The 115343-nt window shown below is 68.5% G+C and carries 92 protein-coding genes, 1 tRNA gene and 3 pseudogenes (1 of these 96 running past the window's edge); 47 read left to right on the top strand and 49 right to left on the bottom strand.

Annotation, left to right across the window (positions count from 1 at the left end; all coding sequences use genetic code 11):
• The 3 genes from LZ199_RS05595 to gmd form a co-directional block, all read right to left on the bottom strand.
• On the bottom strand, positions 1–199 hold the 5' end (the start) of the coding sequence (locus LZ199_RS05595; protein WP_253992606.1) for an NADAR family protein. 362 nt of this gene lie to the left of the window's left edge; the window shows 199 of its 561 coding nt (coding positions 1–199); the start codon lies at positions 197–199; the stop codon falls past the left edge of the window.
• Between the two features lie 130 nt (positions 200–329).
• Positions 330–1268 carry a GDP-mannose 4,6-dehydratase gene (locus tag LZ199_RS05590; protein WP_253992605.1) on the bottom strand — a complete coding sequence of 313 codons (939 nt, stop codon included), beginning with the start codon at positions 1266–1268 and terminating at the stop codon, positions 330–332.
• Positions 1269–2243 carry a GDP-mannose 4,6-dehydratase gene (gmd, locus tag LZ199_RS05585; protein ID WP_141645572.1) on the bottom strand — a complete coding sequence of 325 codons (975 nt, stop codon included), beginning with the start codon at positions 2241–2243 and terminating at the stop codon, positions 1269–1271. It abuts the gene before it with no gap.
• A 144-nt stretch (positions 2244–2387) separates the two neighbouring features.
• On the opposite strand from gmd, the gene LZ199_RS05580 reads away from it, so the two are divergent.
• The 3 genes from LZ199_RS05580 to LZ199_RS05570 all read left to right on the top strand — a co-directional run bounded on the left by LZ199_RS05580 (position 2388) and on the right by LZ199_RS05570 (position 6149).
• On the top strand, positions 2388–3698 hold the full coding sequence (locus tag LZ199_RS05580; RefSeq protein WP_253992604.1) for a myxosortase-dependent phytase-like phosphatase: 1311 nt from the start codon (positions 2388–2390) through the stop codon (positions 3696–3698).
• Between the two features lie 46 nt (positions 3699–3744).
• A complete protein-coding gene (locus LZ199_RS05575; protein WP_253992603.1) occupies positions 3745–5538 on the top strand; it encodes a bifunctional metallophosphatase/5'-nucleotidase in 1794 nt (597 codons plus the stop codon).
• A 224-nt stretch (positions 5539–5762) separates the two neighbouring features.
• A complete protein-coding gene (locus LZ199_RS05570) occupies positions 5763–6149 on the top strand; it encodes a hypothetical protein (protein ID WP_253992602.1) in 387 nt (128 codons plus the stop codon).
• 79 nt (positions 6150–6228) lie between these two features.
• On the opposite strand, the gene LZ199_RS05565 is transcribed toward LZ199_RS05570, so the two are convergent.
• From LZ199_RS05565 to LZ199_RS05550, 4 genes are all read right to left on the bottom strand, one after another.
• Complete coding sequence (locus tag LZ199_RS05565; protein ID WP_253992601.1) at positions 6229–9003, bottom strand: Hsp70 family protein; 2775 nt, start codon at positions 9001–9003, stop codon at positions 6229–6231.
• A gap of 25 nt (positions 9004–9028) precedes the next feature.
• On the bottom strand, positions 9029–10891 hold the full coding sequence (locus LZ199_RS05560; protein ID WP_253992600.1) for an Hsp70 family protein: 1863 nt from the start codon (positions 10889–10891) through the stop codon (positions 9029–9031).
• Between the two features lie 61 nt (positions 10892–10952).
• The gene (locus LZ199_RS05555) at positions 10953–11555 is read right to left on the bottom strand and encodes a DUF2760 domain-containing protein (RefSeq protein ID WP_253992599.1); all 603 of its coding nucleotides are present in this window, start codon (positions 11553–11555) and stop codon (positions 10953–10955) included.
• A gap of 107 nt (positions 11556–11662) precedes the next feature.
• Positions 11663–11738, bottom strand: a tRNA-Ala gene (locus tag LZ199_RS05550).
• A 308-nt stretch (positions 11739–12046) separates the two neighbouring features.
• Between LZ199_RS05550 and LZ199_RS05545 the strand changes: the two genes are divergently transcribed.
• The 5 genes from LZ199_RS05545 to LZ199_RS05525 all read left to right on the top strand — a co-directional run bounded on the left by LZ199_RS05545 (position 12047) and on the right by LZ199_RS05525 (position 18310).
• Positions 12047–14293: a tetratricopeptide repeat protein gene (locus LZ199_RS05545; protein WP_253992598.1), complete on the top strand. Its 2247-nt coding sequence runs from the start codon at positions 12047–12049 to the stop codon at positions 14291–14293.
• Positions 14294–14600: 307 nt separating this feature from the next.
• Entirely contained in the window at positions 14601–15485 is an 885-nt protein-coding gene (gene cyoE, locus LZ199_RS05540) for a heme o synthase (RefSeq protein ID WP_253992597.1), read from the top strand.
• Between the two features lie 29 nt (positions 15486–15514).
• Complete coding sequence (locus LZ199_RS05535; protein WP_253992596.1) at positions 15515–16504, top strand: ABC transporter ATP-binding protein; 990 nt, start codon at positions 15515–15517, stop codon at positions 16502–16504.
• Complete coding sequence (locus LZ199_RS05530; protein WP_253992595.1) at positions 16501–17358, top strand: ABC transporter permease; 858 nt, start codon at positions 16501–16503, stop codon at positions 17356–17358. Before LZ199_RS05535 ends, LZ199_RS05530 begins: the two co-directional genes overlap by 4 nt.
• Positions 17359–17443: 85 nt before the next feature.
• Positions 17444–18310 (top strand): carboxypeptidase regulatory-like domain-containing protein, encoded by an 867-nt coding sequence (locus LZ199_RS05525; protein ID WP_253992594.1) that lies wholly within the window; start codon positions 17444–17446, stop codon positions 18308–18310.
• A gap of 125 nt (positions 18311–18435) precedes the next feature.
• Here the strand turns inward: LZ199_RS05525 and LZ199_RS05520 are convergent, their stop codons facing one another.
• The 4 genes from LZ199_RS05520 to LZ199_RS05505 are packed head-to-tail and all read right to left on the bottom strand — an operon-like array spanning position 18436 to position 21514.
• Complete coding sequence (locus tag LZ199_RS05520) at positions 18436–20028, bottom strand: sensor histidine kinase (protein ID WP_253992593.1); 1593 nt, start codon at positions 20026–20028, stop codon at positions 18436–18438.
• Complete coding sequence (locus tag LZ199_RS05515) at positions 20028–20708, bottom strand: response regulator transcription factor (protein ID WP_253992592.1); 681 nt, start codon at positions 20706–20708, stop codon at positions 20028–20030. Before LZ199_RS05515 ends, LZ199_RS05520 begins: the two co-directional genes overlap by 1 nt.
• A gap of 14 nt (positions 20709–20722) precedes the next feature.
• Positions 20723–20956 carry a hypothetical protein gene (locus LZ199_RS05510; RefSeq protein WP_253992591.1) on the bottom strand — a complete coding sequence of 78 codons (234 nt, stop codon included), beginning with the start codon at positions 20954–20956 and terminating at the stop codon, positions 20723–20725.
• 42 nt (positions 20957–20998) lie between these two features.
• Complete coding sequence (locus tag LZ199_RS05505) at positions 20999–21514, bottom strand: periplasmic heavy metal sensor (RefSeq protein WP_253992590.1); 516 nt, start codon at positions 21512–21514, stop codon at positions 20999–21001.
• Between the two features lie 345 nt (positions 21515–21859).
• Between LZ199_RS05505 and LZ199_RS05500 the strand changes: the two genes are divergently transcribed.
• Both LZ199_RS05500 and LZ199_RS05495 read left to right on the top strand, forming a co-directional pair.
• Positions 21860–22066, top strand: coding sequence for a cold-shock protein (locus LZ199_RS05500; protein ID WP_141642749.1), 207 nt, complete (start codon positions 21860–21862; stop codon positions 22064–22066).
• Between the two features lie 201 nt (positions 22067–22267).
• Positions 22268–22639 carry a cupin domain-containing protein gene (locus LZ199_RS05495; RefSeq protein WP_253992589.1) on the top strand — a complete coding sequence of 124 codons (372 nt, stop codon included), beginning with the start codon at positions 22268–22270 and terminating at the stop codon, positions 22637–22639.
• A 61-nt stretch (positions 22640–22700) separates the two neighbouring features.
• Here LZ199_RS05495 and LZ199_RS05490 read toward each other — a convergent pair whose 3' ends face one another.
• Complete coding sequence (locus LZ199_RS05490) at positions 22701–23126, bottom strand: DoxX family protein (RefSeq protein ID WP_253992588.1); 426 nt, start codon at positions 23124–23126, stop codon at positions 22701–22703.
• 91 nt (positions 23127–23217) lie between these two features.
• On the opposite strand from LZ199_RS05490, the gene LZ199_RS05485 reads away from it, so the two are divergent.
• A complete protein-coding gene (locus tag LZ199_RS05485; RefSeq protein ID WP_253992587.1) occupies positions 23218–23583 on the top strand; it encodes a winged helix-turn-helix transcriptional regulator in 366 nt (121 codons plus the stop codon).
• A 34-nt stretch (positions 23584–23617) separates the two neighbouring features.
• Here LZ199_RS05485 and LZ199_RS05480 read toward each other — a convergent pair whose 3' ends face one another.
• A complete protein-coding gene (locus tag LZ199_RS05480) occupies positions 23618–24229 on the bottom strand; it encodes a hypothetical protein (RefSeq protein ID WP_253992586.1) in 612 nt (203 codons plus the stop codon).
• A gap of 122 nt (positions 24230–24351) precedes the next feature.
• On the opposite strand from LZ199_RS05480, the gene LZ199_RS05475 reads away from it, so the two are divergent.
• Together LZ199_RS05475 and LZ199_RS05470 are read left to right on the top strand one after the other, a co-directional pair.
• Positions 24352–24894 (top strand): AAA family ATPase, encoded by a 543-nt coding sequence (locus LZ199_RS05475; protein ID WP_253992585.1) that lies wholly within the window; start codon positions 24352–24354, stop codon positions 24892–24894.
• Positions 24895–24993: 99 nt separating this feature from the next.
• Positions 24994–25572, top strand: coding sequence for a hypothetical protein (locus tag LZ199_RS05470; protein ID WP_253992584.1), 579 nt, complete (start codon positions 24994–24996; stop codon positions 25570–25572).
• A gap of 32 nt (positions 25573–25604) precedes the next feature.
• Here LZ199_RS05470 and LZ199_RS05465 read toward each other — a convergent pair whose 3' ends face one another.
• A complete protein-coding gene (locus tag LZ199_RS05465) occupies positions 25605–26189 on the bottom strand; it encodes a TetR/AcrR family transcriptional regulator (RefSeq protein WP_253992583.1) in 585 nt (194 codons plus the stop codon).
• A gap of 152 nt (positions 26190–26341) precedes the next feature.
• On the opposite strand from LZ199_RS05465, the gene LZ199_RS05460 reads away from it, so the two are divergent.
• A complete protein-coding gene (locus LZ199_RS05460) occupies positions 26342–27259 on the top strand; it encodes an SDR family NAD(P)-dependent oxidoreductase (RefSeq protein ID WP_253992582.1) in 918 nt (305 codons plus the stop codon).
• 203 nt (positions 27260–27462) lie between these two features.
• Here LZ199_RS05460 and LZ199_RS05455 read toward each other — a convergent pair whose 3' ends face one another.
• The 5 genes from LZ199_RS05455 to LZ199_RS05435 form a co-directional block, all read right to left on the bottom strand.
• Entirely contained in the window at positions 27463–28788 is a 1326-nt protein-coding gene (locus tag LZ199_RS05455; protein ID WP_253992581.1) for an APC family permease, read from the bottom strand.
• Positions 28789–28965: 177 nt separating this feature from the next.
• Complete coding sequence (locus LZ199_RS05450) at positions 28966–34479, bottom strand: RHS repeat-associated core domain-containing protein (RefSeq protein ID WP_253992580.1); 5514 nt, start codon at positions 34477–34479, stop codon at positions 28966–28968.
• 114 nt (positions 34480–34593) lie between these two features.
• A complete protein-coding gene (locus LZ199_RS05445) occupies positions 34594–39060 on the bottom strand; it encodes a hypothetical protein (RefSeq protein ID WP_253992579.1) in 4467 nt (1488 codons plus the stop codon).
• Positions 39061–39401: 341 nt separating this feature from the next.
• Entirely contained in the window at positions 39402–39698 is a 297-nt protein-coding gene (locus LZ199_RS05440) for a hypothetical protein (RefSeq protein WP_253992578.1), read from the bottom strand.
• 197 nt (positions 39699–39895) lie between these two features.
• The gene (locus LZ199_RS05435) at positions 39896–40909 is read right to left on the bottom strand and encodes an MBL fold metallo-hydrolase (RefSeq protein ID WP_253992577.1); all 1014 of its coding nucleotides are present in this window, start codon (positions 40907–40909) and stop codon (positions 39896–39898) included.
• 144 nt (positions 40910–41053) lie between these two features.
• Here LZ199_RS05435 and LZ199_RS05430 point away from each other — a divergent pair, with 144 nt between their 5' ends.
• Positions 41054–41977, top strand: a complete 924-nt coding sequence (locus LZ199_RS05430; RefSeq protein WP_253992576.1) for a LysR family transcriptional regulator — start codon at positions 41054–41056, stop codon at positions 41975–41977.
• A gap of 127 nt (positions 41978–42104) precedes the next feature.
• Complete coding sequence (locus LZ199_RS05425) at positions 42105–43301, top strand: acyltransferase family protein (protein ID WP_253992575.1); 1197 nt, start codon at positions 42105–42107, stop codon at positions 43299–43301.
• A 33-nt stretch (positions 43302–43334) separates the two neighbouring features.
• Here the strand turns inward: LZ199_RS05425 and LZ199_RS05420 are convergent, their stop codons facing one another.
• A complete protein-coding gene (locus tag LZ199_RS05420) occupies positions 43335–44054 on the bottom strand; it encodes a helix-turn-helix transcriptional regulator (RefSeq protein WP_253992574.1) in 720 nt (239 codons plus the stop codon).
• A gap of 76 nt (positions 44055–44130) precedes the next feature.
• Between LZ199_RS05420 and LZ199_RS05415 the strand changes: the two genes are divergently transcribed.
• Together LZ199_RS05415 and LZ199_RS05410 are read left to right on the top strand one after the other, a co-directional pair.
• Positions 44131–44559, top strand: a complete 429-nt coding sequence (locus LZ199_RS05415; RefSeq protein WP_253992573.1) for a VOC family protein — start codon at positions 44131–44133, stop codon at positions 44557–44559.
• Positions 44546–45133, top strand: a complete 588-nt coding sequence (locus LZ199_RS05410; protein ID WP_253992572.1) for a YdeI/OmpD-associated family protein — start codon at positions 44546–44548, stop codon at positions 45131–45133. Before LZ199_RS05415 ends, LZ199_RS05410 begins: the two co-directional genes overlap by 14 nt.
• Before the next feature lie 17 nt (positions 45134–45150).
• Here LZ199_RS05410 and LZ199_RS05405 read toward each other — a convergent pair whose 3' ends face one another.
• From LZ199_RS05405 to LZ199_RS05380, 5 genes are all read right to left on the bottom strand, one after another.
• Entirely contained in the window at positions 45151–46089 is a 939-nt protein-coding gene (locus LZ199_RS05405) for a hypothetical protein (RefSeq protein ID WP_253992571.1), read from the bottom strand.
• The gene (locus LZ199_RS05400; RefSeq protein WP_253992570.1) at positions 46086–47159 is read right to left on the bottom strand and encodes a hypothetical protein; all 1074 of its coding nucleotides are present in this window, start codon (positions 47157–47159) and stop codon (positions 46086–46088) included. The genes LZ199_RS05405 and LZ199_RS05400 overlap by 4 nt, the downstream gene beginning before the upstream one ends.
• 169 nt (positions 47160–47328) lie before the next feature.
• Positions 47329–48687: a M57 family metalloprotease gene (locus LZ199_RS46645; RefSeq protein ID WP_323389245.1), complete on the bottom strand. Its 1359-nt coding sequence runs from the start codon at positions 48685–48687 to the stop codon at positions 47329–47331.
• Between the two features lie 363 nt (positions 48688–49050).
• Positions 49051–49536 carry a hypothetical protein gene (locus tag LZ199_RS05385; RefSeq protein WP_253992569.1) on the bottom strand — a complete coding sequence of 162 codons (486 nt, stop codon included), beginning with the start codon at positions 49534–49536 and terminating at the stop codon, positions 49051–49053.
• A gap of 103 nt (positions 49537–49639) precedes the next feature.
• Positions 49640–50293, bottom strand: coding sequence for a TetR/AcrR family transcriptional regulator C-terminal domain-containing protein (locus LZ199_RS05380; protein ID WP_253992568.1), 654 nt, complete (start codon positions 50291–50293; stop codon positions 49640–49642).
• Between the two features lie 77 nt (positions 50294–50370).
• On the opposite strand from LZ199_RS05380, the gene LZ199_RS05375 reads away from it, so the two are divergent.
• Positions 50371–51228, top strand: a complete 858-nt coding sequence (locus tag LZ199_RS05375) for a M28 family peptidase (protein WP_253992567.1) — start codon at positions 50371–50373, stop codon at positions 51226–51228.
• 85 nt (positions 51229–51313) lie between these two features.
• Here LZ199_RS05375 and LZ199_RS05370 read toward each other — a convergent pair whose 3' ends face one another.
• The 3 genes from LZ199_RS05370 to LZ199_RS05360 form a co-directional block, all read right to left on the bottom strand.
• Complete coding sequence (locus LZ199_RS05370; protein WP_253992566.1) at positions 51314–53146, bottom strand: bifunctional metallophosphatase/5'-nucleotidase; 1833 nt, start codon at positions 53144–53146, stop codon at positions 51314–51316.
• A 96-nt stretch (positions 53147–53242) separates the two neighbouring features.
• Positions 53243–56038 (bottom strand): TonB-dependent receptor, encoded by a 2796-nt coding sequence (locus LZ199_RS05365; protein WP_253992565.1) that lies wholly within the window; start codon positions 56036–56038, stop codon positions 53243–53245.
• A 29-nt stretch (positions 56039–56067) separates the two neighbouring features.
• Positions 56068–57036 (bottom strand): hypothetical protein, encoded by a 969-nt coding sequence (locus LZ199_RS05360; protein ID WP_253992564.1) that lies wholly within the window; start codon positions 57034–57036, stop codon positions 56068–56070.
• Between the two features lie 177 nt (positions 57037–57213).
• Here LZ199_RS05360 and LZ199_RS05355 point away from each other — a divergent pair, with 177 nt between their 5' ends.
• A complete protein-coding gene (locus LZ199_RS05355; RefSeq protein ID WP_253992563.1) occupies positions 57214–57948 on the top strand; it encodes a PaxA in 735 nt (244 codons plus the stop codon).
• A 67-nt stretch (positions 57949–58015) separates the two neighbouring features.
• Here LZ199_RS05355 and LZ199_RS05350 read toward each other — a convergent pair whose 3' ends face one another.
• Positions 58016–58945 (bottom strand): hypothetical protein, encoded by a 930-nt coding sequence (locus LZ199_RS05350; RefSeq protein ID WP_253992562.1) that lies wholly within the window; start codon positions 58943–58945, stop codon positions 58016–58018.
• Between the two features lie 170 nt (positions 58946–59115).
• Here LZ199_RS05350 and LZ199_RS05345 point away from each other — a divergent pair, with 170 nt between their 5' ends.
• Positions 59116–59610, top strand: coding sequence for a hypothetical protein (locus LZ199_RS05345; RefSeq protein ID WP_253992561.1), 495 nt, complete (start codon positions 59116–59118; stop codon positions 59608–59610).
• 10 nt (positions 59611–59620) lie between these two features.
• Complete coding sequence (locus tag LZ199_RS05340; protein WP_253992560.1) at positions 59621–60058, top strand: hypothetical protein; 438 nt, start codon at positions 59621–59623, stop codon at positions 60056–60058.
• Between the two features lie 69 nt (positions 60059–60127).
• On the opposite strand, the gene LZ199_RS05335 is transcribed toward LZ199_RS05340, so the two are convergent.
• Complete coding sequence (locus tag LZ199_RS05335) at positions 60128–61237, bottom strand: hypothetical protein (protein ID WP_253992559.1); 1110 nt, start codon at positions 61235–61237, stop codon at positions 60128–60130.
• Between the two features lie 243 nt (positions 61238–61480).
• Between LZ199_RS05335 and LZ199_RS05330 the strand changes: the two genes are divergently transcribed.
• Both LZ199_RS05330 and LZ199_RS05325 read left to right on the top strand, forming a co-directional pair.
• The gene (locus LZ199_RS05330) at positions 61481–63169 is read left to right on the top strand and encodes a hypothetical protein (protein ID WP_253992558.1); all 1689 of its coding nucleotides are present in this window, start codon (positions 61481–61483) and stop codon (positions 63167–63169) included.
• A gap of 215 nt (positions 63170–63384) precedes the next feature.
• On the top strand, positions 63385–65823 hold the full coding sequence (locus tag LZ199_RS05325; protein ID WP_253992557.1) for a YfhO family protein: 2439 nt from the start codon (positions 63385–63387) through the stop codon (positions 65821–65823).
• Here the strand turns inward: LZ199_RS05325 and LZ199_RS05320 are convergent.
• Positions 65784–66998 carry a fibro-slime domain-containing protein gene (locus LZ199_RS05320; protein WP_253992556.1) on the bottom strand — a complete coding sequence of 405 codons (1215 nt, stop codon included), beginning with the start codon at positions 66996–66998 and terminating at the stop codon, positions 65784–65786. The two genes, LZ199_RS05325 and LZ199_RS05320, sit on opposite strands and share 40 nt — an antisense overlap.
• Positions 66999–67474: 476 nt before the next feature.
• Here LZ199_RS05320 and LZ199_RS05315 point away from each other — a divergent pair, with 476 nt between their 5' ends.
• The 4 genes from LZ199_RS05315 to LZ199_RS05300 all read left to right on the top strand — a co-directional run bounded on the left by LZ199_RS05315 (position 67475) and on the right by LZ199_RS05300 (position 76027).
• Positions 67475–68728, top strand: a complete 1254-nt coding sequence (locus LZ199_RS05315; protein ID WP_253992555.1) for a Tat pathway signal protein — start codon at positions 67475–67477, stop codon at positions 68726–68728.
• On the top strand, positions 68725–71952 hold the full coding sequence (locus tag LZ199_RS05310) for a phospholipase D-like domain-containing protein (protein WP_253992554.1): 3228 nt from the start codon (positions 68725–68727) through the stop codon (positions 71950–71952). The genes LZ199_RS05315 and LZ199_RS05310 overlap by 4 nt, the downstream gene beginning before the upstream one ends.
• 333 nt (positions 71953–72285) lie before the next feature.
• Entirely contained in the window at positions 72286–74643 is a 2358-nt protein-coding gene (locus LZ199_RS05305; protein ID WP_253992553.1) for a hypothetical protein, read from the top strand.
• A 136-nt stretch (positions 74644–74779) separates the two neighbouring features.
• On the top strand, positions 74780–76027 hold the full coding sequence (locus tag LZ199_RS05300) for a hypothetical protein (protein WP_253992552.1): 1248 nt from the start codon (positions 74780–74782) through the stop codon (positions 76025–76027).
• Between the two features lie 57 nt (positions 76028–76084).
• Here the strand turns inward: LZ199_RS05300 and LZ199_RS05295 are convergent, their stop codons facing one another.
• The 4 genes from LZ199_RS05295 to LZ199_RS05285 form a co-directional block, all read right to left on the bottom strand.
• Entirely contained in the window at positions 76085–77341 is a 1257-nt protein-coding gene (locus tag LZ199_RS05295) for a S1 family peptidase (RefSeq protein WP_253992551.1), read from the bottom strand.
• Positions 77342–77482: 141 nt separating this feature from the next.
• Positions 77483–78358, bottom strand: coding sequence for a helix-turn-helix transcriptional regulator (locus LZ199_RS05290; protein WP_253992550.1), 876 nt, complete (start codon positions 78356–78358; stop codon positions 77483–77485).
• A 9-nt stretch (positions 78359–78367) separates the two neighbouring features.
• Complete coding sequence (locus LZ199_RS46640) at positions 78368–78853, bottom strand: hypothetical protein (RefSeq protein WP_323389240.1); 486 nt, start codon at positions 78851–78853, stop codon at positions 78368–78370.
• Positions 78854–78898: 45 nt separating this feature from the next.
• Entirely contained in the window at positions 78899–80962 is a 2064-nt protein-coding gene (locus tag LZ199_RS05285; protein WP_323389238.1) for a glycosyltransferase, read from the bottom strand.
• A gap of 408 nt (positions 80963–81370) precedes the next feature.
• Here LZ199_RS05285 and LZ199_RS05280 point away from each other — a divergent pair, with 408 nt between their 5' ends.
• Positions 81371–81700 carry a hypothetical protein gene (locus LZ199_RS05280; protein ID WP_253992549.1) on the top strand — a complete coding sequence of 110 codons (330 nt, stop codon included), beginning with the start codon at positions 81371–81373 and terminating at the stop codon, positions 81698–81700.
• Between the two features lie 325 nt (positions 81701–82025).
• Here LZ199_RS05280 and LZ199_RS05275 read toward each other — a convergent pair whose 3' ends face one another.
• Complete coding sequence (locus LZ199_RS05275) at positions 82026–82454, bottom strand: VOC family protein (RefSeq protein WP_253992548.1); 429 nt, start codon at positions 82452–82454, stop codon at positions 82026–82028.
• A gap of 63 nt (positions 82455–82517) precedes the next feature.
• On the opposite strand from LZ199_RS05275, the gene LZ199_RS05270 reads away from it, so the two are divergent.
• Complete coding sequence (locus LZ199_RS05270) at positions 82518–83096, top strand: TetR/AcrR family transcriptional regulator (protein ID WP_253992547.1); 579 nt, start codon at positions 82518–82520, stop codon at positions 83094–83096.
• A gap of 7 nt (positions 83097–83103) precedes the next feature.
• On the opposite strand, the gene LZ199_RS05265 is transcribed toward LZ199_RS05270, so the two are convergent.
• Positions 83104–84087: an aldo/keto reductase gene (locus LZ199_RS05265; RefSeq protein ID WP_253992546.1), complete on the bottom strand. Its 984-nt coding sequence runs from the start codon at positions 84085–84087 to the stop codon at positions 83104–83106.
• 89 nt (positions 84088–84176) lie between these two features.
• Between LZ199_RS05265 and LZ199_RS05260 the strand changes: the two genes are divergently transcribed.
• On the top strand, positions 84177–84779 hold the full coding sequence (locus tag LZ199_RS05260; RefSeq protein ID WP_253992545.1) for a TetR/AcrR family transcriptional regulator: 603 nt from the start codon (positions 84177–84179) through the stop codon (positions 84777–84779).
• Here the strand turns inward: LZ199_RS05260 and LZ199_RS05255 are convergent.
• On the bottom strand, positions 84757–85296 hold the full coding sequence (locus tag LZ199_RS05255; protein WP_253992544.1) for a GFA family protein: 540 nt from the start codon (positions 85294–85296) through the stop codon (positions 84757–84759). The genes LZ199_RS05260 and LZ199_RS05255 overlap by 23 nt on opposite strands.
• 74 nt (positions 85297–85370) lie before the next feature.
• Between LZ199_RS05255 and LZ199_RS05250 the strand changes: the two genes are divergently transcribed.
• Complete coding sequence (locus LZ199_RS05250; protein ID WP_253992543.1) at positions 85371–86246, top strand: alpha/beta fold hydrolase; 876 nt, start codon at positions 85371–85373, stop codon at positions 86244–86246.
• Positions 86247–86288: 42 nt separating this feature from the next.
• On the opposite strand, the gene LZ199_RS05245 is transcribed toward LZ199_RS05250, so the two are convergent.
• From LZ199_RS05245 to LZ199_RS05235, 3 genes are all read right to left on the bottom strand, one after another.
• Positions 86289–86588 (bottom strand): hypothetical protein, encoded by a 300-nt coding sequence (locus LZ199_RS05245; RefSeq protein WP_253992542.1) that lies wholly within the window; start codon positions 86586–86588, stop codon positions 86289–86291.
• Positions 86589–86907: 319 nt separating this feature from the next.
• Positions 86908–88572: a phospholipase D-like domain-containing protein gene (locus LZ199_RS05240; protein ID WP_253992541.1), complete on the bottom strand. Its 1665-nt coding sequence runs from the start codon at positions 88570–88572 to the stop codon at positions 86908–86910.
• Positions 88573–88729: 157 nt separating this feature from the next.
• On the bottom strand, positions 88730–90928 hold the full coding sequence (locus LZ199_RS05235) for an RCC1 domain-containing protein (protein ID WP_253992540.1): 2199 nt from the start codon (positions 90926–90928) through the stop codon (positions 88730–88732).
• A 421-nt stretch (positions 90929–91349) separates the two neighbouring features.
• Between LZ199_RS05235 and LZ199_RS05230 the strand changes: the two genes are divergently transcribed.
• From LZ199_RS05230 to LZ199_RS05220, 3 genes are all read left to right on the top strand, one after another.
• Positions 91350–91892, top strand: a complete 543-nt coding sequence (locus tag LZ199_RS05230; protein WP_253992539.1) for a DUF3060 domain-containing protein — start codon at positions 91350–91352, stop codon at positions 91890–91892.
• 163 nt (positions 91893–92055) lie between these two features.
• A complete protein-coding gene (locus LZ199_RS05225; protein WP_253992538.1) occupies positions 92056–92448 on the top strand; it encodes a hypothetical protein in 393 nt (130 codons plus the stop codon).
• Positions 92449–92699: 251 nt separating this feature from the next.
• Positions 92700–94301: a metallopeptidase domain-containing protein gene (locus LZ199_RS05220; protein ID WP_253992537.1), complete on the top strand. Its 1602-nt coding sequence runs from the start codon at positions 92700–92702 to the stop codon at positions 94299–94301.
• Between the two features lie 46 nt (positions 94302–94347).
• Here LZ199_RS05220 and LZ199_RS05215 read toward each other — a convergent pair whose 3' ends face one another.
• Positions 94348–95562: a methyltransferase gene (locus tag LZ199_RS05215; RefSeq protein ID WP_253992536.1), complete on the bottom strand. Its 1215-nt coding sequence runs from the start codon at positions 95560–95562 to the stop codon at positions 94348–94350.
• A gap of 132 nt (positions 95563–95694) precedes the next feature.
• Positions 95695–96066: a hypothetical protein gene (locus LZ199_RS05210; protein WP_253992535.1), complete on the bottom strand. Its 372-nt coding sequence runs from the start codon at positions 96064–96066 to the stop codon at positions 95695–95697.
• Positions 96067–96891: 825 nt separating this feature from the next.
• On the opposite strand from LZ199_RS05210, the gene LZ199_RS05205 reads away from it, so the two are divergent.
• Positions 96892–99171 carry a Ulp1 family isopeptidase gene (locus LZ199_RS05205; protein WP_253992534.1) on the top strand — a complete coding sequence of 760 codons (2280 nt, stop codon included), beginning with the start codon at positions 96892–96894 and terminating at the stop codon, positions 99169–99171.
• Positions 99172–99343: 172 nt separating this feature from the next.
• Here LZ199_RS05205 and LZ199_RS05200 read toward each other — a convergent pair whose 3' ends face one another.
• Positions 99344–100867 carry an esterase/lipase family protein gene (locus LZ199_RS05200; RefSeq protein WP_253992533.1) on the bottom strand — a complete coding sequence of 508 codons (1524 nt, stop codon included), beginning with the start codon at positions 100865–100867 and terminating at the stop codon, positions 99344–99346.
• A gap of 221 nt (positions 100868–101088) precedes the next feature.
• Between LZ199_RS05200 and LZ199_RS05195 the strand changes: the two genes are divergently transcribed.
• Positions 101089–101757 (top strand): nitroreductase, encoded by a 669-nt coding sequence (locus LZ199_RS05195; protein WP_253992532.1) that lies wholly within the window; start codon positions 101089–101091, stop codon positions 101755–101757.
• A gap of 272 nt (positions 101758–102029) precedes the next feature.
• Positions 102030–102947: a hypothetical protein gene (locus LZ199_RS05190; RefSeq protein WP_253992531.1), complete on the top strand. Its 918-nt coding sequence runs from the start codon at positions 102030–102032 to the stop codon at positions 102945–102947.
• Between the two features lie 69 nt (positions 102948–103016).
• Here the strand turns inward: LZ199_RS05190 and LZ199_RS05185 are convergent, their stop codons facing one another.
• A complete protein-coding gene (locus LZ199_RS05185; RefSeq protein WP_253992530.1) occupies positions 103017–103271 on the bottom strand; it encodes a hypothetical protein in 255 nt (84 codons plus the stop codon).
• Between the two features lie 328 nt (positions 103272–103599).
• Between LZ199_RS05185 and LZ199_RS05180 the strand changes: the two genes are divergently transcribed.
• From LZ199_RS05180 to LZ199_RS05165, 4 genes are read left to right on the top strand one after another with little or no spacing between them, the layout of a single operon-like run.
• Positions 103600–104085, top strand: a complete 486-nt coding sequence (locus LZ199_RS05180) for an RNA polymerase sigma factor (RefSeq protein ID WP_253992529.1) — start codon at positions 103600–103602, stop codon at positions 104083–104085.
• Positions 104082–104786 (top strand): DUF4384 domain-containing protein, encoded by a 705-nt coding sequence (locus LZ199_RS05175; protein ID WP_253992528.1) that lies wholly within the window; start codon positions 104082–104084, stop codon positions 104784–104786. Before LZ199_RS05180 ends, LZ199_RS05175 begins: the two co-directional genes overlap by 4 nt.
• Positions 104783–106327, top strand: coding sequence for a caspase family protein (locus LZ199_RS05170; RefSeq protein WP_253992527.1), 1545 nt, complete (start codon positions 104783–104785; stop codon positions 106325–106327). Before LZ199_RS05175 ends, LZ199_RS05170 begins: the two co-directional genes overlap by 4 nt.
• Positions 106324–107607, top strand: a complete 1284-nt coding sequence (locus LZ199_RS05165) for a right-handed parallel beta-helix repeat-containing protein (RefSeq protein ID WP_253992526.1) — start codon at positions 106324–106326, stop codon at positions 107605–107607. Before LZ199_RS05170 ends, LZ199_RS05165 begins: the two co-directional genes overlap by 4 nt.
• A 28-nt stretch (positions 107608–107635) precedes the next feature.
• On the opposite strand, the gene LZ199_RS05160 is transcribed toward LZ199_RS05165, so the two are convergent.
• A complete protein-coding gene (locus tag LZ199_RS05160) occupies positions 107636–109321 on the bottom strand; it encodes a DUF4082 domain-containing protein (protein ID WP_253992525.1) in 1686 nt (561 codons plus the stop codon).
• 211 nt (positions 109322–109532) lie between these two features.
• Here LZ199_RS05160 and LZ199_RS05155 point away from each other — a divergent pair, with 211 nt between their 5' ends.
• The 5 genes and pseudogenes from LZ199_RS05155 to LZ199_RS05140 all read left to right on the top strand — a co-directional run bounded on the left by LZ199_RS05155 (position 109533) and on the right by LZ199_RS05140 (position 114015).
• Positions 109533–110090: a DUF1697 domain-containing protein gene (locus LZ199_RS05155; protein WP_253992524.1), complete on the top strand. Its 558-nt coding sequence runs from the start codon at positions 109533–109535 to the stop codon at positions 110088–110090.
• 225 nt (positions 110091–110315) lie between these two features.
• A complete protein-coding gene (locus LZ199_RS05150; RefSeq protein ID WP_253992523.1) occupies positions 110316–112145 on the top strand; it encodes a S1C family serine protease in 1830 nt (609 codons plus the stop codon).
• A gap of 214 nt (positions 112146–112359) precedes the next feature.
• Positions 112360–112665, top strand: coding sequence for a hypothetical protein (locus LZ199_RS05145; RefSeq protein ID WP_253992522.1), 306 nt, complete (start codon positions 112360–112362; stop codon positions 112663–112665).
• Positions 112666–112763: 98 nt separating this feature from the next.
• A pseudogene (locus LZ199_RS46635) lies at positions 112764–112995 on the top strand (ABC transporter substrate-binding protein); the annotation flags it as partial.
• Between the two features lie 78 nt (positions 112996–113073).
• Entirely contained in the window at positions 113074–114015 is a 942-nt protein-coding gene (locus LZ199_RS05140; protein WP_253992521.1) for an alpha/beta fold hydrolase, read from the top strand.
• A 676-nt stretch (positions 114016–114691) separates the two neighbouring features.
• Here the strand turns inward: LZ199_RS05140 and LZ199_RS46930 are convergent.
• The 3 genes and pseudogenes from LZ199_RS46930 to LZ199_RS05130 all read right to left on the bottom strand — a co-directional run.
• Entirely contained in the window at positions 114692–114901 is a 210-nt protein-coding gene (locus LZ199_RS46930; RefSeq protein WP_407667176.1) for a CPBP family glutamic-type intramembrane protease, read from the bottom strand.
• Between the two features lie 48 nt (positions 114902–114949).
• Positions 114950–115084: pseudogene (locus tag LZ199_RS05135) on the bottom strand (transposase); the annotation flags it as partial.
• A gap of 57 nt (positions 115085–115141) precedes the next feature.
• Positions 115142–115343: pseudogene (locus LZ199_RS05130) on the bottom strand (hypothetical protein); the annotation flags it as partial.

Genomic DNA, 115343 nt, shown 5'->3' with positions numbered 1-115343 from the left:
CCTTGGGCGCAGACGTCTTCAGGATGCTGGCGAGCACCTCCGCGTCACCGAAGACGCGCGCCTTGCCCGCCATCATGTACTGCTCCGTGCAGCCGTAAGGGACTCCGTCCACGACGAAGGCGGAGCGGTGCCACTGCGAGAAGGGCGACTCTTCCTTCCAGAAAAAGGTGAACCTGCCCTGCCGCTGAGTTCCAGCCATCGCGAGCCTCCAGGTTGGTGTGGATTGTACACCAACGCCTGACGCGCGCGGTCCTGACAAGCACCGTCCAGTCGGGCAACCGCTGGACGGGAGGCGCCCCGGGTGAGGCACCTCCCGTGCGGTGCGGGCCTCAGCCCTGGGCGCGGAGGGCGCCCGGGACCTTGGGGCCCAGCACGTCGCGCAGCGCGTCCGTCACCGTCAGCTTCGGCGCCCAGCCCAGCGCGCGCAGCTTGTCGGGAGCGCCGATGAGGCTAGGGATGTCGGAGGGCCGCAGGCGCGCGGGGTCCAACTCGATGCGCGCATTCACTCCCGCGAGCGTCAGCATCTCCTCCAGCAGGCTGCGGATGGTGCGTCCCTCGCCGCTGCAGATGTTGTACGCCTGCCCGGGCTCGCCCTTCACCAGCAGCAGCCGGTACGCCTCCACCACGTCACGCACGTGGGAGAAGTCGCGCACCGCGTCCAGGTTGCCCGTGCGCAGCACCGGGTCCACCGTGCCCAGGCCAATCGCTCGAATCTGCGAGGCGAAGGAGGGCACGACGAACGTCGGGTCCTGGCCTGCGCCCAGGTGGTTGAAGGGCCGCGCCATCATGACTTCCAGCCCGTAGCTGCGGTGGAACTGCACACCGGCCAGCTCCGCCGCGGACTTGGAGGCCGCGTAGGGGCTCAGCGGCACCGCCGGGGTGTCCTCGGTGGCGCGCGTACCCTCGGGCACCGGGCCGTACACCTCTCCCGAGCCCACGAGGACGACGCGCGTCTTCGGCGCGTTCTCCCGCAGCGCCGTCAACAGATGCACCACCCCCATGGTGTTCACCGCGAACACGCGCGAGGGGTTGTGGTGGCTCTTGGCCACCGAGCTGAAGCCCGCGAGGTGGATGACGCCGTCCGGCTTCGCCTCGGCCACGGCGGCCTTCACCGCGGCCTCGTTGGCCACGTCGAAGTGGAGGGCGCTGCTGCTGACGCCCTCTCCGCGTGGCCCATGCGCTTCAACCACCTCGTCACCGGCGGCGCGCAGAAGCGCGCACAGATGCCTGCCGACGAACCCATCCGCTCCCGTGACGAGAACCCGCATCTACCGCTGCCCCGCCTTCACACGCTCTAGGTCGGCGTCCACCATCATCTCCACCAGCTGCTTGAAGCGCACCTTCGGCTCCCAGCCCAGCTTCGCCTTCGCCTTCGCCGGGTCACCGATGAGCAGGTCCACCTCGGCCGGGCGCACGAAGGCCGGGTCGGTGAAGACGAACTTCTGGTAGTCCAGCCCCACGCGGCCGAACGCAATCTCCACCAGCTCGCGCACCGTGTGCGTCTCGTTGGTGGCCACCACGTAGTCCTCGGCCTGGTCCTGCTGGAGCATCAGCCACATGGCCTCCACGTAGTCGCCCGCGAAGCCCCAGTCGCGCTTGGCGTCCAGGTTGCCCATGGGCAGCTTCTCCTGGAGGCCCAGCTTGATGCGCGCCACGTTGTAGGTGACTTTGCGCGTGACGAACTCGAGGCCACGGCGCGGCGACTCGTGGTTGAAGAGGATGCCGCTCACCGCGAACAGGCCGAAGGACTCACGGTAGTTCACGGTGATGTGGTGGCCGTACGCCTTGGCCACGCCGTACGGGCTGCGCGGATAGAAGGGCGTGTCCTCCGTCTGGGGGACCTCCAGCACCTTGCCGAACATCTCGCTGGACGACGCCTGGTAGAAGCGCACCTGGGGCCGCGTGTGGCGGATGGCCTCCAGCATCTTCGTCACGCCCAGCGCGGTGAACTCACCGGTGAGCACCGGCTGGTTCCAGCTGGTGGGGACGAAGGACTGGGCCGCGAGGTTGTAGACCTCGTCCGGCTTGACGAGGTTGAGCAGCGCCGCGAGCGAGAACTGGTCCAGCAAGTCTCCCTGGTGGAGCTGAATCTTGCCGTGCAGGTGCTGGATGCGCTCGAACTTCTCTTCCGACGAGCGGCGCACCATGCCGTGCACCTCGTAGCCCTTCGACAGAAGAAGCTCCGCCAGATAGCTGCCGTCCTGCCCCGTGATGCCAGTAATGAGTGCGCGCTTGGTCGCCATGGTCTTTTTCGCTGTTGGCTGGAAGACGCACTTTGTACCTGACGCGCTTGCCCGGAGCCAACCGTTCCCGATGGCTTCGTACTTGAAAGGCACACCCCTCGTGCGAAGTTACGCAGGACCCACCTTGCCTGGAGCGACCTGGTCATGCGTCACCCTCTCTTCTTCGCCCTGGCGGCTGTCGTCGCGGGCTCCGTTGCCTCGGCCCAACCCACCCAGCCCTTGCAGGTGCCCGCGCTGCGGGAGACGACGCCCGGGCCTCCGGCGACCGGTGGCCTCATCCAGGACGTAGCCATCTGGGTAGGGACGCCCGACGGTGGGGGAGCGGACGCGGGCCTCGGGCTGCTGCTCACGGCCTATGACAATCAAAACTCCGGCCTCTCCACGTTCGGGTTGGATGGTCAACAACTGGAGCAGGAGCAGGACGGCCCCACGGTGAGCGTCGCGGTGCGCGATGGCTTCCGGCTGGGGCAGGCGACGCGCTCCCTGGCGGTGACGGCCAATACCGTCGTCGGTTTGTCGGCCTACGTCGTGGATGGTTTCCAGACGACGAATCGGGTGCAGCGGATTGGCGCGGGAGCGTTCGTGGCCAACAGCACGGTCTTCAACACCGTGGCGCTCTATCGCAGCCCCAGTACCGGCCGCTTCTTCGTGTTCGCGGGGACCGCTGACGGCTCCCTCCAGCAGTTCGAGCTGTCCGGCGAGGATGGCGGGCTGTCCTCCACCCTGGTGCGTCCGGCCATCGACGTGGGAGGCCCCATCACCGGCCTGGCCGCCGACGAGGAGCTGGGCTTCGTGTACGTCGTGCAGTCCGGTGTGGCCATCTGGCGCTACAACGCCGAGCCCAACGGCGGCACCACCCGCGTGTCGGTGGCCTCGCTGACGGGCACGGACCGCAACCTGTCCGGCACCGTCAACCGCCTGGCGCTGTACCGCGGGGCGAACGCGCAGGGTTACCTGCTGGCGGCGGACACGGGCTCGGGCACGTTCGCCGTGTTGGACCGTCGCACGTATGCCTTCCTGGGTTCGTTCCGCGTGGTGGCGGGAGACGCGGGCGTGGACGCGGTGGAGTCGCCGCGCGCGCTGGCGGTGTCGGCGCTGCCCGTGGGTCCCGAGTTCCCCGATGGCCTCTTCGTCGCGCAGGACTCCGACAATGGTGGCACGGACAACCTGAAGCTCTCGCGCTGGGACGCGGTGGCCGCGGCCTTCACTCCGCCGCTGCGCGTCGACACCCGACCTGTGACGGATGACGGTGGCACGGACGCGGGAACCGATGGTGGCTCCGATGGAGGAGGGGGGGGCGGTGGTGGCGGTGGACGGCCCGAGCCGGGTGGTGGTGGTCTCCCCACGGACTCCGGCACCTCGGGCTGTGGATGTGCCTCTGCCTCCGTGCCCGGTAGTGTGCTCCTCGGCCTGCTGGCCCTGGGGTTGTCGGTGCGCCGACGCCGCGAGCGCTGAAGCGCGGTTGCCATGGAGCGCGGGGCGCGATGAAGTGCGAGCGCTCATGCGTTCCCCGCGCCCCTTCCTCCTCGCGCTCCTGACTTGTGCCGCCGCCTGCGCCGGTACCCAGCCTTCCGCGCCTGTCGCCACGCCCCCCGCCTCACCGGTGCGAATCACGCTGGTGGGGCTCAACGACTTCCACGGGCAGGTGGAGCCGCACCGCACGCGGCTCGCGGATGGACGCGTGGTGGAGGAGGGCGGCGCCGCCATGCTCGCCGCGTATGTCGCGCGGCTTCGCGAGGACAACCCCGGAGGCGTGTTGCTGCTGGATGGCGGCGACCTCTTCCAGGGCACGCTGGCGTCCAACCTCACCGAGGGCGCCATCGTCGTCGACGTGTACAACCACCTGGGCTTCACGGCGGCGGCCATCGGCAACCACGAGTTCGACTACGGACCCGTGGGGCCCGCGCCCATGGCCTCGGGCTCCGGCGAGGACCCGCTCGGTGCCCTCAAGGCGCGCGTGAAGCAGGCGCGCTTCCCGTTCCTGTCCGCCAACCTCCGCGACGCGGCGACAGGCAAGTCCCCCGCGTGGCTGGGCAACGACGGCACGCACATCGTCGTGGTGAAGGGCCTGCGCGTCGGGGTGCTGGGCCTCACCACCGAGTCCACCCCGAGCGTCACCAATCCGGCCAACGTCGGCTCGCTGCGCTTCGCGCCCCTGGCGTCCTCGGCGCTGGAGGCCTCACGCTCCCTGCGTGAGCGCGGCGCGGACGTAGTGGTGGCGGTGGCGCATGCGGGCGCCCAGTGCTCGGACCTGCGCAATCCCCGGGACACGTCGAGCTGCGGTAAGGGCGACGCGGAGATTCTCGACATGCTGGCCGCGCTGCCCCAGGGCACGCTGGACGCGGTGGTGGCGGGGCACACGCACCAGACGATGGGCCACTTCTTCGACGGGGTGCCCATCATCGAGACGACGGGCCAGGCCCGCTCGCTGGGCGTGGTGGAGCTCTTCGTCGACCCGGTGCGCCGCCGCGTGGTCCCGTCGCTCACGCGCATCCAGGCCGCCATTGCGCTGTGCACCCAGGTGGACGCCGTCCACGGCGACTGTGACGGACGCCGCCTGCGCGAGCGCGCCGAGGTGACGCTGACTCCGTCGGTCTTCCTGGGCACTCCGATGCAGCCGGACGCGGAGGTGACGCGGCTGCTCGCGCCCACGCTGACGAAGGTCGACGAGGACCAGGGCCGCGCCTCGGGCGTGTCCTGCGCGTCGCCCCTGGCTCGCGGCTTCACGGAGGAGGGCGCGCTGGGCAATGTCATCGCGGACGCGTTGCGCGAGGCGGCCGGCGCGGACGCGGCGGTGATGAACCCCGGGGGCATCCGGGCCGACCTGCCAGGTGGGACGCTGTCCTTCGGCCACGTCTACCAGGCGCTCCCTTTCGACAACACGGTGGCCGTGCTCACGCTCACCGGCGCGGAGCTGCGGCACCTGCTGGAGCTGGCCCATGGCGTGGAGCGCGGCGCCGTGTTCGCCGTGTCCGGCCTGGAATTGACGCTGGCCCGCTGCCCCGGCCCCGGCCGGCTCCAGGGCGTCACGCTGGAGGGGGGCAAGCCGCTCTTGCCGGAGCAGCGCTACCGCGTCGCGGTGCCGGACTTCCTCGCCCGGGGCGGTGACGGCGTGGACGGCGTGACGCGGCCCCTGCCTCCGGAGCGCGCCGAGCTGTCCCCCTTCCGGGGAATGGACCTGCGCGAGGCGCTGATCGCCTACGGCCGCTCCCACGGGGGCGTCCTGCCCACTCCCACCCTGGGACGCGTGCGCTACAGCGGTGTCGCACAGGTGTGTCCCACAGCGTCTCGCTGAGGGAGCCTGGGCTGAAAATTCGACCGCGAGCTGATCCTCCGGCGGTGAGGGGGGCGGCCAACCCTTGGAAAGATCAGCGGAAACGCTCCAGGGCCGATTTTTCGGCCTGGGATCAGTTTTCAACGGGAGGAAGAGTCCATACTCTAGGGCTCGCGAGTGCCCGTGCCGAGGTGGCCCCATCATCAGGGACTGCGTGCGAGGGCCCTCGAGAGCGAGGGACTGACATGCTCTACAAAGTGACCCCGATGATGCCGCCGCCGCCGGAGAAGGCGAAGCCGCGTGAGCCGGGGCAGGCCCAGCCACGCAAGCGGCGCAAGTCCGCCGTCTACGACGCGGATGGCCACGAGGTGCTCATCTCGTTGATGTGCATCAAATGTCGCACCCTGAAGCCGCTGGCCCAGTTCGGTCTGCGAAAGATGGCGGACGGCGCCATCCGCAACCAGCCCTGGTGTCGGACGTGCCGCTCGGGCGCGGGCACCAAGAAGCCCAAGGCTGGCAAGGGTGAGGCTCCCGCCGCGCCCGCCGAGGCCACGCCGGTGCTCCAGGTCGTCGAGCGCGCCGCTCCGAAGGCCGCCGAAGTCGCCGCGCCCGCCGCGCCCCCCCGGGGCTGAGCGCTTCTCGCGAGCCGAAGTCACTCCTCCGGGTCGACCCGCTACGGGCCGACCCGAAGGGACGTTTTCGAGCCGGACGTCACGACAGTCGCAAGCCCGCCGGCAGCGTGTCGCCGAGCGCACGGGCTTCGTCCGCCGCTTCCAGCGCCACGACTTCGCGCACCATGCGCACCCACGTCTCCGACGCCTGGGCCGCGACGAGCGCCTGCGCGGCGCGCTCCCGCAGCGCCGGGTCCAAATCCCGCGTGCGGTCGCCCGTGAGCCGCGCGAGCTGCGCGGCGGCGAAGGGCGCGCCGTCAATCTTCCGCAGGTCCATCTCCAAGAGCAGCGTGAGCCACGCCTCCGCGGTCTCCACGTCCACGACTTTGTGGCCGCTGCCGTAGAGCGGCACGCGCGCGCCCAGCCGTCCCAGGGCCCAGGCCCAGGGGCCGCCGGACTTCGCCTCCGCCTTCAGCCGCTCGGCGATCCACCGGCCCACCTCCGCCTTCTCGGAGGGCGGCAGGTGCTCCAGTGAGGCCGCGGTGCGCACCATCTCCTCCAAGCCTTCCGGTTGGATTCCCTTGAGCTTCCCAGGAGGCGGCGTGCCGGGAGGCACCTTCCTCGCGAGGTGCGGCTGCAGGTAGGCGTAGAGCTTCTGCTGCTGGGCCTCGGTGAGTCCGCCGGCGATGCGGCGCCACATCACCCAGAACTCCGTCCACACCGCCTTGTCGGAGTGATGCTGCACCAGCGCGTCGAAGAGGCTGAAGGTCTGCTCCGCGCGCCAGCCGTCCAGCGGGTAGCCGAAGCCCGGGCGCAGGGTGAAGCCCGCGAGGCTGTAGAAGACGCGCTCGTGGTCCTCGCTGCGGCGGCGCTTGCTGGCGCCCGCGTACAGCGTGCTCCACATCTCTCGCAGCACCGGCACGCGCCACGTGTCGCGAGGCCCCAGCGCCTTCTCCAGCGTCCGGGAGAGCTGCTTCACGTCCTTGGGGCCCAGGGGCAGCGGCTTGTTGCCGTAGACGCGCTCGATGTTGTCCTTCGCCTCGGCGAAGCGCGCGGGCATGGACTCGGTGACGGTCAGCTCGTGGGAGCCGCCCGTGCCGCGCAGCTCGAACTCCAGGCGCCACCGCTCGTCCGCGACGTCGGAGACGCAGTACAGCTCCAGCGTGCCAATCTCCGTCAGCGCCGCCTGGAGGTGCACCGGGACTTCCGCCACCTTCCCCGACGCGCCCTTGAGCAGCGTGTGGATGGGCGGCAGGGGCTTCAAGTCCTCGGCCAGGGGCACCAAATCTCCGGGCTTGTCGATGCGGTCGCTCGTCGTCGAGTAGAGCTGGAACTGCACGGGCCGGCCGAGCGTGAGGGTGAAGGGGCGCTCACCCAGGTCGACCTTCTGGCCCTCCTCGAAGCCTCGGGGGATGAGGCAGAGGGCGGGCTGCTCCGCGCTGTCCGCCGCGCGCTGCAGGCCCACGTAGTACGCGCGCGCCGCGCCACCGCCGATGCGCAGGCCGTGCCCGCGCCGCACCAGCCCGTAGTACGCCGCGCCCCGCGCCACGGCCAGCTCCAGCGACACGTGGCGCAGGAGGGAGATTTTCGGCGCGTCCGGCCACCACGCGGACACGGCCTCCACCAGCCGCTCCGAAATCCAGGGCGAGTTGAACACGCCGCCGTTGAGGAGGATGGCGTCGGGGCGGGGGAGGGCACCCTCCGAAGAAGGGGCCTCGCCCAGGGCCGCGAAGCCCGCCGCCGCGTGCTGCGCGAGGAAGGCGGCCAGGTGACGCGTCACCGCCGCGTCCTGCACGTACGGCAGGCCCAGCTCCTGGAGCGCCATGCGCGCGGCGCGACGGGGCCGCTCGGTGGGCGGGGTGCGCGGGAAGAAGCCGTCCAGCACCAGCGCGTGGGCCTCCTCCCGCGTCAGCTCGGAAGACAGGGTGCCGCCCAAGAGGCGGCTGCCCTCGCCCGCGAGCGACACGCCGTACTTCTCCGGAGGCTCCTTGCCCAGCAGCGCTTCCTTCGCGGTGCGCGCGGCCTGAATCGCCTGCGTCCACTGCGTCGCGGACAGGCGGCGTCCGTCCGCCAGGAGCTTCTCCTCGACACGCCGGGCCAGCGCGGCGTCCATGTTGTCGCCACCCAGCATCAGGTGGTCGCCCACCGCCAGGCGCCGCAGCATGGGCCCCTCCGGCGACACGCCCGCGTGCACCAGCGTGAAGTCGGTGGTGCCTCCGCCCACGTCGACGACGAGCACCAGCCGGACGTGGGAGAGCGTCTGCTCCAGGTCCGCGCGGTGGCGCGCGGTGTAGTCGTAGAAGGCGGCCTGGGGCTCCTCGAGCAGGGTGAATTTCTCGAGCCCCGCCTTGCGCGCGGCGCTCACCGTGAGGGCGCGCGCCGCCTCGTCGAAGGAGGCGGGGACGGTGATGACCACCTCCTGCTTCGCCAGGGGCGCCTCCGGATGCGTGTAGTCCCACGCGCGCGCCAGGTGCGTCAGCAGCAGGGCGCTGGCGTCGACGGGGGACAGCTTCTGGACGTCTGCCGGAGCGCCCCAGGGGAGGATGGGCGCGGAGCGGTCCACGCCCGGGTGACACAGCCAGCTCTTGGCGCTGGCCACCAGTCGCCCCGGCACGCGGGCGCCCTGCCAGCGGGCCAGCTCACCCACCACCCACGGCCCGCCGTCGTCACCCCAGGGAAGCCGGAGGGACTCGGTGCTCAGCTCGTGTCCCGGCACGTACACGGTGGAGGGAAGCAGCGCGCGCGGCGCCACCTCCCCCTGACGCACGAGCTGGGGAACGGGGAAGTCCTCCACGGGCGCGCTCGCGCCCCGGGCGGGGTCCACGGACGCCACCGCGCAGTGGGTGGTGCCCAGGTCGATGCCGACGATTCGCATACACCTCCGTTTGCCGGCCGGCGTTCTACTCCTTCATGCGGACGTTGAGCTCCAGCTTCCAACGTCCGGAGCCACCTTTCTCCAGGCACCGCAGCTCCAGCGTCCCCACCTCCGTCACCGCGGCCTGCAGGTTGACGGGCGTCAGGTCGCCAAAGGCCGCGGCCTGTCCGGGCATGGTGGTCTCGATGGGGGCCAGCTCCTCCATCTCCCCCTTGGCCAGCTCGTCCGCCACGTCATCCACCATGACGCCGACCTTGTCGTCGCGCCGCACGGAGGAGGAGAAGAAGCGGAAGCTGGTGGGCTCGCCGGTGACGAGGCCGAACTCCTGCGGCGGCACATCCGCCTGCGTGCCTTCCTCCATGCCGAAGGGCGCCACGCACAGCGCCTTCACTGGAGGCTCGAAGCCGGGCACCGCGGGCATCGCCGACTCCACGCCCACGTAGTACGCGCGGGCCGTGCCGCCGCGGATGCGCAGGCCGTTGCCCTGGCGCACCCAGCCGTAATACGCCGCGCCGCGCGCCACCGCGAGGTCCAGGTCCGCGCCCTCCAGCTCCTTCGCCGGCTGGCCCCCGTCCGCCTTCAGCCACAGGTTGAGCACCTCCATGACGCGCGCCTTGAGCGGGCCCGCCTTGAAGACGCCCCCGTTGAAGAGCACCGCCGTCGGGTGGAGGAAGGACTTGCCCTCCACGTCCACCGGCGCGTCGTGGCTCGCCGCCAGCGCCTGGGCCTGCCGCGTGAGGAAGGCCGCCAGGTGTCGGGAGACGCCCGCGTCCTGCGCGTAGGGCAGCGCCATCTGCGCCAGGCCCATGCGCCGCGCGGTGCGGGGCAGCTCCGCCAGGGGCGTCACGGGGAAGAAGCCGTCGGTGAGGACGCGGTCCAGCTCCTCGCGCGTCAGCTCCGTGCGCAGCGTGCCACCGATGAGGGACGAGCCCCGGCCGGGGATGGAGATGGGGACCTGGTCCAGCGAGGTGTCGCCGTACAGCGTCTCCTTCGCCTGCCGGCAGCCGTAGGTGAGGGCGTTGAACTGCCACGGGTCCAGCTTCTTGCCGTCGGCGGCCAAGCGCTGGTTGAGCGTGTGCGCCAGCGCCAGGTCCATGTTGTCGCCGCCCAGCAGGATGTGGTCGCCCACCGCCACGCGCAGCAGCTCCACCTCGCCGCCGCTGTCGCGCACGGTGATGACGGAGAAGTCGGACGTGCCGCCGCCCACGTCGACGACGAGGATGACCTCGCCCGGCTTCACCTGCTGCCGGAAGTTCTCCCCCATCGCCTCCAGCCACGCGTACAGCGCGGCCTGCGGCTCCTCGAGCAGGGTGAGGTGTTCGATTCCCGCCGCCTTCGCGGCCTCGAGTGTCAGCTCGCGCGCCGCCGCATCGAAGGACGCGGGGACGGTGACGATGACGTCCTGGGTGGCCAGCGCGTTGCCCGACTCGTCGTCCCCCTGGGCGAACGTCGAGTCCCACGCCTCCTTGAGGTGGCGCAGGAAGCGCGCGGACGCGTCCAGCGGGGACACGCGCTGCACGTCCGCCGGGGCCTGCCAAGGCAGGAGCGCCGAGCGCCGGTCCACGCCGGGGTGGGACAGCCAGCTCTTGGGCGACGACACCAGCCGGGTGGGGACCTTGGCCCCGTGGGAGCGGGCGAACTCACCGATGATGGAGGTGGCGTCCTTGTTCCACGGCAGCGCGAGGCTGCCCTGGGGAAACTCCTGGGCGGAGGGCAGATAGAGGAAGGAGGGCAACAGCGGGCGCGCTTCCAGCGTGCCGGGCGCCGTCAGCTGGGGAATCGGCAACATCGACTGCGCGCGTCCCCGGGCCTTGCTGTCCTCGAGGTTGAAGTACGACACCGCGGAGTGCGTGGTGCCAAGGTCGATGCCGATGGAATAGCGGGCCATATCGGGCTTGAACTCCTTGAAGGCTCCCTTTTGTCCGGTCTGCGTGTCCGCCGAGCGACGCTCAGGCGAGCTCGACTTCCGCTGGAGCGAGCACTCGCGGGTCCATGGCGGGGCTCACGACCGGAAACTTCACTTCCGACGTCACCCACCCGTGGTGGCGCAGCGTGCCGGTGTGGGGAGGCTGTCCCGTCACGTTGCCAATGAGGCGGATGCGCTGGGCATCGAAGGACACGGGCACCGTGACTTGCTCCCCCTCCGACTGGGGGAGCACCGGCTTGAGGGTGAAGTACTGGCCCACCACCTTGCGGCACCCCTCATGGACGGTGCGGCAGGCGGCGCCCACCTCGGCGTCCGAGAAGGCGGCCACGTTCTCCTGGAGGAAGTCCACCAGCCGACCTTCCCTTTGGAGCATGGCCAGCAGGGCCAGGGCGCTGGCGTGCTCCCGCTCGGGCGGCAGGGCAGGGGGCGGCGGGGGGGCCTTCTCCACCGTGGGAGTGGGCGCCGGGGTGCCAGAGGGGAGGAGGTTCAGCTGCCCGGCGTCGTAGGCCCGGCTGGCGGGCAGCACGGCTCGAGCGAAGTCACCGGACACGAGGCAGCGCCAGAAGCAGAGCCAGGCGAGCCAGAAGCGCGCGAAGAACGACAGCGAGGCAGACGGGTCAGTCATCGACTCCGGATAACAAAGCCCGCCTGCTTTGCAATTCGGCAGTTGCCCGAAATGCCCCCAAATGCAAAGGGCCTCACGGTTTCCCGTGAGGCCCTTCGTTTTCAACATGGTGGAGGTGGACGGGATCGAACCGACGACCTTCGCATTGCGAACGCGACGCTCTCCCAACTGAGCTACACCCCCATTACGGGCCCTGCGCGCTGCGCCCCGGCGTTTGGGCCGCCGAGGTGAACGGGCTAGTACCGGACCCCTTTCTTGCTGTCAAGCGCAAGCCTTCGCAACTCATCCGTGCGATTGACGTGCCGCGCAGCGGATGCCATAAAAACCCTTCTTCTCAGGCGTACCCTTCCCGCCCGGTGTCCCTCCCCCCGGTAATGTCTACCTCCCCTTCAAAGACGTTGAGCCCGGCCGAGCTCGCGAAGCTCGAACACGCGTTCGCTTCAGATCCTTCGTCCGCCGCCTATAAGCCCTTGGCTGAAGCGTACCTGAGCATGGGTCGCTTCATGGAGGCGATGGTCGTCTGCAAGAAGGGCGTGAAGGCGCATCCCAACGCCGCGGACCCGCGCATCCTTCTGGCCCGTGTCTATGCCGACCAGGGCAAGGACAAGAAGGCCCTGGAAGAGGCGCTCGGCGCGCTCCAGGTCCAGCCCGAGGACAAGGCCGCGCTTCGGCTGGCGGGTGCCCTCCAGCTCAAGACGGGCGAAGCCGAGCCCGGCAAGGCGAACCTCCTCAAGGCGTACAGCGTGGATCCGGGAGACCCGGACACCGTCACGCTGCTCCAGCAGCACAAGATTGACCCGCCGCGGCCCGCCGCGCCCGCGCCCGTCGCGGCGCCTCCGGTGCTGGCTCCGTCCGCCACCCAGCAGTCCGCGTCCGCCCTGGCGAGTGTCGCGGCCACGGAGGCCCAGGCTCCCGCGGCGCCCACGCCGAAGCCCGCGTCGACTCCACGCGCACCCTCGGGCCCATCCGCCCAGGCTCGCACGGAGGCGCCCCGCGCGCCCGCGCCCCAGCCCCGCCGCCCGCAGCAGCAGGTGGTGGTGGAAGAGGTGGAGGACGACGAGGACGACGAGTCTCCTCGTGGACGTCAGGCGCACCGGCAGGGTGGAGGCCGCGGCAAGTGGGTGACGGTGGCGCTGGTGGCGGCGCTGGCGCTCTTCATCCCCGGTTACGTGATGTACACCCGGCACACGCGCAACGTCGCCCGTGAGCTGAAGAAGAACCTGGAGGTCGCCGCCGAGCTGCTCAAGCGCGACTCCTTCGACAGCTACAAGAAGGCGTGCGAGGCGGCCGACAAGGCGCTGGAGGTGAACTCCGACTCCGGCCTGGCCCATGGTTACCTGGCGTACGCCTACGCCATCCGCTGGGGTGAGCACGGCGGTGGTGACGACGCGCGCCGTCGCGCCGAGGAGCACCTGGCCGCGGGCATGAAGGCGGGCGACGTCAGCTCGCACCTCATCGCGGCCGAGGCGCTCGTCCAGACGTACGGTGGCAAGGGCAAGGACGCGCTGGGCAAGCTGGAGGAGAAGGTGCGGGCGCTGGACTCCCAGGGCCGCTCCAGCTCGCTGCTCTACCTGACGCTGGGCCTCATCCAGATGAACGCGGGCGACCTGGACCGCGCGCGGGACACCCTGGAGCGCGCGCAGACGCTGGCGCCGGACGACCCGCGCGTCTACTCCGGCCTGGGCGCCGCCTACCGCCGGCTGGGCCAGGACAACACCGCCTGGAAGAACTACGACCTGGCGCTGCGCTACGAGAAGGACCACCCGGAGTCGCTGCTGGGCCGCTCCCTGCTGATGCTGGAGCAGGACGAGCCCAACTTCGGCCTGGTGCACACCATGCTCAAGAAGCTCCTGGAGTCGGAGCCGCCGCCGTCGCCCCGTCAGCTGGCCGCCGCGCACCTGGCGCGCTCGCTCCTGGTCAGCCGCGTGTCCGCCGAGCTGCAGGAGCTGAAGCCGGACGTGCAGCAGAAGCTGGTGGAGGCCACCGCGGTGCCGCTGGAGAAGGACAAGGCGCGCGCGGAGATGCTCAAGAGCGAGGAGACGGGCTTCTCGCTCGACAAGCAGAACCCGGAGCTGCACCTCATCAAGGGCCGCAGGCTCCTGGCCGAGGGCAACTTCGAGCAGGCCGCCGAGGAGATTCGCAAGGCCATCCGCGTGGACGCCTCGCGCGCCCAGTTCCACGTCGAGCTGGCCAAGGCCCTCATGGGCAAGCAGGGCGGCGAGAAGGAAGCCGCCGAGGCGCTCCAGACGGCCCTCAAGACGATGGGCGACAGCCCCAAGCTGGTGGTCATGCTGGGCAACGCCCTGCGCCGCCAGGGCAAGCTGGATGACGCCCTGACGCAGTACCAGCGCGCCGTGAAGGACCCGAAGGCGAAGAACCCGGAGGCCCGGCTGGCCATGGGCACCATCTACCGGGAGCGCTCCGATTGGACGAAGGCGCAGGAGCAACTGGAGAAGGCGAGCCAGGAGTTCGTCGGTCAGCCCGAGCGGTCCGCCGTGGCGCTCACCGAGCTGGCGCGCGTCTTCCAGGGCAAGGGCGACGCGGCGAAGGCGGACGAGACGTACCAGCGCGCCCTCAACGCCGACGAGGCCTTCACCCCGGCGTACTACTACTACGCCACGCTGCTCTCGAAGGACGCCAAGCAGGGTCCGAAGGCGAAGATGCTGGCGCAGGAGTACCTCAAGCGCGAGCCGAGCGGAGAGCACGCCAACGCCGCTCGCTCCCTCTCCGGAGGGTGAGCGCTTCCGACCCCGTCATCGGGGTCGGACAAGCGGGGCTGATGCGCGCGGGCAGCACGGCGCGCATCGTGCCCGCGGGCCTGGGTTGAAGGGACTCGTGCCCGAGGCTATGCCCCAGGTGTTTGCCTTCCCACGACTGTCAGGACACGAAGACGCGAGCCCGCTCCAGCGAAGGATGCCGGGCGGCCGGCCGTTCGCCGGCGCGGCGTCGCGGTGACGTGTCCTTGCCCACCCCCCGGTGGTGCCTGTATGGGAGGGCCGTCAACGCGTCGGCAGTGCCCCTGTCACGCTCTCCCCTGGAGTCCGCTTGAGCGCGCGTGCCGAGTCCATGTCCACGACCGCGTCCGACCTGATCTCCCTGATGAAGCCGAGGCTGTCGAGCCTCGTCCTCATCACCACGGCGGGCGGCATGTGGCTGGCGCCCGGCCACCTGGCCACGGGCGGCGCCCTGGTGACGCTGCTGGCCACGGCCGGCACGGTAGGCGCGGCCAACGCGCTCAACTGCTACTGGGAGCGCCACAGCGACCGGTTCATGGCGCGGACGCAGAACCGGCCGCTGCCCTCCGGGCGGATGGAGCCGGCGGTGGCGCTGTGGTTCGGCATCTCCCTGGCGGCCGTGTCCCTGCCGGCGCTCGCGCTGGGGGCCAACGTGCTGACGGCGGCCCTGGGCCTGCTGGCGCTGCTCAGCTACGTGCTGGCGTACACGCCGCTCAAGGCGCGCACCTCGGCGGCCATGCTGGTGGGCGCGGTGCCTGGGGCGCTGCCTCCGCTGATGGGCTGGACGGCGGTGACGGACCGGCTGGACGCGGGCGGCTTCTCGCTCTTCGCCATCCTCTTCCTGTGGCAGATGCCGCACTTCATCGCCATCGCCCTGTTCCGCAAGGAGGAGTACGCGGCGGCGGGCCTCAAGTCGGTGCCCCTGGAGCGCGGGGATGAGTCCAGCCGCGCGCAGATTGTCCTCTACCTGGTGGCGCTGGTACCCATGACGCTGCTCCCCTTCCAGCTCCACATCGCCGGCTCCTGGTACCTGGCGGCGGCGGTGGCGCTGGGCCTGAGCTTCCTGGGCCTGGGAGCGTGGGGGTTCTTCCGGCGACTCGGGAAGCCCTGGGCGCGGCAGGCGTTCTTCTTCTCGTTGATCTATCTTACCGGACTGTTCGCGGCGCTGAGCCTGGACCGCGTACCCCGCGGCTAGCGCGGGGGTGCCGGCGGGACACACCGCCCATGCCTGATACCTCGGTCTCCACCCCTCCGGTTCCGCTGCTCCACCTCGAGGGGCTGACCCGACGTTTCAAGGACCGCGTCGCCGTGGACGGTTTGACGCTGTCCGTGCGTCCCGGCGAAATCCTGGGCCTCCTGGGCCCCAACGGCGCGGGCAAGTCCACCACCTTCCAGATTCTGGCGGGCCTCCTGGCCCCCGACTCGGGGCAGGTGCGCTTCGCCGGGCGCGAGCTGTCGCTGAGCGACCCGGCCCTGCGCAGGCAGATGGGCATCATCTTCCAGCGGGGCAGCCTGGATGACCTGCTGACGGCGCGGGAGAACCTGATGCTGGGGGCCCGGCTGTACGGGCTGACGGGAGAGCGGGCGCGCGAGCGGGTGGAGTCGATGCTGACGCTCATCGGCCTGGCGGACCGCGGGGACGAGCGGGTGGGCACCTGGTCCGGAGGCATGCGCCGCAGGCTGGAGCTGGCGCGGGCGCTGGTGCACCAGCCGCGCGTGGTGCTGATGGACGAGCCCACACAGGGCCTGGACGAGGCGGCCTTCCGCACGTTCTGGGCGCACCTGAAGCGGCTGCGCGACGCGGAGGGCATCACCGTGCTGCTGACCACGCACCGGGCCGACGAGGCGGAGGTCTGCGACAGGCTGGCGGTGCTCGACGCGGGCAAGCTGGTGGCGTGTGACACGCCGGCCGCGCTGGCCTCGCGCATGGGCGGGGACATCCTCACCGTGGAGGCGTCCGAGCCCGAGGCGCTGGCGCGCGAGGTGCGCGAGAAGCTGGGCGTGGACGCGAAGGTGGTGGAGGGGAAGGTGCAGGTGGAAGCGCGGCAGGGGCATGCGCTGGTGCCTCGGCTGGTGGAGGCCTTTCCAGCGGGCAGGTTGTCGTCCGTCTCGTTGCGCCGGCCCACGCTGGCGGACGTGTTCCTCCAGCTCACCGGGCGCGCGCTGGGCGCCGATGTGCCGGCCGCGGACCCCGCGCCGAGGAAACGCCGATGACCGCCGAACTCTCCACCGCGCATCCCCCCGCCGTGACTGCTTCCGCGCCGGCTCCGTCCGTGCCTGGGACGCTCGCGTTGCAGTGGGCGACGGTGCGCGTGTTGATGGCGCGCGACGTGGTGCGCTTCTTCCGTCAGCCCAGCCGCGTCGTCGGAGCGCTGGCGCAGCCCATCCTGTTCTGGTTCGTCATCGGCTCGGGCTTCGCGGGCTCGTTCCGCGTCGAGGGCGCGCAGGGGCTGGGCTACCAGCAGTTCTTCTTCCCGGGCGTCGTCACCATGGTGCTCTTGTTCAGCGCCATCTTCGCGACGATTACCGTCATCGAGGACCGGCGTGAGGGCTTCCTCCAGGCGGTGCTCGCCGGGCCGGGCTCGCGGCTGGCGGTGGTGCTGGGCAAGGCGCTGGGTTCGTCGGCCATCGCGCTGATGCAGGCGTCGCTGTTCCTGCTGCTGGCGCCGCTGGCGGGCGTGAGCGCGGCCACCGTCAACCTGCCGCTGCTCTTCGCGGTGATGGTGCTGTCGGCGCTGGCGCTGACGGGCATGGGCATGTCGCTGGCGTGGTGGGTGCGCTCCAGCGCGGGCTACCACGCGGTGATGAGCATCGTCCTCCTGCCCATGTGGGTGTTGTCCGGGGCGATGTTTCCGCTCAAGGGCGCGGGGACGTGGCTGTCGTGGGTGATGGTCGTCAATCCCATGCGCTTCTCCGTGGAGGGCGTGCGGCGGGCGCTGTACGGCGCGGAGGCGTCGGTGGTGGTGGGCTCGCCCCTGTCCGGGACGGGGCTGGAGGTGCCGGTGCTGCTCGCGTTCGCGACGGTGTTCCTGGGATTGGCCGCGGTGAGCGTCAGCCGCCGCGAATAGCGCGGACGGGCCGTTGGACAGCTTCGCGTCCTTTGACTACGAGGGGACGCGGACGATGTACACGGTTCACCGAGGAGACTGCACGATGACGCTGCGCACGCTCGGCCTGTCGATGCTGGGAGCCGCGGGGCTGCTGGCCCTGCCCGCTTGCAAGAAGGAGGAGGCTCCCGCCACTCCGCCACCCACCACCCAGGCGCCGCCTCCATCCGCGGCCCGCGCGACGGAGCCAGGCGCCGAGCACGCGGCGACGCCGATTCAAGCGCCCGAAGGCCAGGGGAACGAACAGGGAAAGGTCGCCGCGCCCGCGGGCAACGGCGTGGTGAAGGGGGCTGTGACTTTCACGGGCACGCCTCCCGCCGCGGCGGACCTGCCGCCCAACACCGACCCGGCTTGCGAAGGGCGCGGTGCGAAGGACGAGGCGGTGCTGGTGAAGGACGGCAAGCTCCAGAACGTGCTGGTGCGCGTGAAGGGGACCGTGGCCGGGGCTCCCGCCGCGCCGAGCACTCCCGTGACGGTGGACCAGACGAAGTGCACGTATGTGCCTCGCGTCCAGGGCGCGGTGGCGGGGCAGTCGGTCGTCTTCAAGAACAGCGACGGCACGCTGCACAACGTGCGCGGTGTGGTGGGGACGAAGTCGGCCTTCAACGTCGCGCAGCCGCCCTCGGGGGCTCCGGTGCAGAAGCCCGTGCCTCCGGCGGATGACGTGCTGAAGCTCAAGTGCGACGTGCACCCGTGGATGACGGCGTACGTGGTGAGCAACCCGAACCCGTACTTCGCCACGACGGGCGCGGATGGCGCCTTCACGCTCCAGGGGCTGCCCGCGGGCACGTACACCGTGGAGGCGTGGCACGAGACGCTCGGGACGAAGACGACCGAAGTCACGGTGAAGGACGGTGCTCCAGCCGAGGTCTCCTTCGTGTTCTCCGCCGAGGACACGTCCGCGAAGAAGTAGGCCCACGCCTGTCTCCGCGATGCGGGCCTGAATCCAGGCCCGTGTCGCGTGCTGTCGAGGCAGCCGCCGCGAAGAAGGAGCCCCGGGCCTTCGTGCGGGAGTCTGCTCCCCTGAAGTGGTCCCGACTACGCCGCCGTCCGCTCGATGGCGCCTGGGGGCCCGGCCTTCTTCACCGTGAAGCCCACGCGCGCGCCTCCGCCGTCGCGATTCTCCGCGAAGGTCTCCCCGCCGTGAGCCCGCGCGATGCGCTGCACCAGCGCGAGCCCCAGACCCAGGGAGCCCGCCTCGCGCGCCTCGCCGCCCCGGTCCTTCCGGTAGAAGGGCTGGAAGATGCGAGTCTCCTCGCCCGGCTGCAGTCCAGGTCCCCGGTCCTCGACGCAGAACGCGAGGTGCTCTCCCTGCTCCTGCACTCGCAGCATCTCCACGCCGCCGCCATGCCGCCGGGCGTTGTCCAGCAGGTTGGCCAGCGCGCGCCCCAGCAGCGTCGCGTCTCCCACCAGCCCCGCCTCCGGCGCATTCACGTCGAGCAGCTCCACCGCGAGCCCCGCGCGCTCCAACGCCTGTGTCGCCAGCGTGCGCCCATCCAGCACCCGAGGCGTGAGCTGACCGAAGTCCAGCCGTGAGCTGGCGAGCAGCTCGCCCACCAACGCGTCCAGCTCCACCACCTCGCGGTCCACCTGGTCCAGCGTCTTGGGATTGCCGCCGCCGTCGCGCAGCAGCTCCGTCAGCACGCGCAGTCGCGCCAGGGGCGTGCGCAGCTCATGGGACACCGCCGCGAGCAGCTCGCGCTGGTCCGCCACCTGCTTCTCGATGCGCCCCGCCATGTGATTGAAGGCGACGGCCAGCACGGTGAACTCCCCCGTCGCATGAGGAAGCACCTCCGCGCGCGCGTTGAGCCGCCCCGCGCCCAGCGCCTCGGTGGCCTGTACCAACGCATCCACGGGCTTGGCCAGCCTGCGCGCCATCTTCCCGGACGCCATCCACAGCATGAGGCACGCCGCGAGCAACGGCAGCATCACCTTCACCGGAGTCTTGCCGCGCGCGAGCCCGTTGCAGACGCGCACCTGTCCCAGCGTCGTGCCTTCGCGCATGACGGGGAGGGTGAACTCGGCGTGCTTGCACAGCCCACCCGCCAGCACGAGCAGCTTGCCGCTCGCGTCCGTCACCTCCACTTCGATGTCCAGGTCCTTCGCGAAGGACTGCGCCAGGGCGTCTCGCCGCGCCGGCTCGCTCCACACCTCCTCGAAGCGGTGGCTCGCGAAGTCCTTCAGCCGCATCATCTCCTGCTTCCACGTGTTGCCGCCCACCAGGCTGAACACCGTGGCCACCACGACGCCCGTCATGAAGATGCTCAGGCCGAACCACAGGAACAGCCGCCGGTGCAGGCGGGAGCGCACGAAGTGCCCCAGCCGGCTCATGCCCCAGTAGTGGTGCCGCCAGTGCGCGCGTTGCTGGCGCTTCCAGTGGTGCCGCGCGCGGCGGTGATGCGCCTCCCACGCTTCCCTCGAGAAGGGACCTCGGCGGGGGCCCTTCGCCTCCTCGCCCTCGTCCTTGTCCGCCTGGGTCCACTCCCCCTCGGGCGGGCACGCGCTTTCTCGCTCTCCCTGCAACCACCGGGCGATGTCCTCGGCGGCGTCCGAGTCCGGGCCGGCCCAGGGCTCGCACACGTCCTTCGGATTCCAGGGCCCTCGGCCTCGCTTTCCGTCGCGGCCGGCCATCAGAGCCCCTCTTTGGCGAAGACGTAGCCCACGCCGCGCACCGTCTTGATGAGTCGGGCGCCCACGTCGCCCAGCTTCTGGCGCAGGTGGGAGATGTGCACGTCCACCGTGCGCTCGCCCACCACCGTGTCGCTGCGGCCGGCTTCACCCAGCAGCGCGTCGCGGGGGATGACCCGCCCGGCCCGGCGCACCAGCGCCACCAGCAGGTCGAACTCCAGGCCCGTGAGGTCCACCAGCTTTCCCTCCGCGCGCACCTCGCGCCCGGCGACGTCGATGGACAGGCCGCCCGCCTCCAGCCGGTCCGCCACGGACGAGGGCTGCGAGCGACGCAGCACCGCGCGCAGGCGGGCCAGGAGCTCCCGGGGACTGAAGGGCTTGGGCAGGTAGTCGTCCGCGCCCAGCTCCAGCCCCACCACGCGGTCCGTCTCGTCTCCCTTCGCGGTGAGCATGACGACGGGGATGCGGCTCTTGGCGCGGATGCGCTTGCACACCTCCAGGCCGTCCATGCCCGGCATCATCACGTCCAGCAGCACCGCGTCGTAGGCGCTGGCCTCCAGCGCGGCGAGCCCTCGCCCGCCGTCGGCGGCATGGGTGACGTTGACGCCGTTTTGCCCCAGGTACTGCGCGAGCAGTTCATAGAGGCGGGAATCGTCGTCGATGAGCAGGACTCGAGTGGACATGGACGGAGTGGAGTCTAGCGCGGCCCCGGCGCGGGGGCCTGGACCGTTGAAGAAGGCGGTGACTCGGACCGCGCGGAGGCGGCCGAGGGAGGCGTGGCTGGATGGGCCCATGAGCCTCGGGAGTCCCAGCGCTCAGACCACTCGCCCGCCTGACAGTGGCGACGGTGGCGGGCGACGCTGGCGAAGCCGGAGGCATAACCTCCGAAGGTTCCCAGGGCGAGCAGGACGATGAGCAGGCGACGGCGCATGATGGCGTTCCTCGTTTCTTTCCGGAGAGGGGAGAAGACGACTCACACCATCCGCTGGTCGTCGCCGCGCCAGCCGCCACGTCCGCCGCAGTGGCGTCCTTGCCAGCCCGGGCCTCCGCGCCAGCCATGACCCCAGCCGTGCTCCAGGATGTCCGCCAGCTCGCGACGCTGGCGCGCATCCAGCGCCTCATGCACCTGAGAGAGCGCGCCCTGGAGCACGCGACGCGCGTTCTCCACCGCCACGTCATGCCGGGCGAACAGCTCGCGCAGCGCGGCGCCGTCGAAGTGCTCTCCGCGCAGCGCGGTGCCCAGCGCGGAGCGGCTGGGGCCCACCTCGTCGCGCAGCTTGTCGAAGGCCTCCGTCAATTCCTCGGTGGCCTGGATGATGACCTTCTCCTGGCCGGGGGACGTCTCCAGCCGCTCGAACAGCCAGCGCAGCCTCATCCGCCAGCCGAACCGGCTGCCGCGCCTGTGTCCGTGGTGACGCCAGCGACGACCGCCCCGCACCGTGTAGATGAGGCCCGCGAGGCACGCGGTCCCAAACAAGAATCCGAACATGGGTCCTGCTCCTTCAAATGAGGCGGCCCGAAGCGGGCGTGCCGGTGTTTGACGGACAGGAAGGTAGAAGACGGGTGTGAAGGGCGCGCCGGAGCCACATGAAGAAACGTGAAGGGCCTCGGGCACAGGCGGGATGAAGTGGCGAATGTGGTCTGTTCATCTCCCGAGCGATTTTCAGCGTCTCGGATTGTCCTCTGTTCGACGACCGCCTGCCCGCTGGGCGGGGGTCGGGTGGACAAAGGAATACGGGAGGTAGATTGTCGCGGCAGTGTCGGAGCGATGTCCGCCCCGCACTGGTGGTCCGGCTGGTCCCGGGTCGCCGTCTAGCAGAAAGAAGAAGGTCACATGGCAATCGGTACTGTGAAGTGGTTCAACGACGCCAAGGGTTTCGGCTTCATCGCTCAAGAGGGCGGTGAGGACGTGTTCTGCCACCACACGGCCATCAACATGGATGGCTTCCGCACCCTCCAGGAGGGGCAGCGGGTGGAGTTCGAGGTGACCCGTGGCCCCAAGGGGCTGCAGGCCCAGAACGTTCGCGCTTACAACGGCTAGCGTCATTCCTGGCCACCCTTGAGTGAGCCCGAGGCCCGGTCTTCCCCCAGGGAAGGCTGGGCCTTCGTCATTGATGCGCCCTGGCCCGTCGAGCGAGCGAGCGCCGCCGCGGGTCCCGTCGAGCCTTTCCCCCTTCCTTACCTTCAGGGCTGAGCGCGGCGCATCCGCCGCCTGACGCCCGAGGGCGAAGGAGACCGAGGCATGGGGGATACCAGCGTGAAGAAGGTGGAGAGCCGGCACTCACCCCGGGGAGACATGGGGCAGAAGTACCTGGCCTCCGGCGTGCGAGTGTCCATGCGGCTGTGGGAGGACGAGCCACCTGGCGAGCCCCGGCCCGCCGCCCCGCGCGACTACGAGACGGTGGGCTTCGTGCTGAAGGGTCGCGCGGAGCTGCACCTGGAGGGGCAGGTCATCCTGCTCAACCCGGGGGACTCGTGGCTCGTGCCGCGAGGCTCCAGTCACACGTACAAGATTCTGGAGACGTTCTCCGCGGTGGAGGCCACCAGTCCGCCCGCGGCGGTGCATGGCCGTGACGAGGGCGCGGAGAAGGAGCAGAAGCCCGCGAAGGCCTGAGGGCGCTCGTGACGTGGGAAGCGCACGGGCTCGTCGTCGAGGCGGCGAGCCCGGGTGTTCCTCAACTCCGAGGCGGGATGGGGGCCCTGGAGCGTCGCCCCCAGGCGACGAAGAGTGAGAGCCCCACGAGCAGGAAGTTGAAAGGGGTGTTCGCCGACTCGCCACGCGAGACGTGGAAGAGGATGGCGGAGACCTGGAGCGCGGCGCAGCCCAGCGCGGCGAGGATGGTGAGTCCCGGCTTGATGCGCGTGAGCGAGGGCAGGACGACGCCCAGCCCGCCGAGCAGGTCGACCCCGGCCGTCGCGTAGAGGAACGCCGCCGGGACTTGTCCTGCCCACGGAATCATCGCGGCGAGCTGGGGGATGGGCGTCAGGAGCTTCCAGAGGCCCGTGCCGGCGAAGACGAGACCCAGGAGGGCCTGGGTGACCCACAGGCTGACGGGAAGGGCTCTGGATGGGCTCGCGTTGCCGCTGACCGCGGTCGTCATGACGTACCTCCAGCTTCAGTGACCTCGCCTATCTTCCATGCCCGCGGATGCCGGACAAGGAGGCACATTGAAGTCACTAGGGAACGGAAAGATGACCAAGCGCTTCGTCGACGACTGCGTCGCGACGCGTGAAATCCTGAGCCTCATCGGGGACAAGTGGAGCGTCATGGTCATCGTCAACCTGGGTGACGGCGCGGTGCGCTTCAGCGAGCTCAAGCGCGCCATTGAAGGCATCTCCCAGCGCATGCTGACGCTCACGCTGCGGGGGCTCGAATCCGATGGGCTCGTGTCGAGGACCGTCTTTCCGACGACGCCTCCGCGAGTGGACTACGCGCTGACGAAGCTGGGACGAACGCTGCTGGACCCGGTGACGGAGCTGGCCATCTGGGCGCAGCGCCACCGACCGGAAATCCAGCGAGCCCGCGAGGCCTTCCAACGCGCCAGCGCTCCGAAGTGAGTGTGTTCACGGTGCGTCGCGACACGTCAATGAATCAGGGGCGTACGTCGTCCGCGAGGTGGCGCAGGGTGGTGGCCAGGTCCGCACCCAGGATGAGGACCTGGGCCCGGGTGTCTGGGAGTGCCTGGCCCGTGCGCGAACCGGCGACATCGATGGAGAGGGGCGCGCTGGCGGACTGGGTGCCACACCGCACCTCGAGCTGTCCCCGGAGCCCGAGCTGGAGGGAGCCGTTCAGGGGATGGGAGCCGCTCCCCCCAGTGAAGAGGGCCCTGGAGGTGCAGCCGGTTTCAGAGGGAATCGGGCAGGTGCCTTCGTTGACGGAGAAGGTGGTCTCACCCGTCATCGTCGCGCGGATGCCGGCGCCGCAGTTCATCTCGCCGAGGTGGATCTGCACCCGACCCGGGCTTCTGGCAGGCGCCTCGATTCGAACGACATCCAGGATGGACGTGACGTCCGTCTGTCCATTCAGGATGATGCCCATCGTTCCCGTGACTTCATAGGTGCCCACCACGTTGGGACGATGGTCGGGCTGATTGCCGCCAGGCGGCTCGACATGCCCCGGCTCCTCCGGAGACTCGGAAACACCCTCACCACACGCACTGAGTACCAGCAGGGCGACTGCCATCAAGACACGTGAACGCTGCATCTGGGCTCTCCTTCAGGAGACGAAATGCGAGACGCCAGTGCCGGCCATGGAGTCTCCTGCGCAGGGAACCCCGGACCTCCATTTTCTGCGCACGACTCCGTTCACCTGCTAGAGCGGCAGGCATGCGAATCGCGGTGACCGGGACGCATCGCGCGGGGAAGTCCACCCTCATCGATGAGCTGTCCGAGCATCTCCCCACCTATGTGGCGGTGGATGAGCCCTACCTCCTACTGGAAGACGAGGGGCACGAGTTCGCGCAGCCCCCTTCAGTCGAGGACTTCGAGGCGCAGCTCTCGCGGTCCATCGCCAACCTGGATGACGCGCCCCGCGACGTGTTGTTCGACCGATGTCCGGTCGACTTCATCGGCTACCTGCTGGCCCATGAGGACAGCGATGCGTTCGACGTCGACGCGTGGCTCCCACGCGTGCGCGAAGCGGTCCAGAAGCTCGACCTCATCGTCCTCGTTGGGATTGAGCGGCCCGACCGGATTGCGCGCTCCGCCTCGGAAGACGAAGAGCTGCGCGGGGCGGTCGACGAGAAGCTGAAGGAGCTCCTCCTCGACGAAGCCTACGCCTTCGGAGTGGACGTGCTCGAAGTCGAAGGGCCACTGAGCGCGCGTGTGAAGCAGGTGCTCGCGCATCTTTCTTCGTCAGGTCGGGATTGAGCGCGTCGTGCGGGCAACAGCGGGCCGTACCCCGGCCTCCGCAGGCCCGCCCCCCTTTTGTTAGAGTGGTGCGCACAGGGGCCGGAAGAGAGAGCTGACGTGTTCAAGGGGATGTGGTTGCGGTGTGTCGTGCTGGCTGCCTTGCTGGTGGGCAGTCCTGCTTGTGATGACACAGAGGTCGTCGTACCGGATGCGGGCATGGAAGAAGTGGATGCGGGGCCCGTTGACGGAGCGCCCGTGGTGTTTCGCATCACGAACGTGGGGAATTGCGCCGCCAAGCTCCTCACCACGGTGAAGGGACAGGTCAATGCGTCCATCCGTGTCCAGCAAGGCGAACTCGAGGGCACTGCCTTCGGGACCTGTGGGTGCCCCTATACGTGCCCGGGGAACAACTACCACGACACGTTCCCCATCATGCCTGGAGCAACCGTGGAGTTCCCATGGTCAGGGAATCGCTATATCAGTGAGGGCCGGTGTGATGTCCGGCGTCTGGCCTTTGGTCCGGCGCGGGTGACCATCCCCTATTTCACCCTGGCGGACGCGCAAGCCGGCTTCAAGGGACCCGAGGTCAACGTCTCCCAGGACTTCGACTTCACCCCGGACGGTGGCGTCGTGGAGATTGTATTGAATCCACCCAAGGACCTCCTCGTGGATGGCGGCGCGGGCGTCTGCCCTTGAAGTCGCAGGCGGACTTCCAGCCGATGCCCGGCTCAGTCCTCTCGCCGGGTGGACGCTGACATTCCGCCCATCAGGATGCCCAGGTAACGCTCGCTCGCGGCCCTGGGCTCTCCTCCGATGCGCACGGCGTGCACGACGCCGCAGATGAGCCGCCGGACGTCGTCGACGCCAACGTCCGTCCGGATGGCTCCCGCCCGGTGGGCCCGGGCCAGCAGACGCTGGGTGGCTACGCCGAGCTCGGCCTTCAGCTTCGAGGTCTGCGGCAGCGCGTCCTCCTGCGTGCTGAGGACCTCCGCCAACCCCACGTCGGCCAGCTGCAGCTTCAGGACGGCCCGGAGGAACTGATGCAGTCCCTGGCGCGGCTCGCTCGCTGACTCGGCCACCCGAGCCTGCGTGACGAGGGACTCCAGGTGCTCGTTCACCAGGGCTTCCAGGAGCGCCTGTCGGGTAGGGAAGTGGCGATACACCGTCCCCACCCCGACTCCCGCGGCTCGAGCCACCTGGTTCAACTGCAGGGATGCATCCCCCTGGGCCATCAGCTCCCGGGCAATGGCCAGCACGTGCTCCCGGTTGCGAGCGGCATCCACGCGCAGCGGCGGCTTCTCCTGCTTCTTCATGTGGCCATCCTAACGGCCAGAAAACGGATTCTTTATCCGAATGAATTGAAAATCCACCGGGCGCTCCCTATTCAAGGGGCAGAAGTGGATGGCCCATCCGTTTTCGCTCCATGGGGCCAACCGGGGCCATCCTCCTACCTGGGAGCCGTCACGTGACTGGGCACACCGAAGTTTCGGAAGCGCGTCGTCGGGAAGAAGGCGTCCCCAGGGCCTCGGAGGCGGGCGAGCAGGTCGCGCTCGTCACGGGGGCCAATGCGGGCATCGGGTTGGCGCTCACGCGCAACCTCCTGTCCACGGGCTGGCAGGTCATCGCGGTGAACCGCTCCGCCTTCCCCGAGGAGGATGCCCTCCTGAAGGACGCTGTCGGCACGGGACGACTGCGCGTCTACACGGCCGACCTGACGGACTTCGACGCGCTTCGCGCCGTGCTCGGTGAACTCAAGGGGCGGGAGGCGCGCATCGACGTGTTGTTCAACAACGCGGGCGGCAGCTTCCCGACGCTCGCGTTCTCCAAGCAGGGACGCGAGGTCCACTATGAACTGCAGACGGTGGCGCCCTACGTCCTGCTGATGGAGCTGCGAGAGCTGCTTCACCGGGGGGCGCTGAAGACGGTCATCAACACCTCCTCGGCCGTGTTCCTGCGGACGAAGACCTTCGACCCGGGCGCGTTGGAGCGTCCCTCGAACTTCAGGATGCTCCTGGGCCCGTATTCGACGACCAAGCTGGCGCTCTCGCTGTGGACGCGCGAGCTGGCGCCCCAGCTCGCCGCCGAGGGAATCCGGCTCCTCAGCGTGGACCCGGGAGGCAACAACACGCAGCGGGCCGGCAGACCGTCGGGCCTCCCATTCTGGCTGCGGCCCATCGTGACGCTCTTCTTCCCGCCACCCACGAAGGGCGCGTCGCTGCTGTACGACGCGGCCCTCGGCAATGCCAGACGGGAGCCACCGGGTGCCTACCTCGTCCAGGGAAAGGCGACCGAGCTGGGTTTCCAGACGCAGGGGCGCGCCGTCCTGGACCAGGTGCGAGCCATCCACGCTCGGGAGTTCCCGGCCCGGAGTCCTCGGGCCTGAGGACTCCGACTCTCGAGCACGCCTGCCGTCCACCTACTCCATGCCCATCGCCTCCGGGGAGCGCGCGAGGAGTCCCCCGAGGAGCATTCCGTGCCACGCGGCGGAGTTCCATGAAAGACCCAGACTCATCTGCCCAATCCTTCGCTTGATTCAAGGAGCGGGCTGTAGACGACGCGGGGCCTGAGCGTGTTGTTCCCTGAGGCTCAATCCGGCGCGACGACGACAGCGGCGCGCGCCTCCCTGCGCCTGCGCCAGTAGAGGAACACGGGCACGCCCGCGCCGAGCAGCAGCGAGCCCTTGAGCGCGTTGAGGGGATTGGACGCGGTGGAGCCCACCACGACGTAGACCGCCGCCGCGATGAAGAGCAGCGGTGTGACGGGGTAACCCGGCACGCGATACGACACGCGAGGCACCTGGCCCTGGTGCTCCCGGGCCCGGTAGACGAAGAGCGTGGCGGCCGTGGCGCCGAAGACGAGCCAGTCGGCGAAGACGACGTAGTCGAGCAACTCGCCGTAGGTCCCCGTGCTCGTGAGGAGGATGGCCCAGACCGCCTGGAAGACGATGGCCGCCGAGGGCGTGCGGTAGCGCGGATGCAGCCGCGCCATCCATGGGAAGAACAACCCATCCGCCGCCATCGCCTGATAGACGCGGGGCGACACGAGGATGACGAGGTTGAGGAATCCGAAGGTGGAGAGCGCCACGCCCGCGGTGATGAACGTGCGGCCCGTGGGCCCCAACAGCGAACCGAGCGCGTCCGCCGCCGGCGCGGTGCTCGCCGCCAATCCCTCCGCTCCGAGCGTGCGCAGGTAGGTGAGGTTGGCGAGCAGGTACACCGTCACCACGCCGATGACGCCCCAGAGCAGCGCGCGGGGCAGGTTGCGCTCCGGATTCACCAGCTCCTCGGCCACGAAGTTGGTCTGCTGCCAGCCGCCGTAGCTGAAGAGGACGGGGACGAGCGCGGCGCCGAGCGCCAGCGCGATGGAGTCAGGAGGCGCTGGGGGCGTCGTGGTCCCCACCGAGGGAGAGGCCCCCGCGAGCAGCAGGCCCGCGCCGATGAGCACCGCGAGCGCGACCAGCTTGAGCACCGTGAAGACGTTCTGCGTGAGCGCCCCAGGCCGCACGCCGAAGTAGTTGACCCCGGACAGCAGGAGGATGGCGCCGACGGCGAGCGGGTACCGGTAGCCGTCCGCGAGTCCCGTCAGCGCCAGCGTGTAGTTGGCGAAGGTCACCGCCACCGCGGCGATGGCGCCGGTGGCGATCATCAGGAGCATTCCCCAGGCATTGAGGAAGGCGGGCAGCTCGCCAAAGGCATCGCGCAGGTAGACGTAGCTGCCGCCTGCCTTGGGGATTCGCTGGCCCAGCTCGCCGTAGATGAAGGCGCCGATGAGCGCCACGACCCCGCCGAGCAGCCAGGCCCCCAGCGTGAGGGCGGGGGTGTGCACGCGCTGGGCGACGATGGCGGGGTTGAGGAAGATGCCCGAGCCGATGATGCCGCCAATGACGAGCATCACCCCCGAGAACAGGCCCACCCGCCGCGAATAGCCTCCGCCTGACGGTCCTGACGGCGCTCCAGCTTCATGCTCGGCGGAAGGGCTCATGGCCCCGAGCATAGACGGCAACCATCAAGGATGGCGCCAACCCAGCTCCGAAGGAGGGCCGGTGAAAGACCCGGCCCTCCTCCGCGCTGGACTCACGACAGGTGTTGCTTACTTGTGGTCCTCGTAGAACTCCTTCAGCTCCTGCTCCGCGCTCTCCAGGTTCTCCGACGCCTTGTCGATCTTCTTCTGGAGCGCCTGGTCCTCGGCCGCCAGCTCATTGATGCGCTGGTGGACGTAGTCCATGCGCGCCTCGTCCTTCAGCGTCTGGTTCGCCTCGTCGAGGTAGCTCTCCAGCTCCCGGTGCAGGTTGGACTGCTGCTGCTCCATCTCCTGGATGGCCTCCCGGATGAAGCGGGCCCGCGACTGGGCCACCGGCTCGCTGAAGAGGGGGTTGGTGCCGTTGATGCACCCGCCGATGAACTTCACGACCTTGAGGGCGGAGTTGCCCTTGCGGACGGTGGCGACCACCGGGTTGTTCAGGAACCGCTTGCCCATGTCGTACCCGGCCTTCACGCCCGAGACAATCTTGGGTCCACCGACGCGCACGCCCGCCGCGACGGCGATGGGCGCGCCGACACTCACCCCATTGCCGACGGCGTCACCGTGGGTCAACGGCTTCTCCTCGGTGCCCGTCGGGTCCACCAGGTCCAGCGGCCGGTTGCTGACGTAGCTGTAGAGGTTGCACTCCACGGGGCTGGCGCGGCACTTCTCCAGGTCCTCGAGGAACAGCGGGTCCGGCGTCGTGAAGCGGTTGATGCGGGTGTCGTAGTCGCGAACGCCCATGCGCACGAAGCCCAGGTCCGCGTCATAGGCCTTCTCCACGTAGTCCAGCGCCGCCGCGCCCGTGGGGTGCGTCGCCCGGTCTCCGAAGGGAGACGCGAGCCTCGGCGTACCATCCGCGTCCGCCATCACCGTGCCCCGGCGGTCGGTGGACAAGAGCCGGAAGGTGCCGTTCTGGAGCGCCCCCACCAGCTGCGAGTCCACGCGCACCGGCTGGGTGATGCCCGTGGCGTCCAGGTACGCGCCGCCCTCCAGGTAGGCCGCCAGCGGCGTCCCCGAGGCATCGCGCTTCAGCAGGCGCTCGCCATCCTCGTCGTACACGAAGCTCCAGGACTGCGTGCCCTTGGTCGCGGTGGCCACCTGGCCGTCCGGCCCGTAGGTGAGGCTCAGGTCATCCCGGCCCACCGTGCGGCCCAGCCCGTCCAGGGTGTACGTCACGCCCCCGGCCACCAGCGTGTTGGCGCCCGTGACGAGGTTGCGCGTGCCTGACGCGTCGGAGATGTGCGTGGACAGCCCCATCGCGTCGAAGCCGTAGTCATACGCATGCTGCGCGTCCTGGGCGGAGGCCAGGAAGCCCTGGGGTGAATAGCCATACTGGCGCACGAGCGTCGTGCCGCCGAAGGCCATCACCTCGCTGTCGGTGAGGCCCCGCGCATTCAGCTTCCAGGCGACGCCGGAGCTCCACGCGGGCGTCGTGTGCAGCAGCGTGGTGCGCTGCCGGGTGAGGGCGTCGTAGCCCATCTCCACGGACGTCCCACCGCCGAAGTCCACCTTCGCCGTCTTGCCCAGGCCGTTGTACTGCACGCTCGCCCAGGGCTGGCCGTTGCGCGTCAGCGCGCTCATCCGCCCCCAGGCATCCCAGGCGTAGCCGAGCGTCGTCGTGGACAGGACCGCGCCCCCCGCGTCCTTCACGCGCGTGACTTCCTGGCTCACCTCTCCGCTCTCCGCGTACGTCAGCTCGCTCTCCACCGTGCGCCAGCCGCTCAGTTGGAGCGTCGACTTCGACAGCGTGCCGTCCGTGCGGTACTCCATCCGCTTCGTGTACCCATCTCCCGACGTGGCGGTGAGCAGGCCCGGCGCGCTCGTGTTGGCGGGCGCGGCCGGCGAGGCGCCATCGTAGTAGAGCTGGTACGACTTCGCTCCGCCCGCGGCGCTCGTGTGGGTGATGCCGGTGCGGCGGCCGATGCCGTCGTACTGGTAGCTCTCGCCGCGGACCAGCGTGTTGCCCGGCGTGCGGAACTGCTTGGCGGACACCAGCCACGTCCCGGGGGTGTACTGGAAGTCCACGTTCGCCACGCCGTCGCGCTCCACGCGGCCGACGCGGCCATAGGCGTCATAGGCCAGGCGGTGGCCCTGGCTGTCCGGCATCGTCACGCCCCGCAGGCGCCCCAGCGAGTCGTAGGTGTACGAGTACGCGAAGCCCAGCTCGTCCTCGTACCGCGTCATCCGCTTCGCCGCGTCCAGGAACTGGCGACGCGTCTGCATGCCGTTCTCCTGCGTCTCCACGACAAGCCGTCCGCCCTGCAGGGCCCAGGACGTCGCCAGGGTCTGCTGGACGTCGACGTGGTGGCGCAGCACCTTCTCCACGTCGTAGCCGAAGACGGCGGTGCGCACGCTCGACGTCTGCTCGATTCCACCCAGCAGCGTCGCGTAGTCCAGGGCCGCCATGTCCGCGTTGGCCGGCAGGTTCGGGCGCACGTAGCGCGTCTTCTCGCGCTGCTGGCGGCTGTGCAGCGTCAGTCCATCCACCACCCAGCCCTCGGGGACCAGGCGCGTCCTTGCCACGTCCTCGCCAGCCGCGGTGGAGTACTCCTCCGTGTAGCGCCGGGCGTTGCTGCTCGCGTCCACCAGCGCCGTCGCGGCGATGCCCGCGGGCCTGGTGGCCGTGGCGAACCGGTAGCTGAGCGTCTCGTTGGGGTTCACCTCGCTCGCGACACCGAGCGAGTCCCACCGCTTCGCCAGCCGCTCCATCCCGTCATAGCGGAAGCGCTCCACATGCGTGCTTCCGCCGCGCCGCGTGGTCAACGTCAAGAGGCCGTCGTGCAGCGGGTGACGCTCGGTGACTTCCAGCGCCACGCCGTCAGGCTGAATGACCTTGGAGAGCAGCAGGCGGCCCGGGGCGTAGTCGAACGTCGTGGTGCCCCGGCCGGGCTCGCTCACCGTCTTCACGGTGTAGTCGGACGCGTAGCTCACCGTCTGCAGCGGCATGGCGCCTTGCGGTCCCTGCGCCACCACGCTCTGCACCAGTCCCACGGAGTTGCGGGTGATGACGCCCTGGTAGGAGAAGTCCAGCGCGGGCTGCGGGTGCGTGCCCGCGTACGTCACGTTGGAGGGCAGGCAGTGCAGGTGCTTGACGAGCGCCGGCAGGCTGGCGCGTCCCAGCGTGGTGGTGAGCGTGCCCCAGGGGATGACGCGCACCTGTTGCTGGGGGCACACGCCGTCGAAGGCCAGCGTCTTCGTCGACTCGGTGAGCGTCAGCGCCGGCAGGCTCGCGTCGCGGAAGCCCTGGCCCTCCTCCTTCAGGCGCTTGAACGTGAGGCCCTGGTGCGTGGCGTCCTCGTACTCGCGGAAGGACACCTCGCGGACCTGGGGCGTGAGCGCGTCCGTGCGCGTGTCGGAGAGCAGCAGGCCGGCGAAGTCGTCGCCGTTGAGGAAGTTGACCGCGTGGCTCTCTTGCGGCGCGGTGCGCACGACGCTGTCGAAGCCGACGAGGAAGCCGCCCTGCGAGTGGTAGTTGGCCCCGAAGTACTGGTAGCCGTAGGTGATGGTGTCGTAGCCCGAGGACGCCGATGTCAGCGACGCGAGCACCGGCTGCCGGAAGCGGGCCCCGGGCGCGGCGGGCAGGCGGGTGTAGGTGAAGCCCAGCACGGTGCCCTTGCCGTCGTCCGCGGACTTGAGCAGCCCCGTCTCGGGCCCGTCCAGGGACGTGCTGTAGGCGTCCGAGCCCTTCGTCACGGTGAGGCTGGTGTTGCCGCTGCCCGCGAAGTCGCCCTGGGTCAGCGCGCTCGTCGTCCCGTTGAAGAAGGTGAGCGCGGGGACGGTGACTTCGCGGAACTCGCTGCCGTTGTTGACGAAGAGCAGGGCGAGGCCCGGCTTCGACAACAGCACGTCCGACAGGCCGTCGCGATTCACGTCCACGAACATGGCGGAGTAGGTGGCGAGCTGCGCCAGGCTGACGCCCGTCTTCGTCAGCACGGGGAACAGCTTGCTGGAGGCGGAGTCGAACCCGAACTTGCCGGTGCCCGGCCACACGTGCAGGCCGTTGGAGAGGCGCGCGACGATGTCCGGGATGCTGTCGCCGTTCATGTCATGCACCCATGTCGCCGTGGCGGACACGCTGGGCGTCAGCGTCCCGGTGACGGCGGCGCCGAAGCTGGTGCCGGGCGCCACGCCGCTGGTGTTGGGACGCACCTGGAAGCCGCCCGGGACGACGCGGATGAAGTCCGGCTGCTGGTCGCTGTCCAGGTCCACGAAGCGGGTGTGCGGGCCCAGCTGCCACGCTCCCGTCAGGGACTGCTGGGACAGCAGCGTGCCCGCGCGGTCGCACACGCGGACGTCCGTGTTGGAGCCTCCGGGGTTGGTGATGGCCACGACCTCGGGCTTGAGCTGGTTGGGGCGCAGGCGCGCCAGCAGCCGGGGCTCGTTGCTCACGTTGGCGGTGGGACGGCACACCGACTGCGTGCCGGCGTTGGCCGGAGGCAGGGCCTCGGCGCGGAAGCCCGAGTCCTCCTGGACGTAGAGCATCTGCGCCTGGGCGTGTTCGAAGTCGAGCCGTCCGTCCTCGTCCTCATCCAGCAGCGTGGCGCGCCACGGCTGGATGGCGTCCTGGCCCGCGGTGGCGAGCGTCGCGTCCAGCTTCGTCACCCGGGTGAAGCTGGCGGCGGCGAGCGCCTCCGCCGACGCGTGGTACGTGTACCGGGCCGTGGGCGCCACCGTCACGTTGGGCACCGTGCCGTAGGACTGGTCCACCTGGGCCAGGTAGAAGGCCACGCCCTCCACCGGCTCGGTGTACGTGAGCAGGTACTGCCACCGCGCCTCGAAGAGGCCCGTGTTCGCGTTCTTCGCCTTCACCGACACGGACGACACGCGCCGGTCCAACCGCAGCTTCTTGCTGGAGCGGAAGTCATCCACCGGCTTCGCCAGCGTCGCGTAGCCCAGGTCCACCTGGTACTGGAAGTCATTGCCGGTGCCGCCGTACTGCACCGTCGTCAGGAAGAGGCGGCCCGTCGCATTGGCCTCGTAGGTGAAGCGCGTCTTGCGGCCCGTGGCGCTCACCACCTCGCGCAGGGACCAGGAGTAGATGCCCTTGGCCGTGCTCACCTGCGCGCCGTCGCCGAAGGTCCACACGCTGCCGTCGGGGTGGTACGCGGTGAGGGCCGTGGCGGACTGCTCCACGCGCACGGCGGGATTCAGGTCCGCCGGATACCAGGCGCCGTCGGCGCCGCGCACCAGCCGGCCCCAGGGGCTGGAGAGGTCGTCCGTCGCGTAGTCCAAATCCCCCCGGACGCGCCAGCGGCGGATCTCCAGCTTGGTCTGCCAGCCGTGGCCCCACTCTGACTGGCCCGCGTCGGAGGAGTAGGTGGGGAAGGGCGAGCCGAGCACCTCGCCCCTGTCTTTGGGAACGGTGAAGGGGGAGGCCAGCGCGAAGCCACCGCGCGCCACGTCCGCCGCGCCGAAGGCCGTCTGCGCGTAGGTGCCGATGAGCGAGCCTCGCTGCGGCGCGGCGAGCTGGGGAGGTTGAATCTTGGCGTCCGTGAAGCCAGCGGGCTGCGCGAGCGCGAGGGGAGAGACGAGCAGGGCGGTGCCGCCCAGCATCCGTCGGAAGAGGGTAAACGGTTTCATGGTCCTACCTGATGGGTGAAGTGCTGACGACAGTGGTACGGCGAGACGACAGGGCGGCGGAGTGCGGGGTGTTCCCCACGTCGCTCCGCCACCCTCAAGGAAACCAAAGAGGGACTACTGGCAGACGGTGACGCCGGAGACCGGAGTCGCCAGCTCCAGCACGTCCACCTTCATGGTGATGACCAGCGCCGAGGCCTCGTCGAACAGCGCGGGAGGCACGTTGCCCAGCCGGATGTTGAAGGTGCCGAACGGTGACAGGCCATTGCCGGCGATGGCAGCGAACGGCTGCTGGAGGTCCTGTGCGAAGAGCGTCAGCACCTCGATGTCATTGCCGAACAGCAGGTGCGGCGCGCCGACGAGGAAGTCCTGGTTGAGCATCACGTAGTTCTTGAGGCCCGCCGTGGAGGGATGGGACAGCACGTCACCCCACCGCACCGGCACCGTCAGGCCCGCCTGCGAGTCCGCCGCGTTGGTGCTGCTGAAGGGACGGACGACCTGGATGCCCAGGTTCTTGATGATGGGCATGTGGTGCTGGCAGAGCAGCGCGCCACCCTGGCCTCCCACGCTGTACAGGTCCTCCGGCGTGAGGGTGATGCTCACCTCGCCCGAGCCCTGCAAGAGCGTGTTCCACAGCGTCTCCGAGCGCTCCGCATTCGCCGCGTGCCACTGCGTGGGCATGCTGAACGCGGGGTTGGGGAAGGCGAAGGCAATGGCCACGTCCTTGGGCAGCTTGTCGGTGATGCGCGCCTGGGCCAGGGCCGTCTCGACGGCGGTGACGGCCGCGAGCGCCTTGTCTGCGAGCACCGTGAAGTCGTCAGACCAGTTCGCCTGCAACAGCGCGTTGATGTCCGCGTTCGTCTTCAAGCTCACCAGCGAGTTGGGATGGCGCAGGTCCAGCGTCGGGTAGAGGTACTCGGTGACGAGCCCCGTCAACGCGCGCGACTTGTCGCGCAGCTCCTCGCCATCCAGGTTGCGCAGGCGCCACAGGGGCAGGAGGCGCAGCAGCCGCGCCTGGTTGGCGCCATTCGTCAGGTCATCCGCCAGGGACTGGATGTCGAGCAACTGGAGCTCAATCGCGCGCTCCACGGTGCGCAGTTGCACCAGTCGCTCCAGCCGGGCGAGCTCCTGGGTGACGAACGTCACGAAGAGCGAGCTGAAGATGTCCGGCATGCCGCTCAGCTGGCAGCCCGGGCACTCCGCGCTGTACTGCTGGAGCAGTCGGGACTCGGCGCTGGCGCGCAGGGCCTCCATCTCGCTGTTCGTCACGCGTCCCTGCTCCACGTAGGCAGGGGTCGCCCCGCGCAGCTCGGTCATCACCGTGGCCATGGCCTTGCCCAGCGCCCGGGCGGCTTCGCCGGTGGGCATCAGTCGCACGCTCTTCACCGTGAGCCGGTGGGACACGTCGTCCATACAGGAGCCCACGTCGTTCACCACCAGGAAGTAGTCGCTGTCCTCCTCCACGATGACACCCGTGTGGGGCGACTGGAGCACCTGCACGTCGCGGATGTGGTTGCGGCTGGTGCCCCCCGGCGTCATCGCCACCAGCAGCAGGCTGCCCACCGGCGCGCTCGGGAAGGGCGTGTTCGGCAGGCGCAGGCCCATGGAGAAGCTCGCGGTGCTGCGCTCCTCGCTGCCGGAGTTCTCGTTGTACGTGCCCTCGATGCCCGTGGAGCTGTTCACGCAGGCCTCGGCCGACACGTATGCCGTCGTCCCGTTGCCGAAGAACTCCGCGCCGACCTCCGTCTTGACGCCCGCGCACAGGCGGGTCTCCACCGAGCTCTTCGCGAACATGGACAGGTTGGAGCTCTCCGCCTGATAGCCACTGCCGGAGAAGATGACGGTGTAGCCCCCAGGGCCCGTGAGGGCCTTGCCGTTGCCCAGGTTGACGGCGGTGGGCGCGTTGCTGGCGGGGTGGGGCAGCAGCGCTCCGGAGATGGCGCAGCTGGGCGTGTAGTCTCCGGACACCTCGAAGTTGAGCAGCTCTCCGCGCAACGCGGGGATGCCGAAGGCCTGGGGCCCGCCGACGCCGCCCGGGCCCGGCTGGCGCACCGCGAGCGTGAGGATGTTGAACGTCCCACCCGGCGAGTGGCGTGCCTCATCCGCGCCGATGCTGAGCACCTGCACCGGACCGCGCTGGATGTCCGTGCCCAGGTTCGGCGACTCAATGTCCAGCGCGGTGTTGAACGCCGCCGCGAAGTCGTTGAACTGCGTGCGCTGCAGCTCCAGGTTGTCCTGGAGGCCGACCAGGTCGGCGTTGAGGGAGTAGAACTCGTTGAGCTTGCGCGCCAGCGTGGTGCGCACCGTCTTCTGGTTGGCGGCGTTGGCCACCTCGCCGAGCACCTCGTTGATGAGGGCGGTGCGGTGCTGGGTGAACTCGTTCAGGGCCGTGGTGAGCGCGCTCTTGCGCGTGGTCACCACGTCGTTGATGAAGTTGGACTTGTACTCCTCGATGCCCGTCTTCAGCGTGTCGCGCGAGGTGCTGACGAAGAAGCCGGACTTGGCGTAGCTGCTGGAGTAGGCATCCGCCTTCTCCACCATCTGTGCCCAGCGGGCCAGCGGCGCAGGCGCGCCCGCGGCGCCGCTCTTGAGCAGGGCGGGGCTGTACGTCGTCTCCCCCGTGGCGGACAGCACGGCCTGGGTGAAGGTGACGTGGTTTGCGTGGAGCAGGCCGAACACCGCGACCCAGCCCGCGTGGTCCTCTCCGGCCGTGTTCAGCTTGTTGGCCGCCGCCATCGCCGCCTGGAGCGCGGGGGCCTCCGGCACGGCGCCGAACAGCGCCCACAGCTCCCCCGTCTCGGTGTCCACCGTGCCGCCGCCGCAGCCCTTGAAGCGGCAGCCCAGGTCATGCAGGTAGCTGAAGTCCTCCATGCGCTGGAACAGGCCGCTGAAGCCGTCACCCAGCAGCATCAGCAGGGGAGGGCCGCTCATCGCGGGCGTCCCGGTCAGCGTCGCCTCCAGCACCGCCTGGTCCACCAGCAGGCCCGCGTTGAGGGGCTGGGCGTGCAGCGGCAGGCCATTCACGTTCAGCAGGGCGTTCTCGTAGGCGACCTTCCAGAACATGCCGAACGTCTCGCTGAGCTGCTTCATCAGCACCGGGCTGTTGAGGGCCCCGGGGAACATCTGCGCCTGCTGCACCGCGTACCAGTCGCTGATGGACTTCAGGTGGGTGCGCACGTCGCTCGCGTTGGGCACCTTGCGCTGGAGCGTGTCGTTGGGGACGTCGTCCCGGCGCAGGTCGGAGAGGGCCCGCTCGTACAGCTTCACCCACATGGCGTGGTACTTCTCGCGGTACACGTCGCCCTGGCAGGCGCCCGCGGGCACCGCCGCCGCCTGGGAGGCGAGGCCCACGCAATACGCCACCTGGGAGCGGGCGGAGATGCCCGGGACATGGGCCGACGAGAAGCGGGTGCAGGTGTCCATCGCCGCGTTGAGGGCGGTCAGGCTGACGCCGCAGCCGGTCGTCGTCGGGGCGATGAAGCCCGCGCTGCACGTGGTGTTCGCGCTCGGGTCTGACACATAGAGGCCTCGGATGAACTGCGCCTGCGCGGCCGTGAGCTGGTGGCCGTGCAGTTCGAAGAGCAGCTTCAGGCGGGAGACGACCTCGCTGCGAAGCTGCGCGCCGCCGGCTCCGGCGGGGAGCCCCGAGGCCAGGCCCTGCTGCACCAGACAGTCGTACTTGGCGGTGACCTGGGTGTCCGTGGACTGGGGGGTGAGCGCCAGGTGGTCGCACGTGCGGCACATCGGCTGCTGCACGTAGAGCGGCGAGGGCTCGTAGTTCTTCGGCGTCATCGCCGCCCACTTCGCCGCCGCCGCCAGCTTCACCGTGTTCAGCGAGGTGCCCGCGGTGTGGAATAGCGGGTTCGCGTTGCAGGCGGTGGCCACGTCATTGCCGAAGTTGTTGTGCCGGCAGGTGGGGTAGATGGGCTTCGACGGGTCGGGGCACGGATGGTTGCCCGTGGACGCACCACAGGCCGCGTCCGCCTTGGCGATGTACGTGGGCCACTGGGTCAGCGTGAAGGTACAGGAGCCGGAGTTGACCTCCCGCTCGGTGGCGCCCTGGACCGACTGGATGGTGACCATGTTGCGGTCCGCGAGCGGCAGGCTGTTGCGCTTCGCGTTCGCCGCGGCGACGCACTGGGTGGTGCAGTTGAAGCGAGTGACGGTCGTGCAGATCTCGACTTCGGGCGTGTGCTGCTTGGGCCTGCACTCCTCCTCCGTGTACGCGGTGCAGGAGTTGACCGTCTGGCTGAAGTTCGTCGTCGCGCGGCTTTGGACGCCGAACTGGGGCAGCCGGCACGTCGGGTAGTCGTAGCAGGTCATCGTCTCGAAGCCGGTGGACAGGCCACAGCTGCTGTTGGTCCCGGACTTGTTGCAGTCCAGCCCGTACTGCCAGGGCACCGCGCAGATGTTGGACGGGTCTCCGGCGGAGGCCCAGGCCAGGCGGGTGTCATCACACGCGCCATTCAGCATCTGCGAGGCCTCCGACAGGGCCTCCACGTCGTTCACTTCCTCCTCGGAAGCCTCTCCGCAGGCCATCAGGGCGAGGAGGACTCCGAGACACCACGGGCTCAACGAACGCATGAAGCACACTCCTCCCGTGGAGCACGCGCGTGTGCGCGGCTCCCGGAGCTCCGGGCGCTTCCAGGGCGCCCTTGGTCAGGGACTGCGATGGGAACCGCGCGGGCCGCGCTCGGGGTGGAGCGCGGGCCCGCGGCGGTGTCGTGAGAGCTGTCGGGGAGGGGAACGAAACCCGCGCCGGATATTCCCGGGGATTTTTCCGTTCAGGATGCGGCTGGGGGGGCCCGGGCCTCGTGGGGAGGCCTTCACGGGCTGGGACGGCGCGGAGGGGCCGTGTGTGGTGCCTGGGTGTCGCCGCCGCGGAACAACGGCCGGGAGGAGGCTCCCGGCCAGCTCCCCCGGCGTCAGCGCGCTGCGAATTCGCACACCTCCTCGGGTCGGATGACCTTCACGAACTCGGTGACGACTCCGCTCCTGACCAGCGGTGCCCCACAGTGGCACTGCCGGGTCCCGACACGCGTCGTCAGCGTCGCGTCGCTGTAGTAGAAGTAGCTGTAGGAGGTGTCACAGAGGGGAGGTGCCTCGGCGTGACGCGGCTCGCCGATGGCCTGCTCCTCCGGAGCTGCCTCCGGCCCTCCGCAAGCCATCACCAGGAACGAAGCAGCGAGCCCCAGACTCCGCGCCAGATGTCCGAATCGCATGGGTTCATCCTTGTCTGCCATTGGGTGGTCGCCCTGGAGGGCGATGGGGCAGTATGTCATTAGCGGGGGGAAGGACTCCAGGTCGGTCATTTCCCCACGGGAGTCGATGGGGCGTGGTGGAGGTGGTTCGCCGGATCCCAGCGCTGCTTTACCTCGCCCCGCTGGGAAGACCGGACCCGCCGTGCCTTGGCCTTGCGTCACTCAGCGCCGACCTTCGCCTCAGGCCACCGCTGCCCCGAGCTGTAATTGGCCGGAATCCACCGGTAGCTCCTCCCCTCCGTGCCCAGGCGACCCAGTCCGGGGAAGGGCATATGAGCCAAGCCCAGCAGGTCTCCGCGCGCCGCGGCGTCCGCGAACACTCGCGCCCGCTGGGATGCCGCGGCGCGGTCGTCGACGTCGTAGGCGACCGTCACCGAGGGCTCACGAAGCTGCACCGAGCCGAAGTGCATGAGGTCGCCAAACAAGACCAGCCGCTGCCTCCGGCTCTCGATGATGTAGTTGCTGTGCCCCGGCGTATGTCCCACGGTCGCCATGACTCGGATGCCCGGGACGATGGAGTCCCCGCCACCGAACGTCTTCAACTTCCCGGCGACGCGGTAGGGCTCCACCATGGCCCGCGCCTCCTCGAAGTACTTCGGGTCCACGTTTCCCCTCGGCTTCTCACGCCCGAGCCAGAAGTCCGCTTCACGCGCGTGGACCTGGAGGATGGCGTTGGGGAAGGCCCGGCGCGTGCCGGACATCAACCCGCCGGAGTGGTCGGAATGGATGTGCGTGAGCAGCACCACATCAATCTGTTCGGGCTGGTAGCCGGCTGCTTGAATGCTCTGCTGAAGCTGGCCACCCACGCCGGGGCCGAAGAAGCTGCCCACGCCCGTGTCCACGAGCACCAGCGCCGTGCCGGTGTTGACGAGGAACGCGTTGATGGACAACTCGACGGGGTCCTCGAGGTGGTCTTTCGAGAGCAGCTCCTTCACCCGCTCCGGCGTCGTGTGCGTCGCCACGTCGCGCACGACCTGGGGAACGGTTCCGTCGGACAGCGCGGTGATTTCGAAGTCGCCAAGCATCATCCGGTAGAAGCCAGGCGCTTGCGTTCGTACCTGGGGCGCGGCCGATTGGGCGGAGGCCGGAAGCATTGATGCGATGGCCAGCACCAGCATCGTGAGGGCGCGTGAGACAGCGAGGAAGGCACTGCGAGGCAGGGGTCTTGTCATGCGAGAGGAGATAGCGCCAGGCCTCGTCTCGGATAAACGGGCGCTCTTCTCACACACTGTTTCACCCCGGAAACAATCGGGAGCGCGTCTCGGAGCCTTGGGGCGCGCGGGATGAACGCGATATGCCGCGAGTGGAGGTGGAAGATGGACAGGTTCCTGGCCATGGAGGCCTTCGTCCGCGTGGTGGAGAGTGGCACCTTCACCAAGGCGGCCGACGCGCTGGGCCGTCCGAAGACGGCGGTGACGCGCCTCATCCAGCAACTGGAGGCGCAGCTTCGCGTGAAGCTGCTGCACCGCACCACGCGCCGGGTGACCGTCACTCCGGAGGGCATGACCTACTACCACCAGGCCTTGCGTCTGCTCGGGGAGGTGCGGGAACTCGAATCCACGCTGTCCCAGTCACGGCGCGGCCCCCGAGGGCGCCTGCGGGTGGAGTCGAGTGGAACGCTCTCCCGACTGCTCATCGTGCCTGCGTTGTCATCGTTCTACGCGCGCTATCCGCAGATGCACATCGAGCTGGGGGTGAGTGACCGTGTCGTGGACCTGCTCGCGGACAACGTCGACTGCGCGATTCGTGGCGGTGGCGTGAAGGACGAGTCCCTGGTGGCGCGGCACCTGGGGGACCTCTGCTATTGGCTGTGCGCGTCACCCAAATATGTCGAGCGTCACGGTTCGCCACGTCACCCGCAGGAGCTGGCGGGTCCGACGCACGCGGTGGTCAGCTACTTCTCCTCACTGAGTGGCAAGGAGCTCCCCTTCGTCTTCCTCCGCGAGGGTGAGCGGCTGGAGGTCCAGGGCCGCAGCCTGCTGACACTCAATGAGACCAACGCGTACCTGGCCGCCGGCCTGGCGGGCCTGGGCGTCATGTTCGCGCCGCGCTTCGTGGTGGAGCCATACGTCGCCACCGGTGAGCTGGTGCAGGTGCTGGAAGGATGGCAGCCCGAATCCCGGCCCCTGTTCCTCGTCTATCCGCCCGCACGCCAGCAGGCCGCCGGACTGCGCGTCTTCGTCGAGTGGACGATGGAGCTGTTCGCGAGCCGTCCGAGCCTGTGGCGCCGTGAAGGGTAGCCAGCATCCGAGGTCCAGGGCGGCGATGGCCCGGGCGACGACGGTGTCGAGCGGCATCCCCGGGTCGAGCGAGCAGACCGACCAGGCGTGCGGCCGCCCCATGAATCCCAGGTATGGTCCCCGCGACATGAGGACCGTTCCTCCGGAGCCCCTGCGGTTGTCCGCACACCTTCCCGCGCTGGATGGCCTGCGCGGCGTGGCGGTGTTGCTGGTGATTGCCTATCACTCGCTGGGCGAAATCCGGACGGCGTCCATCGGAAGCCTCTTCCAGATGGGCTGGGCGGGCGTGGACCTCTTCTTCGTCCTCTCCGGCTTCCTGATTACCCGCATCCTGCTGCAGACGCGGGAGCGCGGCGGGTACTTCCGAGCCTTCTACCTGCGGCGCGCGCTGCGCATCTGGCCGCTGTACTTCCTGCTGTTGGCCTTCGTCTTCGGCGTCATGGGCTGGCTGTTGCCCGCCATGGCCTTCGATGCCCAGCGATACCCGTGGACGCTCTACGCGCTCTACCTCCAGAACCTCTGGCTGCCGGACTTCGGCCCACCGCCCCTCAACGTGACGTGGTCGCTGGCCATCGAAGAACAGTTCTACCTGGTGTGGCCCCTGCTGGTGTTCTTCCTGCGCCCCGGGCAACTGCGTGCCCTGCTCTGGACGCTCGTGCTGCTCTCTCCCATCGCTCGCTATGCCGCACTGTCGATGGGCGCCTCTCCCCATCTGCTCTACACCTTTCCCCTGTTCCACCTGGAGGGGCTGTCGCTCGGAGGGCTCCTGGCACTGGGCGTGGTGGATGGCCGCTACACCGCGGAGTCCCTGGAGCGATGGGGACGCCGGCTCGTCGTGCCCACGCTGCTCACGGCCTTCGGGCTCGGCACTGTCTTCTTCAACCGGGGCCACTCCATCCACACCCCTGAGGCGCTCGAGGGTCTGGGCGGTCCGGGCTTTCGTGCGCTGCTGGTGGCGGGCCTGTACACGTGGGTCGCGGTGGGCTTCGCCTGCCTGTTGGGCTGGGTGCTCACCGGACGCGTCCAGGTTCTTCAACGCGTGCTGGAGTGGCGCCCGCTGCGCTTCGTGGGGCAGGTCAGCTACGGCCTGTACCTCTTCCACGCGCTCGTCTTCCCGGTCGGTGCCCACTACATGCGACCGGTGTTCTCGCGACTCATCCCATCCAGCATCGCCGCCACCGCGCTCTCGCTGCTCTTCGAGTACGCGGTACTGCTGGCGCTCACCGTCCTGTCGTGGCGGTTCTTCGAGAGCCCCCTGCTGCGCCTCAAGGACCGCTTCACCACGTCGGAGGTCACCGAAAAGGCCGTCGCCCCTACGGTCTGACGACGGGCTGTCTTCTGTGGTGGGGCCGACCGCTCAGAGCGCGGCGAAGACATCGCCGAGCGTTGCGAGCATCGACTCCGAGCTGCGCACGCGGAACGTCGACCCGGTGAGGCGTGCTGACTCGATGCGGTCGACGCGGAGCATGCGCACCGCCCCTCGCAGGTGGTCCCAGACGAGCAGGAACCAGGCGGGCCAGCTGAGCAGGAGATAGTGCGGCTCCACGACGCGCACGGTGCTCACGTCGTTCGCGCGGTAGGTCAGCTCCAGGGCGCGTTGCTCGAAGAACGCCTCCTGGATGGGGCGGAGCACCGCGGCCCTGGGCGCCTTCCACGTCGCGGTGACGTTCCGCGAGCTGGGGCCGACAAGAATCCTCCGGCGCAGCCCGCTCACCCGGGAGCGCTCCTCCGGGGGAAACGAGGCGGAGAGCTTCTGCCGCAAGCCCTTGAGCGTGGAGAGCATCAAGGGCGAGCCCAGTTGCTCCGCGAGGGCCAGCGCGAGCATCAGGTCGAGGACCTCCCGGGTGTCGAGCTGAACGCGTCCCAGTCCCGTCCGCGGTGGCACGCGCACGCCGCCGCCTCGCCCCGCTTCCGATTCAATGGGAACGCCCCGTGCCGCGAGCCGGGACAGGTCCCTCCGGATGGTCCGCACGCAGACGTCCAGCTCCTCGGCCAGCTCCGACGCGGTCCACGAAGGTCGGGAGGCGAGGAGGCCGAGGACACGGTCCAGGCGGTCGCTGACGGGTTCGCGTTTCAAAGGTGACTCATTCTGTCACCTTTACGGGAGACAGTCTCCAGGTCGCGAACGAACGCGGCCCCGACACGAGAGACCCATGACCTTCATGCGCGGAATGAGCACCCTCAACCTCTGGGCGGACGACCTGCGAGCGGCGACCCGCTGGTACTCGGAGCTGCTTGGAGTCGAGCCCTACTTCAGCAGCGAGGCTACCGGGCGGGGGCCCGGATACGTCGAGTTCCGCATCGGCGACTATCAGCACGAGCTGGGCATCATCGACCGACGCTTCGCGCCCCACGGGCTCACCACGAGCCGGGGTGGAGTGGTCGTCTACTGGCACGTCGACGACATCGCCGGAGCGCTCGCGCGGCTGCTCGAACGGGGCGCCGAGCTCCTGGAAGGCGTCACCGAGCGAGGCCCTGGCTTCGTCACGGCGTCGGTCATCGACCCCTTCGGCAACGTGCTGGGCCTCATGTTCAACCGTCACTACCTCGACGTCCTCGGAGCCAGCCATGGCGCGCGCTGAGCGAGGCGCCGTCGCCGAGGCCCCGGTGAAGGCGTTTCGAGGCGTGGCGGAGTTCGAGGCGTGGCTGGAGCAGAACGGGGGCGCTCCCGCCGGGGTCTGGTTGAAGCTCGCCAAGAAGGGGACGGGAATCACTTCGTTGACGGATGACGAGGCGGTCGACGTGGGGCTCTGCTTCGGCTGGATATCCGGCCAGCGGAAGTCGCTCGACGAGCGCTTCTATCTCCAGAAGTACGTGCCGCGCCGGCCGCGCGGGCGGTGGTCCCAGGTGAACGTGCGGAAGGTGGAGGCGTTGCTCGCCGCGGGAAGGATGCGCCCCACGGGGCTCGCCGAAGTCGAAGCAGCCCAGGCCGATGGGCGCTGGGCCGCTGCCTACGCGTCGCAGCGAAACGCCACCGTCCCCGTCGACCTGACGGCGGCGTTGTCCGCGAGTCCCCGGGCCGCGCGTGCCTTCGAGGCGCTCGGCAAGACGCGGCGCTATGCGCTCATCCTGGAGGTCGTGACGACCCGTACGGAGACGGGCCGCACGAACCAGGTGCGTCGCATCGTCGACTCGCTCGCGTCCGAGAAGCCTTGAGGCGCTCGGGGCGGGCCCTACTGTCGCGGCGAGTCCTGACCCACGGAGCGCCGCTCCTGAGGCAGTCGACGCTCGACGCCATCGACGTCGAAGTGCCGGACAATCATGCTCGCGGGTGGCCGCGATGCGCCCGGGCCGCTCCCGGCGATGGCTGAGGGAAGCAGCACCTTCTCCGCGACGTCATAGCTCGCGAACGCTTCGAAGCCGCCCTCCACCACCGCGGAGGAATGGCGGATGACGACCTTCCCAGCGGGCAGTCCGGAGGGCAGGCGCGCCAGGAAGCCGCTCTTGTCGCCGCTCGAGACCAGCGCCTCGAGCCGCCTGGCTTCCTCCAGGACCTTGGCGGGAATGGCGGGCCAGTAGACCCACTCGCTGACCACCCTGCCGTTATTGCTCAGCCGTGCCCAGGCGACTGAGTCCACCACGGAGAACTTGCCGACGGTCCGTTCGAGGATGGAGGCATGGCCGTCGACCTGGGGCTGCGCCGGTCGCGCCTCACTCGTCGTCCCGCGCGATGACAGGTATGTGTTGGCGTGCACGCCCCCAATCTGGTCACCAGGGACTCCCGCCGCGCGGAAGTACTCGATGACCTGGGCATTGTGCTTGTCCGGCCCCAGCGTGTAGCGGAGGTCGGGAGGGGGCGCCAGGACACCCACGGCCTCCTTGGACAGGCCGTTGCTCGGCGTGGCGATGACCAGACCATTGCCCAGATGGGTGGCGAAGACGCCCTCGGGGCCCACCACCTTCGCGAAGCCATGTTCATCCAGGCGACGCAGCGCGACTCCAGGCGGGCCGGACAGGAAGCGGGAGCGCTCCATCGAGTGTTGGTAGCCGACCGCGCCTCCCTTGTCCGTGGCGATGAGTCCTGGGGCCGGAGGCTGGGCGAGCGCGGGGCCGGTGCACAGCAACGAGAGGCACGCGCCGAGCCTCAGGGAAAGTTCGCGAACCGTCATCATGGCAGCTCCCAGGCGTTCTGGTTGGTGGCGGGCAGCGGGTAGTTGCAAACCCATCGCGCCGAGTAGAACTGGTTGCCCAAGGCGTCGTTGGAGTCATTCGCCAGTTGGACCCATCCCTCGGCCATGGAGCCCGCGGCGCGCGCGGCGGAGTTGTCCATGCCGATGACGATGTTGCAGCCACAGCCGTTGAAGCCATGGCCCCCGCCTCCTCCCGGGCAGCCGCCGCCCTCGTTCGCTGGCAGCGAGTTCATCGTCTGCACCCAGGATTCAGACACGCGGTTGTTCTCGTTGGCCCGGTAGAACATCGCGAAGGTCGCGCCGCGGTCCGGCACGTTGGCGGTGTCACCGCCGGCGGTCATCATGGTGGCGATGAGCTGCACGCCCGCGCTGGCGTTCACGAACGTGTGCGCCCAGAACGGAGGGAGGATGCCGTGGCTGATGTCGAGCACCACCAGGTTGGCGCCACCATCCGTGCCGGCGCCTGCCCAGGCGCCCGACTGGGGGCTCTCTCCGAACCGGACGGGTCCCTGCGTGTAGTTGATGAGCCCGCCGAAGCGGTCCCCCGTGCTGTGAGTCACGGCCTGACGGTCCACCATGTAGCAGCAGCGCGGCGCATCGAAAGGGCTGAAGCGGCAGGTGCCGGGCATGCGGGCAACGCCACCTCCTGTCGCGGTGCCGGGTTGGTTGCAGGTGGCTGTCGTCGAGCAGGAGACCGTCGAACAGCCATGGTGGGTGATTCCATGGCCCGTGAAGAAGGCGACCGCCCGACCCGCGCGGTCAAAGTAGGTCTGGTCTGCTCCCAGTGAGTTCCGCGCGAAGTCCACGAAGTCCGTGTCGTAGACGGCGGAGTTGGTGTAGCGCGCGCCCGTGGCCCACCTGCTCCCCGCGAAGACCATGTTCTGCATGAAGCCGTCGCCATTGGCGATGGAGTTGCCCAGCTGGTCGCCGGGGCCGTAGTCGTTGACGCTCTCGACGATGATGGCGTTGCTCGTCTGCGCATGCGCGTCGAGGGCGAAGACCGCCATCAGCATTCCGAGTGTCAGCGGCTTCGAGTGTTTCCATGGGGTCATGCGGCGCTCCCTTGTCATGGGTGTGTACCTCCGGCTGTTGGTTTGGTTTGTCTTGAAGCGTCCGCACGCCCCCCGGGAGCTGCTGCCCCGGAGGGGCATGTCCGAGACGCGGTCCGATGGCGTTTCCACCACCGTCCCGCGCCTCGACTGCGAATCTCCGACGTGGCGACTACCGGCTGACGGAGAAGCTCCCCGCCCAGGAGCCGTAGGAGAGCGTGGTGATGCCATTGCGGGTGGTGCCCGTGTAGCTGCTCTGTCCCGGCTGGATGGTGACGACCACCGTGCCTCCGGTGGCGGGAATCGCACCCGCATGCACCGCGGCCGCGCAGGCGTTCGAGTCATCGGTATAGAGGTCCGTGCCCCACACCGTTCCCCCGCTCGTCGCCGGACAGCTGCAGCGAATCTGCGTCCCGTTCTGCCCGCGATAGGACGTGAAGCTGACGCTGGAGCACGCCTGCGCGGGAGGGACCTGGAACGAGAAGCTCCCCGCCCAGGAGCCGTAGGAGAGCGTGGTGATGCCATTACGGGTGGTGCCCGTGTAGCTGCCCTGTCCCGGCTGGATGGTGGCGACCACCGTGCCTCCGGTGGCGGGAATCGCGCCCGCGTGCACCGCCGCCGCGCAGACGTTCGAGTCATCGGTATAGAGGTCCGTGCCCCACACCGTTCCCCCGCTCGTCGCCGGGCAGCTGCAGCGAATCTGCGTCCCGTTCTGCCCGCGATAGGACGTGAAGCTGATGCTCGCGCAGCTCTGCACCGTGCCGCCGTAGAGGTAGTCCAGCGCGGTGTTGTCGGAGCTGGTCCACTCGCCAGTCTCGGTGGAGCGGAAGCACGAGTTCATGACGGACCCGCCCTCGACGGCCGTGGTCGGCGTCCCCGGGATGTGGATGGCGCCCACGCCCGCCTCGCCCTCGTCGCCGCCGACACCGCAGCTGATGCTGCGATTGTAGTAGTCGGAGTGGCGGAAGCCGACCGCGTGGCCCAGCTCGTGGGTGATGACGTGCTCGTTCACGTCAGCGCTGTAGTTGTTCAGTCCGGTGCCGATGTTGATGATGCCGTAGGGCAGGCCGCCTGAGGGGAAGCCCGCGGAGCCGCCGGTGCCCGTCGTCGTCTGCGCGGTGATGTTCGCGGTACAGCCAGTGGCCGGGCCGCGCGCGAAGGTGATGCGGAGGCCACGCTCATTGTAGTTGGCGATGGCCAGGTCGAGCCCCTGGCTCAGCAGGGGATAGCTGTCGAACGCGGCGGTGGAGTTGACGCAGATCTTCGTCACGCCCGTTCCGACGAGGTTGGTCGTGCGGTACTGCTCGGGGCTCTCCGAGGTGGCCTGGAGCATCTCCCGGGACGCCTCGAGTGTGACGTGCGCGTCGCGGCCCACGTACACGGCGTCGTCGGCGATGAGGATGTCATCGGCGGGGAAGCCGGCCTCCAGCAGGTTGGAGATGATCTCCTCGTTCTCGGCCTGCGGGTCCGTACCGCAGCCGACCAACAAGGCGCCACAGGTCACCGCGAAGACTGCTGCCTTCTTGAACATGGGGGCTCGTTTCGCTGACAGCGAGGATGCGCCGTCCGCCTGGCGGCCAGCCGAGACAGCGCGACGGCCTACCGAGCATTTCCCTGTTCAAGACATGAAATAGCGTAAAAATATGATTAACTGTTGAGGACTGGATGGACGAGGCGAAAGCCTCTCCGTCCTGGCGCGGGTCATCGGACAGAGAGCAGGTCCGGCGCGAGGGCGCGGGAGCGGTCATCGCGGCGTTGCTGAACCTTCGAGAATCTGCTGTCGGAGACGGTCTGCCAGCGCGAGACGGCACCAGCGCCAGGTGCGCAGCCCAGGCCCACGGTCGCGAGGCAGGGGCGCCAGGACCGCGGAAGGACACGGCGCCGGACGGGACGTTCATTCCTTCGTGCGCGTGAACTCCATCACCCAGTTGGTCTCCCAGCTCTGGCCTTCGTCGGGTGAGAACGCCTGCTCCCAACGCGCGGTGTCCTGGCCCAGCTTCGTCCACGTGAAGCGCACGCGGATGGCACGGCCCTCGAAGGTGTCATTCGTTTCGAACAGGCCCACGTCGCCCGCGAAGCCACCCAGCACAGGCGGGTCGATGGTGTGGTTGCGATTGTCCACCCAGGAGATGGACCACTGCTTCGTCGCCGGGTTGTAGACGCGGAGCGCCAGGCCCACGAACCCAGGCCAGAACTCGCTGCGAAAGGTCTCCTGATTGCCGAGCCCGCCCGGCAAGGGATGCTCTTCGGCGGTGGCCTCGAACGGCAGCCACTCCGTGCACCCCTTCAGGCGCTCCTTGAGCCGACGGTTGTGGACCCGCCAGGTCCCCATGAGGAAGTCGAAGTCCCGCGCCCCGTCGTGCTGTCCCTGTGCCCGCATGCCGTCGCTCCGTTCAGGATTCGAGGGCCCGGCTCGGACCCACTGAAGCGCACGGTAGAGGGCATATAGGGCGAACCCCGCCCTGATTCGGACAGGCCCTGGCTCATTCCTTTCGGGAAGGCTTGCGCCGCGTGAGCCGCGCCTCGAGTCCGGCGAGCATGGCCTCGAGTCCGAACTCGAATTCCTTCTCGATGTCGTGGCGTGCCAGGACGGCCACCAGCTCGTGGACGCGAGGGAAGTCCTGCTCGCTGAGCTGCTCGTAGGCGGGCAGGGACTGCTCCTCGGGCCGGGTCGGCGAGTAGCCCGCGATGGTGTGGCCGACGACGAAGGCCACCATCACCTGCAAGGTACAGAGAGCCTCATCGGCACTGAACCCCGCGTTGCGGAGCAGGTCGAGCGCCGCTTCGACGTGGACGATGGACGCGGGCGTGACAGCGGGGCGCGTCGCGAAGAGGGGCAGCGTGTTCGGATGGGCGCGGAGCACGAGCCTCAAGGCCCGGGCGTTGTCGCGCAGGGCGCTCTGCCAGGACGCCGCCTTCTTCGCCGGGGGCATCTCCGCGAGGACGATTTCGAACAGGCCATCCAGGATGGCCGCCTTGTTGGCGACGTGGTTGTAGAGGGACATCGCCTCGACACCCACCTCCTGCCCCACACGCCGCATGGAGATGGCCTCCAGCCCTTCACGGTCAACGATGCCCAGGGCCGCCCGCAGGATGCGCTCTCTCGAAAGGGGTTCGCGTTTGTTGGCCTGTTTCATGGTCGCCTTGACAGACTTACGTCATAAGCTTACGTTGTAAGTCAACCATGTGGATTCAAGAGCGAGCAGTCGAGGAAGTGATTCCGTTGCCCCGTGGGGCGGCGATGCCGGAAGAGGGGCGCCTGCGCCGGTGGGTCGAGCACCTCGCGGTCCCCCGGCACAACGTGGCGAATGCCCGGAACAATGTCTGGGTGCGTGATGAACTCGGAGCGGCGTTCGAGCGCTACGGCCTGTCGGTGCGGCTCCAGGGTCGATATCGAAACGTCGTCGCGCTGCCGCGACACGCGGAGGGCAGGCCGGTGACGTTCGTGGCCGCCCACTACGACAGCGTGCCGGACTGCCCCGGCGCCGATGACAACGCGAGCGGCCTGGCGGTGATGCTGGAGTGCGCGCGTGTCCTCGCGCAATCGGATGACGGCCCGCTGGTGGGCTTCATCGCGTTCAACGCGGAGGAGGATGGCCTGTTGGGCAGCCGTGACTTCGTGGCCCATGGGCTGCCCGCGCTTCCCTGCGCACTGCGCATGGCGCACGTGCTGGAGATGGTCGGCTTCCGCAAGCGCTCGGGCCCGGTTCAGGACCTGCCGTTTCCGTGGGTGCCCCAGAGCCTCAGGACTCCCGACTTCCTCGGGCTGGTGGGGAAGGGGCGCTCCAATGCCGTCATGGACCGCGCCATCCAGTCAGCGGAGTCGCCCGGGTTGCGGTTGCTGACGGCGAAGACGTGGGGGCCGCTCCACGTCCTCCTGCCGGACCTGCGGCGCAGTGACCACTTCCCGTTCTGGACGGCCGGGAAGCCGGCGGTGCTCTGGACGGACACCGCCAACTTCCGCAACCCGCACTACCACTGCTCGACCGATACGCCAGACACGCTCGACTACGTGTTCATGCAGGAGGTGGCCACGCTGCTCAGCGCGGTGGTCTCCCGGGAAGCTGCCTGACGCACGCGCCGCACGGCGGACCGCCGATGGCCTTCAAGGTCAGGCGCGGTTGGCGTCGAGACCGCAGGGCTTTCCCTCCGCTCGCTCAGGGCTTCCCGGGGGACTCCGCGGGGCAGCCGGCCGTCGCGGTGACGTGCTGGAGGCGGCCGGGTGCCGGTGCCACCAGCGGCTTCTTCTGCGTCTTCCAGTGCTCGACGAGCGCGTCGCGCAAGGTCAGCGCCTGCTTCTCACCCAGGTCGATGCTCGCGGGCGGCAGTGTCTTGAGCACGTCCTCCAGTCCGCCACCCCCGCGCGCCAGGAAGTCCGGCATGGCCACGCGGAAGCGCTTGCTGGCCGGAAGCGGCTTGCCGTTCGGCAGGGTGACGGAGGCGAGCCGGGGCACGCCGTTGCACTGCTCGACCTTCACCTTCAGCCCCGATACCTGGATGGTGCCCTTGCGTCCATAGCCCGCCTCCAGCAGCCGCTTCAGCTCCGCCGTCGACAGGGTGAGGACGGCGAGGGTGTTGTCGAAGGGAAGCACCTCGTAGACCGCGCCGTAGGTGAGGTCACCCGCCGGCAGGTCCGCGCGCAGGCCGCCGCTGTTGAGCAGGGCCACGTCCGTCATGGAGACCGCGCGCAGCGCATCCGCCAGCACGTTTCCAAGCGCGCTCTCCGCGTCGTAGTTGCGCGTGAGCGCCGCCGGCACTCGCACACCCAGCGAGCGCTTCTGCTCCACTTCCACGCGGGCGAACGCCTCGGTGAGCTGTGCCTCCAGCGTCGCGTCGGCCACCACCGCGCTCCCACGGAACGTCGCGGGGACGAGTTGGAGGCCCTTCGCCGCCTTCAGCTTCCGCTCGTCACACGTGCCCAGCGTCGCGTCCATGCGCGCGCACACCGGGATGGAGCCCTGCAGCAGCGTCCGCTCGGGGAGCACCTTGCGCGTCACCGGGTCCACGAAGATTTCCACCAGCCCGAACGCGCGGCCCCGCCCCGACGTCTCGATGACCGGCGTGCCCTTGATGAAGTGGCCCACGGGCTGGTGCGTGTGCCCGGCCACCACCGCGTCCAGCGTCCCCTCCGGCAGCGTCTCCAGCAGCTCGACAATCTCGCTGTCCCCCCGGTCGCAGGACGACGCGTCGCGAGGGTTGTCCCCGCGCTTGCACACCGCGCCCGCGTGCGCCACCGCGACCACCACCTCGGCCCCGCGCGCGCGCAGGGACTTCGCCGCCGCGAGCGCCGACTCTTCCAGGGGCGCGAAGCGCAGGCTCGCCACATTCACCGGATTCGTCACCTGCGGCGTGTGAGGCGTGGCCAGCCCGAGGATGCCGATGCGCACCCCGCGCCGCTCCACCAGCAGCGTGCCCTCGTTGCCCAGCCAGGTGGGAGCCACGCCCGTCTGGCTGTCGGTGACGTTGAACCCGAGCACCGGGAAGCGCGCCTGCTGGATTCGCGCCTTGAGCGCGCCGAACGGGTCATCTCCTTCGAGCGCCACCGAGCGCGGCCCCACGGGCCCGTAGTCGAACTCGTGGTTGCCGAGCGCCGAGGCGTCATACTTGAGCGCGTTCATCGCGCCGATGACCACCTCGCCCTCGGTGAGGTTGGAGGCGAGCGTGCCCTGGAAGAGGTCTCCTCCATCCAGCAGCAGCACGCCGTCCGGGTTCTCCGCGCGCAGGATGGACAGGTAGCCCGCGAGCGTCGCCAGCCCGCCCTGCTCCACGCTGGTGCCATCCGGCAGCGTGGCCTTGGAGGGCATCACCCAGCCGTGCAGGTCGTTGGTCCCCACCATGGAGATGCGCAGGGGCTCCGGCGCGGCCTTCGCCTCGCTCGCGGGCGGGGGCGCCACGGCGGCGGCCTCCGGCACGGGCGGAGGAGGGGAGGCGCAGGCGGCGAGGAGGGCGGACAGCAGCCCGAGGCGGAAGGGACGGAGGGCGGAAGGCACATGCCCGTCTAGAACGTCGACCCCGCCAGATTCAAGGGCCCTCGCTTCCGTCCGTCAGACTTCCGGAAGCGAGGGCCCCCACGTGCGTGGGTGTGGCTAGTTGCGCACGCGCAGCAGCAGCTCGGCCTGCATCGGGCTGCGGCGGCTGGTCGCCGTGCCGAAGCGGTTGTTCGTGGGGCGGTACTGCTCCTGCACGAAGGTGACGTCGCTGTTGTTCAGCACGTTGAACATGATGAGCGTGAGCTCCATCTTGGTCTCCTTCGTCTTCACGATGCGGTTCAGGTCATACCGGGCCTGGACATCGAACAGGAACTGGCTCGGCTGGCGCAGCTCGGAGACGGCCGACGGGTCGTTGAAGTCCGGCAGGCCGGTGTTGGTGTTGGCAGCGTGGCCGGTGCCGCGGTCCGAACGAGCGATGCGCTGCCGGTCCACGGTGCCCTCGGTGAACATCCACATGGGCGCGCCGGTGCGGTAGTTGAACCGCACGCCGAAATCGAGGCCGAACTGGGTGGTGTACCCGATGGCGCCCTTGAGGGTGTGGCGGATGTCCTCCGGCGACGGGCCCTCGAAGAAGCGCTTGAAGCGCGGATTCACGCCGTAGCCGTCGAAGTAGTCACCCACCGTGCCGTTGCTGTACGCCAGGGTGTAGCTGGCGAGCAGGTCCCACGGGCCCGTCTTGCCCTGCGCCCACAGGTCCATGCCCTTGTAGTCGCGCCAGGCGTCATCCGGGTTGTGGATCTTCACGATGGTGTGATTCACGCCATCCACGTAGCCGACCACCCGCTGACCGGACGGGTCCCAGATGCGGTTCATCTCCTCGTCTACCCACATGTTGGAGTACTTGCGGTAGGTGAGGTCCAGGCCGATGACGGAGCCCTCGGTGATGGCGTGGTGCAGGCCGAGCGCGAGCTCGTCCACGTGCGGCGGCGTGTGGCTCGTCTTGTCGAAGTAGCGGCCGGAGGCCCCACCCGACACGCTGCACTGGGGGTTGCCCGTGGTGTCGGGTCCACAGTCCGCGAAGGCGCCACCGGCGAAGGTGGACCGCACCGTGGTCAGCTCCGGGTTGGCGTGCTGCGCGATGAAGACGTCGCCCACTTCATTGGAGCGGCCGTAGTGCGCCTTGATGAGGGTGGTGCGGGTGCCGAACATGTCGTACGTGGCGGACAGACGCGGGCCCACGCCCACCAGGTTGGTGATGAACAGGTTGTCGTCGCCGTACAGGCGGCCCACGTCCGCGCGGAGACCCGCGACCAGCGTGAGGTGGCGGTTGACGTTCCAGCGGTCCTGGAGGAAGGCGCTGGAGATGAGGGTGCCGGCCTCCGTGGTCAGCGGGGCCTGCACGCCGTCGGTGTTGTAGAAGTCCAGGCGCTCGTTGCAGAACGCGAAGGTCGCCGGGTCCTCGGGGTTGCACTCGCCGTTGCGGTCATTGAAGCGCTGGTTGCCAATCACCTGCGCCGTCTTGTTGCCGCTCAGGTAGCTGAACTGCAGACCCGCCTTCATCTGGTGGTTCTTGAGCTTGAAGAGCAGCGTGGGGTCGAACTGGTAGCGCATGCGCTTCTCCGTCACGAGGTTGCCCACCTCGTTGCGCAGCGAGCCCGCGTTCCGGTACGTGATGCTGTTGTAGATGTGGGCGATCTCCTGCGAGTCCTCGTCCATGGGCCCCTGCCAGATGTCCTTGTAGGTGGTGCCCGTCTGGAGCTGGAAGAGGACGTTGTCGGAGATGCTGCGGTCGTAGTTGACGATGGCGAAGAAACCGCCGCGGTCGACCTGCGTCTCCGCCTCCGGCGTGACGAACGTCGTGCCGACCTGGTTGGTGATGGTGTTGTTGTCGTAGTTGAACGCCAGGGACAGGCGGTCCTTCGGCGTGGGCTGCCAGGTGAGCTTCAGGCGGGCCAGGCGCGTCTGCGTGTCGGACGTGCGGCTCTCCTCACCCAGCGGCGTGTCGCGCTTGGAGAAGTTCCACTGGCCGGAGACGTAGAACCACAGCTTGTCCTTGATGATGGGGCCGCCCACGCCCACCAGCGGGCTGTAGAAGGCCGTCTCGGACAGCGGCACCTCGTTCTGCGTGTAGTTGGCCACGTTGGGGTTCTGGTTGGCCGCGCCCCGGTACTTCGCGTTGGCCCACGCCGGCGAGAGAATCATCGTCACGTCGTAGGTGAACTTGTTGGAGCCGCTCTTGCTGACGACGTTCTGGATGAGGCCCAGCGAGTTGTACTGGGCGTCCAGGCCGCCGGTCATGACCTCGAAGTTCTCCACCGCGTAGAAGCTCATCGGCGAGCTGATGCTGCCGTCCACCACGTCGGACGTGTCCATGCCGTCGATGAAGAACTTGCCGTAGCGCGACAGGCCGGCGCGCAGGCTGGGCGCGTTGCCGTTGCCCACGCCCGCGACGAGCTGGGGCATGGCCTGCACCTGCGTGAAGACGGGCGAGGTGGCCGCCTTCTCCGCGTTCATCACCGCGCCCATCTGCGCGGAGTCCGGGTTGATGATGGGGTTGACCTTCTCGACGATTTCGTAGGTGGCCACCGCCGTCTGCTCGGTGAACACCTCCAGCTTCACGTCCACCTGCGTGGCTTGGCCCAGCAGGACGGTGATGCCCCCCTTCTTGATGGGGGCGAAGCCCGGGACGTTGACCTCCAGGACGTAGCCCTCGCCCGGAGGCAGGGTGTCGAACTCGAAGCGGCCGTCCTCGCCGCTGGTGCGCGACTGGGGCTGCAGCAGCGCGGGGCCCGTCACGGTGAGGGGCACCTCGGCGAGCGGCGCGCCCGTCGGGTCATAGACGTAGCCGGCCATGCGGCCGTAGTTCTGGCCGGCGGCGAGGGCGGACACGGGGAGCGCCGCGACGAGCGCGAGCAGCAGCAGCGCGCTGCCCCGGAGGAGAGTCGTCTTCATGGAAGGGCTCTGGGGAGAAAGAGGGGTGCTCACAGGGTGCTCCCCACGACGAAGAGCACGCCGGCGTACCGGGTGACGGTGGTGAGGTTCAGCTCGGTCTCGGCGCAGGCGTCAACGCACAGGCCGGTGTAGCTGGAGGCGGGCTTCGCCGTCGTCGCGGTGAAGGTGCGCAGGCGCACCACCGGCGACCAGCCTTCCTCGCCGGGGAGGGCGGAGAACAGGTACACGGGCGTCTCCGTGGCGGGCGCGCCCGTCGGCGGGCTCACCAGGACTCCGTCCATGGTCACCACATTGCCGGTTTCATCCACCTGCACGGGGCCGCCGTCCAGGTAGGCCAACTGCAGGCCGCGGTACCAGCCGCCCTGGGCGGTGAACTCGGAGCCGGTGCGCAGCGGGTTGAGCTGCGCGGAGACGTCGATGATGGCGCGCAGGGCCAGGGTCGACGTCTCCTCGGCGGCGCCCCCGAACGAGCCCTTGGTGAGCGAGGCCAGGTCCTTGATGGCGTTGCACTGCTGGGCGCCCGTGCCCGTCCAGCGCGTCACCTTCGACAGGGGCAGCACGGGGGGCGTGGTGTTGCCGGTGACGGTCAGGGGCAGCGTGGCGAAGACGGGCCACTGCACCGTCTCCGGGAAGCTGTCGGTGCGGAAGTCGTAGTCCGCCTTGCCCGTCTTGCAGCCGTCCGCGAAGTCGTACGACGTGGCCACCACCCGGCTGGCCGGCAGGAAGGGCCGTCCGGCCTCATCCACGGGCACGCCCGAGTTGGTGAGCACGCCCCGGTCGTCCTTGCGCTCGGTGGCGACCTGACCCAGGTTGTAGAAGGGCACGCTGGTGCCCTTCGCCCGGGCCGCCGCGGGCCGGTAGACGCCGCTCACGGGCCTGAACTTCGAGTCGAGGTTCGTGGCATCGATGACACCCTGGTACTTGTCACCGACCTCCTCGTTCGACTCACCACACGCCACCGCACTCAGGGCTGCAGCGAGCCCGAGTACGCACTTCATTTTTGTCTGCACGGAAAAAACCTCTGGGGATGGGACGAGGTGGCGGCCCTCTAGCACGAGTCTCAGGTCCTCAGGTATCAGTTGAGTGGCGTCCACGTGACAGCCCCTCGTTATGCTGGGACAGCACGATTACATCCTGAGGGGTCGTTCCCGGCTTGTGGTATGTGCTGACTCGGCATGTTCGCGCAGCAAACCGACCCTCCCTCCACACGAATCCTCGGCTTCGCCGCCTTCTCCATCGCCGTCCACGTCGGCGTCGTGGCGGTATTGATGTTGCTGGTGAAGCCCATCGCCCTCGAGGCGGAGCAGCCCATCGAGGTGGTGCTCAACCTCGTCAAGGCGCCGCCCCCGCCTCCTCCACCGCCTCCGCCCGCACCGAGCAGGACGACTCCGCGCCAGGTGGAGAAGAAGCCCCGCACGGAGCTCCGCCAGCCGGTGGAGATCAAACCCGTGGAGGTGGAGAAGCCCGTGGAACCGGAGCCCGAGCCCGCGACGCCGGAGCCGGAGCCCGCGGAGGAGGGTGGCGTCGAAGGCGGCGTGGCGGGCGGGGTGGCCGGTGGCGTCGTCGGAGGCGTGGTGGGGGGCGTCGTGGGTGGGACGGTGGGGGGAACGGGCCCTGCCGAGCCGGTGAAGCCCAAGAACGTGCCGCCCTTCGTCATCCAGCGTGACGTGGTGCGCCAGACGTCGCCGCGCCTGTCCGAGGTGTTCAAGCAGTCCCACCGGGGCCAGACGCTGCAGGGCATCTACAAGGTCTGCGTCTCCACCAGCGGCAGCGTGTACGAAGTGACGCCGGTGAAGTCCGTGCCGGGCGCGGACGAGGACATCATCCAGGGACTCAAGGCGGGCTGGGAGTACAAGCCCCAGAAGGTCCCCGTGTGCTTCCTCTACAACATCCCCATCACCATCCAGTAGGCGAAGAGGGCGCCCTCCAGCCCGCAGCGGGGCCTCGCGGTGCTGGAGGCGTTGCCCGGTGCGGGCTTCAGAGCTCCAGGTCGTAGGCCGCGGCGATCCGCTCGATGAGGGCCTTGACGTCGGAAGGCGTGTCGGACGCCAGCGTGACGCTCTGGAGGCCCCGCCTGGCGGGGGAGGGGTAGGAGACCGACACAGTCTGAGCGTCATGCATGAACCGCGGCGGCAGCGGCGCCAGGGGGATGGGTGCAAGACTGCTGGCGGCGATAAGCAGGGTGGTGAGTCGGTGCACGTCGGTGCCCGTCTTCTCGCCCTCCAGCGTGGTCCTGCGCTGGAAGCCGCCGTCTCCGAAGCACTCGAGCGAGAAGGACCGGGTGTTGGGCATGCCGGGTGACTTCGAGAGCGACAGGACGAGGTTGCTCGCGGAGAACACGCGGGTGCGTTCCGGGTGCTGGAGTTGCGGGAGGCCTTCGCTCAAGCGCAGCTGGACCAGCGGCGAGAAGCGGAGGAAATCCTGGAGCGAGCCTTCGACCACGTCGGTGCACGCGCCGCGCTTCCAGTCGTCGATGCCCTCCAGCCGGTAGAAGACCTGGTCGGTGTACCAGTGCTGCTCGCCGCTCCACGCGACGAGGACGCTCGTGGGTCGGGATTGAGGCTCGATGAGGGTGTCGAGGGATTGCCGGGTGTCCTCGGGGTGGCGAAGGTAGCCCTCGAGGCTCGCGGGAAGCAGCTCTCGCAGCCGCGAGGAGTCGTCCGCTGCCTGGGCCTTGAAGAACTCGCCCAGCGTCGTGTCGGGCTTCGTCTCGCGGAAGTACGGAAGGAAGACCAGCTTGGTGGCGAGCGGGTCGACGCCCTTGGGAGGCACGAGCTCGCACCGCTCGATGACGGGGTGGTGGTCCCGACGTCCCAGGCCGTGGCGCTTGCCGTCCGGGCCCACAGGGATGCCGTTGTCTGCCTTTGGGTCGCCCCGGTCGACTTCTCGATAGAGTTCAAAGCGCACGGCGGGAGTCAATCACGGAGGCTCGTCTCCGTGACAGGAGGAGCCTGACGGACTTTCCGCGCCAGGGCCTCTTCCACCCGTCCAGGTTTCGTTGACCCACTCCCCAAGGTTCGCGACTTGGGCGAGGCTCTTCGCGCACTGTCACAGCCCGTCTTCGCAGGAGAAAGCCGATGCACCGTCCCGCCGCTTCGAGGCCCTCCTTCCCGTTGACCCTGGCCACCCTGGTCCTGGCGCTCGGTGTCCTGCTCGTGGCGCCGTCCGCGTGGGCGGGAGACATGCCGGCGAAGCCCCTGAAGGCGCCCAACGTCCGGCACTTCATCCGCAAGGTCGACCAGGGCAGCACCGCCAAGGAGAAGAACAGCGTCCTCGAGACACGCGTCAATGTCAGCCGGGACGTGAAGGAGATCAACGAGGGCAAGGCCAAGAAGGGCAATGAGTCCGGGGTCATGACCTGGACCCTCAACGGTCGGACCTATGGTGACCACTCTGGCACGCTGTACCCCATTCGAGGCGCGGGGGTGCACGAGCTGAACCGCGGGGCCTTCAGGGCGCTGGGGCTCTACAACGAGTTCAAGGACACCCCCCGTGCCAGGGAGTACATGGACAAGATGAAGATCCCCGACGCTGATAGGAAGGCCGGCCTCAAGGCGCACAAGGCAGGGTGAGAGGAAAGACATGCAGCCCGAAAGTCAGGTTCTGGGATTTCTCGTCCATGGCGTCGTGAGTGAGGAGCGCCTCCTGGAGAGCCTCTCCCGCGTGCTCGGTCTCCCTCCCGGCGAGGTGACGCGCTTCGACCTCGACAGCCCCTGCCTCGCGGCGGTGCTTGTTCAGAGGGTCCTCCGGCCCGCGGGGTTCCGTACGGACCTCACGCTCTACGTCGATGCCTCCCGCGTCGGCGGAGGCTCCGGGCTCACGTCCGAGGAGGTGGCCACCCGGGTTTCGGCAGAGCTCGGAGAAGAGGTCCTCGTCTCACCTCCCGCTGACGACCCCGCTGTCCAGGTCACCTGGTTCCTCATCACGCCCGAGGGCAAGCGCTTCCGGGTCAGCGAAGTCTTGCTGGGCGATGAAGAGTACTCCGTCGATATCGACCGCGCCTCGCTCCGCCCTCTCTAGCGCGGAGCGCGGGCGGCTCATCGCCTGGGCGGTGTGAGTGCGCTCCGTCCAGGCCGTGATGAAGGTGCTTCAGCCTCCGCAGCGATTGAAGTTCTGGTCGACGTAGTACTGGCAGCAGCCCGCGTAGGCGCCCAGGCACGTCTGGGTGCCGAGCGCCTGGGTGGCCCACTGGGATGCGGTGGAGTACGAGCCCGCGCAGGCGTCACCACAGAGCGTGTTGGAGATGGAGGAGATGCTGCCGTCGATGTTGTAGCAAGTGGTGGCGTGGGCGCGGGCGTAGACGGCGCACGGCTCCTGCGGAGGCGGAGGCGTGGAGGACGTCGTGCTCCAGATGGCGCTCAGGTACACGCGGTCATTGGACTGGTCGATGCCGGCCCAGCGCGAGCGCGGCCCCGTGTCCCAGGTGACCATCATGTAGTGGCGAGCCTGGAGGGTGGTGCTGTAGTTGACCTTCCACTCGCAGCCCTCCCACGGCCAGATGCTGCAGGACTTGTACTGGGTATAGAAGTACGCGCTGGAGTCGAAGCCAGCGGCGAGTCCCACGGCGCGGAAGTACACGGTGTTGTCCTTCACGCCGCTGTAGGAGCCGTACCAGTAATCCATGAGGCAGGTGCGGCCCTGCGTCGCCGTGGTGGCGCAGAAGTTGGTCTTGAACCAGTTCTTGTCGCCCACCCAATCCCAGGTGTCATTGAGGCTGGAGGCGGAGGGGCCCCGCTCGGCGTCTCGGGGGGAGGGGCCTTCCTCCAGCGGGGCGGCGGCGGCGCGGACCGATTCCTGGGCGGCCTGCCGGGTCTGGATGATGCGGGCCATGGCGATGCGGCCCTGGGCCTGTACGAGCGCGGCGGGGACGTCGGAGCGCTTCGCGCCGGGCGCGAGGGAGAGGTAGACGTCCGCCAGCTCCTTGCCCTGGAGGCTGTCCACCTTCTCCGTCTGCATCGACTCCCGGAGGTGGACGGCATCGATGTCCATGTGGCCCGATTCCGCGACGAAGACCTCGCCCGGTTCGGACTCGATGAAGCGCACCGAGCGGGTGTCGCTCAGCTTCAGCTCATGCAGCAGGGTGCCCTGTTCGACGGGCTGGGGGACCGGGGCCTCGGTGGAGGCCGGTGCGCCGCAGGCGGCGAGGAGCAGGGCGCAGAGCGCGGAGGACAGCAGGGGCAGGGGGGACCGGTGGGTCATGTCGGGGGACTCCTGGGTCAGGGTTGCAACCCCTGAACGGGGAGCGCGAAAAGGCTTCGCTTTCGTTCCTCACGAGCAGGGCCGTCCGTTGACGCTCGCCCCCAGGGGGGGCGTGGAGACGCGGCCGAGCGCCTGCGGTGAAGTTGCGTATTCCCTTGCCACTCAGGCATATGGGTTCGCGGCATTTCGGTTTTGGATTGTTTGTCCGGGCTGGCCTCGAATCATGCACTGGAGCTGGGATTGATGATGCGCTGGAAGCGATGGGTGGTTTTGTGTCTGGGAATGCAGGGTCTGCTGTCTGGCGGGTGTTCCGGGGTGGAAGAGGACTCGCCGGAGGTCTCCCCCACGCTCACGGACGAGGCCGTGCCCCCTGCCCAGGGAAGCGAGGGCCTCCTCGTCTCGCCTGAGCTGTTCGCCCTGTCCGCGCGCTGGTCCAGGGAGTCCCTGGACACGGGCGGCGTGGGAGCCCTGGCGGTCCGTTCCCTAGACGCCCCTGCTCCCATGTCGCTGGTCGACTATGCGCGGCGCCATGCTCCCGAGCTGTTGGCGGAGGCTTCCGCAATGCCCCTTCCCTCCGTCACGAGTCGAGCGCGGAGTGCGCTGACCGTCGGCTGCACCTGTCAGGTGCTGGCGACGTTCGACAGCCCCTCCACGTCCTTCCATGTGGCCGACCCCGATGGCCATTGGTCCATGTCCTACGCGGGGGCCGCGCACGCGGGGGATATCTACAACTCCAAGAGCGGGAGCACCACGGAGACGCGAACCAATCTGGGGCAGATGTTCACCCAGTTCAAGACGCGGATGAACTGCCGGACGCCCGCTGGAGTCGCCTGCGCCGCTGGCTGCACCGCGAAGCTCTACACGGACGTGCTGTACTCCACGCTCGTGACGGCCGGCGCGGACACGGGTGGTATCTGGAACAAGGCCGCCTCGGGGCAGGTCGCGGATGGCGCCACGTTGGAATGGGCCGCGCCTTCGGGCGTGACGACGCGCCTGTTCGACAAGGGCGCGTCGGCCAACCACTGGGCCAGCAACAGCGCGTTGGATCCACAAGCCGTGTCCAACCTCGTCAAGGGCGTGCTGAAAATCACGCGGTCCATCTTCGACGCGGATTGGGATGGCGTCAGCGAGGGGCTGACCGACAGCACGGAGAAAGGGCTTTTCGCGCTGCGCAGCCACAGCGGGGCGAACGGCTCGACGTCCGTGGGCGTCATCGCCGGGTATGAGACTTTGGGCAGCCCCTTCGATGTGTCCTACGCCTCCACCGTCGAGCAGACGTATTCCCTCACGCTGAGCAGCAGCGTGAACATGCACGCGCGAGGCTATGGGGGGTGGCACCGCGCCAATGGCAACGCCGCGAGCAGTTATGGGATGGCTGCCTATGTGGACAACTTCTTCTGCGACGCCAGCGTGACGACTCCCCCGGCGCGCAGCGCCTTCTGGCGCTACGATGGCTACGGTGGGGCCTATGTCTCCGTCGACTCGCTGCGTGAGCGCGTGGGAAACTTCTTCTACCTGGCCTTCGGGGTGCGCCCGGATGTCTCCCAGCGACAGGGCGCGCTGGTCCAGGGCGCCTGTGGCGACGGCATCTGCGGGGGCCTGGAGAGCGCTAGCTCCTGCGCGATGGACTGCGTGCGATGCGGCGATGATATCTGCAGCTACGGAGAGGACGTCCAGTCGTGCCCGGGGGACTGTGGTTACTGCGGTGATTATTTCTGCAGCTCCATCGAGACCCTGGACACCTGTCCCGACGACTGCGGTTGGTGTGGTGACGGCGTCTGCGCTGGACGCGAGACGTTCCGCAACTGCGGTCAGGACTGCGGCTTCTGCGGTGACAGCTACTGCTCCTCCGACGAGCATGGCTGGTGCGTCGAGGATTGCAGCGGAGGTCCTGGCTGCATCAAGGAGCCCTGCGGCCCGAACCACCTCTGAACGGGGTCGACACATCATCCACGAGGCCGGCGCCGTCGCCTTCTCGGGCGGCGGGGCCGGCACTTCTCGGTAGCCCGGGCCCGTACGGTTCATCCTCCTTCGGTCCGGCGCGCGTCGTGCCGCTGCTGGGGGCGCAGCCGGGATGCGCGGCTCGCCGCGAAGGGGGTACTCGCGGCTGGACGCGGGAGGCATGACCGGGAACAATCCCGCTTTGGATGGTTCCCCCCGCATCACTGGAGCGCGCCGGAGTCCGAGTCTCGATTCCGCGCGGGCCCTGGGCCGTGGTGGGCGGAGCGTTGGGCCTCACCTGCCTGTTCTTCTACCGAGCCGTCTTCAGCGCGGACGTCTTCATCGCGCGAGACATGCTCCTGGTCTACGCGCCCTTGCGGCGCTACTGGGCGCAGCGCGTGTCCGAAGGCGACTTTCCGGGCTGGTATCCCTTCGACGGGCTGGGGCAGTCGTTCGCGGGCATCATGCTGTCCGCCCCCTTTCATCTGTCGCAGGTGTTGGGGCTGCTGTTCTCCACGGGCGTGGCGATGAAGCTCGCGGTGCTGGCGTGCCCGCCCCTGGCCCTGCTCGGCACCTTCGCCCTCTTGCGCCTGTATGACGTGCCACGAAGCGGGGCGTTCTTCGCGGGACTGGCCTTCGCGTTCAGCGGGCACATGGTGTCGCTCACCAACAGCCTGGCCTACCTCATGGCCGGTGCCACCTTGCCCGCCGCGCTCTGGGCCGCCGAGCGCTTCCTGCGAGCCGCCACGCCAGGGCGCGCCGCCGTCGCCGCGCTGGGGCTCGCCAGCGTGCTGCTGGCGGGTGACACCTGGAGCTATGCGTTCGCGAACGCCTTCGTGCTGCTGCTCGCGGTGACGAGCCCCGAGGCACGAGGCCCCCGCGTGCTGCGTGCGCTGGGGCTCGTGGCCCTGGGCGCGGGACTGGCCGCGCCGCAGCTGTTCGCGGGCCTGGCGGTGTTCGCACGCGGCGCTCCAGGCGCGAGCTCGCTCGAGGACGCGCAGCGCTGGTCCCTGGACCCGTGGCGCCTGCCGGAGTTCCTCCTGGGGCCGTACCTCGCCAATCCCACCGTCGAGCGCGCTGTCCCCGAGGAGTGGGTGAAACCGCTGCTGTCGACGGGCGGCTTCTCCACGCTGTGGACGGACTCGGCGCTCATCGGCGTGCCAGTGCTGGTGCTCGCGGTGACGGGGCTGCGCTTCCTTCCATGGAAGCGCTGGGCGCCGTTCGCGGTCGTCTGGGGCGTGGTGCTCGCCCTGGCGCTCGGGTCCGCCTTGCCCGTCTACGGATGGCTCTACGAGGCCCTCCCTTTGTGGCGGCCGTTCCGCTACCCCGAGAAGCTCGTGGTGCACCTGACGTGGGGCCTCGCGGTGCTCGCGGGCTTCGGATGGAAGGCCCTGGTGTCGTCCAGGGAGCGAGCGCGCTGGGCGGCTCTCGCGGCGGGGACGATTTCCGCGGGCCTCCTCGCCGTGGCCCTGGCGGAGCGTCTGGGGGCGATGTGGTCCCACGCGTTCGTGCTCGGGCGCTGGCCACGGGTGCCTCCCGAGACGCTGGCCACGCTGTCGCATGCGTTCAGCGGCGCGGCCTTCATCGCGGCGGGAGTCGCGCTGGGCTGTGCCCTGGTGCTGCCGGGGCTCGCGGGCTCGTGGTACCGGGCAGGCATGTTGATGGCGCTGCAGCTGGGCGCGGCGTTCACGCTGAACGAGCCGCTCTACATCCTCGGCTCCGAGGAGCTGCTGGACAGCCCTCCCGTGTTCGTCGACACGGTGCGCGAGTGGGCCTCGAGGACGGGAGCGTCCTCGCCCCGGGTCGCGTCCCGCATCCAGCGCTTCCGCTTGCCCCGCTTCGAGGGCTTCGAGTTCCAGGACAGCGTGGCCTTGATGGCGAGGGCCTCGTTGATGCCGGACACTCCCGCGCTGTGGGGCATCGGCGCGGCGGATGCGTATCTGCCCGCCGCGAGCTCGCGCTTGCAGCGGCTCCAGGTCCAACACCCTGGCTTCTTCACGGAGTCGCAGCCCCTCTATGGGGTGCGGTTCAGCGCGTATACGCCAACGGCCTACGAGGCACTGGCGCCCAAGCCGGGCCGCGTGGTGGCGCGCGATGACGTGTTCGAGCTGCTGCTCGTCGAGCACGCCGATGCCCTGCCCAGGTTGTTCCTGGCGAAGCCTCATTGCGTGCCGGACGAGACCGCCGCGCTCGGGCTCCTGCGAACCGCGGCCTTCAGGACGGCGGCCCAGGCAGCGGTGGAGTGCGGAGCGGCTCCCCTCCCCACGTCGGGCGCGCAGCCGCTGACAGGGCGTGTCGCCCTGGCGCATGAGACGCCCGAGCACCTCCTCGTGGATGTCGAGTCGTCCGCAGACGCGGTGCTCGTCGTCAACGATGCGTGGCAGGCGGGATGGACCGCGAGCCTGGATGGTGAGCCCGCGCAGCTGCTGCCCGCGAACGTGGCCGTGCGCGCCGTCGGCGTGCCCCAAGGCCACCACCGCATCGAGCTGCGCTATCGCGCCCCCGGTGTCCTGCCCGGGCTCATGCTCGCCGCTGTGACGCTCCTGGGGCTGGCCCTGACCGAGGGCTGGCGTCGGCGACGCGTCCACGCCGTCACGCCCATGAATCAACGCGGCGACCGTGCTCCGGCGCCTTCCGAGGCTTGAGGCCTCGATGCGCCCGCAGCCGGAATGGGGACGCACACGGAGCTGCGGACGCCGAAGTTGCGCATGTAGATGTGGTACCAGGAGCGGGCGGCCCTGCGCTCCGCATGGAACACCGCGACCTCATAGATACCCCCCGGCGTCAGCCCCAGATTGAAGGCCAGGGCGGCGTCCAGGATGAGGGAGTTCGACTCCGTGGCGTGGAGCCCACCCATGTCGACGGCGAGGCGGCGGTTGATGAATACCCAGACGTCGTCATCGCCCTGGAAGGTGAAGCGCTCGGTGCCCTTGTACTCGAACCAGAACCGCGTCTCGGTGGTGAAGCTGTAGTTGTGCCCCGGCGGGGGGGCATCCATGCCGTAGGTGCGGTGCGCCTCCGCGCCGGCGGCGACCCAGCCCAGGTTGTCCGCCGGGAAGAAGTTGGGTGCGTGGAAGATGTGCTCGCCACTCGGATACCGGATGAAGTTCAGCGTCCCGACCACGGGCTTGTTCACCAGGTCCGTGTCGAGATACCACTGGGCGAAATTCGCGGCGTTGCTCGTCGTATTGGTGGGCAGGCCCGTCTTCGCATAGGCCGGCTTGCCGAGCGCATTCAGCGTGCTCTGCACAATGCCCTTCTCCGAGCCGAGCTGGGTCACGTTCTGGAAGTCGACGTGCCCCGCCGGCAGGGCGCCCAGGGGCGGCAGGTCACGGCCTCGGAAGTCGCGGGAGACGACGGGGATGGAGAGCGGCATCTGATTGAGCGTCTGACAGGCGAAGCCCGGCTCGAGCTGGCACGTCGGTGAACACCCGTCATTGGCGACCGTGTTGCCGTCGTCACAGGCCTCGGCCGTGCTGCCAGGCAGCATCACTCCGTCGCCGCAAATGGAGGCACAGACGCCGTTGGTGCACTGGGGCTCCTTCGTGCACAGCGGCGAGCAACCGTCCCCCGTGTCGTGGTTGCCGTCGTCACACGCCTCGTCGTCCTCCAGGAAGGCATCGCCGCAGATGCTGGTGCTGCCACCGTCGAAGGCCGCGCTGGCCACCGTGCCCGCGTCCGCACCAGACGTGGACCTCCCGGGGGCGCGAGGCGGGTCGTCCTCGGAGGGAGTGTTGTCTCCGCAGGCGGCCAGGGAGAGGAACAGGGTGGCGAGCAACGTGCTCAGTGGACGCGAAGGCGCATGAGGGATGATGGGCATGGGGAGCAGGGACGTGCGTGATGAGGGGACGAAGAGGGGCTCCAGACAGCGGGAGTCGGTGAGGGGTTGTTGGGGGCCAGGCCTGAGGTCCGGCGCGACTGACCGATGATTTCTCCGCTTCGACGCACATGATGACGAGAGGGTTCCACGTCGGTTCACTCCCGCTTCGTCAGCGCCGAAGGCCGTCCTTCGCGCCATGCTCGTGCGGTCTGGGAGGACGCGGCTGCGTCTCAACGGTACGCAGCACGGCTTCCACCCAGGGCCCATGGTCCCGGTCGACCCTCCGTCACGCCTTCGGTTGATCCGCTCCCTCCGGGCTCCGACTGTCGCCCTCGCGAGGTGGCGCCTTGTCGTGTGCACGGCACGGAATGTGAAACGCGGAACAACCCTCCGCGGGCTGTCCCCCCATGGCCGCGCCCCAGGTGCCGAGCGCTCGCGTCCGTGCAGGAAACCCCTTCCACCGGGATGAAACTGGCATGCCGAAAGATGTCTACACCGTGAGTTTCTGTGGAACCGGCTGCTCACGTGACGAAGGCGAGGAGACCCGCTTCTGGGACTACAAAATCCTCGGCTTCCTGGGCAAGGAGAAGCAGTGGCTCAACAGTGACAAGAACATCTACGTGAGGGAGACGGGCTACATCCCGGTGCGGCTCCACACGGAGATCTCCACCGGCCTTCGCGACACGAAGAGCAGTGTCACCGTGCGAGGTGTCGGTGAGAATGACTGGTACAACCAGGTGGACCTCTGCGACGCCCTGGACAGCAGCCTGAGCAATGCCCCCGGGGAGCTGCGCGCGTCCGCCCGGACCTACTCGGAAGGCAATCAACGGACCCAGACCGGGCAGTTGCTGGGTTGGGCGGATGGCGCGCTCGCGCTGCACGGCGCGAGTCTCGCGGCGGCCAGCAAGGCGGAGCAATACAACTTCCTCGGGCACAGCCGCGGCGCGGTCGAGTCCATCATGGCCGCCTGGTTTCTGTATGCCTATGGGGGCCCCGCTGTCCGGAACATCCCCGTCAACATCTTCGCCATCGACCCGGTTCCGGGGCCGGGTGAGTGGTACGGAATCCAGACCCAGTTGCCGCCCAACGTCGTCAACTACGTCGGCGTCTACGCCTGGGACCACCTGACCACCGGGTTCAGCGCGCTGGTTCCGCGGCCCAATGCCCGGATGACGAAACAGCGCGCCCACGCGGAAATCGAGAGCCGGGGCGTGGGAGGGAGCTATCTGACGCTCGCGGACAACAGCCAGCTGGCGGACCCCCTGGTGCGCAGCGACCTCCCGCAGCCGGAGGGCTACACGCTCTACGCGTGTCGGGGCGGGCATGGCACCGTCGCGGGCAACTACACCTCTGACGCCCTGTACGATGCGACCAAGGTCAAGGACGAGGTCGCCGCGGTCCCCAAGCTCGTCTACAAGCTGGCCAGGGCCTACCTGACCCAATGGGACACCGTCTTTCGCACGCGCTGCCGCGTCCGGGAGAACGCCAGACACCTGAGAAAGCAAATCCATACGGCGCACACCCATTTCGATGCCCTGGCGGGTGGCGAGGCCCGGACGTCCCGGATGACGGCGAGGCCCACCGTGCGGCGCGTCTCATCCATCCTGGGACGGAACACCTGGGACCGCTACTACCTCGAGGATGTGGTGGGGACGCCCCCCTACAACCTGGCCTATCCCTGCACCATCGAGCAGTCCGGTGGCGGGTGGGTGGAATGGAGTTTCCTGTGAGCATCGACCGGGTGCTTGCCAGGGTGCATCCCCGCTACTTCACGCACCTGAGCGGGGCGAGCTATGTGCGAATCATGGATACGCCCCGCATCTGGGGGCAGCCCTTCGGCCCCGAAATCATGCCGGCGGCCAGGAAGCGCACCAAGGACTTCGAAAGAGCCCTCGTCGAAATCATCCAGAAGTCGAAGTATCGCTGCGATATCGCCTCCCTCAACAGCCCGGACCCCGCCTGGGCCAAGGTGATTCTGGGGGCCATGGATGTCGCGCTGAGCGCGAAGCAGGACAGGAAGCACCGCACGCAGTTCAGGTTCCTCTTCGGGCAGACGCCGATGATTTTCAAGGACGGCACGTCTCCCAACCTCGTCGATTTCCAGGGCGCGCTGATTCGCCTGGTGAGGGCGCGCATGGGGGCCGGCGCCTGGGAGCTGCCGCCTGAAATCTGGATGGGGAAGTTCTTCCGGCTCCAGGAAGGGCTCATGGCGGGGCTCACCGCCCGGGTGGCCTCGGTCCTTCCCAGCTGGATGGGCCTGGAGGGCGATGACGAGTTCACGAAGATGACGTGGAATCACTCGAAAATCGTCGCCTCGGATGGCACCGAGGCCCTGGTCGGTGGGCACAACCTCAACATGGACCTGTTCACCAGCTATCCGCCCGTGCACGACGTGTCTGTCGTCATGCATGGAGAGGCGGCCCTGGGCTCGCAGCGCTTCCTGGACCAGATGTGGGAATGCAGGAAGGATGTGCTGGCCAAGGAGTTCCTGGACATCGACAAGGATACGCTGTCGTGGAAGAACGGCGACGACGATGACGCGGTGACGCGCAGGCCGGAGAATCCGCTGGCCTCGCGGGAGGCCAGCGACTACCGCGTCGAGTGTTACAAGGGCTTCGCGCGGCTTCATGACGGCAGCAGCCTGGCGGAGGGCTCCCCGCGCCTCCCTCGCCCCGGCCTGGAGGTCATGGCCCCCATCTTCGAGGACTCGGTCGGGATTGGGGACATGACCGCGGAGGCCATCCGCGCGGAAGACCTCCAGACCTTCGAGGACCTGAGAACTCCTGTCTTCAAGGACAAGCAATACAGCACCTACGGGGGGCTCGGAGAGTACAGGAAGGCGACGCGGGTCCTGTCCATCGGGAAGTACTGGAATGGACCCGACATGGAGCGGAACTACCAGAAGGCGTCCGAGCTGATGAAGGAGGAGTTGATCAAGGGCGCGAAGACCCTCCTCCGGTTGTCGCAGATGGACCTGGTGAGCGCGTGGAAGAAGAAGTGGTCCTCGCACGTCGTCTGCCATTGGATCATGGAGGCGCTGCTCGCCAATCCGAAGCTGGAGGTCCAGGTCGTGGTCTCGCCCCTGGACGCGGGGGCGGGTGCGGAGGGAGACCAGTATTCGTTCGGCTCGGGTGCGTCCCGCACGTTCGAGTTGTTCCAATATTACATGTCGCACGCCGTCGACTCCGACGCCCTCCTGCCGGACGCCGACGTCCGGGTGCGTGCCTTGGAGCGGCTGCACATCGCCCCCTTCTATTTCACGGACGTCCCGAAGGATAAGACCCGGGAGGGTGACACGTACTTCTGGCCCGACCTCACGCCAGAAGGGTTCACGGCGACCTTGAAGCAGACCTCGCTGGTGGAGGACCCGCCGAGCAAGGGTGTCATCGGAAGCGCGGTGGAGTCCGTCAAGAAGGCCAGCGGCGCCGTCTTCCCCAAGGTTCCGTCCGCGCCGGGCAATCACTCCAAAATCATGATTGTCGACGACGCGTCGTATGTCGTCGGCTCCGACAATCTCTATCCAGGCTTCCTCTCCGAGTTCAACTACCTGGTGGAGGGGGCGTCCGCGGTAGGGGACCTGCTCCGGACGTACTGGACGCCGCTGTGGCACTACTCGGGGCAGCATTGCGTCAATCCCCGCTGCGCGGGTGGCTGCAAGTCGACTTCGGAGAAGGCCACTCCCTCGTCGTCCAGCCTGCCGGGGCTTGGAAAGGGGCGCATCTCGGACCTCCCGCTGAGCAGGAAGCTGGGCTCCGCTGGCCATGGCAGTCCGATTTCGCGCCCGGAGTTCTTTGGCGGCAGGAGGGAGATGCCCTTTCCGTCCGGCCTGGGGTCGGTCCGTCATAACTCGCCTTTCCGCAGCGCTTCGTTCGGGAGCCCTCAGGGGGCTCAGGGGGCGGTGAGTGCATCTCCGCCGCTCATGAACCCAGCCAACGCGGGCAAGGTCTCGCGAGTCGACCTGCGCGCGCCGGTGGACCTCGCCGAGATTCTCAGGCTGGATGCGGAGAATGCGCGCAAGGGCGTGTTGGAGCGGCAACGGCTCGCCGAGGAAGCGGCGGCGGCGAGAGCGGCCGCGGCGAAGAAAGCGGAGGCCTCGAGCTCGTCGACCTCCGTGACGACGCCTCCTCCGTCGACCTCGACCTCCTCGGGAGGGACGGGCCAGGCACCTTCTTCCTCACAGGCCTCGAGCTCGTCTGTCGATCCCGATTCCAACGGCGACAAGATAGAGGGGTCTCACTTCTACACGGACCGCCAGATTCTCAGGCTCATGGAGCACTACATCGGCCGGGCGCCGAACGTGGTCGTGCTCCCTGGCATCAACATCTACCTGCTCAATCGCATCGCACCCAACGCGTATGACGATGCCTTGAGAGGCCTGGTCGCCGACAGCCCGCCCCGCACCATCGTCCAGCCCTACAACGTCGGCGGCAACCACTGGGGGCTCATGTTCATCAAGGTGGCTCCTCCCACGGGCGGGCGCAGGGGCCAGGCGCGCGTGCTCTACATCGACCCGCTCGCTCCGGCCGCCGAGCCGACCATGCTCGGCACGTTGCGGCGCCCCTTCCCGGACCTGCTGGTGGAGCGTTGCCTCATCCGCTATCAGGATGACGTCTCCGGGAGCGCGAAGGGCGGACAACACAGTTGTGGGCCCTGGGTCGTCCATCTGGCCAGGAGGCTCGTCGAGTCGGACGGCGCCTTGCCCCGCGCCGAGGCGGGCCCTCGCCAGGCGGCGATAGCGCTCCGCGCGGAGCATCAACGGGTCCTGGATGACTTGAACAGGGACGACGATGACTTCGTCCTGGTGCCCGGGCCGCTCGCTCCGTCCAGCGGCGTCTTGCCCCGCCCCGAAGTGCCCCCACCCACGGTGGTGACGAGCGGAGGGAGCTCGGAAGCCCCCAAGAGCAAGGACAAGGCCGTCGTGAGCGAGGACGAGGACGACTTCGTCATGCTCTGACGCCCGGGGCTTGTTCGACACGCGAGGGGTGCGAGGCCTCAGCGCGCAATCACTCGCGACCTTGGAGCGCTCCTGGGCGGTGGAAGCGCCGCGAGATTTTTCCAGCCTGTTCCGAATGCGGTGACGCCGGAGCGGGGGCAGCGGGGTGTGGACCTGGACGCGGCCCCAGGCTCCTTCGGGTGCGTATCTCGGCGTGCGCGGGTTCCTCAGGCGTCCAGGCGACCTGGCGCTTCTCCCAGGCCACCGGAAGGTCGCCTGGTGACATCTCCCGGCACCGGGGACGCGGACACTATGCCGAGGCTCCCACCGCCTCGCTGTAGTAGGTTGGCCTGAATGGTACGTACTTCAGCGCTGGTGTTGATCGGGTTCTTCGTCTTCGCCTCCACGGAGGCTTTCGCCGCGGCTCCAGAGCCTGGCGCCGCCAAGTCCATCGAGGAGGCCTCGAAGCGATTGGCGACTGCTCGCGCGGCCCTCACGGCGGCTGTTCAGCGCATCGAGCAAGACCCTCCGCGCGGTGCCGACCTCGACGCCGCGCTCGTGGCCGTGGAAGCGCTGAAGGACGCGCTCAGCGCGGGCGCGAGCTTCGAGACGGAGGACCTGGAGTACGCCAAGAGCGTCCTGGCCGCGCGCAAGCAGTTCCGGACGGACCGCGAGTACGTCGATGAGCGCCGGGCGAAGGTCCACATCCACGAGTTCCGCCGACGCATCGATGCCGCGCTCGCGCCCCTGAACGAGCGCATGACGAAGCTCGGAAGCGGGGACCCTGGCGCCAAGGCCGTGGACGATGCCCGCGCCGAATTGGAGGGGCTCAAGAAGCTGACGGAGGAGGGCCGGCCCCTGAAGAACCAGGACCCGAAGTTCGCCGCGTACCTCACCGAGGTCGACGCGACCATCGCCCGTCACGAGAAGACGCTCGACGAGCGGTGGCTGCAGGTGTCGGCACAGAAGCAGCGGGGGCTCCTGGATGAGCGCCGCAAGGCCCTGTCCACCGCGCTCACCGAGGTGAACAAGGCCTGGTCGGACGAGAAGTTCGGCGCCACCGACAAGGCGACGGCGGCGCTGCAGAAGCAGTTGGAGGAGGGCACGCCGCTGGAGGCGAAAGACAAGGCGTACCGCGCGGAGGCGGACAAGGCCCGAGCCGAGGTCACCCAGGCCAAGCGCCGGATGGAGGAGCTGGTGGTGCAGGCGGGCGTCTCGCGAATCAAGGTGGAGATGGGGCCCGCCCATGACGAGCTCGTCGCCGCCGCCAAGGCGCTCCGGGCGAGGAGGCCCACGCCCGAGCAGCTCTCCGAGGCGAAGACCGCGGCGTTCGTCGTGCGCAAGCTGGTGGAGAAGTACGACCCGCAGGCGGCGAGGAGCCAGGCGATTGCCCAGTACCTCGCCGAGGTGAAGAACTCGCTCGTCGAGGTGGAGGTGGCCCTCCAGGTCCGCGGCTTGGATGCGGCTCGCGCCGAAGTCACGCAGGCCCTGCGCAACGTCGAGAAGCGGGCCGTGACGCCCGAGCAGTTCGAGGAGGCGAAGACGGCGCTGGTCGTCCTGGAGAAGACGCTGGAGACGGTTCACGCGAAGAACCCCGCCGTCAGCCCCACCGCCGTCGAAGCGCGTCAGCTGCTCAAGGACGGGCGGGCGACGCTGGAGCGGCGTCGGTACGAGGTCGACCTGACGCAGCAGCGCGTGAAGGTCGACGAGGCGCGCAAGAACGCGGCGGCGCTCGTCCAGCAGATTCAGAAGGAGGCGCCCTCGCCGGCGCTGCTCCAGGAGGCGGAGAACGCGGTCAAGCAGATTGGCGCGGTGCTGGAGGTGGGCGCCCCCTTCGTGAAGAAGGACCGCGACTACGCGGTGTACGCCAAGGAGACGAAGGAGCGGATGGCGGAGCTGAGCGACCGCATCAACCGGCGGAAGATTGTCCTGGCCGCCGCGGACGCCCGCGTCCAGCTCGCCTCCCGGATGGCCATGACCAAGGAGAAGCTGGAGGCCGCGAAGGGAATCTCGTCGACCGACAGCGACGTGGAGACCGCCTCCAAGGGCGTGGACGAGGTCATGCAGATGTTCGAGGCGCACGCGGAGCTGGAGCGGCAGGACGCGGGCTACGCGTCGGCGGCGGAGCGGGCGCGCGCCGAGTGGCTGAAGCTGGTCGAGGCGCTCGAGTTCGCGAAGCAGGCGCGGGCGTTGCGCCGGCTGACCGGTGAGGCCCTGGTCGTCGCCGGCAAGGCGTCGGAGGCGGCCGCTTCCTCCGCGGACCTGCGCAAGCGGCGGGAGCTGTACGGGAGCGCGCTGGAGAAGCTCAAGGCCTGCCAGGAGGACGGCGCCCGGATGGTGAAGGAGAACGCCGGCCTCGCCGCGGTCGACGTGCTCGTGGGGGGTATCCCCACCCCGCCGCAGGAGGTGATGGCGCAGTGCGCCCAGAAGGCGGAGTCGCTGCGGGAGCCGCAGACGCGGGCCGACGTGCAGCTGCGCTTCCAGGAAGGCCAGCGGAAGGCGTACGACTCGGCGAAGGCGCTCCTCTCCAAGGGGAACAAGACGGATGCCCTCACGCAGCTCAACGAGTGCATCGCCGAGGGGCGCATCCTGGAGAACCGATATCCCGAGTTCAAGAATCAGAAGTTCGACATCGGCGGCGCCAGCATGAGCATGGTCGAGCTGGTCCAGGTGTGCGTGAAGGAGCGCAAGGCGCTGAAGCCCACGCCTTGAGTTCCTGGGCCAGGACCTGGGAAGTCCTGGGGTAGCCGAGCCGCGCGCGACTATGCTCCGCGCGGCTCACCCGGGCGGGGAGGGTGGTGGCGGCGAAGAGGGGTGTGCCATTCCCCATTCCACGAGGCCGTCCGCGATGCTCTGTTCCCTCAAGTCCCTCCGGTGGTTTCCCGCCTTCCTGCTGGCCGCCTGCGGTCCCTCCGACCTCCCCGCGGCTGATGCGCCGTCCGCCGTCGACACCGTGGAGCAGGGCGTGCTCTTCCCGCCGCCCCCGCCTCCCAGCGGCAACATCCTGGACAGCACCACGTACCTGGGCAGCGTGGCCCTCCCGGGCTCGGTGCAGACGTCCTTCACCACGGCGCTCCAGTACTACTCCTTCGCCATCAACGTCGCGGCCGGCTCCAGCGCGAAGCTGGAGGTGACACACCTGGGCAGCAGCATGGGGCTGGACACGGGGCTCTTCGTGTACGGCCCCAAGAATGCCAGCGGCAGCTACGGCACCGCCGTGCGAGCCCAGGACGACGACGCGGGCTATGGCCAGCTCAGCAAGGCGGCCTCCGTCACCTTCGCGCAGGGCGGCGAGTACCTCGTCGTCGTCAGCAGCGGTGAGGGCGCGGGCAAGCGCTTCCGCCTCCAGCTCGACTGTCTCAGCGGCGACTGCGAGCCGGTGGCCCCGTCCGTCTACGCCACGTGTGACAGCGCCCGGGTAGGGCCCTCCGTCGAGGACTGCATGTCCCACTGGGACGCGGAGGGCGTGCCCGTCAACGAGGCCTTCTCCCGGTGCTTCGGGGCGGATGACGCGAAGGTCGTCTATGGGAGCAGCTGTGCCCCGTCGGCTCCGTCCAGGCCCGTCTGGTGCGCGGGTGGTGAGGCCACGTGGACGCAGCGGATGTGGCCGGTCTGCGTGTCCGACTACTCGGTCGCCTACGGGCTCTATTCCGTGTCGTTGAGCTCGCGGCCCGTGAGCGCGAGCCTGCAGTCCGCGTTGTCAGCGGCCAACGCGGCCTGCGGCACCTCCAGCGCGTGCTACGGCGAGCTGCGTGGCTACTCCTTCCCCTGGAGCCACTCGACGCCCGCGAGCCTGGACAAGGTCGCCGAGGCGGTCTCCCTGACGGAGCAGAGCAACGCGCTGTTCGGCGCGCGGCTGGCGAATACGACGTACACGCAGTTCGCGCAGACGCGCCTGCTCTCGCGCCTGTCGTCGCTGCACCCGGGCCTGGGGCAGGAGTACAGCAACGGCTCGGAAGCGGTGCAGGTGACGGGCTGGCACTACAGCCGGGAGATGTGGCCGGACGCCTGCATGGTCTGGGAGCTGTATGTCATCTACTTCCCGCAGTCGCGCGGCGTCCTGGTGTTCGAGCAGGACTACGCCCGGGACTGCTGAACTGCGCTGGGAGGGCGCTTCACCGCCCTCCCAGCTTGTCTCCCTGGGGCGCCGCGCTCAGCAGCCCACGCCGCCCTGGCAATACGGGACGACGCCCAGCTCGGCCTGCACGCCGCCCAGGGGCGAGAAGCCGAAGTTCCACGGGCTGGAGCCCGCGCCCCACATCAGGCCCGTCAGCGTCACCCCGTTGCCGGTGAGGAAGTACACGGGAGAGCCACTGTCACCGCCAGCGCCGTTCTGCGTGGGGCTGGTCGCGATGTAGTTGCAGTAGTACGTCTGTGGCGTCCCACCCGAGTTCACCGTGGCGCATGCCCATTCGATGGTGCCGTTGGTGGTGCCCGTGGTGCGGCCCGTCTTGAACACCACCTGCCCCTGCGAGGGGTACAGCACCTTTCCCGTCACGTCCCACCAGGCGGAGATGTTCAGGTTGAACGCCCCCGGCGTCTGGACGACGTAGGTGCCAATGGCTGCGTCCGCGCGGAAGAAGGCGCTGTCGCTCGAGCGGCAGACGCGCCCCGCCGGGCAGCTTCCTCCCGTGGCGTAGCCGGGGTCCGTCGTCTCCGTCCCCACCTGCCACGGCGCCACCGCCTGATACGCGGGCGTCGACTCCACCCCTCCCTGGACCGTGGTGCAGTGCGAGTTGGTCACGAAGCCCAGCGTCCCGCCCTGGAGCGCTGGGAAGCCGAGCGTGCAGTACTTGCCCGGCGTCTCTATCTGAAGTCCGCCTCCCACCGGCGTCCATCCGCTCTGCACAGTGGCGGGACGGATGGGCCCCATCTCGATGATGTCCACCGCGTCCCGGGCCAATGCCAGGCGAGCGATGGCCCGCTCGACGGTGGCCCGCGCCTCGGAGCGCTCGACGCCGATGGCCACCCGGTTCGACTTCTCGTCCACGTCCGTGAAGACGGTGCCTGGAAGCGCGAGCACCTCTGGCGTGAGCCGCTCCTGAAGTGACTTGAGCTGGGAGAACGTCCACGTGGCGGGCTCCGTCACCACGCCCGCCGAGGGAAGCTTGTCCTCGCCGAACACGGCGGCGATGGCACGGCGCGCGGCCGGCGCCGCGGTGGCATTCACCAGGCGCACCACGAGCCGCCCCTTCTCATCGTGATACATGCCGCCGAAGCCCGGAGCCTCGCGCTCCACCTCGAGCAGCGCTTCATCCAGCGTCCGGGAGCGCGGGGCTCCGGTGGCTGGCTCCACGAGCATTCCCACGGAGCCCTGAGCGGGCCCACCAGCCCACGCCGCTCCACTCCAGCCTCCCAGACACAGCGAGGCACTCCCCACCACGACACGAAGAATCGCTTGCTTGCGCATGACGTTCGTCCCCCACGACAACGGGTGTTGCCCGGCCAGTCGCGGCTGACTTGTGCCGAGCCCTGCGGGCCGGCACTCCAGCACTTCATGCAAAGGACTTGAAGCTGTATTTCGTGGATTTCAGGAACTTCGTCGGAGCGTTCATTTTCGTCCACGCGTGCGCATCCGGTAGGCGTGTGGAGAGACACCGAACGCTCGCGTGAAGCTCGTCGTGAAGTGAGACAGGTCACCGAAGCCGGACTCCAATGCGACGTCTGTGACGCGTGTTCGATTGGTGCTGAGTGAAGCCGCCGCCAGGCGAAGGCGCGTGGCGATGACGAGCTGTCTTGGCGTCTGTCCGGTCATCGCCCGGAACACGCGCAGGAAGTGGAAGCTCGTCAGTCCCGCGATGCCCGCCAGGGTCTCCAGCGAGCAGTCCTCCGCGATGTGGGACTCAAGATAGCGCAGCACGCGAGCCACCCTCCGGGCCTGTCGGTCGGAGTGCTCCACTCGCACGTCCGCGCGCTCACCGCCGAGCCTCAGCGCCGCGTCCACCACCCCCAGCACCGCCTCGCGAAGGTGCTCCGCGTCGCCCTGCTCGAGCGCCTGTCGCGCCATGAGGACCGCCTCCAGCGAGGCGAGTGAGGCGGGGACACACGTCCGCTCGAAGGGGCGCGTGTCCCGCGCGGCGCACCCCAGCGAGCGCAGCGCCTGGTCCAGCAGCGCGTCGGAGCACTCGATGACGAGCGAGCGGTCACCCCCGTCGTCGACATGTCGGAACTCATAGGGCGCCTCGCGGTTTCCGAGCACCAGCGCGCCCGGCCCCGCCAATGCGTCTCCCTCCGGACCTCGGACATGGAACACGCCGGACAGCACGACGCTGACGCAGACTCGCGTGTGCTCACCTCCGAAGACCGGACTGCACGCGCCCGCCTGGCAGACGCAGTCGCTGACGTCGAAGGCGTCGCCCTCTCCCAGCACGTGGTAGCCGGGGGCGCGCTCGGGGAGCCCTGCGACAGTCCCAAGGTTTCGCGTCATGGACCGATGCTACTCCGACAGCACCGCGGGGAGCGCGACCTCCCGGACCTGCTGCTTGCGGCCCATGCTCGACAGCAGGGCCATGATGACCGAGGCCAGATAGGGCAAGGATTGCACCAACAGGAGGGTCACCCAGAAGCGCATGTCCAGGTCGGGCAGGCCGTAGACGCGATAGATTCCGCCTGCCGCGCCCCATAGCAGGAGCATGATGAACAGCTCCTCGCGAGCCTCGGAGAGCGCCACCCGCAGGCGATGTCTGTCTGAGTTCTTCGGTGTGCGGAAGAACGGAAGGTCGCTGTTGAAGACGCCGTACAGCACCGCCTTGGCCACGGTGTGAGACAAGGCCAGCCCGGCCAGGGCGTCCTTGAAGGTGACCCCGACCGCGCGGCGGTAGAGGAAGAGGCCCTTGCAGACCTTGAACACGAACAGCGCCAGCGGCGGAGTGGTGAAGACTGGAAAGGGAGGGTCAGGCCATCGGTGCGGCGCGATGAGCATGGTCGCCGCCCAGAGCAGCGCGCCGAGGGTGAAGAAGAGGTTCAGTCAATCGGCGACCCATGGAAGCCAGCCGGCGACGAAGTGATAGCGCTGGCCCCAGGTCAGTCGACTGTTACTGGCGCGCAGCAGGCTTGGGGCATGGTGCTTGATGATTTGAATGGAGCCATAGGCCCAGCGGAAGCGCTGCTTCTTGTAGTCGATGAAGGTGTCGGGAATCAGGCCCTTGCCGTAGCTGTGGGGGACATAGGCGGCCGAGTAACCCTTCTCGAGCACGCTCAGGCCCAGCTCCGCGTCCTCACAGATGCACCACTCTGCCCAGCCCAGCTCTTCAAGCACCGAGCGATACGTCATGGTCATGGTGCCGTGCTGGATGATGGCATCGCGGTCATTGCGGGTGACCATGCCGATATGGAAGAAGCCCTGGTACTCGCTGTAACACAAGCGCTTGAAGGTGCTCTCGTCCTGGTCCCGGTAGTCCTGAGGGGATTGCACCACGGCAATCGTCGGGTGGGCGAAGAGCGGCACCAGGTGCTTGAGCCAGAGGGAGTCGACGCGATAATCCGAGTCGATGACGGCGACGACCTCGGCGTCCCTGGCGGTGCGGGGGATGAGGAAGTTCAGTGCGCCGGCCTTGAAGCCGGGGAGGGCGGAGACGTGGAAGAACTTGAAGCGCGAGCCGAGGCGTGCGCAGTGGGCCTGGAGGGGCTTCCACACGGCGGGGTCCTTCGTGTTGTTGTCGATGACGAGGACTTCGTAGTCGGGGTAGTCGAGTGAGGCGAGGGAGTCGAGCGTCTGGATGACCATCTCTGGAGGCTCGTTGTAGCAGGGGACGTGAACGGAGACCTTGGGTCGGTAGGCATTGTCGGAGAGCACCGGGAGGAACTCGCGGCGGCGCTTGGGAATCCACACGGTCTCCGCCAGTTCATGGGCTTCAGTGAGCAGGATGATGAACACACCGAGCGAGCCGAGCCCCAGCAAGACGTTGACGAGCAGGCCGAACCAGGTGCTGTAGCGCTGGCTGTAGTCGTAGCCAATCCAGACCAGCGCCGACGCGCAGAGAAAGGACGTGAAGGTCAGGAAGGCGCGGCCACGCTGGCGGAGGGCCGAGCCATCGATGAGCAGCAGCGTCATGGCGAGCGTGGCCAGGACGCCCGAGCAGACCGCCAGGAAGCGCCACTCGGGAATGGCGACGACGGGCCCCTGGAAGTTTAACTTCCGCTGACGGGCGGCGTCGAACACGCCCCAGTAGGCACCCACCGCGCCTTCATCACTGCCCTTCCACGGTTGATCATAGGCCTCGATGAGGAAGTAGTCGTAGCCCTGGAGATTGAGCGTATGGACCATGTTGCGCAGGTAGATGGCCTGGTCTCGCTGGGTGGCTTGGGCACCGCCGCGCATGCGCCCGTTGCTCGGCCAGCCGACCTCCGATAGCAGCAAGGGCTTGTGCGGAAACAATTGCTTGAGGTGTCGGGCACGCTCCAGCACGAAGGTGTCCGCCGACTCCACGGGCACGGACTCCCAATAGGGCAGGATGTGCGCGGCGATCACATCGACGTGCCTGGCGAGCTCCCGGTGTTCAATCCAGTGGTGCCAGGGCTCTCCGGTGGTCACCGGCACCGTGACGGCCGCGCGCGCCCGCTTCAGGTATCTGACCAGCGTTTCGAGCGCGACGTCCTTCCGGTACAGCACTTCATTGCCAACGACGACCCGCTCCACGTTGGGAAAGGTGTTCGTCAGCTCAATGGCTTTCTGGAGTTCCCGCTCATTGCGCTCCAAATCGCGGCTGATCCAGACCCCCAGCGTCACGCGGAGGCCGTACTCCTGGGCGAGCCGAGGAATCTCCGCTTGGGGACCCTCGACTGTGTAGGTGCGGATGCTGTCGGTCAGCGTGCTGAGTTGCTCAAGGTCCTCGCGCAGCTCGGCTTCGCTGGGGTACCGGCCCTTCTTCGGGCTGTCGCCGAGGCGGAAGGGGGAGTAGGCAAAGCCGGAGACCTTCTCAGGCCAGTCCGGGACGGACACCGGGCGATTGTTCAGCGCCCAGAAGCCGGTGAACAGCGCGGCGATGGCCACGACGACGACCAGATGAATACCCGTACCCCGCGATGACATTGTGAAGGTCCACGCTCTCCGCCGGGCGGGATGAAGGACGCGTCACACCGGGCGGAGCGGGTAAGGGCAATCGTCATGCCACCGTCGCGGCAGGCGGGTCCAGGCGAGGCATTTCCTGGCATGTCTTTGGGTGGACGCGGCGTGCTTGCGGAGGCCAAGAACCCGCGTCCTCCTGGCAGGCGGAAAGGTGGCCCAAGGGGCCAGGGCAGGAAAGGCGCTCGCGAGGTGAGAGGTGCCCAGGTGCATCACCCGGTTGAACCTTTCATAGTCATTGGATTGTCTGTTTTGCGGCTTTTGAGTTGTCGTTCAGGGGGTGTGGTGCTAAAGCCATGGAGGGACTTCTCCTCCGGGGGCGCGATTCTCCGAGGAGAGGTGCCACGTGTCGCCACCCCACCCAAGGAGAAGAGCATGTCTCGGAAGCCGATGTCGTTGCTGTTGTCTTTCGCGCTCTGCCTGATGCCTGTCGCCGTGCTCGCGGAGGAGTCCACGCAGGCGCAGGAGGCCCCATTCGTCGTGAGCGGGGAAACGCTCGTGAGCCATGAAGAGAGTGAAAGTCAGCAGTCTGAGGACGTGTCCCTCCTGAGCACGTGTTACTGGCAGACCACGGTTTGCACCAACAAGGCCTGCCCCACCGGCGGGGCCGAGGGGACGCATCTCTACTACTGCTATTACGCCAATGGGGACTTCGAGGGCTCGCGTACCGTGAGTACCTGTTGTGGCGCGGTCAGCCCCCAGTAGGCCTTGATATCGCGCTGGACGCTCGTGACGCGCAAGGCGCTCGCGGACCTGGGTGGACAGTGGCTGCTCCCACCCAGGTCCGTGGCTGCTCACGCCGTCGAGCACCGACTGCTTGAGCGACGAGAGCCGCGGCAATCGACTGGAGCGCGTGCGACTTTCTGCCGCCGCCTCGTCTTTACAGGTGCATCCGAGTTGCGACTCGCGCGACTCCAGGAATTCTTCGACCTGCACCTATGCATTCCAAGGACCCAAGACCCCTGATGTCTGGGCGGCGTCGCTCCGAAGACGGACTCTTCGCGTCAACCGGCGCGATCAGCGAGACGGCTCACCCCACCGGCAGTGCCTGGGCGTCGTACTGCTTCGCGAACTCGGCGCTTGGCGGGATGGGCTTGATGACGTCAATGAGCACCCCGTTGGGGTCCGCGGTGATGAAGTGCCGCTGGCCAAACGCCTCGTCGCGCAGCGGGATGTGGATGGGCAGGCCCGCTGCCTGTACGTCGCGGTAGACGGCATCCGGGTCCTCGACCTCGAAGTTGAGGACCAGGCCGGCCACCGTCCCTCGGGCCGCCTCCGGCACCGTCTCGTGGCGCCCATCGAGGATGGCCAGGGCGACGGACTCCTGCTCCGGCGACTGCAGATGCACGTACCAGTCGCTGGTGAAGAGCGCGCTGAAGCCGAAGTGCTTCGTGTAGAACGACACCGTGCCCGCGATGTCGTGCGTCATGATGACCGGGTAGTAACTGGTGATTTTCATGGGGTTTTTCCTCCAGGGGCTTCAGGGCTTGCGCCTCGTCCAGATAACATACAGACTGTATGTATGCGATCCAGGGGACGGAGAAGCAACGACGAACGCAGCGCTTCGACGCGCCAGGCGCTGGTGAAGGCGGCCAGGGCGTTGTTCGTGGAGAAGGGGTACGCGCAGACGTCCACTCCGGAAGTGGTGGCCGCCGCTGACGTCACGCGGGGCGCCCTCTACCACCACTTCGCGGACAAGCAGGCCCTGCTGCGCGCCGTCCTGGAGCAGGAGCTCCACGAGCTGCGCGGCGCCATCGAGGCCGCGACACCGCCGGTGCTGGGCGCGCGCGAGGCGCTCGTGGCGGGGAGCCTGGCCTATCTCGATGGGATGACCGTCCCCGGACGCACGCGCCTGCTCCTGGTCGACGGGCCGGCGGTATTCGGCCATGCGGAGCTGGTCGCGCTGGACGAGCGGCACGCCGCCGGGTCGCTGCGGGAGGGGCTCGCCGCGGTGCTGGGCGATGACGCCCTGGTGCCCGCGCTCGCGAGCCTGCTGTCCGCCGCGTTCGACCGCGCGGCGCTCGCCATCAGCACGGGCGAGGACCCGGCGACCTATCGCGCCGCGATGCTCCGCCTCATCGACCGCGTCTCCCGCGCCTGAGCGCCTCTCAGCGCTCGCTGTCGAGCAGCTTCATCTGCTGCTCGGGGTAGCGGGTGCCGGAAATCGCCTCTGCGGGGAGGAGCGCCTCGACGGCGGCCACGTCCTCGGACGACAAGGGCTTCTCGAGCGCCCCGAGCACGTCGAGCAGTTGTTTGCGCGTGCGCGCACCGACGACGGGCACGAGCGACGGTTGCCTGGCCAGCACCCACGCCACGGAGAGCTGTGCCGGCGACATCCCGCGCTCCGCGGCGTACGCCTGGAAACGCGCGACCGCCACGGCGTTGCGTTGGCCTGCCTCGCCCGCGAAGCGGGGGAAGTGCACGCGGGCACCTTCTGCCTTCGCTCCCGTCAACAGTCCTCGGGAGAGCACGCCGTACAAGGTCGCGCTCATGCCGAGCTCGGCGAGTGTGGGGAAGAGGGTCTGCTCCGGCTGGCGGGTGATGAGCGCGTACTCAATCTGCAGGTCGCTCAGGGGATGCACCTTCGCCGCGCGGCGAATCGTCTCTGCGCCCACCTCGGAGAGGCCGATGTTCCGCACGTAGCCGCCCTTCACCAGCTCGGCGATGGCACCCACCGTGTCTTCAATCGGGACGTCCGGGTCCAGCCGCGCGGGACGATAGACGTCGAGGTAGTCGACACCGAGCCGCCGCAGGCTGTACGTGACGAAGTTCTTCACCGCCACGGGGCGAGCGTCGAAGCCCAGGAAGGCCCCGTCCGGCCCCCGCATGGCTCCAAACTTCACCGAGAGCTGCACCTTGTCACGCTGGCCCTCGATTGCCCGGCGGATGAGCAGCTCGTTGTGCCCGTTCGCGTAGAAGTCTGCGGTGTCGAGCAGCGTCACCCCACGGTCGATGGCCTCGCGAATCGTGGCGATGCTCTCACTCTCATCCGAGGGTCCATACGCTCCGGACATGCCCATGCAGCCGAGGGCCAGGGGAAAGACCCGCGGGCCCGTCCTGCCAAGCTGCGTCGTACGGTGGGGAGGCGACATGGCTTCCTCTCTTCCTTCAGGTGGACTATACGGAACGTTGTTCCGGTACTGTCGCAGATATGCGGAACAGTGTTCCGTTTGTCAAGACGATGAAGAAAACCAACAGAGCGGATGCGCAGCGCAACCTCGACTCGCTGCTTGAGGCGGCGAAGGCCGTGTTTGCCGAGTCCGGCGTGGATGCGCCCGTCCGGGAGATTGCCAGTCGAGCGGGCGTTGGCATCGCGACGGTGTACCGGCACTTCCCACAGCGGGCCGAGCTGATCGCCGCCGTGTACCGACGGGAAATCGACGCCTGCGCGGCCGAGGCCCAGGTGCTGGCGCGCGAGCATCCGCCGTTCGAGGCGCTGACGCGGTGGCTTCACCGGTTCACGAGCCTGATTGCCACCAAGCGCGGGCTCGCCGCGACGCTCAATGCGAGGGATCCAACGTACCAGGGGCTGCCCGCGTATTTCCGTCAGCACCTGGAGCCGGCGCTCCAGTCACTGCTCGCGGCGGCGGGGGCGGCGGGCCAGGTTCGCGACGACGTGGACGCGTACGAGCTCTTGCGAGGCGTGGCGAATCTCTGCGTTCCCGTCGCGGAGGTCGGCCCGGGCCACACGCAAAGAATGGTCGACCTGCTCATCGACGGGCTGCGCTACGGCGCGCCGACGCCTGCTTCCAGCCCCCGTGTCAGACCTGGAGCGCTCCGTTGACGCAGGCAATCTTCGGACTTCGGAACCCCATGGCCACCCACGCGCTCAAGAGCTTGACGAAGAATGAGAACGATTGGTGTCTGGCGTTCGGGACGTCATCGGGAAGCACCACGCCGGCCGGAAGGTCCGCGGTCATCGTCCGCAGGTCGAGCGGGGGCAGGGTGCCCGAGGGCCAGAGACAGCCATAGAGACTGAGCCAGTGGCCGTTCTTGAACTCGAGGAAGACCGGCGTGTTGCAGCAGGTGGCGACCACCCGACGGGTCTTCGCCTCGGGCGTGAGATGGAATTCCTTGAGCCTGTCGGTGCCCGCGAGGAAGTGGACGCGGTCCTTGCGGTAGAGCACGAAGCGCGTCGCGCCGCTGGTCTCCTGGAACCGTGGGGCCGAGGGCAGGGCCTGTATCCGGGCGCCGGCCGCACGGCAGCTGTCGCAGCAGCACTCGGCGTTGATGATGGGTGCGCCCTCCACCTCGAGATGGACCTGTCCGCAGGCGCAGGCGAGTCGATTGGTCTGGGTCATGGGTGTGCTCTCCGTTCGGTAGGTATGCAAACGTCCAAACCGGTTCCAGGGCAAGGACATGGGATGTTGGGGGGATGAAATCGGCATTCAAGGGCGAGCAGGCCAAGGCGGTCCTTTCCCGGTGGCATGAGCACTTCCGTGGTCGCCTGCGGGTGCCCACCGAGAGCCGGACGGTGAAGACCCGCATCGGTGACACGCATGTGCTGGTGGGCGGGCCAGAAGACGGCTCCGACGTCGTCGTGCTCCACGGCGCGCTCGCGAGTTCTTCGCACGTGCTGCACGAGCTGGCCCCGCTGTTGGAGCGGTTCCGTCTTCACGCGGTGGACGTCGTCGGCCAGTCGGTGAAGAGCGCGGATGTGCGGCCCTCGGTGTCGAACAACGAGTATGGCGAGTGGCTCCGAGACGTTCTTGACGGCTTGTCGCTCCAGCGTCCCCACGTGGTGGGGGTGAGCTGGGGCGGCTTCGTGTCCATCCGGCTCGCGGCCGTCGCGCCCGAGCGCATCGACAGGCTCGCCTTGCTCTTCCCCGCGGGAGTGGTGAACGGCTCTCACTGGGAGGGGCTCACGAAGGTGGCCATCCCGATGATGCTCTATCGGATGTCCCCGTCGGAGCGGCGCCTGAAGGCGTTCGTCCGGCACCTGCTGACGACCACGGATGATGACTGGGCGCCATTCCTCGGCGACGCCGTCCGCGCGTTCAACATGGACATGCGGATCCCCGCGCTCGCGAAGCCGGAGGAGCTCGCGAAGTTGAAGGCCCCCACCCTGGTGCTGGCCGGGGATGGGGATGTGAGCTTTCCGGGAGAGAAGCTGCTCGCCCGCGCGCGGGAGCTCTTTCCGACCCTCACCTCCGAGGACCTCGTCAAGGACTGTCGCCACTGCCCGCCGACGACGGACGCCTTCCGGCAATGGCTGGCGGGGCGCATCAGCGACTTCCTGCGGGCGAGCTGACGGGGCCCCGCGCACCTGGCGCGCGGCCCCTGGGGGAACTGTCTATTGCGCGGAGCCGTCCTGCTCGGAGCGCTCCCAGGACGCATCAACGTCCTCGGAGGACATCAGCTCCTCCTCGCTGCCCTCGGCGAGCGCAGGCGTGCACGTCCCCGGATGATGGTAGAGGTCCTGCCAGATTCCGCAGTTGATGATGCGCGAGGTCCAGGGCACGGCACACGTGGTGTCACAGGGCTCGGACTCCACGCAGATATCGTCACAGTCCTGCGGCAGCGCCAACGCGGACAGCGGTGCCAGCACCAGCGCCGCGACACCCGCGAACAACGACTTCGAGATGAGCTTCATGAGGTCTCCATGGCAGGACTTCGGGTTGAGCACGCCGTGCCGCGTCACACGGCGGCGCGACTATCCTGCTGGAGCCGGGAAACATCAAAGGCAGTCATGCCGGGTCGGACACCACTCCCCATGAAGGGTGCGGAGCGACGACAAGCACCGCACCTGTTATTTCATCCTGGCGCAAGAGTTCACCCACGCGGCAGTTGACTGCCCTGAACTGCGCCCTACCGACTGCTTCAACGCGAGGGGCGGCGGGGGGAGGCGTGTGGAGACGATGTCCATCTTCGCCAGCGCTGCCTCGATGTGCGGCGCCACCGGCCTCGCCGCGTCAGAGCCAGTTGAACTTCAGCTTCTTCGAGCTGCCCACGTCCTCGAACATGGCCCAGAGGTCCTCGGGCTCCCTGCGCGCGAGCCCCACGCAATGGGCCTGATGGCGATCCTCGGCCGAGTCGTTCCAGCACGCACGGGGGACTTCGTACATCCCATGGATGCCGTAGTGGTTGACGAGCCTGGCCTTGACGTTGTTCGCGAAGGTCGCGTCGTCGATGTGCACGTCCAGCTCGCCATCGTAGTCCATTGCCCGGCAGTCGAAGTTGGCGCTCCCCAACACCACGTGCTGACTGTCGATGATCATCAGCTTGGTGTGCAGGTAGATGGTCTCCGGATTCGCCCCGAAGCCCCCATAACGGTAGGGGAAGTAGACCTGTATCTTCGGGGCCACGTCCGCGTGCTTGGGCTGGGCCTTGCTCTTCTGGCCGGACCCCTTGTGGATGAACCGCAGCACCGCGTCCAGCCGGACCTCCTTCTGCACCCGCGTCTTCTTGTGCGTCAGGACCAGCCGGTAGTCCTGCTGGGGCCAGTCCTTGAGGGACACGGACGGCTCGTACACCTCCCAGACGTAGTCGTCCTTGGAGTACGTGGCCCGCGTGAACTGGCGCTGGTTGCCACTGCGGGTGACCTCCCCCTCGACGACCTCCACGGCGAGGCAGTTCTCGTCCAGGTAGCCACTCTCGATGGCCATCATCGCGTAGGTGATGCGCGTCAGGTAGGTGACGCCCTTGTCCGTGTCGTGGAGGGGGTCCGGCATCACGAGCACCACCTTGAGCTGCTTGGCCCCCATCTGCTTGATTCGCGTGCGCACCGCCTTCACGAGCTCTGGATTGAAGAACTGGAAGTTCTCGATGTAGATGTATTTGTTCGCGTGGGAGATGAGGTCCACCAGCTTGTCGCGGATATGCGTCTGGGTGGAGAGCGACTCGCTGTTGGTGGTCAGCGCGGTGATGGTGATGTTTCCGCCCTGGATGAGCTGGTCATTCGCGACCGCCTGGATCTTGGACCGGGCCACCGAGGGATGCGGCGGGCCGAACAGGTGGATGGTGGGAATCTGTTTCTTCCACCGGCGCAGCCACTCCGCCTCGATGTCCAGGGTGATGGGGCCCTGGAGCAGCACGCCCGTGTCGTGGCACGAGTGGTGGTAGGGGCGGGAGTGGTCGATGTTGTCCCAGTACTCGGGCTCGATGTTGAAGCCGCCGATGAGGACCTTCAGCGTGCCGGCGATGGAGAAGATGGCGATCTTCTGGTGGAGCGAGTAGCCCACGCCAGCGCCGCTGTGCTTCTCCAGATACACCTGGATGCATTGCTGGTAGTCGTGCAGCAAGTCCCGGGTGGCCTTGTTCTTGGCGAGCGTCTGCAGCGAGAAGTGGTCCGACATCTTCGCGAACTCGAGGCCCTTGACCGTGAGGTCATCGGGTTGCCAGAGGCAGATGTCGACGTGGTGGCCCTGGTCCGCGACCTCCTTCAAACCCTGTCCGAAGTTCTTGCCCGTGTGGCGGTCCAGCAGGGTGTCGTGCTGGAGGCACCACCAGCCCAGCCGCACATACGTCTTGGGGTCCACCTGTGCGTCGCGCACCTCGTAGAGGCAGTCGCGGAACTTGTCGAAGTACTCTTCGCCGTCCATGAGGAACACGGCCGTGTTGTTCTGGGTCGGAGCCATGGCCCTTGCATCAGCAATCCATGTACCAGTGGAAGTCCCCGGACTCTCGCTGCGGGGGACTCCTGGCGGGGGCTGGGTGCGTGTCACCGGGACGCGGGCGCGTTGCTCGGGGACGCGGGGACACCCGCGCGACGGGCGGATGTCCCCTGGGCCCTGACTACAGCAGGGAGAGGCTGGGGGTGACGGCGTCGGAGGGGACGCCGTGGCCGAGCTGTCCATCGGCGTTGTAGCCCCAGGCCCACACGGTGCCGTCATCGCGCACGGCCAGCATGTGTTCGCCTCCCGCGGCGGCCGAGACGACTCCGCCGCCCAGCCCCTGCACCTGCCCCGGCGCGAACGGACTGGACGTGGTGCCATTGCCCAGCTGCCCCCAGTCGTTGTAGCCGCCGGCCCACAAGGTGCCCGTGGCGCTCAGGGCCAGCGAGGTGTGCCCGCCGCCGGCCAGCTCCACCAGGCCCGTCATCCCCACCTGCCTCGGCCGGGTGGGGCTGTACCAGCCACTCTCCAGCAGCAGCGCGCCCATCGTGCCGTCACCCCAGGCCCACCCGGTGCCATCGAAGCGCACCGCCAGCGAGTGCGCCTGGCCCGCGGCCGCGCTCACGATTCCGGTCAGTCCCTGCACCTGCCCGGGCGTGTAGCGACGGTTCTTGAAGCCATCCCCCAGCTGGCTCGAGTTGTTGCCGCCCCAGGCCCACAGGGTGCCATCGGAGCGCACCGCCAGCGAGTGCGAGCCCCCCGCGGCCACCTTCACGACGTCACCAGGTCCCGAGGTCTGCACCGGCGTGGCGCTCTCGTAGCCGGCGGCAGGGTTCCCGAGCTGCCCGTTGCTGTTGGAGCCCCAGGCCCACACGGTGCCGTCGGAGCGCAGGGCCAGGGAGTGCAGCCCTCCCGTGGCGATGGCCACCACTCCGCTCAGCCCGGCCACCTGCGTCGGCACGGCGCCGCCGTTGCCCCACGCCCACACGGTGCCGTCGAAGAGCAACGCCAGCGAGTGCTCGCCACCCGCCGCGACGGTCATCACGCCACCGAGCCCGGGCACCTGCACCGGCGCGGCCCGGCGCGTGGTCGTCCCATCCCCGAGCTGGCCGGCGAAGTTGGCGCCCCAGGCCCACACGGTGCCGTCGTACCGCAGCGCCAGGGAGTGGGACGGGGCCGCCGCCACGAAGGACACCTCGCTCATGCCCTGCACCGCCACCGGCAGGAGTTGCCTCGCGGGCGTCCCATCTCCTCGCTGCCCCACGTCGTTGCTGCCCCAGGTCCACACGGTGCCATCGGAGCGCAGGGCCAGGGCGTGTTCCCGCCCGGCGGCGGCGGCGGTGACCCCGGTCAGCCCCTGCACCATCGCGGGAGTGGCGCGGCTGCTCTTGGTGGCGTCGCCCAGTTGTCCGCTGTCGGCGGAGTAGCCCCATGACCAGACGGTGCCATCGGAGCGCACCACCAGGGAGAACTGGCTGCCCGCGGCCACGTCCACGGCTCCGGTCAGCCCCTGCACCTGCACGGGCGAGATGGGCGAGGGCGAGGCCACGGAGAGATACGCGTTGCCCCAGGCCCACACGGTGCCGTCGGGCTTCACCGCCAGCGCGTGGTGCTCGCCCGCGGCGACCGCCGTGATGCCGGTCAGCCCTGGCACCTGCACGGGCGTGGGGGAGGAGGCGTAGGTGCCATTGCCCAGCTCGCCATGGTAGTTGCTGCCCCAGGTCCAGACGGTGCCGTCGAAGCGCAGGGCCAGGGACAGCTCGGAGCCCGCGACCACGGCCACGACTCCGGTCAGCCCCTGTACCTGCACGGGCGTGGAGGAGGAGGTGGAGGTGCCATTGCCCAGTTGGCCAAGGCGGTTGCTGCCCCACGCCCGCACGGTGCCATCCGCCATCACCGCCAGGCCGTGGCTATTGCCCGCGGCCACCGCCGTCGCTCCCGTCACTCCTTGCACCTGCACGGGCACGGTGCTGGACGTCGTGGAGCCATTGCCCAACTGGCCGCTGACGTTGCCGCCCCAGGCCCACACGGTGCCGCCAGAGCGGAGCGCCAGCGAGAAGTCCCGGCCCGCGGCCACCGCCGTCGCCCCGGTCAGCCCCTGCACCTGCACGGGCACGGCGCTGGATGTCGTGGAGCCATTACCCAACTGCCCCTGGGCGTTGGAGCCCACCGCCCACACGGTGCCGTTCGGGCGCACCGACAGGGAATGCTCCCCTCCCGCGGCCACGCGGGAGCGCGGCCTCGTGCGAACGATGGGCGAGCCCACCGACGCCTCCTCGACGGAGTCCCCCGTCGGAGACTGGCCACAGCCCACCGCGAACCACAGTCCGAGGCAGACTCCCAGCCATCGGCTCATCCGCTGCCCTTCGCTTCGTTGCATGCATCGCTCCTGCTGTCGTCGTCCATCCAGTTGCATTGGCATCGCTCGGTTCTTCAGGGGGATTTCGGGTTCGCCGCGATGACGGCGCCCGCCGGGGCCGGGGGGCCACGGGCGCACGGAGCCGCTCCGCCGAGTCCATCAACGGACGCGGTCGCCAACGGATGTTGGAAGGAGCGTCTGGAGGCTCCGTGACGCGCGCCCCTGACGGACCCGGGCCTCGGTTTATTCTCGACCTCGCGGAAAAATGGAGCAGCGCTGCGGGTGACTCGCGGAAGGGGCCCGAGCCGGGACGCATCAAAGGCAGTCAGGCCGGGGTGGACACCGCCGCGGCGGGGCGTGTCGTGTGGGGGCGCGGGGATTTTGAATCTTCGCGACGCTGTTGCGTACAGTGCACGTCCTGTCACTCAAGGGGTCCACCTCAATGCGCAATCAGTTCAGGTCGAAGGCCTTCATCGTCATCGCATGTGTCCTGGGGTCGATGACGGCCAGTGCCCAGGAGGACGACGAGGCCGCGTCGGTCAAGGTCGGCAAGGATGGCAGCGTGAAGGTGAAGTCGCAGGGAGGCACCGTCGAGACGCGCGGAGGAACGACGCGGGTGCGCGGTGGCGGCGTCGATGTCCAGGTGGATGGCGCCGTGGCGCATGACGAGGACGACGACGCTGACACGTCGTCGCCGCGCAGCGGCTCGCTGGAGCTGGTGGACTCCGACCGCACCGTGACGCACGACTGTGCCGACGGGGGCAAGGTGGAGATTGTCGGCTCCGACAACAAGGTCACCCTGACGGGGACGTGCGAGCTCGTCGAGGTGACGGGCAGCGACAACAAGGTCACGGTCCACACCGCGCGCCGCATCGAGACGACGGGCAGCGGCAACAGCGTCACCTGGAAGCAGGGCGCGGAGAAGGGCAAGAAGCCGCGCATCAGCAACACCGGAAGCAACAATCGCATCGCCCAGGCGCGCTGAGCCGGGACGCCGTGAGGAGGCGGGGCGGGCCGTCCTCCGCCTCGCCTCCGTCACATTTAATTGTGATTAATTCCGGTTAATCAACATCACAAGCAGAGTGGCCTCTACCTGCCGCCGGGAGAACCCCGGCCACGGCAGGGCTGACAAACCAAGAGGTCACGCCATGTTGAAGCAAGTCATGCGGCCGTTGTTCCTGGGGGCGCTGTGGTTGGGCGCCTCCGCCTGTGGTGGAGCGCCGATGGATGAGGCCTCCACCGAGACGGTGGACGTGGGCGAGGTGGAGCAGAACGTGTGTCAGCCCGGCACGTACCAGGGCGCTTGTCGCGACTACGGCAGCGGTGGGTGGCTGGATTCGAGCTGTCCGAGCGCGACGCCGTACAAGTGGAGCTTCTGGAACTGCTCCCAGTACATGTATGGCTCTGGCTCGTCTGCCCAGTACTACCGCCAGTACTGCTACGACTACCAGGTCTACACCTGCCACAGCAGCATCAGCACGCCTCCCGCCGGGAACCCGTTCCCCGTCGGCCCGCCGCCGCCCTGCAAGCAGAACTGCTAGTCCGCGTCTGGATGAAACGGGGTCGCGCGAGCGCTTCGCGCGGCCACGGACGTCCCCGGGCTTCCGCTCTGGACTCCCAGCCATCGATACAGCCGGACGGCGGGCGGAAATCTCCTCACCGCTTGTCGCCATTCTCACGGAAATCACGTAAGAACATTTCCGACAGAATGGAAGTTGGCCGCGAGTCCCGCGGGCAAGACAGCCATGTCTGCACAGCCATCAGGCGAGGGAGACGTATGCGGAAGCGGGCCATGACGGTCGTCATGCTGTGCGGAGCACTGGTGTCTGGGTGCCAGGGAGAAGCGTGGGAACAGCCGGCCCACGAGCAGCCCGAGGCGTCCGTCGCGGCCACCCGCCAGGCGGTCATCTCCCCGGAGCTGGAGGCATCGCTCGCGTGTGTCGAGACGTATGCCAACGCGGGGACCTGCGACTGGGCTCACTGGAGCGAGATGGTGGAGACGTGCGTGACTCACGCGCACGGGGAGCTCGAGGACGGGCTCTTTCTGGAAGAGGTGCAGTCAGGTCACTGCACGGCGGCGAACTGGCCCGCGCTGAGCGAGCAGCTCATCACCCCACGCCCACCGCTCGTCCGCATGCGCACGGACTGCCATGGCGGCGCCCAGGTGATAACGGAGGTCGAGGACAACGGCTGCTACCCCCTCGCGCAAACCGCTGGCGCCTCCTACGTCGACGTGCCCATCGGCAAGGCCGTGAGGCTCTTCGCCGGTGTGGGCTGTACTGGGACAGCGGTCACCGTCCAGACCGACGCGAGCCTCTGTGTGACGAAGTTCGCCAACGGCACCAGCACGAACGACAAGGTGCGCTCGTTCCGGGTCCAGGACCTGGAGGCGCCGCCATCGGAGTACCGCTATGACTGCGCCCCCGAGGAGTCGACGTGCGTCAAGAACCACAACAGCACGAGCAGACTGGTCGCCATCAACCGGAAGCACACCGTCCAGATCGTCCGCATCCTCGTCGCGGGCAGGAGCACGCCCTCGATGGGACTCATCGAGGACAGGGTCCTGGAGATGTACGACTTCTTCAAGGTCGCGTCTCGCCAACAGATAAGCCTGGAGGTGCCTCTCGCCCGGCGGGAACTGACGGCGCCGGCAGGCAGCACCTGCGAGGAGGCGAGGAAACATGGCATCCGATACGCCAGCTCCGATGCGTTCCTGACCGTGTATTCAATGCCCACCGGGCTGTGTGACGTCTCGAGGGCCCGCTCACGCAGCATCTCCCTCAATGGCAATCTGCCCCGAGACCATGCCCATGAGACGGGACACGTCCTCGGCCTCGGGCACGGCAACGCGAGAAATCCGGCGGGCGGCAATGACATCCCATACGGCGACGCGAGTACGTACATGGGCAGGTTTCCCTCGGATAACTACAACCTCCCGCAGCTCCACTGGCTGGGGTGGACGAAGAAGCAGGACCTCGTCGATGTCACCTCGGCCATCGCCAGCAAAGGCGCCTCCTACACCGTCACCCTCCGTCCGGTGGGGACCAATGCCGAGGTGGCCAGCGACCTCCCGCTGGGCGCGGTCTGGGAGATTCCCGGCACCGCGCCCAAGGAGCGGTTGTTCATCGCCATGCCGAAGTCTCGCCTCAACGCCACGAACGACATCGAGGGTGGCACGGTGATTGTGTACCGCTCCCCCCAGTGTGAGAACTGCACGGGCATGGCGATGAAGTCGACGACGCGGGGGCGGTTCAACGCCAAGTCCACCGGAGAGCCCACGTTCGACGGCCTCCGCATCCAGGCGGTGAGCTACACGCTCAAGCCCGTCCAGCCGGGCGAACCGGACCTCGAGGATTTCGCCTCCGTCACGCTGCGATTCAGTCGGGTGGAGTAGCCCGCCTCCATCGCGACTGGCCCCCCGGGGCCGGCCCGGCTCGTGCTCAAGCGCTCCGAGACGCGATGAGCGCGAGGTTTCGCGGAGACAGGCGTGGATCGAAGAGCTGGAGGAGCTCGACCTGAAAGCCCAACTCCTCCAGGAGGAGCGCGCGATCCAACAGGAGCACGACCTCCAACGCCCGCGCGAAGCGGTCCCTGAGCAGATGGCAGAGCAGGACGTCTCGCGTCTCGGCGCGCACGGACACCTCGAAGGACTCCAGCTCGGCGTCCGTCATGCTGGCCTCAAGGCCCAGGCGCTCCAGTCGGTCGAGCGCGTAGGCGGCGAAGGGCCCGTCATAGAGGGACCGGGGCGCGTCGCCTGCCCTCACGAAGTCGTGCTCGGGAAAGAGCCGCTTCGTGAGGAGCGCGAACGCGAAGCGCCAGGCGTACACCCGCTTCATCCGCACGAACTCCACGTCGGTCTTGTGGGGTCGTCCCCGCGTCGTCAGCGCCAGGGCATGTGGGGTGAAGGGCAGGGGATGCGCGCCCCCGAAGCGGGAGACGGGGTAATCTCGCGGGGCCTCCAGCTTGTCGTAGCAGCAGCCGATGTTCAGGACGAAGCCCGCCTCCTGGCTCTTGCGGAGCTGCGTGAGGGCGAGCGGCCCGCAGGTGTGCAGGCCGATGGAGGCCCTGTCCCGGCCGGAGAAGAGCGCATCGAGCTGGGGTTGGAGCCCGTCCTCGACGGAGGCCTGGATGAAACACAGGGTGTCTCCGAGCGGGGAGCGGGTCCTCGTGAGCCAACTCCGGCCCTTGTCCTGCAACGCGGCGTCTCTGTCGATGCTGTGGAAGGTCCACCCGAACGTGCGCGCACCGAGGCGGGCGAGATGTCCCATGCCGCCGCCGATATCGACCGCCTGTTGGATGAAGCGCGTTCTCTGCGCGAGCAGGGCGAGCACCCGCTCGAGCTCATGGGTCTTCTTGGCGCTGAGTCCCTGCGTCTCCGAGACGGTCAGCGGGTGAAGGCCCTCGTGCCAGGGAAGCGCCGTCAGGCCCTGGAGCGCGTCCAGGAGCGCGCCCAGGGACGGAGGCGGGGCGCCCACGAGCACCCCCTGGTCCAGCTGCCGCTCGCCTGCTTCATCGAGTGAGCGGGCATAGGCCAACCAGTCCTCGGGCCAGGCGGCGCCGGACCCGGGCCAGCCCTGGAGGATGGAGCGGGACCAGAGCGGGGACCAGGGCTGGAGTTGGTGCGTGAGCGCCGCGAGTCGCGCCTGGAAGTCCATGTCGGCGCATCCTATGCGCCGGGGCTCCCGGGGTGGGGATGACGGAGCACCGTGCTCGGCAACGCATGGGTTCACCCACGCCCCTCCGGCGTTGTTCCCGTCGAAGGGGCGCGCGGGGCGGCCCGTCCGCCGTCAGTTGCCGCGGTAGGTGGTGTCGAGGATGCCGACGCCCGCGCCTTCCACGTACAGGGTGACCTTCGTGCCCTGGGTGGCGGCCTGGGTGGCGCGCTCGAACAGGCCCAGGCGCTCGGCCTCGCTGTACTGGTAGCCGGCGGAGGAGGCGCTCGCGCCCAGATAGTAGTAGGTGCCGACGAAGCTCCCGGTGCAGTTCGCCCCGGTGTTCACCTGTACGACGACGTAGCCCTGGCCGTAGAAGGCGTTGGGTTGCCGGGTGTACGTCGTCGTGCAGACGTAGCCATTCACGGTGATGGGGGCCGCCAGGGCCGTGCTGGAAAATCCGACCGACATCATCACCGCCGCAACGACAATGGACGCTCGCTTCATGGTGTTGTCCCCCTGTGCCCTGGATTGAGGCCTCCACGCCCAGGATGGGCGTGGGGCTCCGAAAAGCGTCTCTGGCTTTCCGCAGGGGATAACGGGCGAAGCGGAATTTCTTCCCCACCGCCTGTGCACGTTCGAGGGTGGGAAGAGGTGTGGGCTCTTACGGGATGTATTCGAGGCGCCAGAAGGTCCGTGACGAAGGGCCGTTCTCGTATCTGCAGACGACTCGGGCCAGCGCATCTCCATGGCAGCAATCCCGCTGCGCACCCACGGGAGAGCACAGACTGTTTGCCCATTGGATGCACGCAGACAGGCCCGTGCAGACCGCGAAGTCACAGCTCTGGAACACACCGTTGCACGTCACCCCCACTCCATCTTCCGAGGAGCAGATCGCGCTGGTGCAGGACAGGGCGAGATTGGGGCCGCAGTTCGCCGAACAAGTGCTGAGCTGTGAGACCGCTCCACCCTCCTCGTCCGAGGAGACCGCCGCGGTATCGCGGCTGTCGGGCGCGGACCCGTGTACCGCACCGGATTGCTGAGACATCAGGTGGATCTTAATCAGGCCCGGAGGGTGGCGCCCCTGGGCCCCGGCCGGCTTCTCTCCTTCTCTTCGAGGCCAGAGCCTGCCACCCTCACTCTTGAGTAGAGGCAAGCGCGGGTGCTCGTCAGACAGGGAGTTCGATGCCTCGGTGCAATCAGCATGGTTGGTATTTCCAGAAGAGCTGTCCGCGTTGCGAGACCGCCGTCCCTTTCCGACAGCCGAGGATCACCGAGGCGTTCGCCACGACGGGACAGAAGCGCAAGCGCTCGTCCCAGCCGGCGACCCTCATGGTCGACCTGACGAGGCCCCAGGTCCCTTTCCTCGACGTCACGGGGGAGGACGAACCGGGTCCGCTCAAGAAGCCCCGGAAGGAGAAGACGGCGTCTTCCATCCTCATCGACCTGAACAAGGAGGCGGACGAGGCCCTGTCTCAGCCCGCCCATCAGGACCTCTCGCATGTCCGAGAGGTGCTCGAGGAGCCAGGGTCATGGCTGACGGACGACGTCATCAACCACGTCGTCTCCAACTACCTGGAACCCCTCATGGAGGACACCGCGACGTTCCAGTACCTGACCCCCAGCGTGGCCCAGGCGGCAGCCCTGACGCCGCAGGTGCTCAACGACCTCCAGCGGTCCGGCGACGTGGTCTTCATCCCCATCAATCTGGACAACCGGCACTGGTCCCTCCTGGTGTACTTCGCGCAGTCAAACGTCTGCATCCACTACGACTCGCTTCGAGGGCACAACGACGCCTTCGCCCATCACCTGTTCAACTATCTTCAGTCCGCCGGCTTCATCAGCGGCTCCTGCGACTTTCTCTCCACCGCGGAGCTCACCCAGCGCGACGGCTACAACTGCGGCGCGTTCATGCTCAGTGTCATCCTGGAGATCCTCAAGGCGAACGGGCAGTATCCCTCGGACCAGCAGCTCCAGGGCATCACGACCCGCTCCTGCGACAATCTGCGCAAGACATGGCTCTCCGAGCTCCCGGCGACCCAGCCCTTCGGGAGCGCGAGCGGTTCATCTTCCTCACGCGCCGGCTCGTCACGAGGCCCCTGGACCCCGGAGCAGGCCCTGAGCGAGCTGCTCTGGTTCGGGCTGAATCAGGGCCCCAAGACGGACCAGCGGGACGCCCAGGCGAGCGCGGCGCTGACCCGGCTGCTCTTCGCTACCTGCGCGAAGGGCCCTCCAAGAGACCTGCGCGCGGCGCTGCGAGCCTGCCTCAAGGGGCTGGGGCTCCCGAAGATGACGGCGCTCTTCCACGCCTTCAAGCGGTGCCCGGGGCTGCTGCTGACCACCTATGACCGCTTCATCGCCGACTACGAGAAGCTCAACACGAGCTACCGCGGGACCAAGCGCGTCACCCGGAAGATCGTCGGCATCGACAAGCCCGAGACGAACCGGCCCCTGTGGCCCTCCCTCCAACATGACGGGGGACAAGTCCCTCTCCAGAAGAAGGTCCCCCACTCCAAGGACTACTACAAGGCTGACAGGTCCGCCTGGGCTCACGAGAAGCTGAGCACCAACTTCGACGTCGGGGGAGATGAAGACCTTCGAGCGTGGCTGCACACGCTGGTCAACCTCTCCCTGTGGAGGAAGATCTTCTCCAACACGTATGCGCATGGGCGCAAGGGCCGGGGCGTGGCCCACCTCCTCGAGCTCACCACGCCTTTCGGTCAGGTGCTCGTCCACAATCACAAGTACACGTCAGGAAAGGGGACGACCCGGTTCCTGCTGAAGCTGACCAATACCTTCCAACGCACGGACGAGTGCCGAGGCCTGCCCAGGACGTATCTCAATGGCGTCGCCGCCGACCCCGTCTTCCTGGATGCCTCCTATGGTGACGAGCTGAAGCTGCTCGAGGCACTCAAGCGCACCTGCGGAAAGACAGACGCGCAGGTCGCCACCCTCATGCTCGCCATGATGGACCGACGCCGTGAACAGCCTGGTGACCTGTTCCTGAAGACCGAGGTCACGGCCGAGGGAGTCACCGTCGTCGAGGACTCGGAGAAGTGGGAGGACATGTTTGATGGAGCGCGGTCCGTGCGCTCGGGCCCCTCGCTGGCCCAAGTGGTGCACAAGTGGACCAAGGTGACGTGCCCCGCGGGGCTCATCCTCATCTACCTGTGCAGCCACTTCTTCCTGGCGGAGCCTCGACACGCGCTGCCGCTCTTCCTGGGCAACCTCCATGCGCTCGCGCTCGTGGAGGCGGGCCTCTTGACCTTCAACGACCTGCTGACGGCGCTCAACCGGCAGGACCTCGGAGAGGAGGGCTCGCTGTTTCCTTCCAACAACTTCGGGGACAAGTTTCGCGAGGTTCGCCTCCCGCTCCTGCACATCTCCGGCTACTACGACTCCACGCTGGACCACCTGGACTACAAGGACCACCTGGACTGCAAGAAGGAGAAGCCCCCCCTCATGGTGAACACGCGCGAGTTGCTGGCAAGGCAGCAGGACCAGGACGGGGGCGCCCTCTTCGCGCTCCACAAGGTGCTCTTCATGCAGTTCCTCTGCTGGCTGTGCGGCGTGGACGTCACCGAGATGCTCGAGCCCATCTGGGAGGGTTGACGGGAATACAGGGGGCGGGCCGAAGCCAGAGCCCTGGCTCTCCTCCACGAGCTTCCGGGCCTCCAGCTCCAGGACATTGGCGTGCAGCAGCTCGGAGAGTCGCGCGTGGCACGCTCCGCTGCGCTCGGGGTCCGGTGCGCCGATTCCATCGGCGAGCGCGCGCTTCGATGGGTCAGAAGGTGACTTCTTCGATGACTTCGGTGTGGTCACCCGGCAACCGGGGCGCGACCTGCCCTGCAAGCTCCTTGATGCGCGCCGCGGAGCAGCCACCGCAGCCCAGGGCGTCCTTGAGCTTCTTCCCCCCTGGCCCCCGCAGGTTCTTGACGGCGTTCCACGCGTTGATGAGGCCGAACTTCCGGGTGCGCACGGTCTCCCCTCGGATGGCCTTGCAGATCAGCTCCAGGTCCGCGTCATCGAACTCGGTGAGGTCACGGGCTTTGTCATCGTTCGCGCGGTTGGCATAGAACACCCTGCGTTGCCTGGAGTAGGTGGGCCGGGTGTTCAGCGTCTGCATGAGCGCGCTGCCCGCGGTGAGGTCTCCCGGTCCGGGCACGCAGTCGGAGACAATCAGCGGCGCATCCGTGAACCCCTGGAAGGGCGGGTCGATCAACGTCATCCGGAGATCGAGCTGACTCGGGCTGGGCGCCGGCTCCAGCACGAAGCCATTGCGATGCCGGCCGCGCACCTTCTTCATGAACCCGCAGTTGGTGGGGACCTCCGTCGGCATCCACTCCGGGTCCGCGAGCGAGTGGTCCGCGCCCGTCGCGATGATGGCGCCGAGTGAATGCGCCACCACCTGCACGGTCGTCCCCGAGTGCGCTCCCCGCGCCTGAATGATGGCGTTGCGCAGGCAGTCCGCCGTCTCCATGGGGTGCCGGTTGTCCGGGTAGAAGAAGTCGTAGACCTGCGCATTGGGCGGGAAGTTGTTGATGGCCGGGTCCATCACCTCGGGGCCGGCGCCAATGCCATGCACGGAGATGTGGGGCACCTTGTTCGGGTCGATGGGCCCTCTAGGCCGGAGCTCGCACATTCCACAGCGCATGCGCATCCGAGAGCGCTCCGCGCCATTCGTCCGGTCACCCGCCGTGGTTGGCGTGGGGTTCAGGACGGGAGTGGGAGCAGGCGGGGCCAGGGGCGCGAATGAGGCTTGCACTGTCGACCACTCGGCCAGGGCGGCGCCCGCGTCGGTCCCCGCGTCGGAGCCTGCATCGACACCGGGCCCCGTCCCCGCGTCCCGCCCGCCGTCCGCACCCGCGTCGGCGCCTCCGTCCGAACCCGCGTCTGAACCACCACCACCACCGCCGCCACCACCGCCGTCCGAACCCGCGTCGCGGCCCGCATCGGTGCCGGTGCCTGCGTCGGCGCCCGCATCCGCGCCTGCGTCCACCCCCGCGTCGTCCTCACAGGTGGGGGTCTCGGTGAACGCCTGCTCAGGCGGATCACAGCCCGCGTCTCCGGCGTCACCCGCATCTCCCGCGTCCCCGGCGTCAGGGCCTCCGTCACACTCCTCGCAGGACTCGGGCTCCTCCTCGTCTCCGGTCGACATCCCTTCGCGCCACTGCTCCGTGCTCCCGGCGCTCTCGTCCTGCGCGAGGCAGGCCGACACGCCGACGGTCAGCACGAGCATCGCCAGGAAGAGCGCGCGGGCAACGAGGGGACTGGCGGTCGGGGGGGGCGGTGGCTGGGAAACCAGCATGGGACTGTCCTGGATGGAGAAGGAGTTGTGAGCCCTCCCCATGAGCCTAGGACAAACAGGAGTATCTGAACAAGCTTACCTGGAAATTCATGACAAACCTACTTGGTGCATCCTTGCCGCGGACCGCGCGATGGACTGGCTGGGTGATATGAGCCGCTGTCCAGGAACCCGGGCTCACCCGCGAGTCACCAACACCTCTGCGCCCGGTCTGAAGAGTCATCATGTTTGATTTCGAGGAAATCGTCCGAAGCCGCTGCTCGACTCGCCGCTTTCTCCCCACTCCGATTCCTCGCGAACTGCTCGACGAGGCACTGTCTCTCGCGCAGCTCGCGCCCTCCAACTCGAACATCCAACCCTGGCGTCTCTTCCTCACGGAGGGCGAGCGCACGGAGCAACTGCGCCAGGCGCTCATGGCGGAGGTGAACGCCCAGCCGCGCGAGCTGGCCCCGTTGCCACCGTCCTTTCGGGCGCATCGCCGCGAGCTGGGGGCCATCGTCTACGGAGCGATGGGCGTCGCCCGCGACGATGATGCTGGAAGGGCGCTGGCCTCGCGGCGCAACTACGAGTTCTTCGGCGCGCCCATGGTCGGCATCCTGTGCATGCACCGGGAGCTCGGACTCGTGGATGCGGTGGGCGTCGGCATGTACCTTCAGACGCTGGTCCTGGGGCTGACTGCGCGCGGTATCGGAACCTGTGTCCAGGCCGCGTTGACGACGTATCCCGAAGTCATCCGCCGTGAGCTTTCAATCCCAGAGGAGCTCGTCATCCTCTGTGGACTGTCTTTGGGGTTCGCGGACCCTGACTTTCCCGCGAACCACCTCAAGATAGCGAAGCACCCCGTGGAGACGAATGTGTCGATTCTCGGCCCCGAGACGCGCTCGGACTCCTGAGCGTGAGGCGCGGCCTTGGAGGCAAGGGGCCTGGAGGGGCGAAGTGGGCGACCGGGGTGATGACGGGACTCATCAGGGCACGAACTCCCGTCACCAGGTCGCGCGCCTTCGGGCAGGGCCTTGTCTCCAGGGTCGCCCCCGTAAACGCTGGGATTGACTGGAACTCCTTCGTCGGGCGCTGCTGGCTCAGGGTCTGGCCCGGGGGTTGCTTATGGGTTGAGTCAGCTTCCCCCAGTGAATCCCCAACCCCATCGACGACAGGAATCCCTCCCATGAAAGGCATCAAGTTCGGCGGCTTCAAGAGCCCCTCCGTGCCCAAGAGCCCCTCTTCCTCCGGGAGCGGGACGAACAAGCCAAGCGCCCCTCCGCCGGTGGAGTCGAAGCCCACGTCCAAGCCGGGCCCCATCAAGGACGGGTTCGACGCGCAGGGCAGCACGCCCTCCACGGACAAGGTGAGCACCCCGCCCACGAAGCAGCCGGGCAAGGACGTCACCTCGTCGTTCGGTGCGAACCCGCTGGGCTACTCGGGGCAGAACGTCCTGAACGCCTACAACATGTTCCCGGGCGGCGCGCCCCAGGGAGTGGCCCTCCCCACCGCCCAGAAGCCCTTCGTCAACGCCAGTGACTCGAAGGTGACGCTCAATGCCCACCAGCACCAGGGCAACACGAACCTGTCTGTCTCGCCCGCCGGTGGTCAGGGCATCCCTGCGCACTACATGCACTACCTCTCCACGGGCGAGGGCAAGTTCGCGGGCATCCAGGGGGTGCCGCTGCATCCGCGTCCGGGCGAGCCGACCTCGGTGGTGACGGGCGCGCTGAACGGTTGCGCCATCCATGCCCTGCACGACACGAAGGCCAACAACCTGTCCTTTCTGCACCACGCGGACTACTCGAGGAACGGCAAGGCGGAGCTGGACGGCTTCCTCTCGCAGCACCCGAACCTCAAGCCGGCCGGGAGCCTGACGCCCAGCGACTATTCGCACCCCACCGGCAAGCACGGCGACCCGACGGGCGCCACGCCCTTCATCCACTACTCCCAGGGGACTGATAATCGGCCGGGACAGTGGACCCTCGCGGGTCAGCTCAACGCCTTCAAGAATGGTGGCACCCCGGGGGGACGCCCCGAGCTGATGCGCCCCACGGACCTCCAGGTGCCCTTCATGCAGACCGTCCCGGTGGACGTGGTCTGAGCTTCCGCTGTCCTGAATCCCAAACAGACAGCCGGGCCCGGAGAGTCTTTCCAGGCCCGGCCGTGATTCTCAGTCTCTCAGACAGACCCAATTGTTGTGGGGAATGGCCTGGCAGATACAATAACCCGGAGTGCCATTGGCGAAGGTACAGCCAATCTCCGTTTCCGGGCTGCAGAACCTGCCCTGGAGGGACTCGCAGGTGGCGGCCTGGGCGGACACTTCCTGCTCGGGAAGGGCGCCGGTCTCGGTGCCCTCCGCGACTTCTGCTCCGCCACAGCCAATGATGGAAACGAGAGCTGCGAGCGCCATTACACGAAGAACCATGATGGAAACCCCGTTGCAATTGTAGCCCTTGAATCCAACTGCGGGTCCGGGGCCTGGTCAAGCGTTACCCTCCTGACGCGTTGCGCCTAGTGTCCACCCCACGTCAACAGACGTCTGACGGCCGGCGGCGCGGAGGGAGACGCACCATGTGAAGCGCCAGTGGCAGACGCCATCCTGTTGGGAGATTGATTGGTGTTGGAGTCGGCTCGGCGTCCCAGGTGCTGATGGGCCTGTGCCCCTGCTGCTCCGGCTTCCGCTGCTTGGAGGCTGGGTGTACGCTCGGCGTCGCCGTGATAGCCGTCCTTCTCCTCCTCGTTGGATTTCCCTGATGCGCGACGGTGATGCCCTCAGTGAAATTTGCCGCAGGCTTGGACCGGCCATCTACCGCCGTTGTCTGAAGATTCTGCGCAATCCCGACGAGGCCGCGGATGCCTGTCAGAAGGTCTACATGCAGCTGGTGCGTCATCGCTCCCGGCTTCCTCCGGAGCCCGAACAGCTGCGCTGGGTCTACGTCGTCGCGACACGGGTGTGTTTCGCCCAGCTTCGCGACGATGCCTGGGAGACGGCGAGCGGGGCGGAGCTGAACCACGACGCCCCCGGGCCCACGGACAGCTTCGCGGAGGTGGCCGACCGGCAGATGGCGCTCAAGGCGCTCTCCTGTGCCACGGAGCACGAGCGGATGGTCGCGTGGCTCGTGCTCGTCGACGGCCACTCCCAGGAGGAGGCGGCCGAGCTGCTCAGCCTCTCACGCAAGACGGTCGGCAAGCGCATCCAGCTCTTCCTGGCGAACGCCCGCCGCGGGGTCTTCGAATGAACGCAGCACGCACGGCGCAGTGCCCGAGCGACCTCGCGCTCGAGGAGCATCTGCTCGACGCGAATCCCGCCACCGCCCGGCACATCGTCGGGTGCGCCCATTGTCAGGCCTGGGAGCGGTCCGCCGCGGAGGCCGCGCGCGCGTTTGCCCGTGAGAACCCTCGCTGGATGGCGAAGGCCCAGGCCAGGTCCTCGCCGCTGAGGCGATGGGCGCCGCTGCTGCCGATAGCCGCCCTCGCCGCGGCCGCTCTATTCATCCTCCACTCCCCGTCGCCGGAGGCTCCGCGCTACGCGACCAAGGGCGAGGAGCTCACCGTCTACATCGGAGGGCAGGGCGCGCCGCGCGCCGCGTCCCAGGGGGAGCGGGTGCGACCGGGAGAGGCGCTCCGCTTCCAGGTGGCGCCGGGCTCCGCGGCCTTTGTCTGGATTGCCTCCGTCGACTCGACGGGCTCCGTCTCCCGCCTCGTGCCCGCGGAAGGGACGACGCCGCTCGCGGTGGACGGGGCTCAGCTGCTTCCGGGCAGCGCGGTGCTCGACGCGGTGGAAGGACCGGAGCGTATCTGGGCGGTGATATCGCGGGAGCCCGTGAGCTGGGCCGTCGTGGAGCAGGCCCTCCAGGGGAGTCCGGTGCGCGACCCCACGGCGGTTCACATCCCCGGCGCTCGGACCGCCACGGTGTTGCTCGAGCGCGGCGCTCCATGAGCCGGCTTGCGTTGCTCGTCTTCTTCTTCTTCGCGGCTTCCGCGCGAGCCCAGTTGCCCGAGCGGCGCTTCGCCCTCGTGGTCGGCGGCAACGTGGGCGCACAGGGCCACGCGCGGCTGCGCTTCGCGGAGGCGGACGCGTCGCGCTTCGCGGACACGTTGAAGGAGCTCGGGGGCTTTCACGGCGGGGACGTGCGCGTGCTTCATCAGCCCACGCGTGCGCGGCTTCTCGCGGAGGTGCGTGCCCTTGAACAGCGCATCGCCGAGGCGGCCCGCGGCTCCTCGCGGCGAAACCTGCTGCTCCTCTACTGGTCCGGGCATGCCACGGAGCAGGGCCTGGAGCTGGGGAGCGAGAGCCTCACCTTCGCGGAGCTGAGGAAGCTGCTGGGGGCCTCGCGTGCGCACGTGCGACTGGCGTTCGTGGATGCGTGCAGGTCCGGAGGGCTCATCACCCCGAAGGGGGCGAAGGCCCGTCCAGGCGGCTTCGCGCTCGACGTCATGAGCGACGAGTCCCCGGATGGGACCGCCATCCTCGCGTCCTCGGGCCCGGGGGAGAACGCGCTCGAGAGCGCGGAGCTGCGCGGGAGCTTCTTCACACACCACCTGACGGCCGGACTTCGCGGCGCGGCGGACGCGGATGGAGACGGTCGCGTCACGCTGCAGGAAGCCTATCGCTATGCCTATGTGAAGACTGTCTCCCATACGGCCGAGGTCTCCGGCGTCGCCCAGCGGCCGACGTATGCCTGGGACCTGAAGGGGAAGGGGGAGCTCGTGCTCGCCGAGCTGCGCCACGCGGACGCGCGTCTCGTCTTCGCCCCGGGGACGGAGCCCGACAGGCGCTGGCTCGTCGTGCGCGACGAGGGGCTCGGCGAAGTGCTGGAGCTCCGCGAGGACCCGGTGAGGCCACAGCAGCTCGCGCTGCGTGCCGGGAGCTACCGGCTGATTCGCACGACCGCGGACGATGTCCGGACCGGTGCCTTCGCGCTCATGCGCGGGGAGGAGCGGATGGCCACGACCGTCACGCTGACGCAGCGGCCTTTCGCCGAGCGCGGGGAGAAGGGCGGAGGGGCCGTCGGATGGGAGCTGGAGGTCCTCGCCGCGGTCGGTCTCAACACGCCTCCACTCCGAGGCATGGGGCTCGCGCCCGCGCTGCTGCTGGGAGGGGATGTCGCGATGGGGACCTCCCAGACACTGAGGCTTCGCGCCAGATATCAGGACGGCCGGGGGCAGGATTCCGGGCTGCCCTATGCGCTCCGGAGTCTGGGAGGGGATGCCGCGTGGCTCTGGCGGCTTCCTGTCCGGGGGCTCGAGGCCGGCGGCCGGCTGGGTGCGGATGCGGTCCGGCAGTCGGTGGCGGGCACGTCGGCGGGGACGGCGTTGCGCGGACGCGCGGGGGTGGTGCTCTCGCATGCGCTGCCCCTTGGGGGACGGGTCTCCTGGGTCTCCGAGGCGGAGGCACAGCTCGCCTCGTTCCAGCTGAATGACGGCGCGGTCATTCGGCCCGCGTTCGAAGTCGTCACCGGGTTGGGCTTCCGACTTTGAGGCGTGACGTCCTCCTCGTCGCGGCCCTGGGCCTGCTCGCGTGCGCGTGTGGCGAAGGCCTCTTCGATGCACGCGGGCGACCCGACGTGCGTGTCATCGGACGGGAAGGGGGCACCGTCACCTCCCGCGATGGTCGCCTCCGGGTGACCCTTCCTCCGGGCGCGCTCCAGAGCGAGGAGACCATCTCCCTCCGGGAACTGGGGGCGCGGAGCTGGTCGGTGGGGACGACCTACGCCCTGGAGCCTTCGACACGGGCGCTCGCCGTTCCCGCGCGGGTGGAGATGCGCGCCGAGTCGGCGCCGGGCCACCGTGGTCCCGCCTCCCTGGTCCGGATGACCCGGGATGGCCTCCCGGCCCCGCTGGCGGGTTCCTGGAGTGAAGGGACGCGGAGCTTCGGCCAGCTCTTCGCGCTCCAGGACCTGGGGCTCACGCAGCCCCTGTGCGCCGAACCCATCGACTGCGCGGATGGCTTCCGGTGCGAGGACGGCGCGTGCAAGTCCTGTCCCGCCAACGTCTCCTGCAGGGCCAACCCGGACCTTCCCGGCCCGTTGAACACTGGCGTCCCGGCGGGCGCTGTCCTGGTCCGGCATGAGGGAGACCTCGTGCTGGACACGCCGGGGGCCGTGCTCGAGGACCGGGACATCCACGGTCGACTCATCATCCGCGCGAACGACGTCACCGTGCGCCGGTGCGTGGTGCACGCGCCGGTGCCCCGCGAGATTGACGGCATCATCAGTGTCTCAGGGGCGACGGGCGTCCTGCTGGAGGACATCGAGGTCTTCGCTGAGGAGTCCTCGACGCTCCAGTGGGGGGTGATGGGCGGAGGCTTCACCGCGCGCCGGCTCGACGTGCACGGAGTGGTGGTGGGGATGAGCCTGCGGTCCGGCGCGCGGGTGGAGTCCTCGTGGATCCACGCGTTGGACCCGGTGGGCGCCCAGTACGGCATCGCTGTCTTCGAGGGGCGCGACATCGGCATCTACGACAGCAACGTGCATGGCCCGGGGGAAGACATCGGCGCGGCGGTCTTCGTGAACCAGCAGGTCGGGCCCACGCGCGACGTGAGGGTGGAGCGCAACCGGCTGGACCGTGGGAGCTGCATCTTGAACCTGGGACATGCGGGCGGCGCGAGCCTTCAAGGCGCGGTGGTGCGCAACAACGTCTTCGGCGCCCGGACGTTCTACGACTGCGCCGTGCTCGTGAGCACCCAGACGCAGCTGTCTGCCGCGGGCAACGTCTGGGAGGTCACGGGCGTGGAGGTCCCCATCGAGCGACACGATTGAGACCTCCCGGAGGCCCTGGGGTTGTTCGCTAGTTCGACGGAGGAAGGACGCTTCCGTCCTCCCAGGTGTTGTTGGACCAGACGTTGCCCGGCTCCGAGGTGTCGAAGCTGGTGATGGCCCCGTACCAGCCACAGCGCCCGCTCGAACCGCGACCGAAGACGTTGCCGATGAAGCGGATGTTGTTCGTCGCGCCCGAGTACGGCTTGCCCTGGGAGGACCCGCCATAGGCGCAGAAGCCGCCCGTCGTGCCGGGGAAGTAGTTGTTCTCCACCAGGTTGTTCTCCACCGGGGCGAAGTCGCCATAGCCGGTGAGTGCGGCCGAACAGCCCGCGTCGGGCGGCACGTCCGGCGCGTCGCAGATGATGGTGTTGTGCCGGAGCGTGACATTCCGGCCCATCCGGATGCCGGACTCGTGCGCGGTCCCCGTCTCGTCCGTCATCTGGCCATGGACGTAGGAGTCGCGAACCTCGCAGTCGTGCCAGCAGTGGATGGAGCGATTGCCACCCTGCACGTGCACTCGGACGGCGGTGAAGTTCACCGCGCCCACCCCCGTGACGATGCGGTCACCCGCGTCGACGTGGGAATCGGTGAGCGTGAAGGAGAATCCGGTGGAGTTCTCGTCGGTGGCCACGCTCCCGTTGATCTTCGAGTTGCGGATGATGACGCCCGCCGCGCGGATGTTGAGGTCGCAGTTCACCGTCTTGGAGTCGATGAGCGTGTTGGCCACGGTGAGGGTGCACGGCCCGGTGTAGGGCGTGAGCTGCGTTCCCGCCGGCACGCCCGTATTGCTCGCGTTCGGAAAGCCGCCAGCGGGCGGGTTGGAGCTGGTCGTCGCCGTGACGGTGTTCGAGTTGGCGCTGAGGTTGCCCGCGGCATCGCGCGCCTGCACCCGGTAGCTGTAGGCGGTGGCCGCCGTGAGGCCCGTGTCCGCGTAGGTGCGGCTCGCCGTGGAGGCGAGCTTCACGCCATCGCGAAAGACGTCGTAGGCCGTGACGCCGACATTGTCCGTGGAGGCATTCCAGCTCAGGTTGATGGCGCTCGAAGACACCGCGGACGCGACGAGTCCCGAGGGAGCGGTCGGCGCCTGGGTATCCGGCGGGGGCTCGGTGCTGTCCGGAAGGAAGACGACATCCACGGCGTAGTCGGTGTTCTGGAAGCCCTGCGTCGGAAAGCCGCCGCCATAGCGATAGACGCCGTTGACGCCATCCACGCCCGAGGCGAGTCCCCGGATGGGGCCGCGTGACTTCTCCGTGTTGAAGCCGCCCACGGTGGCGCCATACCGTCCGGCGGACGCGTAGTACGACACGACATAGGTGGTCCCCGCGATGACGGTGATGGGAGACGCCAGGCGCACCGTCTGCCAGCCCGTCGTCGTCTCGCTCGTGGAGGTCGCCTCGGCGAGCTTCGTGCCCGTGCGGCTCCACAGGCTCACGCGGTGAGGGCCGGCGTTCTGGGCTCCGCCCTTGAAGAAGCGCACGCCGCGGACGGTGCCCGGGACGGACACGCGGAACTTCATCCCCAGCTCCACCGCGCCGGTATCGCTGTCCATCGCGATGGTGGGGCGGGCCGAATCAAGGAAGAGCGAAACCTCGCCCGGCTCGAGTGACTGGTGCTCACCGGCGAGCGCCTCCTGGCTCAAGGGCTCGTCCACGGTGCCGGTGGAACAGGCGGACACCGCGATGAAAAGGACTGCTGCGAGACTCCGAACTCTCATGGGCACTGCCTCCGAAGGATTTCTTTTCGGGCGGCTAATGCGCGAGCCGCGATTCATGGGAACTCGAAGCGCACGAAAAGTCCCGGCGCCTCGCTGTCGAGGCGGGTTTCTTCTCGTGGGTGCGGGTGATGCAAGAGCCACATGCCGGAGGGGTTCGTGGTATCGAGCCGACGCCGCTTCGCGGCGCGGTTTGAGTCAGGCGGCAGGTGGCATGGACGCGTTCGTCGCACTTCTTCGGGGAATCAACGTCGGTCGCGGCAATCGCGTCCCGATGGCAGGGCTTCGGAGCCTGTTGGAAGAGCAAGGCTTCAGCCACGTCTCGACGCTGCTCAACAGCGGCAACGCCATCTTCCGCGCGCCTGCACGCGTCGGGGCTCGAGCCGAAGCCCTGATTGGTCAGGCGCTGACCGACAGGATGGCCCTCTCCGTCCCTGTCATCGTCAAGTCAGCCCAGCAGTTCGGCCTCATCATTTCGGGCAATCCGAACCCCATGGTGGCCGACCCTTCCCGGCTGCTGGTGGCATTCTCCAGCGGACCGGAGGCGCTGACACCGCTGACTGCATTGGAGTCGCTGCTGACGCCTGACGAGTCCTTGTGCATCACGCCGCACGCGGCCTACCTGCACTGCACGGCCGGCATCGCGGAGAGCAAGGCCGCGGCCGCCCTCGTGGGCAAGCTCGGTCGCGGGGTCACGACCCGAAATTGGGGCACGGTCATGAAGATCGCTGCTGCGCTGTCAGAACACTCCCCTGACGTCGTTCGCAGGTAGCGCGGCACTCGGGGGGGATGGGCCGTTTCTGACGGACACGGGCCGCTCATCCGGACCGCGATTCATGGCGCTTCGCGGAGGGCCTGAACCCGTTTGTGGATGTGGGGGGCTGGGACTCCACGCGCGTTCGGAGGCATGATGGTGGGCGCCGTCGAGGGGAGACCCGGTCCTCGCGGGTGACGCACGAGCGCCAGGAACCCGGGTCGTCGCAGGGGGAGCGCGGGAATGTCGGAGTCGGTCGAGCAGAGGTGCCTCCGGTGTGGTGCACCGGATGCGGGGAGCGTGGCGCGCTGTGTGTGCGGCGCCAGCCTCCGGGTCGACGTGGTGTTGCGGGACGCGGTGGCTGACGAGCGGACGCGCTTCGCGCTGGCCCGGGCCATCTCGCTGCTGGGTCCACCCGCGCCCTCGTTCTCCGAGGCGCGAAGCCTGCTCGCGACGGCGGGTGCTCCCCTGGCCCGTGGCGTCTTTCGCGCCTTCGCGGAGAAGCTCCTGGAGGTGCTGCGCGCCCAGGGCGCCCGCGCGGACTTGCGGCCCTTCGTGGAGTCGGTGGTCCCCGCCCAGGAGCCCTCTCGCGGACTCCTGAGGGCGCTCGTGGGGGCCTGCATCCTGGTCGGGTTGCTGGGCGGCATCTGGGTGGCCCGCTCTCCGCGCTTCGAGCGCACGCGCTCGAATGTCCTGGCCCTCGCCACGGGAGAAGACCTTCCGGGCGAGGCGGCGCCCGTGCCCTCGGCCCTCTCCACCTCGGAGATTTCACGCCGCGCGGGCCCGAGCACGTTGACGCTGCGGTGTGGGAGCAAGACGGGCTCCGGCTTCTTCGTGGACTCGGAGCTGGTGCTGACCAACCAGCACGTGGTGTGTCCGCCGGGGAAGCTGATGACGGCGGTGCTCGCGGACGGGCGGGAGCTGCTCGGCGAGACGGTCGCCAGTGACGTGGACCTGGACCTCGCCACCGTCCGCGTCGTGGGGGCGAAGGCCGTCCCTTTGCCGCTGGGGGACGTCACGCGCCTGGAGCCTGGAGACCCGCTGGTCTTCATCGGCAGCCCCAAGGGCCTGGACTTCACCGTGCACGAGGGGAAGGTGGGCTTCGTGGGCCGGCAGTACCTGGGCACCGGCTACGTGCAATTCAATGCCTCGGTGAATCCTGGCAACAGTGGCGGACCGCTGTTGAATGGACAGGGTGAGGTGGTGGGCGTCGTCTCGATGAAAATCGAGAACGCGGATGGGCTGGGGCTGGCGCTGCCCATCGCCTACGCGAGCAAGCTCGTCTCCGTGCCCACCTCGCCCGAGTCGACGGCGCGCTGGACTCAGTTGCTGGAGCGCGTGGCGCGCGACGAGGAGCGCGAGGTGCGGCGCTTCCAGGTGGACACCGAGCAGCAGGTGCTCCTCTCGGTGCAGCGGGTCGACGGGCTGGGGCTCATCGTGCTGGTCGTCGAGCGGTTCGACTCGCCGCCCACGGCCGTGAAGCGCCGCATGGAGCTGGAGGCGGAGGGGAAGACGTGCACGTTGGATTTGGAGTTCGAGGACTGGCGGCCCTTGAGCCAGTCCCTGGCGGCGCAGGAGGACTCGAGGCGGCTGCGCTGGTTCCTCTCGCGAGGCCTCACGCGGGGCATCCACATCGGTGGGGCGCGGCTGCCCGTCGAGACGTGCCTGTTGCCGGAGGTCGGCACGGCCTGGCTGAAGTCAGGGCAGGGAAGTGGTGAGAATGAGGAGCGCATCGAGGTGTCGCTCAAGGATGTGCGGGAGGCCCGGGAGACGTGGAGCCGGAATCCCGCGGGCATCCAGCGCTGGGAGCGGGAGCGCTTCAAGCAGCGGCTGGCGGGAAATCGCACACGGGAGGAGGAGGAGCGGTGGCGCTCGTCCTTCGGCAAGGCCCGGGCGCGCGTGGCCCGCTTCGAGGAGGAGCGCGCGCGTCTCCGCAAGGACGAGTCCTCCGGCAAGCCGGTGGTGAAGCGCCAGTTGGAGGTGGAAGAGGAGCTGAAGCTGGCGAACCAGCAGCTCGCCGAGCTGGAGCGCTACGCCGCGGAGAAGAACGTTCCCCCGGAGTGGCGGCGGTAGGCCCTTGAAGCAACACCGCGACAACTGACATCCAACGAACAGTGCAACTGCCCTTACAGGCCAGGACTGGTCAGATTCCACGCGAATACGTGAAACCAGCAATAGCTGAATAGCGTGCTCATTTTATTTCCTGAACGCGTCCGGAATGGACGTCCCTGGCAGGAGCAAGTGCCCCGACCCGCCGGGGTCCTCCCAAACGAATACAGGTAAGCCCATGAGCTTCGTGAAGAACGCCATCCTGGCTGTGATTGCGGTGTGCGCCGTTGCATGCGGTGGTGCCATGGAGATGGAAGATGATACAGGCGCCCCTGCTCCCGAGGCTGCGCTGGCCACGACGGAGCAAGGCATCTGTGAGGGGTACAGTGGCACCAGTTCTGTCTGCACCATCAAGTGCACCAGCACCTCTGGCTGGTTCTTCGTCAACGGCATCCCGTATGGGCAATGCGAGACCGCCGGCTACAATCGGTGCGGCTTCTGGCCTTACGGCGCCTGTTGGAGCAACGCGTCCGTAGCACCTTGAGGATGGAGAGCCTTCGGTTGTCCTGAAGCCCAGACAGGCAGCCGGGCCCGGAGATTTCTTCCAGGCCCGGCCGGAAATACCAACTGCCTCTGGCAAGGTTCACCCAGCCCGTCGTGACAGGCACCTTCGCGGCGGACTGGAGGCGCGCGGCCTTCGAGGCCCCGCGCACGCAGGTGAACCCGGGCGCGGTCAGCACGTACAGTGAGATCTGGATGTCCGCCCGCCCGCCCGGCCGCGCTGAGCTCGGCGCTCGCATCCATCAGTGGGCCGCCACTGCTCGTGAAGCTCAATCCCGACGCGCAGCGGACCGACATCGTCACGGGGAGCATGAAGAGGGCTGGGGTCAGGAAAGTGGCTCCCCACCTTTCTGGTGACGCCGCGCCTCCGCTGCGGTTCTCTTCACGCGCCATGCGCCTTCTTCCCGCCCTCCTGCTGCTCGTCACCGCCTGCACCCACGCCCCTGCGAAGCCCGCCCCCGCGCTGACACCGGGCGAGCACGAGCAGGTGCTCAACGGCGTGCGCCTCTACTACCGCGTGGCGGGCGAGGGCGCGCCCGGGCAGCCCCCGGTGCTCTTCCTGCACGGGGGCCCCGGCTACAACAGCTACAGCTTCTCGAAGCTCGCCGGCGTGCGGCTCGAGAAGAGCGCGCGCATGGTGTACCTGGACCAGCGCGGCAGCGGCCGCTCGGAGCGGCCGTGGACGCGCGACTACGCGCTGTCCACGCTGGTGCAGGACCTGGAGGCGCTGCGGCGCGCGCTGGGCGCGCCGCGCTGGGTGGTGATGGGCCACTCCTTCGGCGGCACGCTCGCGCTGGAGTACACCGCGCGCCACCCCGAGGCGGTGGCCGGCCTCGTCGTGGTGGACGGAATGTCGGACGCACAGGGCTCCTACGCGGGCTGGGTGCAGACGCTGGAGCAGTGGCACCCGGGCCGGCTCGCGCAGGCTCCCGCGCAAGGCTCCGACTTCACGCGGGTGATGGCGGCGCTGCAGGGGCAGGACGTGCAGGCCTTCTTCGACCGGATGCAGTGGCGCGACCCGGGCAAGCACGCGCCGGTGGCGCAGCTGGACGCGCAGAGCGGGCTGCGCAACACGGGCGAGCTGGCCGGGGCGCTGTTCGGCGGCGAGCTCCTGCACTACCGCTTCGCTACACCCGAGCGCATCCGCGCGCCCACGCTTGTCATCGTCGGTAGCCACGACCGGGCCATCGGGCCGCAGACGGCGCGCGCGCTGGCCGGCGCCCTGCCGAACGCCACCCTGCGCGAGTACGAGGACAGCGGGCACTTCCCCTACGTGGAGGAGCCGGAGCGCTTCGAACGCGACGTGACGGAGTTCCTCAGCCGCTTGCGCTGAGCGGCGCCCCTGCTCCCACTCCGGTGGGCCCGGCGCTGCCACCAGCGGGGCCACCTGCGTCGCCTCATCTACGTGCGCCCTGCTCGGGCTGAGGCCTCGTTCTGGAGGGTCTGGTCTCCCGGGGTATTTCATGCGCGCGGCGGTGTGTGTGTCGGCGAGCCCCGGCCGAGGCGGGTCACAGCGACGCCGGCATCTCCGTCTCCAGCGCAGGCGCCTGCTCACCTCGCCGCCCCGCCTGTGCCTCATCGGCTGCGCCGTCGTGCTCCTCGTAGGAGGTGCGCCGCCCCGCCGCTGCGATTCGACGCGCGGCAGCTGACCGGCTCCGATGGCACCCGGCTCTCCGTGGAGGTGGCGGGGCAGGGCCCGGTCTGCATGTTCATCCATGGCGCTCCGGGCCAGGGAACGCTCTCGTTTGTTCAGATGGGCGGAGATTCGCTCGCGGCCTTCCTGACGATGGTCCATGTGGACCAGCGGGGCTCGGGCAGCTCCCAGGATGCGCAGGACCACAGCCTCGAGCGCGTCGTGCAGGATCTCGAGGAGCACCGACCACCACCGCACGTTCCGCTTCCCCGAGCAGCGCGTGGTCACGCTCGAGAGCGGCCACCTGCCCTATCACGAGAACACATCCGAGCTCGCGGCGGGCAACCGACGCTGCTCCATGGCGGTCACGGGCGCATCAGAAGAAGCCATTTCTGACGTTGATGACGTTGTGCACCAGGATTGGCAGGAGGAGCGACGCGGTTCGCTGGCGGATCCAGAGCAATCCGAAGCCGATCAACCCGGTCACGGCCATCGCCAGCGCCGAGAACTGGAATGCGCCGCCCGAGTACAGCCGGCTGTGACCTGCCGCGAAGAGGAAGGCCTCCGCGAGTGCTGCCCCTCCGATCGTCGCTCAGGCAAGCTGCCACCGGTCGTCGAAGGCGCGAAGGAAGAGTGCGAGCAGCTTCTTCAACCGGGCATTCTCCGCCTCCAACTGCTTCAGCCTCATCGTGTCGTTGGCGTCCATGCCCCCGAAGCGCTTGCGCCACGCGTAGACCGCGGGCTCGCTCACTCCATGCTTCTTCGTAACTCCTCGCCGCGCCCCGTCTGGTGCGGCGAGGATGTTCGTGGAAGGGCGAAGCGAGGTTCAGCGAAGCGGCGCGCGCGCCTCGGCACGCAGAGACACTTCGCCGTTCGCCCGCTGGCGGAGTTCCCAGGAGCCAATGCCACGCAGGTCATCAGCGAAGAGGAGGCGCTTGCGCGCCACCAGCATGTCGATGGTGGCGCGCATGGAGGAGCAGCCCGGCTCCGGTAGCGCGTCGAGTCGGCGGTAGAGGTCCGGCAACAAG

The organism is Myxococcus qinghaiensis (assembly GCF_024198215.1).
In the GTDB taxonomy this organism is placed as follows: domain Bacteria; phylum Myxococcota; class Myxococcia; order Myxococcales; family Myxococcaceae; genus Myxococcus; species Myxococcus qinghaiensis.
Note: the sequence above shows the minus strand (reverse complement) of the source record. Positions and strands in the feature narration are given on the sequence as shown.

Coding starts and splice junctions, on each gene's coding strand:
- LZ199_RS05250 (WP_253992543.1), top strand. CDS start 85,371: ATGAAATCGGCATTCAAGGGCGAGCAGGCCAAGGCGGTCCTTTCCCGG.
- LZ199_RS05465 (WP_253992583.1), bottom strand. CDS start 26,189: ATGAAGAAGCAGGAGAAGCCGCCGCTGCGCGTGGATGCCGCTCGCAAC.
- LZ199_RS46640 (WP_323389240.1), bottom strand. CDS start 78,853: ATGCTCATCGCGCCGCACCGATGGCCTGACCCTCCCTTTCCAGTCTTC.
- LZ199_RS05405 (WP_253992571.1), bottom strand. CDS start 46,089: ATGATGACGGTTCGCGAACTTTCCCTGAGGCTCGGCGCGTGCCTCTCG.
- LZ199_RS05340 (WP_253992560.1), top strand. CDS start 59,621: ATGCAGCCCGAAAGTCAGGTTCTGGGATTTCTCGTCCATGGCGTCGTG.
- LZ199_RS05180 (WP_253992529.1), top strand. CDS start 103,600: ATGCGCGACGGTGATGCCCTCAGTGAAATTTGCCGCAGGCTTGGACCG.
- LZ199_RS05265 (WP_253992546.1), bottom strand. CDS start 84,087: ATGTCGCCTCCCCACCGTACGACGCAGCTTGGCAGGACGGGCCCGCGG.
- LZ199_RS05245 (WP_253992542.1), bottom strand. CDS start 86,588: ATGAAGCTCATCTCGAAGTCGTTGTTCGCGGGTGTCGCGGCGCTGGTG.
- LZ199_RS05190 (WP_253992531.1), top strand. CDS start 102,030: ATGAAAGGCATCAAGTTCGGCGGCTTCAAGAGCCCCTCCGTGCCCAAG.
- LZ199_RS05225 (WP_253992538.1), top strand. CDS start 92,056: ATGTTGAAGCAAGTCATGCGGCCGTTGTTCCTGGGGGCGCTGTGGTTG.
- LZ199_RS05560 (WP_253992600.1), bottom strand. CDS start 10,891: ATGGCCCGCTATTCCATCGGCATCGACCTTGGCACCACGCACTCCGCG.
- LZ199_RS05170 (WP_253992527.1), top strand. CDS start 104,783: ATGAGCCGGCTTGCGTTGCTCGTCTTCTTCTTCTTCGCGGCTTCCGCG.
- LZ199_RS05400 (WP_253992570.1), bottom strand. CDS start 47,159: ATGACCCCATGGAAACACTCGAAGCCGCTGACACTCGGAATGCTGATG.
- LZ199_RS05275 (WP_253992548.1), bottom strand. CDS start 82,454: ATGAAAATCACCAGTTACTACCCGGTCATCATGACGCACGACATCGCG.
- LZ199_RS05200 (WP_253992533.1), bottom strand. CDS start 100,867: ATGCTGGTTTCCCAGCCACCGCCCCCCCCGACCGCCAGTCCCCTCGTT.
- LZ199_RS05195 (WP_253992532.1), top strand. CDS start 101,089: ATGTTTGATTTCGAGGAAATCGTCCGAAGCCGCTGCTCGACTCGCCGC.
- LZ199_RS05355 (WP_253992563.1), top strand. CDS start 57,214: ATGTTCGCGCAGCAAACCGACCCTCCCTCCACACGAATCCTCGGCTTC.
- LZ199_RS05315 (WP_253992555.1), top strand. CDS start 67,475: ATGCCGAAAGATGTCTACACCGTGAGTTTCTGTGGAACCGGCTGCTCA.
- LZ199_RS05150 (WP_253992523.1), top strand. CDS start 110,316: ATGTCGGAGTCGGTCGAGCAGAGGTGCCTCCGGTGTGGTGCACCGGAT.
- LZ199_RS05185 (WP_253992530.1), bottom strand. CDS start 103,271: ATGGTTCTTCGTGTAATGGCGCTCGCAGCTCTCGTTTCCATCATTGGC.
- LZ199_RS05480 (WP_253992586.1), bottom strand. CDS start 24,229: ATGCAGCGTTCACGTGTCTTGATGGCAGTCGCCCTGCTGGTACTCAGT.
- LZ199_RS05590 (WP_253992605.1), bottom strand. CDS start 1,268: ATGCGGGTTCTCGTCACGGGAGCGGATGGGTTCGTCGGCAGGCATCTG.
- LZ199_RS05545 (WP_253992598.1), top strand. CDS start 12,047: ATGGGTCGCTTCATGGAGGCGATGGTCGTCTGCAAGAAGGGCGTGAAG.
- LZ199_RS05515 (WP_253992592.1), bottom strand. CDS start 20,708: ATGTCCACTCGAGTCCTGCTCATCGACGACGATTCCCGCCTCTATGAA.
- LZ199_RS05380 (WP_253992568.1), bottom strand. CDS start 50,293: ATGAAACAGGCCAACAAACGCGAACCCCTTTCGAGAGAGCGCATCCTG.
- LZ199_RS05360 (WP_253992564.1), bottom strand. CDS start 57,036: ATGAAGTGCGTACTCGGGCTCGCTGCAGCCCTGAGTGCGGTGGCGTGT.
- LZ199_RS05500 (WP_141642749.1), top strand. CDS start 21,860: ATGGCAATCGGTACTGTGAAGTGGTTCAACGACGCCAAGGGTTTCGGC.
- LZ199_RS05270 (WP_253992547.1), top strand. CDS start 82,518: ATGCGATCCAGGGGACGGAGAAGCAACGACGAACGCAGCGCTTCGACG.
- LZ199_RS05520 (WP_253992593.1), bottom strand. CDS start 20,028: ATGGCCGGCCGCGACGGAAAGCGAGGCCGAGGGCCCTGGAATCCGAAG.
- LZ199_RS05475 (WP_253992585.1), top strand. CDS start 24,352: ATGCGAATCGCGGTGACCGGGACGCATCGCGCGGGGAAGTCCACCCTC.
- LZ199_RS05255 (WP_253992544.1), bottom strand. CDS start 85,296: ATGACCCAGACCAATCGACTCGCCTGCGCCTGCGGACAGGTCCATCTC.
- LZ199_RS05330 (WP_253992558.1), top strand. CDS start 61,481: ATGATGCGCTGGAAGCGATGGGTGGTTTTGTGTCTGGGAATGCAGGGT.
- LZ199_RS05430 (WP_253992576.1), top strand. CDS start 41,054: ATGGACAGGTTCCTGGCCATGGAGGCCTTCGTCCGCGTGGTGGAGAGT.
- LZ199_RS05305 (WP_253992553.1), top strand. CDS start 72,286: ATGGTACGTACTTCAGCGCTGGTGTTGATCGGGTTCTTCGTCTTCGCC.
- LZ199_RS05450 (WP_253992580.1), bottom strand. CDS start 34,479: ATGAAACCGTTTACCCTCTTCCGACGGATGCTGGGCGGCACCGCCCTG.
- LZ199_RS05580 (WP_253992604.1), top strand. CDS start 2,388: ATGCGTCACCCTCTCTTCTTCGCCCTGGCGGCTGTCGTCGCGGGCTCC.
- LZ199_RS05525 (WP_253992594.1), top strand. CDS start 17,444: ATGACGCTGCGCACGCTCGGCCTGTCGATGCTGGGAGCCGCGGGGCTG.
- LZ199_RS05530 (WP_253992595.1), top strand. CDS start 16,501: ATGACCGCCGAACTCTCCACCGCGCATCCCCCCGCCGTGACTGCTTCC.
- LZ199_RS05570 (WP_253992602.1), top strand. CDS start 5,763: ATGCTCTACAAAGTGACCCCGATGATGCCGCCGCCGCCGGAGAAGGCG.
- LZ199_RS05160 (WP_253992525.1), bottom strand. CDS start 109,321: ATGAGAGTTCGGAGTCTCGCAGCAGTCCTTTTCATCGCGGTGTCCGCC.
- LZ199_RS05215 (WP_253992536.1), bottom strand. CDS start 95,562: ATGGACTTCCAGGCGCGACTCGCGGCGCTCACGCACCAACTCCAGCCC.
- LZ199_RS05295 (WP_253992551.1), bottom strand. CDS start 77,341: ATGCGCAAGCAAGCGATTCTTCGTGTCGTGGTGGGGAGTGCCTCGCTG.
- LZ199_RS05345 (WP_253992561.1), top strand. CDS start 59,116: ATGCACCGTCCCGCCGCTTCGAGGCCCTCCTTCCCGTTGACCCTGGCC.
- LZ199_RS05435 (WP_253992577.1), bottom strand. CDS start 40,909: ATGACAAGACCCCTGCCTCGCAGTGCCTTCCTCGCTGTCTCACGCGCC.
- LZ199_RS05155 (WP_253992524.1), top strand. CDS start 109,533: ATGGACGCGTTCGTCGCACTTCTTCGGGGAATCAACGTCGGTCGCGGC.
- LZ199_RS05440 (WP_253992578.1), bottom strand. CDS start 39,698: ATGCGATTCGGACATCTGGCGCGGAGTCTGGGGCTCGCTGCTTCGTTC.
- gmd (WP_141645572.1), bottom strand. CDS start 2,243: ATGGCGACCAAGCGCGCACTCATTACTGGCATCACGGGGCAGGACGGC.
- LZ199_RS05365 (WP_253992565.1), bottom strand. CDS start 56,038: ATGAAGACGACTCTCCTCCGGGGCAGCGCGCTGCTGCTGCTCGCGCTC.
- LZ199_RS05145 (WP_253992522.1), top strand. CDS start 112,360: ATGAGCTTCGTGAAGAACGCCATCCTGGCTGTGATTGCGGTGTGCGCC.
- LZ199_RS05290 (WP_253992550.1), bottom strand. CDS start 78,358: ATGACGCGAAACCTTGGGACTGTCGCAGGGCTCCCCGAGCGCGCCCCC.
- LZ199_RS05175 (WP_253992528.1), top strand. CDS start 104,082: ATGAACGCAGCACGCACGGCGCAGTGCCCGAGCGACCTCGCGCTCGAG.
- LZ199_RS05490 (WP_253992588.1), bottom strand. CDS start 23,126: ATGACGACCGCGGTCAGCGGCAACGCGAGCCCATCCAGAGCCCTTCCC.
- LZ199_RS05240 (WP_253992541.1), bottom strand. CDS start 88,572: ATGGCTCCGACCCAGAACAACACGGCCGTGTTCCTCATGGACGGCGAA.
- LZ199_RS05415 (WP_253992573.1), top strand. CDS start 44,131: ATGACCTTCATGCGCGGAATGAGCACCCTCAACCTCTGGGCGGACGAC.
- LZ199_RS05300 (WP_253992552.1), top strand. CDS start 74,780: ATGCTCTGTTCCCTCAAGTCCCTCCGGTGGTTTCCCGCCTTCCTGCTG.
- LZ199_RS05325 (WP_253992557.1), top strand. CDS start 63,385: ATGGTTCCCCCCGCATCACTGGAGCGCGCCGGAGTCCGAGTCTCGATT.
- LZ199_RS05535 (WP_253992596.1), top strand. CDS start 15,515: ATGCCTGATACCTCGGTCTCCACCCCTCCGGTTCCGCTGCTCCACCTC.
- LZ199_RS05220 (WP_253992537.1), top strand. CDS start 92,700: ATGACGGTCGTCATGCTGTGCGGAGCACTGGTGTCTGGGTGCCAGGGA.
- LZ199_RS05280 (WP_253992549.1), top strand. CDS start 81,371: ATGTCTCGGAAGCCGATGTCGTTGCTGTTGTCTTTCGCGCTCTGCCTG.
- LZ199_RS05210 (WP_253992535.1), bottom strand. CDS start 96,066: ATGAAGCGAGCGTCCATTGTCGTTGCGGCGGTGATGATGTCGGTCGGA.
- LZ199_RS05410 (WP_253992572.1), top strand. CDS start 44,546: ATGGCGCGCGCTGAGCGAGGCGCCGTCGCCGAGGCCCCGGTGAAGGCG.
- LZ199_RS05385 (WP_253992569.1), bottom strand. CDS start 49,536: ATGCGGGCACAGGGACAGCACGACGGGGCGCGGGACTTCGACTTCCTC.
- LZ199_RS05565 (WP_253992601.1), bottom strand. CDS start 9,003: ATGCGAATCGTCGGCATCGACCTGGGCACCACCCACTGCGCGGTGGCG.
- LZ199_RS05205 (WP_253992534.1), top strand. CDS start 96,892: ATGGTCGACCTGACGAGGCCCCAGGTCCCTTTCCTCGACGTCACGGGG.
- LZ199_RS05235 (WP_253992540.1), bottom strand. CDS start 90,928: ATGCAACGAAGCGAAGGGCAGCGGATGAGCCGATGGCTGGGAGTCTGC.
- LZ199_RS05485 (WP_253992587.1), top strand. CDS start 23,218: ATGACCAAGCGCTTCGTCGACGACTGCGTCGCGACGCGTGAAATCCTG.
- LZ199_RS05505 (WP_253992590.1), bottom strand. CDS start 21,514: ATGTTCGGATTCTTGTTTGGGACCGCGTGCCTCGCGGGCCTCATCTAC.
- LZ199_RS05555 (WP_253992599.1), bottom strand. CDS start 11,555: ATGACTGACCCGTCTGCCTCGCTGTCGTTCTTCGCGCGCTTCTGGCTC.
- LZ199_RS05335 (WP_253992559.1), bottom strand. CDS start 61,237: ATGACCCACCGGTCCCCCCTGCCCCTGCTGTCCTCCGCGCTCTGCGCC.
- LZ199_RS46645 (WP_323389245.1), bottom strand. CDS start 48,687: ATGTTCAAGAAGGCAGCAGTCTTCGCGGTGACCTGTGGCGCCTTGTTG.
- LZ199_RS05425 (WP_253992575.1), top strand. CDS start 42,105: ATGAGGACCGTTCCTCCGGAGCCCCTGCGGTTGTCCGCACACCTTCCC.
- LZ199_RS05445 (WP_253992579.1), bottom strand. CDS start 39,060: ATGCGTTCGTTGAGCCCGTGGTGTCTCGGAGTCCTCCTCGCCCTGATG.
- LZ199_RS05320 (WP_253992556.1), bottom strand. CDS start 66,998: ATGCCCATCATCCCTCATGCGCCTTCGCGTCCACTGAGCACGTTGCTC.
- LZ199_RS05510 (WP_253992591.1), bottom strand. CDS start 20,956: ATGCGCCGTCGCCTGCTCATCGTCCTGCTCGCCCTGGGAACCTTCGGA.
- LZ199_RS05140 (WP_253992521.1), top strand. CDS start 113,074: ATGCGCCTTCTTCCCGCCCTCCTGCTGCTCGTCACCGCCTGCACCCAC.
- LZ199_RS05495 (WP_253992589.1), top strand. CDS start 22,268: ATGGGGGATACCAGCGTGAAGAAGGTGGAGAGCCGGCACTCACCCCGG.
- LZ199_RS05230 (WP_253992539.1), top strand. CDS start 91,350: ATGCGCAATCAGTTCAGGTCGAAGGCCTTCATCGTCATCGCATGTGTC.
- LZ199_RS05575 (WP_253992603.1), top strand. CDS start 3,745: ATGCGTTCCCCGCGCCCCTTCCTCCTCGCGCTCCTGACTTGTGCCGCC.
- LZ199_RS05285 (WP_323389238.1), bottom strand. CDS start 80,962: ATGTCATCGCGGGGTACGGGTATTCATCTGGTCGTCGTCGTGGCCATC.
- LZ199_RS05260 (WP_253992545.1), top strand. CDS start 84,177: ATGAAGAAAACCAACAGAGCGGATGCGCAGCGCAACCTCGACTCGCTG.